General features: G+C 59.9%; 87 protein-coding genes and 1 pseudogene (2 of these 88 running past the window's edge). 43 read left to right on the top strand and 45 right to left on the bottom strand.

What is annotated here, in order from left to right; all coding sequences use genetic code 11:
• Positions 1-292, bottom strand: the beginning of a protein-coding gene (locus JFU48_RS29610; protein WP_201138471.1) for a methyl-accepting chemotaxis protein. It extends 1,334 nt beyond the left edge of the window; only the first 292 of its 1,626 coding nucleotides appear in the window; the start codon lies at positions 290-292; its stop codon lies beyond the left edge, outside the window.
• 400 nt (positions 293-692) lie between these two features.
• Here JFU48_RS29610 and aceK point away from each other — a divergent pair, with 400 nt between their 5' ends.
• The 5 genes from aceK (at position 693) to JFU48_RS29585 (ending at position 9,068) form a co-directional block, all read left to right on the top strand.
• Entirely contained in the window at positions 693-2,414 is a 1,722-nt protein-coding gene (aceK, locus tag JFU48_RS29605) for a bifunctional isocitrate dehydrogenase kinase/phosphatase (protein WP_201138470.1), read from the top strand.
• A 256-nt stretch (positions 2,415-2,670) separates the two neighbouring features.
• Positions 2,671-6,582 carry an ATP-dependent RNA helicase HrpA gene (gene hrpA, locus JFU48_RS29600; RefSeq protein WP_201138469.1) on the top strand — a complete coding sequence of 1,304 codons (3,912 nt, stop codon included), beginning with the start codon at positions 2,671-2,673 and terminating at the stop codon, positions 6,580-6,582.
• Between the two features lie 325 nt (positions 6,583-6,907).
• Positions 6,908-8,029, top strand: coding sequence for a beta-ketoacyl-ACP synthase III (locus JFU48_RS29595; RefSeq protein WP_003222661.1), 1,122 nt, complete (start codon positions 6,908-6,910; stop codon positions 8,027-8,029).
• Positions 8,030-8,220: 191 nt separating this feature from the next.
• The gene (locus JFU48_RS29590; RefSeq protein WP_003222662.1) at positions 8,221-8,835 is read left to right on the top strand and encodes an RNA polymerase sigma factor; all 615 of its coding nucleotides are present in this window, start codon (positions 8,221-8,223) and stop codon (positions 8,833-8,835) included.
• Entirely contained in the window at positions 8,829-9,068 is a 240-nt protein-coding gene (locus JFU48_RS29585; protein ID WP_003222664.1) for an anti-sigma factor family protein, read from the top strand. The genes JFU48_RS29590 and JFU48_RS29585 overlap by 7 nt, the downstream gene beginning before the upstream one ends.
• Before the next feature lie 202 nt (positions 9,069-9,270).
• Here JFU48_RS29585 and JFU48_RS29580 read toward each other — a convergent pair whose 3' ends face one another.
• A complete protein-coding gene (locus JFU48_RS29580) occupies positions 9,271-10,602 on the bottom strand; it encodes a putative porin (protein ID WP_103522308.1) in 1,332 nt (443 codons plus the stop codon).
• 279 nt (positions 10,603-10,881) lie between these two features.
• On the opposite strand from JFU48_RS29580, the gene JFU48_RS29575 reads away from it, so the two are divergent.
• Positions 10,882-12,006 (top strand): GNAT family N-acetyltransferase, encoded by a 1,125-nt coding sequence (locus JFU48_RS29575; RefSeq protein WP_201138468.1) that lies wholly within the window; start codon positions 10,882-10,884, stop codon positions 12,004-12,006.
• A gap of 158 nt (positions 12,007-12,164) precedes the next feature.
• Here the strand turns inward: JFU48_RS29575 and aqpZ are convergent, their stop codons facing one another.
• The 5 genes from aqpZ to JFU48_RS29550 all read right to left on the bottom strand — a co-directional run bounded on the left by aqpZ (position 12,165) and on the right by JFU48_RS29550 (position 17,375).
• Positions 12,165-12,860, bottom strand: a complete 696-nt coding sequence (aqpZ, locus tag JFU48_RS29570) for an aquaporin Z (protein WP_201138467.1) — start codon at positions 12,858-12,860, stop codon at positions 12,165-12,167.
• A gap of 291 nt (positions 12,861-13,151) precedes the next feature.
• Entirely contained in the window at positions 13,152-14,984 is a 1,833-nt protein-coding gene (locus tag JFU48_RS29565; protein ID WP_003222671.1) for an ABC transporter ATP-binding protein, read from the bottom strand.
• Positions 14,985-15,072: 88 nt separating this feature from the next.
• On the bottom strand, positions 15,073-15,630 hold the full coding sequence (locus tag JFU48_RS29560; RefSeq protein WP_201138466.1) for a peptidylprolyl isomerase: 558 nt from the start codon (positions 15,628-15,630) through the stop codon (positions 15,073-15,075).
• Positions 15,631-15,633: 3 nt separating this feature from the next.
• The gene (locus tag JFU48_RS29555) at positions 15,634-16,437 is read right to left on the bottom strand and encodes an alpha/beta fold hydrolase (RefSeq protein ID WP_201138465.1); all 804 of its coding nucleotides are present in this window, start codon (positions 16,435-16,437) and stop codon (positions 15,634-15,636) included.
• A gap of 14 nt (positions 16,438-16,451) precedes the next feature.
• Positions 16,452-17,375: a LysR family transcriptional regulator gene (locus JFU48_RS29550; protein WP_025110609.1), complete on the bottom strand. Its 924-nt coding sequence runs from the start codon at positions 17,373-17,375 to the stop codon at positions 16,452-16,454.
• Between the two features lie 49 nt (positions 17,376-17,424).
• Here JFU48_RS29550 and JFU48_RS29545 point away from each other — a divergent pair, with 49 nt between their 5' ends.
• The 3 genes from JFU48_RS29545 (at position 17,425) to JFU48_RS29535 (ending at position 19,778) form a co-directional block, all read left to right on the top strand.
• On the top strand, positions 17,425-17,739 hold the full coding sequence (locus tag JFU48_RS29545; protein ID WP_201138464.1) for a 3-phosphoglycerate kinase: 315 nt from the start codon (positions 17,425-17,427) through the stop codon (positions 17,737-17,739).
• Between the two features lie 230 nt (positions 17,740-17,969).
• Positions 17,970-18,569: an FMN-dependent NADH-azoreductase gene (locus tag JFU48_RS29540; RefSeq protein WP_103484442.1), complete on the top strand. Its 600-nt coding sequence runs from the start codon at positions 17,970-17,972 to the stop codon at positions 18,567-18,569.
• A gap of 342 nt (positions 18,570-18,911) precedes the next feature.
• Positions 18,912-19,778 (top strand): carboxylate/amino acid/amine transporter, encoded by an 867-nt coding sequence (locus tag JFU48_RS29535; RefSeq protein ID WP_103484443.1) that lies wholly within the window; start codon positions 18,912-18,914, stop codon positions 19,776-19,778.
• Between the two features lie 110 nt (positions 19,779-19,888).
• On the opposite strand, the gene JFU48_RS29530 is transcribed toward JFU48_RS29535, so the two are convergent.
• Entirely contained in the window at positions 19,889-21,187 is a 1,299-nt protein-coding gene (locus JFU48_RS29530) for a mechanosensitive ion channel family protein (RefSeq protein ID WP_201138463.1), read from the bottom strand.
• Between the two features lie 191 nt (positions 21,188-21,378).
• Here JFU48_RS29530 and JFU48_RS29525 point away from each other — a divergent pair, with 191 nt between their 5' ends.
• Entirely contained in the window at positions 21,379-22,719 is a 1,341-nt protein-coding gene (locus tag JFU48_RS29525; RefSeq protein ID WP_201138462.1) for a DEAD/DEAH box helicase, read from the top strand.
• A gap of 62 nt (positions 22,720-22,781) precedes the next feature.
• Here the strand turns inward: JFU48_RS29525 and JFU48_RS29520 are convergent, their stop codons facing one another.
• From JFU48_RS29520 to JFU48_RS29510, 3 genes are all read right to left on the bottom strand, one after another.
• Positions 22,782-23,381 (bottom strand): hypothetical protein, encoded by a 600-nt coding sequence (locus JFU48_RS29520; RefSeq protein ID WP_201138461.1) that lies wholly within the window; start codon positions 23,379-23,381, stop codon positions 22,782-22,784.
• A 12-nt stretch (positions 23,382-23,393) separates the two neighbouring features.
• The gene (locus JFU48_RS29515) at positions 23,394-23,978 is read right to left on the bottom strand and encodes a papain-like cysteine protease family protein (protein ID WP_201138460.1); all 585 of its coding nucleotides are present in this window, start codon (positions 23,976-23,978) and stop codon (positions 23,394-23,396) included.
• A gap of 265 nt (positions 23,979-24,243) precedes the next feature.
• A complete protein-coding gene (locus tag JFU48_RS29510; RefSeq protein WP_201138459.1) occupies positions 24,244-24,519 on the bottom strand; it encodes a hypothetical protein in 276 nt (91 codons plus the stop codon).
• 441 nt (positions 24,520-24,960) lie between these two features.
• Between JFU48_RS29510 and JFU48_RS29505 the strand changes: the two genes are divergently transcribed.
• From JFU48_RS29505 to JFU48_RS29485, 5 genes are all read left to right on the top strand, one after another.
• The gene (locus JFU48_RS29505) at positions 24,961-38,256 is read left to right on the top strand and encodes a hemagglutinin repeat-containing protein (RefSeq protein ID WP_201138458.1); all 13,296 of its coding nucleotides are present in this window, start codon (positions 24,961-24,963) and stop codon (positions 38,254-38,256) included.
• A 12-nt stretch (positions 38,257-38,268) separates the two neighbouring features.
• Positions 38,269-38,499, top strand: a complete 231-nt coding sequence (locus tag JFU48_RS29500) for a hypothetical protein (protein WP_135295168.1) — start codon at positions 38,269-38,271, stop codon at positions 38,497-38,499.
• A gap of 65 nt (positions 38,500-38,564) precedes the next feature.
• A complete protein-coding gene (locus JFU48_RS29495) occupies positions 38,565-39,020 on the top strand; it encodes a hypothetical protein (RefSeq protein ID WP_201138457.1) in 456 nt (151 codons plus the stop codon).
• A gap of 122 nt (positions 39,021-39,142) precedes the next feature.
• Positions 39,143-39,445, top strand: a complete 303-nt coding sequence (locus JFU48_RS29490) for a hypothetical protein (RefSeq protein ID WP_201138456.1) — start codon at positions 39,143-39,145, stop codon at positions 39,443-39,445.
• A gap of 56 nt (positions 39,446-39,501) precedes the next feature.
• Positions 39,502-39,921, top strand: coding sequence for a hypothetical protein (locus tag JFU48_RS29485; protein WP_201138455.1), 420 nt, complete (start codon positions 39,502-39,504; stop codon positions 39,919-39,921).
• Between the two features lie 55 nt (positions 39,922-39,976).
• Here the strand turns inward: JFU48_RS29485 and JFU48_RS29480 are convergent, their stop codons facing one another.
• Complete coding sequence (locus tag JFU48_RS29480) at positions 39,977-40,717, bottom strand: DUF899 domain-containing protein (protein WP_201138454.1); 741 nt, start codon at positions 40,715-40,717, stop codon at positions 39,977-39,979.
• Between the two features lie 175 nt (positions 40,718-40,892).
• Between JFU48_RS29480 and JFU48_RS29475 the strand changes: the two genes are divergently transcribed.
• Positions 40,893-41,285, top strand: coding sequence for a transcriptional regulator (locus JFU48_RS29475; RefSeq protein WP_201138453.1), 393 nt, complete (start codon positions 40,893-40,895; stop codon positions 41,283-41,285).
• 115 nt (positions 41,286-41,400) lie between these two features.
• Here the strand turns inward: JFU48_RS29475 and JFU48_RS29470 are convergent, their stop codons facing one another.
• The 3 genes from JFU48_RS29470 to JFU48_RS29460 form a co-directional block, all read right to left on the bottom strand.
• The gene (locus tag JFU48_RS29470; RefSeq protein WP_201138452.1) at positions 41,401-42,270 is read right to left on the bottom strand and encodes a DUF6279 family lipoprotein; all 870 of its coding nucleotides are present in this window, start codon (positions 42,268-42,270) and stop codon (positions 41,401-41,403) included.
• Positions 42,271-42,341: 71 nt separating this feature from the next.
• A complete protein-coding gene (locus JFU48_RS29465; protein WP_003222704.1) occupies positions 42,342-43,061 on the bottom strand; it encodes a TorF family putative porin in 720 nt (239 codons plus the stop codon).
• Between the two features lie 206 nt (positions 43,062-43,267).
• On the bottom strand, positions 43,268-43,456 hold the full coding sequence (locus JFU48_RS29460; protein WP_016985943.1) for a hypothetical protein: 189 nt from the start codon (positions 43,454-43,456) through the stop codon (positions 43,268-43,270).
• Between the two features lie 350 nt (positions 43,457-43,806).
• On the opposite strand from JFU48_RS29460, the gene JFU48_RS29455 reads away from it, so the two are divergent.
• From JFU48_RS29455 to JFU48_RS29445, 3 genes are all read left to right on the top strand, one after another.
• Positions 43,807-44,643 (top strand): CvfB family protein, encoded by an 837-nt coding sequence (locus tag JFU48_RS29455; RefSeq protein ID WP_003222709.1) that lies wholly within the window; start codon positions 43,807-43,809, stop codon positions 44,641-44,643.
• A gap of 45 nt (positions 44,644-44,688) precedes the next feature.
• Positions 44,689-45,093, top strand: coding sequence for a DUF2177 family protein (locus JFU48_RS29450; protein WP_201138451.1), 405 nt, complete (start codon positions 44,689-44,691; stop codon positions 45,091-45,093).
• A gap of 241 nt (positions 45,094-45,334) precedes the next feature.
• Positions 45,335-46,267: a DMT family transporter gene (locus tag JFU48_RS29445; RefSeq protein ID WP_103486557.1), complete on the top strand. Its 933-nt coding sequence runs from the start codon at positions 45,335-45,337 to the stop codon at positions 46,265-46,267.
• On the opposite strand, the gene JFU48_RS29440 is transcribed toward JFU48_RS29445, so the two are convergent.
• The gene (locus tag JFU48_RS29440; protein ID WP_201138450.1) at positions 46,212-47,393 is read right to left on the bottom strand and encodes an MFS transporter; all 1,182 of its coding nucleotides are present in this window, start codon (positions 47,391-47,393) and stop codon (positions 46,212-46,214) included. The genes JFU48_RS29445 and JFU48_RS29440 overlap by 56 nt on opposite strands.
• 104 nt (positions 47,394-47,497) lie before the next feature.
• On the opposite strand from JFU48_RS29440, the gene ptrR reads away from it, so the two are divergent.
• Both ptrR and JFU48_RS30255 read left to right on the top strand, forming a co-directional pair.
• A complete protein-coding gene (gene ptrR / locus JFU48_RS29435; RefSeq protein ID WP_027614570.1) occupies positions 47,498-48,391 on the top strand; it encodes a putrescine utilization regulator PtrR in 894 nt (297 codons plus the stop codon).
• A gap of 142 nt (positions 48,392-48,533) precedes the next feature.
• Complete coding sequence (locus JFU48_RS30255; protein ID WP_003184145.1) at positions 48,534-48,662, top strand: PA1414 family protein; 129 nt, start codon at positions 48,534-48,536, stop codon at positions 48,660-48,662.
• Between the two features lie 202 nt (positions 48,663-48,864).
• Here the strand turns inward: JFU48_RS30255 and JFU48_RS29430 are convergent, their stop codons facing one another.
• The 6 genes from JFU48_RS29430 to speB all read right to left on the bottom strand — a co-directional run bounded on the left by JFU48_RS29430 (position 48,865) and on the right by speB (position 54,712).
• Entirely contained in the window at positions 48,865-49,113 is a 249-nt protein-coding gene (locus JFU48_RS29430) for an acyl carrier protein (RefSeq protein ID WP_201138449.1), read from the bottom strand.
• 42 nt (positions 49,114-49,155) lie between these two features.
• Entirely contained in the window at positions 49,156-49,881 is a 726-nt protein-coding gene (locus JFU48_RS29425) for an MBL fold metallo-hydrolase (RefSeq protein ID WP_201138448.1), read from the bottom strand.
• Positions 49,882-49,967: 86 nt separating this feature from the next.
• Positions 49,968-51,347, bottom strand: a complete 1,380-nt coding sequence (locus JFU48_RS29420; protein ID WP_003222714.1) for a sodium:solute symporter — start codon at positions 51,345-51,347, stop codon at positions 49,968-49,970.
• Between the two features lie 154 nt (positions 51,348-51,501).
• A complete protein-coding gene (locus JFU48_RS29415; RefSeq protein ID WP_201138447.1) occupies positions 51,502-53,010 on the bottom strand; it encodes a purine-cytosine permease family protein in 1,509 nt (502 codons plus the stop codon).
• Positions 53,011-53,310: 300 nt separating this feature from the next.
• A complete protein-coding gene (locus JFU48_RS29410) occupies positions 53,311-53,751 on the bottom strand; it encodes a YybH family protein (protein ID WP_201138446.1) in 441 nt (146 codons plus the stop codon).
• A gap of 10 nt (positions 53,752-53,761) precedes the next feature.
• Positions 53,762-54,712: an agmatinase gene (speB, locus tag JFU48_RS29405; protein ID WP_201138445.1), complete on the bottom strand. Its 951-nt coding sequence runs from the start codon at positions 54,710-54,712 to the stop codon at positions 53,762-53,764.
• A gap of 340 nt (positions 54,713-55,052) precedes the next feature.
• On the opposite strand from speB, the gene JFU48_RS29400 reads away from it, so the two are divergent.
• Together JFU48_RS29400 and JFU48_RS29395 are read left to right on the top strand one after the other, a co-directional pair.
• Positions 55,053-55,946 carry a LysR family transcriptional regulator gene (locus JFU48_RS29400; protein WP_007956593.1) on the top strand — a complete coding sequence of 298 codons (894 nt, stop codon included), beginning with the start codon at positions 55,053-55,055 and terminating at the stop codon, positions 55,944-55,946.
• A 5-nt stretch (positions 55,947-55,951) separates the two neighbouring features.
• Positions 55,952-56,545: a tRNA-uridine aminocarboxypropyltransferase gene (locus JFU48_RS29395; RefSeq protein WP_201138444.1), complete on the top strand. Its 594-nt coding sequence runs from the start codon at positions 55,952-55,954 to the stop codon at positions 56,543-56,545.
• Between the two features lie 120 nt (positions 56,546-56,665).
• Here the strand turns inward: JFU48_RS29395 and JFU48_RS29390 are convergent, their stop codons facing one another.
• The 3 genes from JFU48_RS29390 to JFU48_RS29380 all read right to left on the bottom strand — a co-directional run bounded on the left by JFU48_RS29390 (position 56,666) and on the right by JFU48_RS29380 (position 61,907).
• The gene (locus tag JFU48_RS29390; RefSeq protein ID WP_201138443.1) at positions 56,666-58,027 is read right to left on the bottom strand and encodes an HlyD family type I secretion periplasmic adaptor subunit; all 1,362 of its coding nucleotides are present in this window, start codon (positions 58,025-58,027) and stop codon (positions 56,666-56,668) included.
• A gap of 195 nt (positions 58,028-58,222) precedes the next feature.
• Positions 58,223-60,385: a type I secretion system permease/ATPase gene (locus JFU48_RS29385; protein WP_201138442.1), complete on the bottom strand. Its 2,163-nt coding sequence runs from the start codon at positions 60,383-60,385 to the stop codon at positions 58,223-58,225.
• A 157-nt stretch (positions 60,386-60,542) separates the two neighbouring features.
• Positions 60,543-61,907 (bottom strand): TolC family outer membrane protein, encoded by a 1,365-nt coding sequence (locus JFU48_RS29380; RefSeq protein ID WP_003222721.1) that lies wholly within the window; start codon positions 61,905-61,907, stop codon positions 60,543-60,545.
• Positions 61,908-62,438: 531 nt separating this feature from the next.
• Here JFU48_RS29380 and JFU48_RS29375 point away from each other — a divergent pair.
• Both JFU48_RS29375 and JFU48_RS29370 read left to right on the top strand, forming a co-directional pair.
• On the top strand, positions 62,439-71,045 hold the full coding sequence (locus JFU48_RS29375; protein ID WP_201138441.1) for a retention module-containing protein: 8,607 nt from the start codon (positions 62,439-62,441) through the stop codon (positions 71,043-71,045).
• 880 nt (positions 71,046-71,925) lie between these two features.
• Complete coding sequence (locus tag JFU48_RS29370; protein WP_201138440.1) at positions 71,926-72,285, top strand: DUF6124 family protein; 360 nt, start codon at positions 71,926-71,928, stop codon at positions 72,283-72,285.
• Between the two features lie 140 nt (positions 72,286-72,425).
• Here JFU48_RS29370 and JFU48_RS29365 read toward each other — a convergent pair whose 3' ends face one another.
• Positions 72,426-75,218 (bottom strand): Ig-like domain-containing protein, encoded by a 2,793-nt coding sequence (locus JFU48_RS29365; protein WP_201138439.1) that lies wholly within the window; start codon positions 75,216-75,218, stop codon positions 72,426-72,428.
• Between the two features lie 492 nt (positions 75,219-75,710).
• On the opposite strand from JFU48_RS29365, the gene JFU48_RS29360 reads away from it, so the two are divergent.
• From JFU48_RS29360 to JFU48_RS29350, 3 genes are all read left to right on the top strand, one after another.
• A complete protein-coding gene (locus JFU48_RS29360; protein ID WP_242486729.1) occupies positions 75,711-77,660 on the top strand; it encodes a hypothetical protein in 1,950 nt (649 codons plus the stop codon).
• Positions 77,661-77,817: 157 nt separating this feature from the next.
• Positions 77,818-79,770, top strand: coding sequence for a hypothetical protein (locus JFU48_RS29355; RefSeq protein ID WP_201138437.1), 1,953 nt, complete (start codon positions 77,818-77,820; stop codon positions 79,768-79,770).
• Positions 79,771-80,055: 285 nt separating this feature from the next.
• A complete protein-coding gene (locus JFU48_RS29350; protein WP_342216071.1) occupies positions 80,056-82,302 on the top strand; it encodes an autotransporter outer membrane beta-barrel domain-containing protein in 2,247 nt (748 codons plus the stop codon).
• Positions 82,303-82,388: 86 nt separating this feature from the next.
• Here the strand turns inward: JFU48_RS29350 and JFU48_RS29345 are convergent, their stop codons facing one another.
• The 3 genes from JFU48_RS29345 to JFU48_RS29335 form a co-directional block, all read right to left on the bottom strand.
• Positions 82,389-83,888 (bottom strand): hypothetical protein, encoded by a 1,500-nt coding sequence (locus JFU48_RS29345; RefSeq protein ID WP_201138435.1) that lies wholly within the window; start codon positions 83,886-83,888, stop codon positions 82,389-82,391.
• A 294-nt stretch (positions 83,889-84,182) separates the two neighbouring features.
• Positions 84,183-84,578 (bottom strand): YbaN family protein, encoded by a 396-nt coding sequence (locus JFU48_RS29340; protein ID WP_201138434.1) that lies wholly within the window; start codon positions 84,576-84,578, stop codon positions 84,183-84,185.
• Between the two features lie 10 nt (positions 84,579-84,588).
• A complete protein-coding gene (locus tag JFU48_RS29335) occupies positions 84,589-85,176 on the bottom strand; it encodes a UPF0149 family protein (protein ID WP_201138433.1) in 588 nt (195 codons plus the stop codon).
• Between the two features lie 396 nt (positions 85,177-85,572).
• Between JFU48_RS29335 and recQ the strand changes: the two genes are divergently transcribed.
• From recQ to JFU48_RS29320, 3 genes are all read left to right on the top strand, one after another.
• Positions 85,573-87,702, top strand: a complete 2,130-nt coding sequence (recQ, locus tag JFU48_RS29330) for a DNA helicase RecQ (protein ID WP_201138432.1) — start codon at positions 85,573-85,575, stop codon at positions 87,700-87,702.
• A gap of 133 nt (positions 87,703-87,835) precedes the next feature.
• The gene (locus JFU48_RS29325; protein WP_027613988.1) at positions 87,836-88,270 is read left to right on the top strand and encodes a MarR family transcriptional regulator; all 435 of its coding nucleotides are present in this window, start codon (positions 87,836-87,838) and stop codon (positions 88,268-88,270) included.
• A gap of 127 nt (positions 88,271-88,397) precedes the next feature.
• A complete protein-coding gene (locus JFU48_RS29320; protein WP_201138431.1) occupies positions 88,398-90,161 on the top strand; it encodes a FimV/HubP family polar landmark protein in 1,764 nt (587 codons plus the stop codon).
• Positions 90,162-90,302: 141 nt separating this feature from the next.
• On the opposite strand, the gene JFU48_RS29315 is transcribed toward JFU48_RS29320, so the two are convergent.
• Positions 90,303-92,492 (bottom strand): patatin-like phospholipase family protein, encoded by a 2,190-nt coding sequence (locus JFU48_RS29315; protein WP_201138430.1) that lies wholly within the window; start codon positions 92,490-92,492, stop codon positions 90,303-90,305.
• A gap of 71 nt (positions 92,493-92,563) precedes the next feature.
• Here JFU48_RS29315 and JFU48_RS29310 point away from each other — a divergent pair, with 71 nt between their 5' ends.
• Complete coding sequence (locus JFU48_RS29310; protein ID WP_201138429.1) at positions 92,564-92,851, top strand: SelT/SelW/SelH family protein; 288 nt, start codon at positions 92,564-92,566, stop codon at positions 92,849-92,851.
• Here JFU48_RS29310 and JFU48_RS29305 read toward each other — a convergent pair.
• Positions 92,845-93,738, bottom strand: coding sequence for a DMT family transporter (locus JFU48_RS29305; RefSeq protein WP_201138428.1), 894 nt, complete (start codon positions 93,736-93,738; stop codon positions 92,845-92,847). The two genes, JFU48_RS29310 and JFU48_RS29305, sit on opposite strands and share 7 nt — an antisense overlap.
• A gap of 171 nt (positions 93,739-93,909) precedes the next feature.
• Positions 93,910-94,674: an AraC family transcriptional regulator gene (locus tag JFU48_RS29300; RefSeq protein WP_201138427.1), complete on the bottom strand. Its 765-nt coding sequence runs from the start codon at positions 94,672-94,674 to the stop codon at positions 93,910-93,912.
• A 136-nt stretch (positions 94,675-94,810) separates the two neighbouring features.
• Between JFU48_RS29300 and JFU48_RS29295 the strand changes: the two genes are divergently transcribed.
• On the top strand, positions 94,811-95,626 hold the full coding sequence (locus tag JFU48_RS29295; RefSeq protein ID WP_003222748.1) for a UDP-2,3-diacylglucosamine diphosphatase: 816 nt from the start codon (positions 94,811-94,813) through the stop codon (positions 95,624-95,626).
• A gap of 112 nt (positions 95,627-95,738) precedes the next feature.
• Here JFU48_RS29295 and JFU48_RS29290 read toward each other — a convergent pair whose 3' ends face one another.
• Positions 95,739-96,329, bottom strand: a complete 591-nt coding sequence (locus JFU48_RS29290; RefSeq protein WP_201138426.1) for an HD domain-containing protein — start codon at positions 96,327-96,329, stop codon at positions 95,739-95,741.
• A 26-nt stretch (positions 96,330-96,355) separates the two neighbouring features.
• Positions 96,356-96,667, bottom strand: coding sequence for a DUF962 domain-containing protein (locus JFU48_RS29285; protein ID WP_003222750.1), 312 nt, complete (start codon positions 96,665-96,667; stop codon positions 96,356-96,358).
• Between the two features lie 164 nt (positions 96,668-96,831).
• On the opposite strand from JFU48_RS29285, the gene JFU48_RS29280 reads away from it, so the two are divergent.
• Positions 96,832-97,887 (top strand): AraC family transcriptional regulator, encoded by a 1,056-nt coding sequence (locus JFU48_RS29280; RefSeq protein ID WP_201138425.1) that lies wholly within the window; start codon positions 96,832-96,834, stop codon positions 97,885-97,887.
• Here the strand turns inward: JFU48_RS29280 and JFU48_RS29275 are convergent.
• Positions 97,844-99,298 (bottom strand): TrkH family potassium uptake protein, encoded by a 1,455-nt coding sequence (locus JFU48_RS29275; protein WP_003222752.1) that lies wholly within the window; start codon positions 99,296-99,298, stop codon positions 97,844-97,846. The two genes, JFU48_RS29280 and JFU48_RS29275, sit on opposite strands and share 44 nt — an antisense overlap.
• Before the next feature lie 121 nt (positions 99,299-99,419).
• Here JFU48_RS29275 and JFU48_RS29270 point away from each other — a divergent pair, with 121 nt between their 5' ends.
• On the top strand, positions 99,420-99,986 hold the full coding sequence (locus JFU48_RS29270; RefSeq protein ID WP_003222753.1) for a nitroreductase family protein: 567 nt from the start codon (positions 99,420-99,422) through the stop codon (positions 99,984-99,986).
• Between the two features lie 110 nt (positions 99,987-100,096).
• Here JFU48_RS29270 and JFU48_RS29265 read toward each other — a convergent pair whose 3' ends face one another.
• From JFU48_RS29265 to JFU48_RS29240, 6 genes are all read right to left on the bottom strand, one after another.
• Entirely contained in the window at positions 100,097-101,437 is a 1,341-nt protein-coding gene (locus JFU48_RS29265) for a sensor histidine kinase (RefSeq protein ID WP_003222754.1), read from the bottom strand.
• A gap of 180 nt (positions 101,438-101,617) precedes the next feature.
• On the bottom strand, positions 101,618-102,064 hold the full coding sequence (locus JFU48_RS29260) for an LTXXQ domain protein (RefSeq protein WP_201138424.1): 447 nt from the start codon (positions 102,062-102,064) through the stop codon (positions 101,618-101,620).
• A gap of 166 nt (positions 102,065-102,230) precedes the next feature.
• Positions 102,231-102,908, bottom strand: coding sequence for a response regulator transcription factor (locus JFU48_RS29255; RefSeq protein WP_003222757.1), 678 nt, complete (start codon positions 102,906-102,908; stop codon positions 102,231-102,233).
• A 7-nt stretch (positions 102,909-102,915) separates the two neighbouring features.
• Complete coding sequence (locus JFU48_RS29250; RefSeq protein WP_003222759.1) at positions 102,916-103,326, bottom strand: hypothetical protein; 411 nt, start codon at positions 103,324-103,326, stop codon at positions 102,916-102,918.
• A 274-nt stretch (positions 103,327-103,600) separates the two neighbouring features.
• Positions 103,601-103,900: a YciI family protein gene (locus tag JFU48_RS29245; RefSeq protein ID WP_003222762.1), complete on the bottom strand. Its 300-nt coding sequence runs from the start codon at positions 103,898-103,900 to the stop codon at positions 103,601-103,603.
• Between the two features lies 1 nt (position 103,901).
• Complete coding sequence (locus JFU48_RS29240) at positions 103,902-104,498, bottom strand: septation protein A (RefSeq protein ID WP_003222764.1); 597 nt, start codon at positions 104,496-104,498, stop codon at positions 103,902-103,904.
• A gap of 87 nt (positions 104,499-104,585) precedes the next feature.
• Between JFU48_RS29240 and JFU48_RS29235 the strand changes: the two genes are divergently transcribed.
• The 6 genes from JFU48_RS29235 (at position 104,586) to rluB (ending at position 109,579) form a co-directional block, all read left to right on the top strand.
• The gene (locus tag JFU48_RS29235; protein ID WP_003222765.1) at positions 104,586-105,449 is read left to right on the top strand and encodes a PHP domain-containing protein; all 864 of its coding nucleotides are present in this window, start codon (positions 104,586-104,588) and stop codon (positions 105,447-105,449) included.
• 13 nt (positions 105,450-105,462) lie between these two features.
• Entirely contained in the window at positions 105,463-106,092 is a 630-nt protein-coding gene (locus tag JFU48_RS29230) for an L-threonylcarbamoyladenylate synthase (protein WP_007966016.1), read from the top strand.
• A gap of 123 nt (positions 106,093-106,215) precedes the next feature.
• Positions 106,216-106,914: a segregation and condensation protein A gene (locus tag JFU48_RS29225; protein ID WP_177434745.1), complete on the top strand. Its 699-nt coding sequence runs from the start codon at positions 106,216-106,218 to the stop codon at positions 106,912-106,914.
• 11 nt (positions 106,915-106,925) lie between these two features.
• Entirely contained in the window at positions 106,926-107,897 is a 972-nt protein-coding gene (gene scpB, locus JFU48_RS29220) for an SMC-Scp complex subunit ScpB (RefSeq protein WP_201138423.1), read from the top strand.
• 127 nt (positions 107,898-108,024) lie between these two features.
• Complete coding sequence (locus JFU48_RS29215) at positions 108,025-108,216, top strand: DUF1289 domain-containing protein (RefSeq protein WP_003222773.1); 192 nt, start codon at positions 108,025-108,027, stop codon at positions 108,214-108,216.
• Between the two features lie 142 nt (positions 108,217-108,358).
• Positions 108,359-109,579: a 23S rRNA pseudouridine(2605) synthase RluB gene (gene rluB / locus JFU48_RS29210; protein ID WP_003222775.1), complete on the top strand. Its 1,221-nt coding sequence runs from the start codon at positions 108,359-108,361 to the stop codon at positions 109,577-109,579.
• 198 nt (positions 109,580-109,777) lie between these two features.
• Here rluB and JFU48_RS29205 read toward each other — a convergent pair whose 3' ends face one another.
• Both JFU48_RS29205 and JFU48_RS29200 read right to left on the bottom strand, forming a co-directional pair.
• Complete coding sequence (locus JFU48_RS29205) at positions 109,778-110,743, bottom strand: leucyl aminopeptidase (protein WP_201138422.1); 966 nt, start codon at positions 110,741-110,743, stop codon at positions 109,778-109,780.
• A 70-nt stretch (positions 110,744-110,813) separates the two neighbouring features.
• The gene (locus JFU48_RS29200) at positions 110,814-110,951 is read right to left on the bottom strand and encodes a hypothetical protein (protein ID WP_003222780.1); all 138 of its coding nucleotides are present in this window, start codon (positions 110,949-110,951) and stop codon (positions 110,814-110,816) included.
• A gap of 893 nt (positions 110,952-111,844) precedes the next feature.
• On the opposite strand from JFU48_RS29200, the gene JFU48_RS29195 reads away from it, so the two are divergent.
• Positions 111,845-113,263, top strand: coding sequence for an amino acid permease (locus JFU48_RS29195; RefSeq protein WP_103522224.1), 1,419 nt, complete (start codon positions 111,845-111,847; stop codon positions 113,261-113,263).
• Positions 113,264-113,484: 221 nt separating this feature from the next.
• A pseudogene (arfB, locus tag JFU48_RS29190) lies at positions 113,485-113,899 on the top strand (alternative ribosome rescue aminoacyl-tRNA hydrolase ArfB).
• On the opposite strand, the gene JFU48_RS29185 reads toward arfB, so the two are convergent.
• Together JFU48_RS29185 and JFU48_RS29180 are read right to left on the bottom strand one after the other, a co-directional pair.
• Complete coding sequence (locus JFU48_RS29185; RefSeq protein WP_201138421.1) at positions 113,896-115,095, bottom strand: MFS transporter; 1,200 nt, start codon at positions 115,093-115,095, stop codon at positions 113,896-113,898. The pseudogene arfB and the gene JFU48_RS29185 sit on opposite strands and share 4 nt — an antisense overlap.
• Before the next feature lie 103 nt (positions 115,096-115,198).
• On the bottom strand, positions 115,199-115,343 hold the 3' portion of the coding sequence (locus JFU48_RS29180; RefSeq protein ID WP_003222790.1) for a hypothetical protein. Its footprint extends 38 nt past the window's final position; the window shows 145 of its 183 coding nt (coding positions 39-183); its start codon lies off the right edge, out of view — the gene reads right to left on this strand; it ends in the stop codon at positions 115,199-115,201.

Here is a 115,343-nt window from a genome sequence, read left to right as displayed (position 1 = left end):
GCTTGAGCAATTCTTCGCGCTGCACCTGGATCAGACCTTTGCTGCGCTCACGCACGGCCGGTTGGGTGCTGGTGATCAGGCGCAGAGATTCGAGGCGGATGCTGGCGATATTCGCTGCGGCGTCATGAATGCTTTCGATACTCGGCATCCACGATTCTTCGATGACCGCGGCGCTTTCACGCAGGGTTTTCATTTGACCCAGGCCGAACAGGCCAACGATCACCAGCAGACCGGCCAGCACGGCAAAACTCAAACCAGCGCGCAAACCGATGCGCAGATTGCGGATAGACATCAAAGTGCTCCTTGATCTATGGGGGAGAGGTCGTCCTCGTGGGCCGAGGATCTTGTTGTGGGGCGGGTGCTGGCGGGCTGTATATCAAAGTGCCACTATTTTGGTAAGACCAATCGGTACGCTCTCCTGCCCCGCAATTGCCAACAGGGGCAAAGCCGCAAGCCAGAGGCCTGACCTGGTGATTGGATCCGAAAGCCAGAGAATTCGCGGTCTGGCGCGGGAATGCCGAGCAGACCGAACGAGTGATTAATTGACCGAACGGTCATCTGAAAAAACTTTGATAAAAACTGTGTCGCTGTACAACGCTGACGCGCATTTGGCAGAAATTGCACTTCTCCTGCGCGTGCATCCGTGGCTAAGCTCAGGCACAGATTTCCACATGCACGCAGAGGTCTCATCTATGCCGCAGCAATGGCCAGCCGCCGACATCGCCCGCATGATCCTCGATGGCTTTGACGATTACCGCGAGCATTTCCGGCGGATTACCGACGGCGCCCGCGAGCGCTTCGAGCAGGCACGCTGGCAGGAGGCGCAGACCGCGTCGGCGGCGCGGATCAACCTCTACGAAGAAAAGGTCGGTGAAACCATCGCCCGCCTGCGCGAGCATTTCGACGATGAGACGCTGATGAATGTCAGCAGTTGGCCGCTGGTGAAAAGCGCCTACATCAGCCTTATCGACCTACGCTTCGACGATGAGCTGTCCGAGACCTGGTACAACTCGATCTTCTGCGGGCTGTTCAGCCACGACCTGATCAGCGACGGCTGCATGTTCATCCACACCACCCGGCCGAGCCTGCGCCGCGCCCGCGCTGCGCAAACCCGCACCTACAAGCCGCAAGGGCAGCTGTCGTCGATGCTCGCCAGCATTTTTGCCGACTATCGCTTCAGCGAGGATTACGCCGATCTGCCCGGCGACCTGCAGCGCCTCGAAGCACAGTTGCGCGAGAACCTGCCGGACTGGGTGTGCAAGGATCCGGAGCTGAGCGTCGAACTGTTCTCCTCGGTGCTGTACCGCAACAAGGGCGCGTACCTGGTCGGGCGCATCTACACCCGTGACGAGCAGTGGCCGTTGGTGATTCCGCTGCTGCACCGTGAGGGTCGCGGGATTCAGATCGATGCGCTGATCACCGACGAAGCCGATGTGTCGATCATCTTCTCCTTCACCCGCTCGTATTTCATGGTCGATGTGCCGGTGCCGGCGGAGTTCATCGGCTTCCTGCGGCGCATTCTGCCGGGCAAGCACATCGCCGAGCTGTACACCTCGATCGGTTTCTACAAGCACGGCAAATCCGAGTTCTACCGGGCGCTGATCAATCATCTGGCCAACACCGACGACCAGTTCATCATGGCCCCCGGCGTGCGCGGGATGGTCATGAGCGTGTTTACCCTGCCGGGCTTCAACACCGTGTTCAAGATCATCAAGGACCGTTTCTCGCCGTCGAAAAACGTCGACCGGGCGACGGTGATCGAGAAGTACCGACTGGTGAAAAGCGTCGACCGGGTCGGGCGCATGGCCGATACCCAGGAGTTCGCCGACTTCCGTTTCCCGCTGAGCAAGTTCGATCCGGCCTGCCTGGAAGAATTGCTCGAGGTCGCGCCGTCGACGGTCTCGGTCGAAGGCGATACGGTGCTGATTCGCCACTGCTGGACCGAGCGTCGCATGACCCCGCTCAACCTTTATCTGGACAACGCCAACGAAGCCCAGGTGCGCGAAGCGCTGGAGGATTACGGCCTGGCGATCAAGCAACTGGCGGCGGCCAACATCTTCCCCGGCGACATGCTGCTGAAGAACTTCGGCGTCACTCGTCACGGCCGGGTGGTGTTCTACGACTACGACGAAATCTGCTTTCTGACTGAAGCCAACTTCCGCCACATCCCCGCGCCGCGCACCCCCGAAGACGAAATGGCCTCGGAACCGTGGTACTCGATCGGGCCGCTGGATGTGTTCCCGGAAGAGTTTCCGCCGTTCTTGTTCGCCGATGCCGCGCAGCGCAAACTGTTCGATAAGTTGCATGGCGAGTTGTATAACGCTGATTACTGGAAGGGATTGCAGGAGGCGATTCGGGCGGGGAAAGTCATCGATGTGTTTCCTTATCGGCGTAAAGGCCTCGATAACGAATAACTCCCAAGTGAACACAGTGTGGTGAGGGGATTTATCTTGTGGCGAGGGGATTTATCCCCGATGGGGTGCGAAGCACCCCCCCAAAAACCATTCAACTCAGACGCTTCAGATTGACTTTCATATCCGGTCGGCGGCTGCTGCGCAGCCGATCGGGGATAAATCCCCTCGCCACAAGAGCACCTCGCAGTCGTGTTCAGTGATGCAAATCTGCGACAATCGCCCCCCTGCATAAACAGACGACCGAATTGCGTACCCGATGACCGACGAATCGCCCTCCATCGACAAACTGCTGAAAAACCTCGATCACGCCATGCTCGCCGACCGTCACCGGCTGCGGCGGCAGTTGCTCGAGCTGCGCAAGAAACCCGACGAGGCCAAGCTGGCCCAGTGGGTGGCGCGCATGCAGGCGTCCTGCGATCAGGTGCTGGCGCGCCGTGCCAGCCTGCCGGTGATTCGTTACGACGACAGCCTGCCGATTGCCGCCAAGCGCGATGAGATCAAGGCTGCGCTGGAGAAGCATCAGGTCCTGATCATCGCCGGCGAAACCGGCTCGGGTAAAACCACCCAGTTGCCGAAAATCTGCCTGGAAATCGGTCGCGGCCAGCATGGTCTGATCGGTCATACACAGCCGCGCCGAATCGCTGCGCGCAGTGTCGCCAGCCGGGTGGCCGAAGAACTCGGCACACCGCTGGGTTCGCTGGTCGGCTATCAGGTGCGCTTCGAAGATCAGAGCGATTCCAACACCCTGATCAAACTGATGACTGACGGCATCCTGCTGGCGGAAACCCAGAACGATCGCTACCTCGAGCGCTACGACACGATCATCGTCGACGAAGCCCACGAACGCAGCCTGAACATCGACTTCCTGCTCGGTTACCTGAAAACCCTGCTGCCGCGTCGCCCGGATCTGAAGGTCATCATCACCTCGGCAACCATCGATCTGGAGCGCTTCTCCAAGCATTTCGATGATGCGCCGATTGTCGAGGTGTCCGGGCGGACTTTCCCGGTGGACACCTGGTATCGCCCGCTGACCCTGGAGCAGGACGAAGAGGGCAACCGCGTCGAGGACGACCTGACCGTGGATCAGGCGATCCTCGCCACCCTTGACGAAATCGCCGCCTATGAGCGCAGCGAGCGCCGCAGCCCCGGCGATGTGCTGGTGTTCCTGCCCGGCGAGCGCGAGATTCGCGACGCCGCCGACATGCTGCGCAAAGCCCAACTCAAGCACACCGAAATCCTGCCGCTGTACGCGCGCCTGTCGCCGGCGGAGCAGCAGCGGATTTTCCAGTCGCATCCGGGGCGGCGCGTGGTGCTGGCAACCAACGTCGCCGAGACTTCGTTGACCGTGCCGGGCATCCGTTACGTGATCGACAGCGGCACCGCGCGCATCAGTCGCTACAGCTATCGCGCCAAGGTGCAGCGCCTGCCGATCGAAGCGATTTCCCAGGCCAGCGCCAATCAGCGTAAAGGTCGCTGCGGCCGGGTCGAGCCGGGGATCTGTGTGCGCCTATACAGCGAGGAAGATTTCCTCGGTCGCCCGGAATTCACCGATCCGGAAATTCTGCGTACCAACCTCGCCGCCGTGATCTTGCAGATGCTGCACCTGCGCCTCGGCGAGATCACCGCGTTCCCGTTCATCGAGCCGCCGGACGGCAAGGCGATCAGCGACGGTTTCAATCTGCTGCAAGAGCTTTCGGCGGTGGATCGCAACAGTCAACTGACCCCGCTCGGTCGCCAGTTGGCGCGCCTGCCGGTGGACCCGCGCATGGGCCGCATGCTGCTCGAAGCGGCCAAGCTCGGCAGCCTGCAGGAAGTGCTGATCGTCGCCAGTGCCATGTCGATTCAGGACCCGCGCGAGCGTCCGCCGGAGCGTCAGCAAGCCGCGGATCAGGCCCACGCACAATGGAAAGATCCCGATTCGGACTTCGCCGGACTGGTCAATCTGTGGCGTGGTTTTGAAGAGCAACGCCAGGCGCTGACCGCCAGCCCGCTGCGCAACTGGTGCCGGAAGAATTTCCTCAATTACCTGCGCCTGCGCGAGTGGCGTGATTCCCATCGCCAGTTGAGTCTGATCTGCCGCGACATGCAGTTGAGCCTCAACAAGGAGCCAGCGGATTACCCGAAACTGCACAAAGCCGTGCTGGTCGGCCTGCTCAGCCAGATCGGCCAGAAAACCGAGGACGGCGATTACCTCGGCGCCCGTCAGCGGCGCTTCTGGATTCACCCGTCGTCGGGCATCGGCAAGAAGCGTCCGCAATGGCTGATGACCGCCGAGCTGGTGGAAACCACCAAGCTCTACGCGCGCATGGTTGCCAAGATCGACGCCGACTGGATCGAGCCGCTGGCCGGGCACCTGATCAAGAAAAATCACTTCGAACCGCACTGGGAGAAGAAGCGCGGCCAGGTCGTGGCCTACGAGCAGATCACCCTGTTCGGGCTGATCGTGGTCGGTCGCCGCCCGGTGCATTACGGCCCGGTGGATCCGCAGGTCTCGCGCGAGCTGTTTATCCGCGAAGGCCTGGTGCGTGGCGAGATTCAGTCGAAAGCCAAGTGCCTGACCGCCAACAAGCAGTTGCTCGAACAGCTCGACGAGCTGGAGGCCAAGGCTCGGCGCCGCGATATTCTTGCCGACGAAGAAACCCTGTACGCGTTCTACGATGCGCGCTTGCCGGCGGAGATTCACCAGACCGCGACCTTCGACAGCTGGTATCGGGTCAACAGCCAGAAAGACCCGCAACTGCTGATCATGCGCGAAGAAGACGTGCTGGCCCGCGAGGCCAGTGAAGTCACCGCGCGCGACTACCCGGACACGCTGCACATTGGCGATCTGGAACTGGCGCTCAGCTACCACTTCGAACCCAATCACCCGCGCGACGGCGTGACCCTGCGCGTGCCGGCGCCGCTGCTGCCGATGCTGCCGCCGGAACGCCTGGAATGGCTGGTGCCGGGGCTGATCGAGGCCAAGTGCATTGCCCTGGTACGCAACCTGCCAAAAGCCCTGCGTAAGAACTTCGTGCCGGTGCCGGACTTCATCAAGGCTGCCTTGCAGCGCATGACCTTCGCTGAAGGTTCATTGCCGCAAGCGCTGGGTCGCGAACTGTTGCGCATGACTGGCGCGCGGGTCAGCGATGAGGCGTGGGCGGAAGCCGCGCAGCAGGTCGAAAGCCATCTGCGGATGAACCTGGAAATCGTCGACGGCCAGGGCAAGTTCCTTGGCGAGGGCCGCGATCTGGCCGAGCTGACCGCACGGTTTGCCGAAGCCAGCCAGGCGGCTTTGGCAGTGCCGCAGAGTGCGAAAAGTCAGCAACCGGTGGAGGCCAAGGTCTTCGCCCCGGTGGCGGAAAAGACCCAGCAGAAGATTGCCGGACTGTCGATGACGGTCTATCCGGCGCTGGTGGAAGAGGGCGGCACAGTCAAGGAAGGGCGCTTCTCGACCCCGGCCGAAGCCGAGTTCCAGCATCGCCGCGCCTTGCAGCGGCTGCTGCTGCAGCAACTGGCGGAACCGGCGAAGTTCCTGCGCAGCAAATTGCCGGGCATCACTGAGCTGGGCCTGCTCTATCGCGAGCTGGGCCGGGTCGATGCGCTGGTCGAAGACATTTTGCTGGCCAGCCTCGACAGCTGCATCCTGGAAGGCGAAGACCCGTTGCCCCGTGACGGCGCCGGGCTGGCGGCATTGGCCGAACGCAAGCGCGGCAGCTGGACCGAACACGCCGAGCGCGTGGCGCGGCTGACGCTGGAGATCCTCAAGCTGTGGCACGGCCTGCAAAAACGCTTCAAGGGCAAGATCGATCTGGCTCAGGCTGTGGCGCTGAATGACATCAAGCAGCAAATCAGCAACTTGGTGTATCCGGGTTTCGTCCGGGAAACGCCGATGCAATGGCTCAAGGAGTTGCCGCGCTACCTGAAGGCGGTCGAGCAGCGTTTCGAGAAACTCGGTGCGCAGGTGCAGAAAGATCGAGTCTGGAGCGGCGAACTGGCCGGCCTCTGGACGCAATACCAGACCCGCGCCGCCAAGCATGCGCAGGAAGGCAAACGCGATCCACAGCTGGAGCTGTACCGCTGGTGGCTGGAGGAATACCGGGTGTCGCTGTTCGCCCAGCAGTTGGGGACGAAAGCACCGATCTCGGACAAACGGCTGAGCAAGCAGTGGAGTCAGGTCGAGGCCTGACAGTGAGCCTTACACAATCCCTTGTAGGAGTGAGCCTGCTCGCGATTGCGGTGTGTCAGTCAGTATTACGGTGACTGACACACCGCAATCGCGAGCACGCTCACTCCTACAGGGAAATGGGGTTGTGCTTGAGAAAGGCGCCAAAACCTTGGGTTTATGGCAAACTTCGCGACCATAAATGCCGTTTTCGCGACCCAGAGCCTTTGGCGAGTTCGCGGATCGGACTAAAAGATGCCAGGTCAGCGTCCCCGGACGGGAATAGACCCTTTGTGTGTTGGTACGTCGGTGCCAGCGCTTTCTGCCTGAACAGATTAGAGAAACGACCATGCATAACGTCGTCATCAGCGGCACCGGCCTGTACACCCCGGCCAACAGCATCTCCAACGAAGAGCTGGTGCAGTCTTTCAATACCTATGTTGCGCAGTTCAACGCCGACAACGCCGACGCCATCGCCAGCGGTGAAGTCCAGGCGCTGACCGAATCCAGTGCTGCATTCATCGAAAAAGCCTCGGGCATCAAGAGCCGCTTTGTCATGGACAAGGACGGCATCCTTGATCCTGCGCGCATGGCCCCACGCCTGCCGGAGCGTTCCAACGACGAATGGTCGGTCCTGTGCCAGATGGCTATCGGCGCCGCCGAACAGGCGCTGCAACGTGCCGGCAAGACCGCTGCCGACATCGACGGCGTGATCGTCGCCTGCTCCAATCTTCAACGCGCTTATCCGGCCATCGCCATCGAAGTCCAGGAAGCGCTGGGCATTCAGGGTTTCGGTTTCGACATGAACGTGGCCTGCTCCTCGGCGACCTTCGGCATCCAGGCCGCGGCCAACAGCGTGCAACTGGGCCAGGCCCGGGCGATCCTGATGGTCAACCCGGAAGTCTGCACCGGTCACCTGAACTTCCGTGACCGCGACAGCCACTTCATCTTCGGTGACGCCGCGACGGCGGTGATCATCGAGCGTGCCGACCTGGCGACTTCCCCGTACCAGTTCGACGTGGTCAGCACCAAACTGCTGACCAAGTTCTCCAACAACATCCGCAACAACTTCGGCTTCCTCAACCGCGCGGCGGAAGAGGGCATCGGCGCCCGCGACAAGCTGTTCGTGCAGGAAGGCCGCAAGGTGTTCAAGGACGTCTGCCCGATGGTCGCCGAACTGATCGGTGAGCACCTGGAGGAGAACAAACTCAACGTCGGCGACGTCAAGCGCTTCTGGCTGCACCAGGCCAACCTGAGCATGAACCACCTGATCGTGCGCAAGCTGCTGGGCCGTGAAGCCACCGAAGAAGAAGCGCCGGTGATTCTCGACACCTACGCCAACACCAGCTCTGCCGGGTCGGTGATTGCCTTCCACAAATATCAGGACGATCTGGCCAGCGGTTCGCTGGCGGTATTGAGCTCGTTCGGCGCCGGTTACTCGATCGGTAGCGTGATTCTGCGCAAACGCTGAGTCATCAGCCCTCGTGGCGAGGGAGCTTGCTCCCGCTGGAGTGCGTAGCGCTGCCAAAACCGGCGATTGCGGTCTTGCTGAAGAACCGCAATCGCCGGTTTTGCGACTGCTGCGCAGCCGAGCGCGAGCAAGCTCGCTCGCCACAGGGTCGAGTGCGTTAACGTTAATCGGTATTTGCAAACGAGGCGTGCATGGCCGCAACCGACGACACCCAGCTGCTCGAACGTCTGCTCGCGGGTGAGCAAAAGGCTTTCAAGGAACTGGTCAGCACCTACCAGAGCGCCATGCGCGCCGTGGCTTACGCGATTGTCGGTCAGCGCCATGTCGAAGAAGTGGTGCAGGACGCCTGGCTTTCGGTGGTACGCCATATCGGCAGCTTTGAGGGGCGTTCCAGTCTCAAGACCTGGCTGCTGACCATCACCGCCAATTCTGCCAAAAGCCGTTACAAACAAAACCGCCGCGAAGTGTTGATGGACGATCTGCCGTCACCCCACGGCACCATCGACGACGATCGCTTCTCTCCTGGTGACGGCCATTGGCTGGTGGCGCCGTTCGCCTGGCATCAGGACACCCCGGAAGCCTTGCTCACCGAAAGCGAACTGCGTGATTGCCTGGAGCACACCTTGCTCAGCCTGTCGGAACTGCAAAGCAGCGTGTTGCTGCTGCGCGAACGTCAGGGTCTGGAACTGGAAGAGATCTGTAATCTTCTGGAGATCTCGCTCTCCAATGTCCGTGTGCTGCTGCATCGTGCGCGGCTGAAAGTCTTCGCCACGGTGGAGCATTTTGAGGAGACCGGCGAATGCTGACCTGCAAGGAACAAGTAGCGCGCTCCAGCGATTATCTCGATGGCCAGTTGAGCTTTCGCGAGAAACTGCTGGTGCGCCATCACCTGATGTTCTGCCCGAACTGTCGGCGGTTCATTCGTCAGATGCGTTTGATGCAAGCGACCCTGAAGGCGCTGCCGGAGAAACCGCAAGAGGGTGTGGACGCGCTGGCCGAACGCCTGGCCGAGCAACGCCGAAAAGATAGTCTTCTGTAGGCGCTGAACCATTGTGGCGAGGGAGCTTGCTCCCGCTGGGTCGTGAAGCGGCCCTCGCTTTACTTAGAAGCAGAGGACTGCTTTGCAATCCGGCGGGAGCAAGCTCCCTCGCCACAGGTAAGATAAAAATAGCCCGGCGCGGGACGAAACGAACGGATGATGGGGATCGTTCCGCCCGCGTCAGGCTAGAGGGTGACGCGTTTTAGAACTTGGCTTCGGCATCCAGTTGCAGCGTATTGATGTCGGAGTCGGTCTTCTTCAGGCTGGCGTTGGTGTAGTCCGAGTTGGCCATGAAGTAGGTGGCGCCCAGGGTGAAGTTCTTGTCCAGCTCGTAGCTGACTTTCAACTTGCTGCCGCGCGAACCGGTGTAGCCGTTGGCGAAGTCGGAGTCGGTGAAGGCACCCACCACCGCGTTACGCTGTACGTCGCGGTAGTTGTAGTCGATCCCGAAGCCATAAACCTTGGTCTTGACGCCGGCCAGCCAGCCAGTGTCCTGGTCGTTGCTGGCGTCTTTGTTGTTGACGTACTGACCGTAGATCGACAGCGGCACTGGCAGGTTGGCGATGTCCAGTTGACCAAAACCTTCATACAGTTTGAAGGTTTCGTTCGGGCTGTTGCCGTTGACGGCCAAGGCACATGGCGCAGTGACGGTGCCGGTGGTCGGGCAGGCGCTGTCCTTGTCATTGTCGTAGGAATAGAGGCTGCCGCCCAGGGTCAGTTTCAGGCTGTCGGTCAGTGCGAAGCGACCGCCCAACTGGCCAGCGTACAGACGCAGGTCGTGCTTGAACTGCACGCCTTCGCCGTCGACGTTGTCCTTGAGGGTGTAGTGGCCGGCGCTGCCGAACAGCTCGGTGCTGCCGTTCAGCGGGTACTTGTAGGTGACGGCCAGACCTTCCGGGTTGATGTCGCTGTCCCAGATGATGTCGCCCATGCTCACCCACGGCTGGTTCATTTTACCGGCGATCAGGTGCAGGTTCTTGATTGCGTCAGGGTGGTAGTCGACGTAACCCTGGTCGAGCCAGATCTGCTTCTTGTCGAAGTAGTTGTTCAGGTCCTGGTTGGTGGAGCGGGCGTCGTCGCTGCTGCCGGTGGCGATACGGATACCGGTGTCCACCTGTGGGTTGATTTCGGTGTAGGCACCCAGACGGGCACGAATGCGCTGACGGTCCTGGTCCTTGCTGTTCGGCACGCCATCGTTCTTGACGGTCTCCTGACGGAAACGCACGTCACCCTTGAACTGGGTCTTGGCGGCCCAGGCAAGTTTCTGGTCGAAGGAGCTCAGTTCGTTGGTTTTCTTCGCGGTCGCCGCGATTTGCTCGTTGGTCTCTTGCTGCGCCTGCTGCGCGATTTGCTGAGCCTTCTGATCCTGGGCCAGTTCGGTTTGCAGTTCGATGTACTGCGCCTGGGTGATGGAACCGTTAGCCTTGAGCATGTCGAGCAGTTTGGCGTCGACTGCGGCACTGGCCGGAACACTCATGGCCAGCAACAGGCCACCGCACAAGGCCGCCGCAGTTTTTGTGGAAGCAAGACGCATAGCAATCTCCGAAGATGAGAGGGGATGGCTGAACCATCCTGGGCACACCGACGCGCACGTCGGAAAACAGTGTCCGGGTAGAACCCGGCGCTCTAAAAACAGGAGCGAGTATCGCGATGGTTTATGACAGAGCAGTGGCTAAGTGATGTCATGTCGATGACGATACAAAGGTGTCGTGAACTATTGATCTAGAGCGCTGTCGTCCGAATGCTCGTGTGCAAAGGGCAGCGATAAGCGATACTCGCGGGGCTTTGATGCCCGGAAGTGGAGAGTCAGTTGATGCCGTTGCAACGCCTGCAAAGCCTGTCAGAAATCGCCCCTGCGACCTGGGATGCACTGGTGCCCGAGACCCAGCCGTTCCTGCGGCACGCCTTTCTCTCGGCCCTTGAAGACAGCGGCAGCGTTGGCCCGCACACGGGTTGGCAAGCCGAGCATCTGCTGCACGTTGAAGGCGGTCGGTTGATCGCCGCGTTACCCAGTTACCGCAAGTGGCATTCCTACGGTGAGTACGTGTTCGATCACGGCTGGGCCGATGCCTGCGCCCGGGCCGGCATCGATTACTACCCCAAACTGCTGACGGCGGTGCCGTTCAGTCCGGTCAGCGGCCCGAGACTGTTGGCGGCGAATGTCGAGGATGGATTCGAACTGCTCAAGAGCCTGCCGGGCTATCTGGAAATCGAAGCGCTTTCCAGCGCGCACATCAATTTCACCGACCCCTTCACCGACGCCGCCATGGCCGAGCAGCCGGGCTGGCTGCAGCGTATCGGCTGTCAGTATCACTGGCAGAATCGCGGTTACCGAGACTTCCAGGATTTTCTCGACGTGCTCAGTTCGCGCAAGCGCAAGCAGATGCGCAAGGAACGCGAACAGGTGGCGGGGCAGGGCTTCGAGTTCGAATGGTTGACGGGGCGCGAGCTGGACGAGTCGCAATGGGATTTTGTCTACGCCTGCTATGCCAACACTTACGCCGTGCGCCGCCAGGCGCCCTATCTGACGCGCGAGTTCTTCAGCCTGCTGGCCGCGCGGATGCCGGAGGCGATTCGGGTGGTCTTCGCCAGACAGGGTTTACGGCCGGTGGCAATGGCCTTCAGTCTGGTCGGGGGCGACAGCTTCTATGGGCGCTACTGGGGGTGTCTGGCCGAGTTTGACCGGCTGCATTTCGAGACGTGTTTCTATCAGGGCATGGATTATGCGATTGCCCACGGATACCTGCGTTTTGATGCCGGCGCTCAGGGCGAGCACAAGCTGATTCGCGGCTTTGAACCGGTCATCACCCATTCGTGGCACTACCTGCGCCATCCCGGATTGAAAGCCGCAGTTAAAGACTTCCTGCAGCAAGAGCGCGCCGGAGTATTGGCCTACGCCGAGGAAGCCAGAACAGCCTTGCCCTACCGCCAAACCTGAGTTCGCCTTTAATCGGCGCCGACATTCATTCTTGAGCGTGGCTGATTTCCTGATGTGGGAGGGGGCTTGCTCCCGAATGCGGTGTGTCAGTGCAGTAAATATGACTGACACGGCGCATTCGGGAGCAAGCCCCCTCCCACAGGGGATCTCCAGTGGTGTCAGGTGTCCTCTTTACCCAGCCAGCGATAAAGCGTCCCGCCCACCACTGCGCCCAGCAGCGGCGCGACCCAGAACATCCACAACTGCGCGATCGCCCAGCCGCCGACCATCAGCGCCGGGCCGGTGCTGCGCGCCGGGTTGACCGAGGTGTTGGTGACCGGGATCGAGATCAGGTGAATCAGCGTCAGGCCCAAACCGATGGCGATCGGTGCGAGGCCCGCCGGGGCGCGTTTGTCGGTGGCACCGAGGATGATGATCACGAACATTCCGGTCATCACCAGTTCGGTGACAAACCCGGCCGCCATCGAGTATTTGCCCGGTGAGTGCTCACCGTAACCGTTGGAGGCCAGGCCGGCGGCGATGTCAAAACCCTCCTTGCCACTGGCGATGTAGTAGAGCAGGGCAGCGGCGAGTATCCCGCCCACTACCTGGGCGATGATGTAGGCCGGCAGCTCCCTCGCCGGAAACCGCCCGCCGACCACCAACCCGACCGACACCGCAGGATTGAGGTGACAGCCACTGATGTGACCGATGGCGAAAGCCATGGTCAGCACCGTCAGACCAAACGCCAGGGCCACCCCCAGCACTCCAATGCCCAACGGCGAAGACGCTGCAATGACCGCGCTGCCACAGCCACCCAGAACCAGCCAGAACGTACCCAACAACTCCGTGACTGAACGTTTGAACAGAGACATGAGAGAGTCCTTGATAGCCCATGCTATCGAGACTGTATTGCGTTGTGCTTCCCTGCAGATTTACGACAGGTTCCGTGCTGGAACCTTGGCTGAGTACAGCAGGCTTTGGATGGATTTCCAGCAGGCATGAAAAAACCGCCAGAGCCCGTGGTTAGAGGCCTGTGGCGGTTCTCGATGTATTGTGGGAGGGGGCTTGCTCCCGAATGCGGTGTGTCAGACAAATGTTCGGTACTGACACCCCGCTTTCGGGAGCAAGCCCCCTCCCACATTGGAGTTGTATTGATCCAATAATCAATCGATTCCGACAAACCCTCCGGTCTGGTGCGCCCACAACCGCGCATACAGGCCGCGATGCGCCAGCAGTTCGGCGTGGGTGCCGCTCTCGGCGATCTTGCCGTTTTCCAGCACCACCAGCCGATCCATACGGGCGATGGTCGAGAGGCGGTGAGCAATGGCAATCACGGTTTTGCCTTGCATCAGGGTTTCCAGGCTTTCCTGGATCGCCGCTTCCACTTCCGAGTCGAGTGCCGAGGTCGCTTCGTCCATGATCAGGATCGGCGCGTCCTTGAGCAACACCCGGGCAATCGCGATGCGCTGGCGCTGACCGCCGGACAGCTTCACCCCGCGCTCGCCGACGTGCGCATCGAAACCAGTGCGACCTTCAGCGTCCGACAGTAACGGAATGAACTCGTCGGCGCGGGCCTTGTGCACCGCGTCCCAGAGCTCGGCGTCGGTGGCGTCAGGCTTGCCATACAGCAAGTTGTCGCGGATCGAGCGGTGCAGCAGGGAGGTGTCCTGCGTGATCATGCCGATGCGTGCGCGCAGGCTTTCCTGGCCGACTTCGGCGATATTCTGCCCATCGATCAGAATACGTCCGCCCTCGACGTCGTAGAGGCGCAGCAGCAGGTTGACCAAGGTCGATTTGCCGGCGCCGGACGGCCCGATCAAACCGATTTTCTCCCCCGGTTTGATGGTCAGGTTGAGGTCGCCGATGATGCCTTTCTTCTTGCCGTAGTGAAAATCCACGTGCTCGAAACGCACTTCGCCACGGGCCACGGCCAACGGTTTGGCCTGTTCGCGATCAGTGACGCTGACCGGTTGCGAGATGGTCTGCAGACCGTCCTGGACCATGCCGATGTTTTCGAAGATGCCGGTGACTACCCACATGATCCAGCCGGACATATTGACGATACGAATCACCAGACCGGTGGCCAGCGCGATAGCACCGACAGTGATCAGCGACTGCGTCCACAGCCACAGCGCCAGCGCGGTGGTGCCGACGATCAGCAGGCCGTTCATTGTGGTGATCGCCACGTCCATGCTGGTCACCACGCGGCCGGCCATCTGCGCCTTGACCGTCTGTTCTTCGATGGCTTCCTTGGCGTAGTGCTGTTCGAAATTGGTGTGGGCGAACAGCTTCAGGGTGGCGATGTTGGTGTAGCCGTCGACGATCCGCCCCATCAGTTTCGAGCGTGCGTCGGAAGCTTCCACCGAACGCTCTTTCACCCGCGGCACGAAGTAGTAAAGCGCGCCGATGTAGGCAGCGATCCACGTCAGCAGCGGGATCATCAGGCGCCAGTCGGCTTCGGCGAACAGCACCAGCGAACTGATCGCGTAGATCACCACATGCCACAGCGCATCCACCGCTTGCACCGCCGAATCGCGCAGCGAGTTGCCGGTCTGCATGATGCGTTGGGCGATACGCCCGGCGAAGTCGTTCTGGAAGAAATTCAGGCTCTGTTTGAGCACGTAACTGTGGTTCTGCCAGCGGATCATGCTGGTCATCCCCGGGCTCAGGGTCTGATGCACCAGCAGGTCGTGCAGGCCGAAAAAGATCGGCCGCAGCACCAGCGCAACCACCACCATCCACGTCAGTTCGAGGGCGTGGTCGCTGAAGAAATTCGGGTTGGGCGTGCCTTGGGCGAGGTCGATGATGCGGCTCAGGTAACTGAACAGCGCCACTTCGATCAACGCGGCAAACAGGCCAACCACCAGCAGAGCAGCGAAGCTCGGCCAGACTTGTCTCAGGTAGTAGGTATAGAAGGGCCAGACACGATCTGGAGGGGACGCCGTCGGAGCGTCGCGGAATATGTCGATCAGTTGTTCGAAACGGCGATAGAGCATCAGATAACCGCCCGGAAGCCGGGCTCTCCTTTTATCGGTGTGAGCGGCGTGGCGTCAGGCCAGCGCCGCTCGATACGCCCTGTACAGCTTAGTCGATGACTTTGGCCGACTTGATGATCACAGGGTCGACAGGCACGTTTTGCATGCCGCTTTTGGTGGTGGTTTGCGAGTTGACGATGACGTCAACCACGTCCATGCCTTTGACCACTTTGCCGAATACGGCGTAGCCATCACCCTGGTCGAGGAAATCGTTGTCCTTGACGTTGATGAAGAACTGGCTGGTCGCCGAATCAGGTGCGGAGGTGCGCGCCATGGACAAGGTGCCACGGACGTTGGCCAGACCGTTTTTGTGTTCGTTCTTGATCGGCGCCTTGGTGTCTTTCTGCTGCATCTGTGGAGTGAAACCGCCGCCCTGAGCCATGAAGCCCGGGATCACACGGTGGAAAATGGTGTTGGTGTAAAAGCCGCTGTTGACGTAATCCAGAAAGTTCTTGGTACTGATCGGCGCCTTGACCGAATCCAGTTCGATTTCGATCTGACCGTTGGTGGTGTCCAGCAGCACGTGCGGTGCTTTGGCAGGCGCGGCAGCCATCAGGTTGGCGGCAAACAGCACAGTACCAGCGGCGAGGGCGAGTTTTTTCAGCATGGGTCAGTGATCCTGAGATTGAGTGTCGGCTGCGGCAAGAAACTCCAGCAGCGTTTGATTGAAGCGTTCGGGTTGATCGAGCGGGGTGGCGTGGCGTGAATCGGCGATCACCACCAGCCGCGCATTCGGCAGCAGTTTTACATAGGTTTCTTTCAGCGCGACGGGTGTGTAGTCACGGTCGGCGCTGACGATGAGGGTTGGACAGGAAATTCTCGAAAGTCGTTCCTGAACGCCCCAGCCAACAATCGCGTCGAAGCTGGCGAGATAAGCACGTTTGTCGTTTTTTGCCCAGCGCTCGGACATTTTTTGCCGCAGTTCGGCCTGCTCAGGCTTGGGAAAAAGTTTGCTGCCCAAGGCCTTGCCGATGGTCGCAAGGCTGAGTACGCGCATCAGACTCCAGCGCTTGAACCACTGCCAATAGTCGTCGCGACTGCGGATTTTGACTTCGGGAGCGCTGTTGACGATGGTCAGGCTTTTCAGCATGTGCGGCTGATCGACGCCAAACTGAAAGCCGATCATCCCGCCCATCGACAGCCCGGCATAGTGCACCGGGCCGAGGTTCAAGTGTTCGATCAGTGCCAGCAGGTCTGCGCTGAAACCGGCGATGCTGTAGCGCTCGCGGGGTTTGTCCGAGCGACCGTGACCGCGAATGTCCGGAACGATCACCCGGTAGTGCGCCGACAGCGCCGGGATCTGCATTTCCCAGTCAAGCGTGCTCGAACCGAGCCCGTGAACCAGCAGCAACGGCGAACCGTGGCCATATTCCTCGTAGTGCAGGTTGCAACCTTCGTGCTCGAAATAGGCCATCGATGAACTCCGTGTCAGGCTTGTTCAGGGGCGGCGAACGGTGCGTCCAGCGGCAAGGTGTCGAAGGTGCGCAGCAGTTCGATGAGGATCTGTGTTGCCGGGCCCAGCGGTTTGTCCTTGTTCGAATACAGATAGAAGCTCGGGTTGCGGCTGCCGCCCTGATCCAACGGTAGCAGCTTGAGCGTGCCTTCCTTCAATTCCCGTTCGATCATGTGTCGAGGCAGCCAGGCGAAGCCCAGACCGCTGCTGACGAACGTGGCGGCGGTGGCGAGACTGCCGACCGTCCAGCGCTGTTCGGCGCCAAGCCAGCCGACGTCGCGCGGCTGCTGGCGACCGGAGTCGCGAATCACCACCTGCATCTGGGTTTCCAGATCCTGGAAGCTCAGTTCTCGATTGAGTCGATGCAGCGCGTGATCCGGGTGGGCGACCGCGACAAACTCGACGTCGCTCAATTCCGCACCGAGGTAGCCGGGAATGCTCAGGCCGGTGATCGCCAGATCGGCGACCCCTTCGAGCAAGACTTCCTCGACCCCCGACAATACTTCTTCACGCAGCCGCACGCGGCAGCCGCGACTCTGCGGCATGAACGCGGTCAGCGCGCGGACGATGCGTGCGCTCGGGTAGGCGGCATCGACCACCAGCCGCACTTCGGCTTCCCAGCCCTGTTCCATGTGGTGGGCGAGGTCTTCCAGTTGGCTGGCCTGTTTCACCAGTTGGCGCGAGCGGCGCAGCAGCACGCCACCAGCCTCGGTGAGCACCGCTTTACGTCCGTCGATGCGCAGCAACGGCACACCGAGCTGGTCCTGCATGCGGGCGACGGTGTAACTCACCGACGATTGCGAACGGTGCAAGGCCTCGGCGGCCTGGGCGAAGCCGCCGTGGTCGACCACGGCTTGCAATGTTCGCCATTGATCAAGGGTCACGCGGGGCGCTTTCATCAATAGCTCCTCTTGTCCTAAGCTGGCCGTCCCTCATGGAGACTGGCGAATGAAAAAATTCTGTTGTGTGTTGCTGGCGCTGCTGCCGCTGACGGCGTTTGCTTACCCGATCGACGTGCAGAAAAACCTCAATGGCTTGAAGATCGACTACGAAACCCACGATACCGACAAGGACATCGGCTCGATTCGGGTCGCCAACTACGGCGACGTGGACGCTACCTGCAAAGTCGTATTCAACAATGGTCCGGAAGCACCCCGTACGCGCAACATCGAAATCCCGGCCCGCAAGCATACGAACGCCACGGCCAAGTTCTCCCGCGAGATCATCAGGCTGCGCATCGACCTGAGCTGCAGCCCGAAATAACACCGCGTTCTATTGTGGGAGCGGGCTTGCTCGCGAAGGCGGTGTACCAGACACATTAATGGTGAATGACACACCGCCTTCGCGAGCAAGCTCGCTCCCACAGGGTACAAGCTGCATCTAAACGAATTATTCGATGCTTTGCAGCAATTATTTGCGCTTTTTCATCGATGCAACCCTGTTTAACCTCCATTCCATCGACCTACAACATTCTCGGATGGAGGCTACACACCATGTCCCGCGTTCTGATCATCGAAAGCAGTGCCCGCCAGCAAGACTCGGTTTCCCGTCAACTGACCCAGACCTTCATCAGCCAGTGGAAATCCGCGCACCCCAACGATCAGATCACCGTGCGTGACCTCGCCGTGAACCCCGTTCCACACCTGGACATCAACCTGCTGGGCGGCTGGATGAAGCCCGCCGAGCAGCGCAACGCCAACGAACAATCGTCGCTGGATCGATCCAACGAATTGACCGATGAATTGCTCGCCGCCGACGTACTGGTGATGGCCGCGCCGATGTACAACTTCGCGATCCCGAGCACTCTCAAGGCCTGGCTCGACCACGTGCTGCGTGCCGGCGTGACCTTCAAGTACACCGAAACCGGCCCGCAAGGCCTGCTCAGCGGCAAGCGTGCCTATGTGCTCACCGCTCGCGGCGGCATCTATGCCGGCGGCCCGGCCGACCATCAGGAACCGTACCTGCGTCAAGTCATGGGCTTCATCGGCATCCACGACGTGACGTTCATTCACGCCGAAGGCATGAACCTGGGCGGCGATTTCCAGGAGAAGGGCCTGAATCAGGCCAACGCCAAACTGTCCCAGGTCGCTTGACAGGTTAATCCCCAGATAATCGCCGATTGTTCTAGTGACCCGGCGCAACCCCTTCAAGGCCTACGCGCATCGAACCTCCCTTTGCACTTGTTGCTCCTGAGTGCTGTAGCCCGATTGAACGCTTTAGCGAGATCGGGCTTTTTTTTGCCTGCAATTATCTGAGCAACGTGTAACCCCTGTGGGAGCGGGCTTGCTCGCGAAGGCGGTGTGTCAGTCAACTATTCGTCGACTGACACGATGCTTTCGCGAGCAAGCCCGCTCCCACAGGGTTCAGTGTTGCCTGAGGTTCGCGGTCTGGCGTAAAAACCGCTATCGTCGCCGCCATTCGAAACAGAGGCGAGCATGGGCTATCTACTTTTTGTCACGCTGATTCAGGCGTTTTCCTTCAGTCTGATCGGCGAGTACCTGGCGGGGCACGTCGACAGCTACTTCGCGGTGCTGGTGCGTGTGGTGCTGGCCGGGCTGGTGTTCATTCCGTTGACCCGCTGGCGCTCGGTAGAACCGGCGTTCATGCGCGGCATGCTGCTGATCGGCGCGTTGCAGTTCGGCATCACCTACGTCTGCCTGTACCTGAGCTTCCGCGTGCTGACGGTGCCGGAAGTGTTGCTGTTCACCATCCTCACGCCACTGCACGTGACGTTGATCGAAGATGCGTTGAACCGGCGCTTCAACCCTTGGGCGCTGGTCGCCGCGCTGGTGGCGGTGGGCGGTGCGGCGGTGATTCGTTTCGACAGCATCAACCCGGACTTCTTCATGGGTTTCCTGCTGCTGCAACTGGCCAACTTCACCTACGCCGCCGGGCAGGTGTTGTACAAGCATCTGGTGGCGAAACACCCAAGCGATCTGCCGCATTACCGGCGTTTCGGCTTCTTCTACCTCGGCGCGCTGGCGGTGGTGTTGCCGGCGTTTCTGCTGTTCGGCAAAGCCAACTTCCTGCCCGAAGCGCCGCTGCAATGGGGCGTGTTGCTGTTCCTCGGGCTGGTCTCGACGGCGCTGGGGATGTACTGGTGGAACAAGGGCGCGTGCATGGTCAACGGTGGCACGCTGGCGGTGATGAACAACCTGCATGTGCCGGTGGGCTTGCTGCTGAATCTGCTGATCTGGAATCAGCATGAGGAACTGGGAAGGTTGTTGCTTGGCGGCAGTGTGATTCTGGCGGCAGTGTGGATCAGCCGGTTGGGCATCCGCAATTCCCAAGCCACCGCATAACCCCTGTGGGAGCGGGCTTGCTCGCGAAAAACGGTGCGTCATTCAACGATTATGTTGACTGACCTGACGCTTTCGCGAGCAAGCCCGCTCCCACTGTTCTGATCTGTGGGTTACATGAGGTGTTTCTGCGGCTCGGGAATGCTCGCCGCCCCCAACACCGCCGGCAACAACCCCGTCCGCAAATCCCCGCCACTCGGCTGCTGATACAGGCTCAACCCGAACTCCGGCAGCACCGCCAGCAGATAATCGAAAATATCCCCCTGAATCCGCTCGTAGTCGGCCCACACCGTGGTGGTGGTAAAACAGTAGATCTCCAGCGGAATGCCCTGGGCGGTGGTCTGCATCTGGCGGACCATGCAGGTCATGTTCGGCTGTACCTCCGGGTGACTCTTCAGATAGGCCAATGCGTAAGCGCGGAAGGTGCCGATGTTGGTCATGCGCCGGCGGTTGGCCGACATTGCCGCCACATTGCCCTGCGCCTCGTTCCACGCCTTGAGCTCGGCTTTCTTGCGGGCCATGTAACCGGTCAGCAGGTGCACCTGGGAGAGCTTTTCTTCTTCATCATCACGGATGAAGCGCACGCCGCTGGCGTCGATGAACAGGCTGCGTTTGATCCGTCGCCCACCGGACTGCTGCATGCCGCGCCAGTTGCGGAACGATTCGGACATCAGGCGCCAGGTCGGGATCGAGACGATGGTCTTGTCGAAGTTCTGCACCTTGACCGTGTGCAAGGTGATATCGACCACGTCGCCATCGGCGCCGACTTGCGGCATTTCGATCCAGTCGCCGACGCGCAGCATGTCGTTGCTGGTCAGTTGCACGCTGGCGACGAACGACAGCAGGGTGTCCTTGTAGACCAACAGAATCACCGCCGACATCGCACCCAGACCGGAGAGCAGCAACAGCGGCGAACGGTCGATCAGCGTGGCGACGATGATGATCGCACCGAACACGTACAGAACCATTTTCGCCAGTTGCACATAGCCCTTGATCGAGCGGGTGCGCGCGTGTTCGGTGCGTGCGTAGATGTCCAGCAGCGCATTGAGCAGGGCGCTGACCGACAGCAGCAGGAACAGGATGGTGAACGACAGCGCCACGTTGCCGAGGAAGGTCATCGCGGTTTTGCTCAGTTCCGGCACCAGGTGCAGGCCAAACTGGATCACCAGCGACGGCGTCATCTGCGCCAGGCGCTGAAACACCTTGTTGTGGCGAAAATCGTTGATCCAGTGCAGGGCCGGCTGACGGCCGAGCATGCGGCTGGCGTGCAGGATCAGATAGCGCGCCACTCGTCCGAGGACCAGCGCGATCACCAAGAGCAGCATCAGCGCCAGGCCGGATTGCAGGAACGGGTGCTGTTCGAGGGCACCCCAGAGGTCTTGGGCGTTGAGCCAGAGCTGTTTGAAATCCATGTGAGCAACGATTCTTCTGTAAGACGCGATGGGCGATTAGAGCATTTAAGACGCTGTGTATTACCGTTGGAGACAAATCGAGCAACAAAAAAGCCACCGATTACGCCCGTTTGTATAAAGAAACTCGGCCTGAGCGCTCGAAACCGGTAACCTATGCAGCTGTTTTTTTGCATATCTTCGAGGTAGCACCCGTGTTTTCCCAATTCGCCCTGAACGAACGCCTGCTCAAAGCCGTGGCCGAGCTGAAATTTGTCGAGCCAACGCCTGTGCAAGCAGCGGCCATTCCGCTGGCGCTCCAGGGGCGTGACCTGCGGGTGACGGCGCAAACCGGTAGCGGCAAGACTGCCGCTTTTGTCCTGCCGATCCTCAACCGCCTGATCGGCCCGGCCAAGGTTCGCGTCAGCATCAAGACCCTGATCCTGCTGCCGACCCGCGAGCTGGCCCAACAGACCCTGAAAGAAGTTGAACGCTTCTCGCAGTTCACCTTCATCAAGTCCGGCCTGATCACCGGCGGTGAAGACTTCAAGGTGCAAGCGGCGATGCTGCGCAAGGTGCCGGACATCCTGATCGGTACCCCGGGCCGGATGATCGAGCAACTCAACGCCGGCAACCTCGACCTCAAGGAAGTCGAAGTGCTGGTGCTCGACGAAGCCGACCGCATGCTCGACATGGGTTTCGCCGAAGACGTGCAGCGTCTGGTCGACGAATGCCCGAACCGTCAGCAGACCATGCTGTTCTCCGCCACCACCGGCGGTTCCGGTCTGCGTGAAATGGTCGCCAAGGTGCTGAACAACCCTGAGCACCTGCAGCTCAACGCGGTCAGCCAACTGAACTCGACCACCCGTCAGCAGATCATCACCGCCGACCACAACCAGCACAAAGAACAGATCGTGAACTGGCTGCTGGCCAACGAGACTTACCAGAAAGCCATCGTCTTCACCAACACCCGTGCCATGGCCGACCGCATCTACGGCCGTCTGGTGGCTCAGGAATACAAGGCGTTCGTGCTGCACGGCGAGAAAGACCAGAAGGATCGCAAACTGGCGATCGATCGTCTGAAGCAGGGCGGTGTGAAGATCCTGGTAGCGACCGACGTCGCGGCCCGTGGTCTGGACGTTGATGGCCTGGATCTGGTGATCAACTTCGACATGCCGCGCAGCGGCGACGAATACGTGCACCGCATCGGTCGTACCGGCCGCGCCGGTAACGACGGTCTGGCGATCTCGCTGATCTGCCACGGCGACTGGAACCTGATGTCGAGCATCGAGCGCTACCTGAAGCAGAGCTTCGAGCGCCGCACCATCAAGGAAGTCAAAGGCACCTACGGCGGACCGAAAAAGGTCAAGGCCTCGGGCAAAGCCGTCGGCGTGAAGAAGAAAAAGACCGACGCCAAGGGCGACAAGAAGAAAACCGCCGCCAAGACCCCGACCAAGCGCAAGAGCGCCAACCGTCCGAAGCCGGATTCGCTGGTGAGCAGCGACGGCATGGCCCCGCTCAAGCGTCGCAAGCCGGCTGAGCCAGCGGCTGAGTAAGGCGTTTTCGCAGGCAATAAAAAACCCGGACAGTGTCCGGGTTTTTTTATGCGCAGGGTTTATCAGTTCCCCAACAGTCCGCTGGTGTCCGCGTCAAAGCGCTGTTTGGCGCGATCTGCCGCCGGTTTAAGCAAGGCGAGCAGCGCGGCTTCGCTGTACAACCGCGAGTCGCCCAGCTCTTTCGGCGTCGGCTCGATCGGGATCAGTACATCCTCACCGTCAGCGTGCAGCCAGATCGCCACGACGTGTAGCGCAGAGACAAACAGCACCCGTAGTTCAACGGTTTTGCCCTGCAATTGCGGCGCCTGTTCCGCCAGTTTCAGCGCGCCCACGGTGTCGGTGGCCCGGGTGCCGTGGTTCAGCGAAGCGAACTCGACATGGCCGCGTACCTCGGCCAGTTGCGCATCGGCGATGCTCACGCCGTCGGCAAATACCAGGTAATGCCAGTCACCGATGCGTGCGTCTTTCAGACCCTTGCCATGGCTCAGATCGTCCAGCGTCAGCGAGTAGCCGCGATAGGCTTCGCTGAGGCTGACTTTGGCCGGTGTCGCATTGGCGAACTGGCGGTTGATACCGAAGCCCTGGTTTTGCAGCGCGGCTTGCAGCACCGGACGCAAAGTCTGTACGCCGTTGGAAGGCGCCTTTGGATAAGTCAGTTGCATGATGTCGCCCTCCTAGTTTTTCGCGGTGAAGTAAGTGTGAGTCCAGTTGCCGCCGCCGTTGTACGAACCGGGGAACGCGTTCAGCGCGCGGGTCGAGTAACCGTAGATCGAGTCGGCGACCAGCACATAGTTGCCGTTGGTGCCGTAGATCGCCAGGAAGTGCGCGCCACCACCGTACCAGGCGCAACGCAGGCCGACCGGGCGACCCATGTTGATCTGGTTCTGAATGGCCGACATCTGCAGCGAACCCTGATTCATCCCGTTGTAGCTGCGGGTGGTTTGCAGGGCCGAATCCAGATAGCCGTAGACGTTGCACGGACCTGGCTGGTTGCAGCAGTTGCGATCCAGTTGGGTGCTCGCGACCCCGCACTGTGTCCAGTTCCCGGTGCCGTAGTAGTTGCCGACCGAGGCGGAAACGGCGGCCCAGCACCAGTTGGTCTGCGTCTGTTTCTGCATGGTGAAGTTGAGGTTGGCGGCGGCCAGTGCCGCAGTTTGCGCAGTGGCTTCAACCTCGACCAGTTGCGGGTCGAGCAGGTGGCCGACGAGGCACATTGGCAGGCTCTCGCCGGTGAACGATGTTGCTTGAGTGGTTAACATTTTTTCAGTCCTCCATGAATGAAAACAAGCGTCCAGCTTGTGATTGTGTTGCGGTATTGCCGAGCGATCGGTGGTTAACGGTTTTCATCTGCGATGAACGGTGCCGATCTCCTTGCTCGATGTAACCATAGTCTGGATATGCGTTTATGCAAGAAAATAAATGCACAAATGCATTTTTAAGGGCAAAAGATCGCAGCCTTTGGCAGCTCCTACAGGGATCGGTGTAGGGGCTGTCGAAGGCTGTGATCTTTTGATTCTGCGGTGATTAACCCTCGGTTTTCTTCTCGGCCGAGTCCAGCTCTTTCAAGCGCTGATCAATCAACTGGCATTTGTCCGGCAAATCCGCACTGGCCGTGCCCAAGTCCATTTTCTGCAACTCGGCATTGATCTCCTTGGCCTTGGTCGGATTCTGTTCGGTGAGCTTGGCGACTTCCTTGGCCAGTTGTTCACGCTTGGCGGTGGCTTCTTCCGGCGTGCAGGCCCAGACGGGCAGGGCGCAGGCGAGTGTGGCGGCGAGGGTTAACTTGAGCAGGGTTTTCATGGGGGCGGGCCTCCGTTCCGGGTAAGGCGGGTTAATCGGTGGAGGGTTTCGGACGGTGAAAAGTTCAGTGACAGTGTTTTTGCCAGCCCATTTGAAGTGACCGAACGGTCGCGATTCCCCCTCAAAAGTAGACTTCTTGAGGAAAAGCCGCGCGCTAGAGCCGTTGCGAAAAAAGACACTGTACGACTTATTGACGTCAGAATGATGGCAATCTACCATCGCGCCATCACATTGATATCAATCGGTGATTTCGAGGGATCGAACAAACTCTTCGCAAGCAGTTCTGCGATCGTTTCTGCCACGCTTTGGACGTTCTGACCAAAGCGCGCATTTATCCCCTTTTGCTTGTTCTCTCACCTGGCGCCGTGCTTTGCCGGGCAGGGATCGCTTTGCCTGTTGATTACCCAGACCTCATTCGCCTGTCGCAACGAGAGCTCAAACATGGACGTTCGCCAATACGCCTTCCTCGCTCGTCAGCCTTCTGCTGCCGTGAAAACCCGTGAGCATTTCTGGGGCATGCCCAAGCGCGGGCTGGCGTTTCTATTGGCGAACGTCATGTTCTGGCAACCGATGTGGGCGCAGGCCGACGGCATTGTCGTGGCCAACCCGAACACCTCGCTGGATCGTGCCGGTAACGGTGTGCCGATCATCAACATCGCCACGCCCAACGGCAACGGGCTGTCGCATAACCAGTTCCATGATTACAACGTCGGCGCGCAGGGTGTCATCCTCAACAACGGCTCGACGCAAACCTCGAATACGCAGTTGGCCGGGCACATCATCGGCAACCCGAACCTGAAAAACAGCGGCTCGGCGCAGGCAATTCTCAACGAAGTCATCAGCGGCAACCCGAGCCAGTTGCGCGGTTACACCGAAGTGGCGGGGCAGTCAGCGCGAGTGATCGTCGCCAACCCGTATGGCATCACCTGTAATGGCTGCGGCTTCATCAACGCACCGCGCGTGACGCTGACTACCGGCAAGCCGGTGCTGGATGGCGCGGGCCGGCTGGATCGTTTTCAGGTTGATCAAGGCGCTGTAGCGATCGAAGGCGCCGGCCTCAACGCCAACAACGTCGACCGCTTCGAAATCATCACCCGCACCGCGAAGATCAACGCCGAGATCCAGGCGAAAAACCTGACCATCGTCGCCGGGCGTAACGACGTCAACGCTGAACATCTCAGCGCCACGGCCCGCGCCGATGACGGCAGCACCAAACCGCAACTGGCCATCGACTCCTCGGCACTCGGCGGCATGTACGCCGGGGCGATCAAACTGGTCGGCACCGAGGCCGGCGTCGGGGTGAAGCTCGACGGCAAACTGATCGCCAGCGGTGTCGATATTCAACTTGATGCCAATGGTCAATTGAGCCTGGTTGATACCTCGGCCACTGGCGCGGTCAACGTCAAGGCGGCCAGTATCGATGCGCGCGGCCCAGTCTATGCCGGCACCGCGCTCAATGTGCAGACCCAAGGCAATCTGACCAACCGCCAGACCCTGGCTGCCCGCGACAGTATCAACCTCAGTGCCGGCGGTCAGCTGACCAACGCCGGAGTCATCGAGGCCGGGGTCAACGCCGACGGCGGCCGCAACGCCAACGGTGATCTGAGCCTGAGTGCGCAAAACCTCGACAACACTGGCAAAAGCCTGATCGCCGGCCGCAATCTGACAGTCAGCACTGCGCAAACCCTGAGCAACCAGGGCGGCACCCTCAGCGGACAAACCACGGCTATCACGGCGGGCACGCTGGACAACCGCAATAGCGGGCGTGTACTGAGCGGCGGCACGATGAACCTGAATGCCGCTCAAGTGCTGAACAACAAAGGCGTGATCAATAGCCAGACCAGACTGACCGGCAACATCGGTCAATTGATCAACCGCAATGGTGAACTTGCCGGCCAGACCGACGCGGTACTGACGGTCACTTCGCTGGATAACGTCGCCGGCGTGATGACCGCCGGGCAGTTGCTCGACATCACCGCCCTCGGCGCGATCAACAACAGCAACGGCGGCCGGATCGGCGCCAAACAAGCGCTGACCCTGCGCGCACAGCAATTCGACAATAGCCAGCAAGGCCAGTTGACCAGTGAAGGCACGCTGACCACGCGCATCAGCGATCGCCTGGACAACCAGAACAAAGGCCTGATCCAGGCCAACGGCGCCATGGACGTGCAAGCCACGCGCCTGGATAACCGCGCCGGCAAGATTTCCAGCCTAAACACCCTGACGGTTACCAGCGCCAATACGGACAACCGCAGTGGCACGATTCGCGCTGATCAGGCGGCGAAACTGTTGATCGGTGAGCTGGATAACGGCGACAAGGGCCGCGTTGAAAGCAAGACCACACTGATGTTCGAGGGCAACACGCTGGACAACCGCAATGGCGGTCTGCTCACCTCGACCGGTTTGCTGAGCCTCAAGGCCAACAATGTCACCAACGATGGCGGACGGATTTCCGGCAAGGGCGATGTCGACGCCAACATCGACAGCCTGAACCAGCAGGGCGGTGAACTGGTTGCCGAAGGCAACCTGTTGTTGACTGGCAAGACGCTGCAGAACCATCAGGACGGTCTCGTCGGGTCGCTCAAGACCCTGACGGTCAACGTCGACCAGATCGACAACCGCGGCGGCTCGCTCTCCAGCCAGCAGGACCTGCACATCAACGGGTCGCGCCTGGACAACAGCGAGGGCGGCAAGGTGTTGTCCGACACCACGCTGGAGGCGAAAGTCGCGCAGATCATCAACGCCAGCAACGGCCTGATTTTCAGCAAGGGCGCGAGCACCCTGAGCGGCACAGGATTGAACAACGTTGCTGGACGGATCGTCAGTCAGAACAATCTGGGGCTGACCTTCGACGGCGCGATGGATAACCAGCAAGGCCTGATCAGCAGTGAAGGGCAAATGATCCTCACCGCCGGCAGCCTCGACAATCGCTTGGGCAAACTGTCGAGCCTTGAAGCAATGGCGCTGACCGCCACCGGCGCGGTACTCAGCCAGAGCGGCCTGATCGTCTCGCAGAAAGGCCTGACCTTCAAAAGTGGCAGCCTGGATAACAGCGCCAACGGCATCATCAGCGCCAAGGCCGATTCGACGCTGACTACCGGCGAGTTGAAGAACCGTCAGAGCGGCAGTATCGCCACCGATGGCACGCTGTTGTTGACCGCCGGGCACCTGGACAACTCCGGGGGCACCATCGGTAGCCAGCAGAAACTTCAGGCTTCGCTGACCTCGCTGGAGCAGGACGGCGGCGAGCTGTTCAGCAACAGCGACCTGACCCTGGACATGAACAACGGCCTGCTAAACAACCAGCGCGGCAATATTCATACGCCGGGCCAGTTGCTGCTGAAAAACCTCAAGGACGTCAACAACAGCGCCGGCGAAATCTCGGCCGCCAAGGCCTGGAGTGTTAACGCGCAAAGCCTGAATAACGACGGCGGCAAGTTGCTGAGCAATGAAAAGCTCACCCTGGTCGTCGAGCGCGCGCTGAGCAACGTTAAAGGTGTGATTGCCTCTGCCAGCCTCGACAGTCGCAGCGACAGTCTGAACAACAACAGCGGCGACATTCGCGTGCGGGGTGATGTCGATTTCAGCGTCACCGGAATGTTCGATAACCAGAACGGTGTGGTCATCGCCGACAACGGCCTGACGATTACCGCCGCCAGTCTGGATAACCGTCAGGAAGGCCTGATCGGTTCAACAAAAGCGCTGAAGCTCAGCGTCGACCGTATCGACAACCGCAGCGGCGAACTGTCGAGCAAGGCCGATGTGAGCCTGATCGGCGCCTGGCTCGACAACAGCGACAGCGGTTACATGCTCGCCGGCGGCAATCTGGCGCTGACGGTCAATGACGTCATCAACCGCAACAAGGGGCTGCTGTCCGGTGACAGCGGCTTGACCCTGACGGGCAAGACCCTGGAAAACAGCGGACGTCTGACCAGCCAGAAAGATATCGCAATCAACCTCTCTGCGGGGCTGAACAACGGGCAGGGCAGTGTCGTCGGTGAAGGGGCTCTGGCGATCAACGCCGACAGCCTCGACAACAAGGCCGGCACGGTCTCCAGCGCTAAAGCGCTGACCATCGACACCCGTGGCGCCGTCAGTAACCAGGGCGGCAAACTGCTGACCGACACCGACCTGACGCTCAACAGCAGCGCGCTGGATAATCAGCAAAAAGGCGCGATCAGCGGCAAAGGCAAACTGAGCATCACCACCGGCGACCTCAACAACAGTCTGGCCAGCATTTACTCCGCCGATCAATTGCACATCACGGCCGGCCAGGTGACCAACACCGCCGGCAGTCTCGGCGCGGCCAATTCGCTGGTGGCCAATGTTCGTGGTCTCGATCAACAGGGCGGCAAGCTGTTCAGCAGCAATGCTGATGTCAGCGTCGATCTGAACGGCGGCGCGTTGAACAACCAGGGCGGCGTCATCAGTGCACCGGGTCAGTTGTTGTTGAAGAATCTGGCTGACGTAAACAACCGTGGCGGCGAGATTTCCAGCGATCAGGCTTTTGAACTGATCGCCAAGTCGCTGGACAACAGCGGCGGCCAACTGCTGAGCAATCAGAAACTCACCCTGCAGATCGACAACGAGCTGACCTCGATCAAAGGCAAGATCGCGGCGGCGGCGCTGCAGGTTCGCGCGGCGAGTCTGGATAACAGCGGCGAAGGTGTTTTGCTCAGTGACAGCGATATCGACGTCAAGGTCGATGGCCTGCTGAACAACCAGAACAAGGGCAGCATCAAGGCCGCACAACAACTGACCCTCAACAGCACCGGCCTGAATAATCAGGGCGGCACGCTGGTGGGTGTTGCGGGCGTGGCGATCGATCTGGGCGCCACCGCACAGGATCTGAATAACCAGGACGGCCTGATCAGCAGCAAGGGTTTGCTGAGCATCGCCCACCTGCGTGACCTCAATAACCAGAACGGCGTGATCAACAGCAAAGGCGTGTTGAGCATCGATACGCTGCGCAATCTGAATAACCAGAAGGGCGAGATTTCCAGCGTCAACAGCTTCAGTTTGAAAGGCAACAGCCTGGACAACCGTGGCGGCAACCTGATCAGCAACGATCAACTGACTCTGACCGCTGCCGAACTGAACAACCAGGGGGGGCTGGTCTCCGGCTGGAACGGCGTGAGCGTCACCGGCGGCACCCTCGACAACAGTCAGCAAGGCAGTGTTTCCAGTCTGCTCGGCAACACCAGCATCGACCTCAGTGGCGCGCTGACCAACCACAGCAACGGTGGCGTGGGCGCGAAGGGCGAGGTGAGCATCAAGGCCGCGAGCCTCGATAACAGCAACGGCACTCTCAGCAGTGGCGGCAAGCAGACGCTGACGCTGACCGGTGGCACGCTCAGTAATACTTCCGGCGGCTTGATCGAGAGCGGTGACACGCTGGATGTCCGCGCTGTAACGCTGGACAACAGCGGCGGCAGAATTACCGCGAAAAAAGCCCTGACATTCACCGGCACGCAACTGAACAACAGCCATGGCAGCTTCGTTGGCGATGACAGCGTCAGCCTCGACCTGCTCGGTGTCCTGACCAACGTCAATGGTGCGCTGGGCAGCAGCGGCCCACTGCTGCTCAAGCGTTCCGCCAGTGTCGACAACCGCGGCGGACAATTGATCAGCCAGACCTTGCTGAGCCTGCTCACCAGCGGTGATCTGAACAACAGCCAAAGCGGCACCGTGTCGGCCAACAGCCAACTGGATCTCACCGCTGGCGGCACTCTGCACAACGACACCGATGGCCTGATCTCCAGCCGCGATGCCGGGGTGAACCTCACCGCTGCGGCGCTGAACAACGCCAAGGGTGCTGTGCAAAGCATGACAGCACTGACCGTGAATGCGGGCAGCGGCGCCATCGATAACCAGGGCGGCAAGATCATCGCCCAGAACGGCGACCTGACCCTCACCGCCGCCAGCCTCGACAGCCGTGGCGGTGTGCTGTCGAGCCTCAAGGGTTTGCTGCAAACCCGCCTGAGCGGCGTGTTGCGCAACGGCCAAGGCGGCAAGATCGAAGGCAGTCGCCTCGACCTGCAAGCGCTCGGCGGTATCTACAGCGACGGCGGGCGCATCGCCGCCAACACGGGCGACATCCTGCTCGACACGGGCAGCAACGCTCTCGACAACAGCGGGGGCGGGATCTACGCCAAGGGCCTGGTGAAAGTCGCTGCCGGTTCGATGAACAACAACGCCGGCCAGGTCAGCGGCAGCGCCATCGACCTTGGTGCGGGTAATAATCTGAGCAACCGTGGCGGTCTGATCGAAAGCGCCGGCACCCTGGCCGTGCGCGCCACCAACCTCGACAACCAGGGCGGCAAACTGCGTGCACTGGGCATCAACGGTAAAACCGATTTCCAGATCGGCAGCCAGTTCGATAACCGCAACGGTCTGGTGGAAACCGCCAACACCGATTTCACCCTGGCAGCGCCGGGCTTCCTCAACGCTGGCGGCTCAGTGACCCATGTCGGTGTGGGTGAGTTCGATATTTCCACCGCCAACGTCATGAACGCCGGCGGCTCACTGGTCACCCGTGGCGGCCTGACCCTCAACGCCGACAGCTGGACCAACAGCAGCGTGATCCAGGCCGGGCGCCTGACGCTCAACGTCAACAACTTCACGCAAACGGCCAGCGGCCAGGTGCTGGCCTCAAACCAGCTCACCGGGCGCGGGGTGAACTGGTACAACGACGGGTTGATTGCCAGTGATGGCGGCATGGATATCCAGTTGGGTGGCCGGTATGGCGGCAATGGGCGGATCAGCAGCGTCGGAACGATGGGGCTCACTGCATCGCAGATTGATGTGGCTGCCGCTGCCAGCATCACCGGCGCCTCTGAGTCCACGATCACCAGTCGCGGCAGCCTGACCAACCTCGGGCGCATCACGTCTGCCGATCGCCTGACTGTCAATGCCGATTCTCTGGTCAACAACGGCACTCTTGGTGGCGGTGGAAAGCTGCGGATCAACAGCAATTCGCTGCTGAACCAGAACGGGCTGATCTTCAGTGGCGATGACATGGCGCTGCGGGTCGGGACGTTGACCAACCGTTATGCCGACATCTATGGCATCGGCAACATCAGCATCGCCCGGGACGACAGCAATGGCTGGAGTTCCTCGATCAACAACATTTCCGGAACGATCGAGAGCACCGGTGACCTGAGCCTGGCGGCGGATCACATCGAGAACCGCAAGGATGTGTTTGAAGTGGCTGCCGGGGGCGGGCTGATCTCCGGGGCGATTGGTGTTCGGTGCGAAACCTGTACTTCGTTCTCCAACATTTTTTACGAGACTCGCCTGCCGAGCCACATGGTGTGGATTGAAAAATACCACTCAACCATTGTTCAGGATTCGGCTTCCGGCACGCTGACGGCCGGGCGAAACCTTACTGGGAATGGTCGGGAGTTCATCAATAACGCCTCTGTCGTAAGCGCCGGGCGTGACATGACAATCAACGTGCAGAACTTCACGAACCAGGGAGCGACTGTCGGGGACTACACCGTCAGTCGCTGGTTCGCCGCGCCAGGTCGGCATGACGTGTTTTTCTGGAGGGACGTACTCGCCTATAACGCTGCCAATGATCCGGACTATGACTCAGGAAAAATGGGGGTCTCGGACGGCAAAATCAAAATGATCCCGAACCTCCACACTTGGGACATGAACAACGTCGAAACGTTGACTACGGTCGGCGGGCGTCATACCGGTAGCGAGGCCGCCAACTTCTTCCTGTTTGGGTCGATCCTTCTAGACTACGACGGGAAATTGCCTTTCCCTGCACCGAGCTACGACAGCGGCGTGCGCACGGAGGCGCCGGCTGCGGTCAAGAACGCAGCGTTCTCCAAAGTCACCACTATTGAAAGCAGCCCGACAGCCAATGCCAATGCGGTCGTTCAAGCAGGCGGCACCGTCTACATCAACGCAACCAACAAACTCGACAACGGCGTCGTTCGCAACGGCAACGCGTCGGCGGGCGGGGCGTCTCGCCTGGGCTCCACTCAACTGGGTGGCGGGGTGATCCCGACGGTCATCCGCATCAATTCCCAGTTGCCACCGGATCTTGCGCAACAACAGGTCAACCCACTGGCCTTGCCGGGCTTCACCCTGCCGACCGGCGACAACGGTCTGTTCCGCCTCAGCCGCAAGGACGGCAGCGAGCAAACGCTCGTAGCCGGCAAAGACTGGACGATCGGCTCCATCACTGCCGCACCTTCTACGCATGCGGGCGGCATGCCGGTCAGACACGCAACTGACTTGCAGTTCGACCAGAACGATCCGGTCTCGGTGAAAAACCGTGAGCTGGCATTGGCCAGCCGTCCTTCGCTGAATCTCAATGACAAGACGGCTGTCATCAACGTCAATGCCGCTGCCGGTGACGGGCCGGTCGGTGTGCTGATGCCCGCTCGTGGCAACGTTTCTTTCGACGTTCCACGCGTGCAGGCCCTACCCGATACCAGCGTGCGCTCCAACCCGCACAAATATCTGATCGAAACCAACCCGGCGCTGACCAACCTCAAGCAGTTCATGAGCTCGGACTATCTGTTGGGCAAGCTCGGCTACGACCCCGACACCAGCGCCAAGCGCCTGGGCGACGGACTGTTTGAACAACGCATGGTGCAGCAGGCCGTGGTGGCCCGCACCGGCCAGCGCTTCATCGACGGACAGACCTCCGACGAAGGCATGTTCAAGTACCTGATGAACAACGCCATCGCCAGCAAGGATCAGCTCAACCTGTCGGTGGGCGTCACCCTGACCGCGCAACAAGTGGCGGCACTGACCCACGACATCGTCTGGCTCGAAGAGCACGAAGTGAACGGTGAGAAAGTGCTGGTGCCGGTGTTGTACCTGGCCCAGGCCAACAACCGCCTGGCGCCTAACGGTGCATTGATCCAGGGCGGTGACGTGACCCTGATCGCCGGTGGCGACCTGAATAACGCCGGTACGCTGCGAGCCTCCAACAACCTGTCGGCCGAAGCCGGTAACAACCTCACCAACACCGGCCTGATCGAAGCCGGTGAACGCCTGACCCTCAAGGCCGGCAACGACATCATCAACAAATCCGGCGGCATCATTTCCGGCAAGGACGTCAGCCTCACAGCCACCAACGGCAGCGTGATCAACCAGCGTGACGTGACCAGTGTCGATGTCAATCGCGGTGGCAACGTGTTCCACCGCGATTACCTGGACAATGCTGCACGGATCGAAGCGGCCAACGATCTGACGATCAAGTCCGGCAAAGACATCAACAACATTGGCGGTGTGCTGAAAAGCGGTGGGGACATGACGCTCGATGCCGATCGCGATGTGAACATCACCTCGGTTCAGGATCGCAGCACCAATGCGCGGGGCAGCAGCTACCTCGATCAGACAATTACCCAGCACGGCGCTGAAGTGACGTCCGGAAGGGATCTGTCGATCAGTGCCGATCGGGATGTGGCGGTTGTGGCCAGTCGGCTGGATGCCAAGCGGGATCTGAGCTTGAATGCCGGCAATGATGTACTGATCGCATCCGCGGCAAATGAAAGTGAGTACGTGGCGCGCAGCAAGCGCACGCAGGTGGAGTCCCTCAATGTTTCCCAGCAATCAAGTGTCATCAACTCGGGGCGTGACATTGCTGTCAACGCTGGCAAAGACCTCAATCTGATTGCCAGTCGCATCAGCGCCAGCAACGAGGCGTACTTGTTCGCTGGTGATGACGTCAATATTGCGACGGCAGAAGACGTTGATTACGACTACTACTCGAAAACCAAAAAGGGCTCCTTCGGCAAGAAGAAGTCGACGATGAGTGAAAGCGAGACGGTCTTGTCCGTCAGCTCGACAGTCGAGGCGGGTACCAAGCTGGTGGTGTCGGCAGGTCAGGACATTAATCTGACCGGAGCGAAGCTCAACAGCGATGGGACTTTGCTTGCTACCGCGGGTCGCGACATCAACTTGTTGGCTGCTGAAGACTCTTATAGCCAGGCCAACGCTTCATCCAAGAAAGGCTGGAGCAAAAGCAAATCGAGCAGCAGTGAGCTGACGCAGACACGACTGAACAGCACCGAACTCAGTGCAAAGGATATCGAGCTCAAATCGGATAACAACATCACTTTGCAAGCGGCTGCCCTGCGTGCGGAAAACGAGGTGAAGCTGACAGCGGCCAATGATGTTCTGATTGGCGCCGCTCAAGAGACACAAACTTCCAGTCAGTCTAAGAGCTCCAGTAAGACAGGGTTTTCCCTTTCGGGCGAGCTTTCGTCAACTCGCAAAGCCCAGCAAGCTCAACAGACGTCAACGCAGAATATTGGTAGCGATATAAGCGCTGGCAGCATCCAGATCAAGAGTGGTCGCGATTCCGTTGTCGAGGGCAGTACGCTCGTGGCAGATAAGAACATTGGCATAGATGCCGGTCGCAATCTCGAAATTACCAGTGCACAGAACACTTCGTCCTCAAGCTCGAAGTCCGGCAGTACGAAAACCGGGCAGATTGGTAGCTGGTGGCAACCCGCGACCGGGGTCGTCAAAACGAAAGAATCGGAGCAAAACACCTCGACGCGTCAGTCGGGCAGTCAAATTGCCTCCCTTGGCGGCAATATTTCCCTGACCGCCGGGGATCATTACACCCAGAGCGCGAGCCAGTTGGTCGCCCCTCAGGGCGATATCAACATCAAAGCCAAGCACGTTGATATCGAGGCAGGATTCGACACTCTCAACACCAATAAAACTGCGAGCACCAGCCGCACGGCAATCGGCGGCACCGTCAGCATTCCTCTGGTAGATGCCCTGCGTGGCATTCAGCAAATGGGCGAAGCAGCGCAGAAAACCAGCGATGATCGAATGGTCGCCTTGGCAGCGGTGAACGCCGCCATGAGTGCCAATCAGGCGCTGGATGCCGGCCAGGCGATGATGCAGAACCCTCTGGGTGGCGTGAAAGTCAGCGTCAATCTGAGCAACAGCCAGAGCAAGATGAACAGCAGCCAGAGTGGCCGCAATGTGGTTGCCAGCGATGTTGTCGCAGGTGGCAACGTCAACATCGTTGCAACGGGAGCCGGTGCTGACAGTGACATCAATGTCGTGGGCAGCCGAATCGAAGGCGGCGGCGATGTCAGCCTGAAAGCCGACGGTGAAATCAATCTGTTGTCCGCGCAAAACACCGCACATCAACAAAGTGCCAACAGCAACAGCGGCTGGAGCGCAGGCATCGGTTTTGGCTTTGGTGAAAGCAACGGCATTACCTTCGAACTCGCCGCCAACGTGGGACGGGGCAACAGCGATGGCGATGACGTCACTCACACCAATACCTCGATCAAGTCGGGCCATACGCTCAACCTGGAAAGCGGTGGCGACACCAACATCAAAGGGGCTGTTACCACCGGTGAGACGGTCAAGGTGAAAGTCGGCGGTGACCTCAATGTCGAGAGTCAGCAGGACACCAGCACCTATACCTCCAAGCAGATGAGTGCAAACGTCGGGCTGAGTGTTTGCGTTCCACCATTCTGCTATGGCACCAGCAGTGTCAGCGGCGGCATTGCTGCGCAGCACATGCAAAGCGAGTACGCCAGTGTTTCGGAACAGTCAGGTATCAAGGCCGGTGACGGTGGCTTCCAGGTTGAGGTCAAGGGCAATACCGATCTGGTCGGCGCGGTAATCGCCAGCACCGACAAGGCGGTCGCCGACGGCAAAAACACCCTTAGCACTGGCACGCTGACGAGTTCCGATATCAAGAACAAGGCCGAGTACGACGCCAGTAGTATCAATCTCAGTGGTGGTTATGGCTTCAATGTGAAGGGTGGCGGCAACGCCAGTGGCACGCCTGCCCGAGGCGGTCCTGTCGTTACCACCAAGGAGGGCGCAAACGCGAATACACCGATCGTCCTGTTTGCCAGCGGTGATTCAAGCAGTACCACCCACAGCGGGATCAGCGGTGCTGCGGTCACGATCACCAACGGAGCCAAACAACAGGAACTGACCGGGAAAACTGCAGAGCAAACCATCGCTGCTATCAACACCGATGTTTCCAGCGAGCGGGATGGCAGCAACAAGCTCAAACCGATTTTCGACGCCCAGGAAATTGGCGTGGATTTCGAAATCGTCGGCAAGTTTGTACAGAACGTTTCGCAGTTTATCGAAAACCGTGCGAACGAAGCCGATAGCAAGAAAAAGGAAGCTGAAAGAGAGTACCTCGCAGCACATGACGACAGCCTTTCGCAGGAAAAAAAGGATGCCCATCATGAAAAATATGTAGAGCTCACTCAACAAATCAAGGACATCAACAAGAACTGGGGGCCGGGAGGCACTTATCGGCAGATCACTACGGCGTTGGTCGCCGGGATCACCGGTGGTGTCACTGGCGCTAGCGCTCAGTTTGCGCAGAATATGGTGGTCAATTACGTCCAGCAGCAGGGATCGGATTACATCGGGAAACTGGTCTTGAAAGGGCTGAAGGAAGGTAGTCCGGTACACGCTGGCTTGCATGCGATCCTTGGCTGCGCGGGCGCTGCTGCCAGTAACCAAAGCTGTTCGGCGGGTGCGTTGGGTGGAGCGGCAGCCAGTGTGCTGACAGCACTGTTTGCGGACCCTGATCCAAACGAGACAGCGGCGGATCGCGAAACCAAGCGCAACCTCATCACCAGCCTGGTGACCGCTATTGCTGCGGCTAGCGATCCAAGCGGAGCAGCGACGGCCAATAACGCCGCAATTGCGAACGTTGATAACAACTGGTTGGCGACGCAGCAAGAAGTACAGGCCCGCAAGGAAATTGATGCCGAACCTAACCTGCTAAAGAAAATGATGATTTCCATGAAATGGGATCTTGTTTCTTTACGCCAGGACGGTTTGACGGGGGTCGGAATTGTTGATGGCTTCAAGGATGGAATGGCCGAAGCCGGTTTAGGCTCGCTGGACGGTGCTGCTCAATTCATGCGTCACCCGAAGGAAGGCATAGACGCGATGATCGACTTTGCTTCTTCCACCGAAGGTATTGCCATTCTGGGTGAAGAACTATCAGCGTCGTTCAAAGTACAACTCGAGCAGATGAATGAGGCGCTTGAAGTCGGTGGTGACGTAAATGCCGTCAACCTCGGCAGGCAGATGGGGCAGGCCGTCGCTCTGGTGATCGGCGCTATCGCGGGAGGCGGTAGCAGCGCTGCCCGAAGTGCGGCGTTGCTCTCTCGGATGGGGATCGACATCGCAAGCAAGACAGTCAAACAGCTGTCATCTTCGTTTAATCTGGACGTCATTAAGAAAAAGTTCGCGAAACTGCAGGACTTGGGGCGAATAGGGTACAAGCCGTTCATCATCACCCCTGATACGCTTGATCCAGCGACTGTTGAAAGGGTTCTTGCAGTCAAAAAGGGTGTTCGACCTCTACCGGAAACCTACCTCTCATTAGAGTATCAGGAGGCGCACGCCAAGTTGTTCAGTGACGGGATTGCACGCTTTCAGAGCGTTGCTCCAGAGGGCGTAATAGGTAGAACCGAGACATGGGTTCTGCCAAAAAGTGTCGCACAAGATGCTATCTCGCGTGCCAACGGCGACATATCAAAACTGGAGCAGTACCTCGGTCTGGATAAAGGAACACTGGGACAAAATCCTGTTTTGATCTCAATCAATAAGACAGATGGCTTCCGAATCCCATCAGGGAATGAGTACGGAGCAAATGGTTTCTGGCGCCCAGGTGGATTCACCAGCCCTGGTGGATTGCCAGAGGCTGTAATGAACCCAGTGCAGCCTGGGGACTATACTGTCACTAAAATTTTCTAATGAGAGTGGGCCATGGACAATTTGCTATTCAAGTTCCGTGATGTAGAGATTTGGAAACGCAATGAGCGATATTTCATAAGGTATGACGCGGGTGGGCATGTGGACGTGATGCGTGAGGACGAGATAACTGAGGGTGATGCGCTGAAAGCTTCTGTCAATGAAGAGGCTGCAATACAATTTCTGTTTGTTTTACAAGAGCGATTGATAAGTGAAGGCGTTGATCCTTATGTTTCAAATGTTTAGAAAACGGGAAAGGGGTCAGACCTAATTTAAAGAAGGTATGGTCTATCCCTTTTTTTGACTAAATAATGAGCTTTGAAATTTTGCTGGAAAAAGAGCCTCCCGACCACTTTGGAGTCCAGGCCCTACGGGGATTTATCCGACTAGGTGACCAAGAGGAATGCTTCTTTGCTCCGATCTCCTTCTGGGGAAGGCAGGAATATTTGAGTAGCTGGTACTCATTGATTTGTTTCGGTCTCGAAGGGAGAACGCGCTCTGTATTGGTCACTTCAATGCTTGATCCAGAGTTCGCAAATTTCCTGATGGTCTGGGTTTTATACTTTGTTGAAGAGTCAGTTCACATTCAGAATAATGTGGTTTTTACAAACGATGTTGTTCCTGGGTTCAATGTGGACGATGTTAATTCTTACTTCGGTGCACGAGAGGTCGTTAACGAGGATGGCGACAGGATTTCCGAATGGGTCGTGCCGCTGTCGGACGTACTCAGCTTAAAAGAGAAATTAAATGCGGAAATCAACATTTGAAGTCATGGTGGATGACTGATTTCTCCCTTCGCGTAGCAATCTGATGCGCCACACGTAATTGATGAGAAGGCGAAAATCTTGCTGCTCAAGAACTTGCTCCATCAATTTCCGGAGGTTTCATAGTGATTAATGAAGATATAAATATCGTCCAGGAAATCTTCCAGGAAGTCGAAGCCGGTATCGTCCATGGCTACGATGCATTCAGCTACGGTGTGGAGTTGGGGGAGGGATACATTCAGACGGAACTGGGCGTTGAGAAAAGCGGGGTGGAGGACTGGAACGCCGAAACAGACATCAACGGGGCAATAATTCTTCGTCTGGTTGACCAGTTGCATGCAAATGCAGTCGAGCGCGGTGAACCATGGAAGTCATTTGTCCTGTCTTATCGCGAAGGCGGACAGATCAAAACAAAATTCAACTATTAGATGATGTTGTAGTATGCCTTCAAACTAGATGCGAACGATTTCAGGAGGTAGCGGAGGTGGACTTTTCATTCCAGGTATTCGGAGCGGTAGGGCCGTTGAGTGGAACCTTGTCCAGAATGCATGTGCGCAGTATTTTGGGCCGTGATTTCGAGGAGTTCAAGAAAACGGCTGGCTCATTGAACACTACCGATGCATTTGTACGTCACGACCTGCATGTCTTTTACGACGAGCAAGACATAGTAAAAGGTGTGGAGTTTTTCGATAGAAGCGGCGTCTCCTGGCAGGGACACAAACTGGTGGGAGAAAAACTGTTCCCCGTACTGGGTCTGTTCCGCGGTAATGGCATCCAACCCGTCATTGACGATGACGGGTTTGACGTTAGCGAATTTGGTATGAGCTTTTATGTCCCGGACATTGAAGACGGCGAGGATGCATTGATCAAATCCTTGTATATGAACTTGCGTACCGAAAGGTAAGTCACCTTTTGGCTGCGTCGATAGCGGGGACGAACCCCGCTTTTTCCGATTGGGTTCAACCTTCTTTGTCATGACAGCAGTCAGACATCATTGGCGACTCATACCGATCATGATGCCGCACCCACTCCATGATCTCATCCTCATTCCTGCCCTTGGGCGTGAGGTCGAGGTAGTTGTAGGCGCCCACCAACATGTCCAGACCGCGGGCATAGGTTGAGTAGGTGTGGAAAATGTCGCCCTTTGCATCACGATAAAACACACTCAGCCCCGGCATTTCTTCCTCGGCACTGTCAGTCTTTTCGTAGTTGTACGTAGCCTTTCCTGCAGCGACATCTTCAGCGCGGGCACACACGCCAAAGTCGTAGTTGAAATCGGAACCGTCTGACGACACCCAGTCGAATTTCCAGCCCATACGCCGCTTGAAGGCCTGGAACTGTTCAAACGGGGCGTGGGAGACCGCGACCATTGCGATGTCGTGGTGGGCCAGGTGCAGATTGGCGCCGTCGATGTGGTCGGACAGGAATGAGCAGCCCTGACAGCCTTCCTCCCAGTCCTTGGCAAACATGAAGTGGTAAATGATCAGTTGGCTGTGCTTGCCGAACAAGTCGGCCAGTTTCAGCTCGCCGTGTGAGCCGTGAAATCGGTAGTCCTTGTCGACTTTGACCCAGGGCAACGCGCGGCGTTTGGCGCTGAGGCGGTCGCGTTCTTTGGTGAAGGCCTTTTCTTCGGCCAGATGTTGCTTGCGCGCAGCGAGCCATTCTTCTCGCGATACCACCGGATGATTCTCGACGTTCATGATGATTTCTCCTGCGGGGTTGAAACCGTCTTTGTCAGACTAGTCGTTTAACCCTCAATCCATTCGACAGACCGCCGGTCGGTCGCTGCAAAAAATGCGGCTGAACGGCTGCGGCACGGTCGGGTCACAACCTATGACAGTGCCCTAAATCACGCGCACCGGAGGTTGAATCAGGATGACGACTTATAACTGGGATTTGATTGAACGCTTGCTGCATGAAGTGCAGAACAGTGCAGGCGAAAGTTTCGCGCCGCGAAAATATGCCGAGGACTATGCGGCGCAGAAAGCCAGTGCAGGCGAGCCGATCGAGAATCTGGATCACTTGAAAACGGTGGCCTGCGAATATGAAGGCTTGTTGCTTGATCGTGGATTTATCGAACCGCGTCCGGATCATATGGGCAGTACCGGCAGCAATTTCATTCTGACGCCACGCGGATCAAGCCTGCTGAGCCTGATCGACAGCAGCATTCCCGGAAATGATCATCCGCGGCAGGTGCTGGACGAGCAGGAAGATGCGCTGGATGAGGCGACGTTTGATGAGGTGGCTTCAAAGGTGCAGATTGCCTGACAGGCCTTTTGTGAGAGCGGGCTTGCTCGCGAATGCGATGTACCAGACACATTAATGGTGAATGAGACACCGCATTCGCGAGCAAGCTCGCTCCCACTTTGTTTTTTGCATAGCCTTAAGGTTTTTGTGCGGCCTTGAGGCATTTGAGGTCGTTGAAATCTTTACGCACCCCTTCGATTTTCTTGAGCAACCGCTGACGCTGCTGCGGCGTACTTTCAGCCATCAAATCCACTGCCAGCGAGCGCGCCTGTGCTTCTGTATTGGCGTAGGCCTTCTGGTAATCCGTTGTCCATAAACGCTCGCGGTTGACCAGAAGTGTCTCGATTCGTTGTGGGAATTCGGCACTTTTACGCTGGGCAACGGCGTTACTGAACTGCTGCTGCCAATGTGCGCGGTTGGCGATCCATTGAGTGTTCTGATCGCCCAGAGCGGTCGACCAGGCCATCACCCGTTGTTCCTGAGTGGCGCTCAACGGGCCAAGCCAATCGGTGAGGCGCTTGTCCATGCGCGCAGCGCGTTCGGCAATCTGTTGCGCCAGCGGTGGTTTGACGTATTCCTTCTCACGTTTGCGCAGGTCCTTGGCGAACGCGTCGTTCATTTCCGCGACCTGCTTATCGTCCAGCCCTTGCAGCAGTTCGATGGCTGATGGCGTGATCTGGCGTGCGGTTTCGGCGATTGCCTGTTTGGCCTCTGCGGTTCGCGCTTGCAGTGCCGCGTCTGTCACCTGATTGGTTTCGACCATCACTTGCAAGCGATCCAGCCAGTCGAGGTAGCCCGGCAATTGCGTGGTGCAGTGCCAGTTCAGGTGCTCCTTGAGGCGATCGTTGAACCAGTCTTTTTGCTCGCCGGTCATGTCCAGATAGTCGCCAAGCGTCCATGGAATGATCACGTCGAGATTGCGGTAGGCCAGACCGACGCGACTGCAGGCGCCGAGGGCGAGGGTGAAGATCAGCAGGGTGGCGAGGTGTTTGAACCAGCGAGACATGAGCGAATCCTTGCGAGAGCCTGGCGTCTGATTCTTATGTGAACGCGGGAGGCTGCCGGCAGTTCAGCCGATCAATAGAACGCGCGTTCGGCCTTGAGCGTGACCAGCCCGTCGCACTCGCTGTTTTGCCCGGAATAAGCCGAGCAATCGCTGCCGCTGAGGTTGGAATTGCTGTAGATCAGGTCGAGATCGACGCCCATGAACGGCCGGGAAAATTTCACCGACCAATCGGTAAAACTGCTGACATAACCACCGTCCACCGACACGGGCGTGTTCAGTTGGTGGGTGGTGTATTTCATGCTGATCCCGATGCCGAACGGCTGATTGCCGCCGAGGTCGGCGAACAGCGTGTTGTTCTGTTTGTCCGGGTCATTGCTCACGGCGACGCCGAAGCGGCTGCCGAGCAGGGTCAGGCCGCCGAACAGCTCCTGGCTGTCGAGGGTGTCTACTTTGGGATAACTGTAGTGGATCATCCCGACTTCATAGCCGAGGGTCTGATCGAAAGGTTGTTTGAAGCCGACGTAGGAGTCGATTTCGAGGTTCTTGCCCGGTGTGAGGCCCATGCTCGGTGCGTACTGGCCGACATACAGGCCGCTGTCGTGGCTGAGGTCGAGGCCGCCGTGGAACGAGCCGACTGCCGCCGGCTTGACCAAGCCTTGGGCCATGCTGCGGCTGGGCGTGGTGCCGAGTTTGAGGTCGAAGTCGCCGAGCTCGCGCTGGAAAATCTGCGCGTGCGCAGTCGAGCAGACCAGCAGGCCTACCAGCAGTAAACAGGAAGTTGGTTTGAGCATGCGTCACTCCATGAACAGCGAGGGGCAGGCTTAGCCTGCTGAAACGCTTGATCCAGACGCGTGCAAGGATACCGGCGAATGCTCGGCGATGATGGCCGTTCGTCGATTTTCAAAAGATTGGTTAAACAGAATGGAGGGTATTGCGCGGGTGCCAGTCCAGACGCTTCGAAACTCAAAGCGCCTCAGGACGGGTGTATTACCGGGTGTTACTTCTTGCCCAGGCTGATCTGCTTGGACGGACCGAACGTCTGGCCGCTGACGCCTTTGGCAATTTGCTGGATTTCGCCGCCGGACTTGAGGAACGCTGCGATTTGATCGTTGATCGATTCGCTGGTTTCAACGGCTGGAGCTGGCTTTGCTTTGCTGGTGGATGCTTTTACACGCATGGCGGCCATTAACCTGTAGAAAAGTAACTCGGCCAGGCATCGTACAGGAATAACTTGACAATTGCTTGATAAATATCCCCGGGAATAACTGAGCGCGTGGGTGGATTATTCTCGATTAATTATTCGAAATATCCACCTAAGCCACTGTTTTAAATAAGAACATTTATTTGCCATCAGTGAAAACATCCTGCGCGAAATGGCGCGGCCGGTGCTGCACTGGTCAGACGAGTGGCAGCCCGGCCGTGCGAGACCCAGGAAAATCAAGGTGTCCCGTGGATTTTCCCAAACGGCTTGCTCAGCCAGCGAACGAAACCGGCAAAACCGGGTAGAATGCCGCCACGCAATGAGGGTTTTGGAAAATGGCTTTAGTCGGGCGTTACAACAGTTTGCAAGTGGTTAAACACACTAACTTCGGTTTATATCTGGACGGCGGTGCCGACGGCGAAATTCTTTTGCCTAACCGTTATATCCCTAAAGATATTCCCAGCGAAGATGAAGACTGGCTCAACGTTTTTATTTATCTGGACAGCGATGACAAACTTATCGCTACCACTGAAAAACCAAAAGTTCAGGTCGGCGAATTTGCCAGCCTGAAAGTTGTTGAAATCAACAGCATCGGTGTGTTCCTCGACTGGGGCTTGCCGAAGGATCTGTTGCTGCCGTATTCCGAAGAGAAGCGGCAGATGACCGCTGGTGAATATTGCGTGGTGCACGTCTACCTCGACAAACACACCCGCCGCATCACCGCGACCGCACGTCTGGATCGCTACCTCGACAAGACTCCGGCCAACTACAGCGCCGGGCAGGAAGTTGATCTGCTGGTGGCTGAAGCCACCGACATGGGCTTCAAGGCGATCATCAACAACAAGCACTGGGGCTTGATCCACAAGAATGAAATCTTCAAGTTCATGCGTTCCGGCATGCGCGAGAAGGGTTACATCAAGGAAGTGCGCGCCGACGGCAAGATCAGCCTCAGCCTGCAACCGGTGGGTCAGGAAGCGGCCAGCAGCCTGAGTTCGAAGATCCTCGCCAAGTTGCGCGAAAGCAACGGCACGCTGGCCATCAGCGACAAGAGCGATCCGGCGCTGATCAGCAGCATGTTCGGGGTCAGCAAGGGCAACTTCAAGAAGGCCATCGGTTCGCTGTACAAGGAAGGCAAGATCGTCATTCACGCCGATCGCATTGAACTAACCTGAGCCTCGCGTAGCCCATGTTGCATGGGCTCACTTGAGGTCGGTTAAATGAAAAAAGCGTTGATTGCCTATGGCGCCACACTGATGGCGTTTCTGTTGCTCGATGGCATCTGGCTCGGCGTATTGATGGCGCCAACCTACCGCGAGCTGCTCGGTTCGCTGATGCTCGAAAAACCGCTGCTGTTACCGGCAGCGGTTTTTTATTGCCTGTATGTTTTCGGCTGTGTGCAGTTTGTGGTGTTGCCGGCGGTCAGTTTGCAGTGGGCCGCGACGCGGGGTGCTTTGCTGGGGCTGGTGGCGTACGGCACTTATGACTTGACCAACTGGGCGACGCTGCGCGGGTGGTCGGTGCAGGTGAGTTTGATGGATTGGGCGTGGGGGGCGTTTGCGACGGCTGTTGCCTGCACGGTCGGTTTCCTGGCTGCGAAGCGATTTGTGAGGTCAGCTGCGTAATCCTGGTTGTCTGGGCCGACGCCTTCGCGAGCAAGCCCGCTCCCACAGGGGGAATGCGTTCTACTGTGGGAGCGGGCTTGCTCGCGAATGGCGGCGCAGCCGACAGCCATTCACCGCTGCCGCAACAGGCAAGATAAATGTCTTTCCCAGACGGCTTTTTCTGCCTGACTGATTGATAATCCCCGACACAGATTTTCGACCAGTGGATGGCTGCCATGTTGTGTGTGTTCGAGGTGTTGCGGTGAGTGTCGAGCGGCGCAATGCCGACGGTTTTGCCCTGCAGGTGATGATCGGCCTGTGCCTGATCTGGGGCGTGCAGCAAGTGATGATCAAGTGGGCCGCGCCCGACATCGCGCCGGTGATGCAGGCGGCCGGGCGTTCGGGGATTTCCGCGTTGCTGGTGGGTTTGCTGCTGTGCTGGAAGGGTGGTTGGGATCAGGTGGGCAACACATGGCGCGGTGGACTGCTGGCCGGTGCGTTGTTCGGTCTGGAGTTCTTCTTCATCGCCGAAGGTCTGCAGCTGACCACTGCCGCGCATATGTCGGTGTTCCTCTACACCGCGCCGATTTTCACTGCATTGGGTGTGCATTTCCTGTTGGCCAGCGAACGCTTGCGACCGCTGCAATGGCTGGGGATTCTGCTCGCATTCATCGGCATCGCGATTGCTTTCGCGGGTGGCGTGTCGTGGGACAACCTCGACCGGCGCATGCTGCTGGGCGATGCGTTCGGGGTCATTGCCGGTGCCTGCTGGGGCGCGACCACCGTGGTGGTGCGCGCTTCGCGGCTATCGGAAGCGCCGGTGACCTTGACCTTGTTTTATCAATTGATCGTCGGCTTCGTCGGCCTGCTGTTGATCGCGCTGTTCAGCGGCCAGATCACTCACGTCAGCCTGACCACCGTGGCGGTGGCCAGCGTGTTGTTCCAGGGCCTGGTGGTGTCGTTCTTCAGTTACCTGACGTGGTTCTGGCTGCTGCGCCGCTATCTGGCGGCCAATCTGGCGGTGTTTTCGTTCATGACGCCGCTGTTCGGCGTCACCTTTGGCGTGGTGCTGCTGGGTGAAGAATTGAGCATTAACTTCGTCATCGGCGCGGTACTGGTGTTGCTCGGCATCACCTTTGTCAGCGCTGAGCAGTGGGTGCGTCGGCGTTTGCGCAAAGCCCTCGGCCAGCACTGACCGATTGCAGCGCCAGCCCGCCGGCAATCAGCAGACCGCTGCCGGCAATGATCAGCGCCGGTTGCAGACCGCCGCTGAAATGGCTGCTCAGTGCCGCGAGCAACGGGCCGCTGAGCTGGCCGACGGCGAAGCACGCGGTCAGCAGCCCGGCGTTGCGTTGGGTGGTGTGGGGCGCCAGTTCCCGCGAGCGCTGCATCACCAGTTGCATGCAAGCGAGGAACGGCATGCCGCACAACATCACCCCCAGCGCCAGGCCATAACCGCTGCCCAACAGACAGGCGAAGACCCCGATCGCCTGCAACCACAGCGTTGCGGTCAGCCAATGCCGTGTGGTGTTCGGGTCGTGGCGACGCAGACTCACCAGCAACACACCGATGGCGGCGCCGAGGCCGAAGCACGGCCACAACACATCGGCCTGCCATTGCCCATGAAACTGCGCGTTGGCCATCTGCGAGAGGAACGTCGCCGGAATGATGTAACCCACGCCGTACAGCGCATACACCGCCGCCAGTCGCGGGATGCCGCGATTCGCATGGCTGACGTTGAGGGTGGCGACCGGTGTGTGCACGCCCGGTTGTGGCAGGAACCGCACGATCCCCAACAACATCACCAATGCCACGGCGGCATAGATCAGCCACAACGTGGCAGACGTCTGGTTCAGCAGATGTGAGAACAGCGCCAGCAACCCTGTGAGAAAAATCCCCAGCCCCGGACCGGCGAACACCAGCGCACCGAGCCGTGGCCGGCCTGCCGCCGCTGCCAGTGGTTGACTCAGCGCCGTGATCATCACCAGCACCCAGGCACTCGCCACCCCGGTGCCAAAGCGCAGCAGCAAATGCGCCCAGAAGCCGTTGGCCCAGAACGACGCCAGGGTCAGCAGCACGCACAGCCACAACCCGCCATGCAACCGGCGCTGCACTTGCTGCGGACGATGGGCGAACATCGCATCCACCGCGCCCAGCAGATAGCCGAAGTAGTTGGCCGCGGCAATCAGACCAGCGGCCGTCAGGTCGACCTGGCCTTCGCTGAGCAGGTGCGGCAGTTGCGGGGTGAGGGCGAAACGCCCGATGCCCATGGCCATCATCAGGGCGACGAAGCAGGCGGATAAGCGAATCAGTGGCGACATGGTCGGGATTCCTTTGGAGGAGCAATGACCGTCAGGCTAGAACCGATTGACTTTCTTTAAAATTGAATAATAGTGAGTAACTTGTTCTGTAATGGAGAATGGTTGTGGAATTCAGCCAATTGCGGATCTTTCAGGCAGTGGCCGAGGAAGGTTCGATCACCCGCGCCGCCGAGCGTCTGCACCGGGTGCCGTCCAACCTGTCGACCCGGCTCAAACAGCTGGAAGAGCAATTGGGTGTCGAACTGTTCGTCCGCGAGCGTCAGCGTTTGCAGTTATCGCCTGCGGGAAAAGTCCTGCTGGACTACACCGGCAAACTGTTCGCCCTGCGCGATCAGGCCAGTGCGGCGGTGATGGGCGGGCAACCGGCCGGGGATTTCGTCCTCGGCACGCTCTACAGCACCGCAGCGATCCATTTGCCGGCGCTGTTGGCGCGCTATCACAAGCAATACCCGGCGGTGAATCTGCAAGTGCAGTCCGGGCCCAGCGGTGAGTTGCTTGAAGGCCTGGTCTCCGGGCGTCTCGATGCGGCGCTGGTGGACGGTCCGCCGCAACTGGCCGGTATCGACGGCGTGCCGCTGTGTGACGAGCGTCTGGTGCTGATCAGCGAAGCCGATCACCCGCCGATCCGCAGCGCCAAAGAGGTCGAGGGCAGGGCGGTGTTCACCTTCCGCCATGGCTGCGCCTATCGCGCGCGACTGGAGGCGTGGTTTGTCCACTATCAGGCGGCGATGGGCCGGGCGATGGAGATCGAGTCCTATCAGGGCATGCTTGCTTGTGTGATTGCCGGCAGCGGCGTGGCGCTGATGTCGGAGTCGATGCTGGCCAGTCTGCCCGGGCGCGAAAGTGTCGCGGTGCACCCGTTGGCCGAGCCGTTTGCCAGTGCGACAACATGGCTCATGTGGCGCAAGGGCATGGTCGGGGCCAACCTCAATGCCTGGATTGAACAGCAGCAAGCGCTCTATCCCGTGGCATCCAGTGAAACCCGGCAGACGGCGTGAACCAATCGATGGTAATTCTGTTCAATTCAGTAACAGATCATTGCGGATTTGGCCGAGCATTGCGTAGGACTTAGGACTATTATCAGTGCGAAGCGGCCTCAGAATTCCGGCCGCTCAGCACTACCCTGAAGGGGGCATGACGATGAAAGAGAAAATTCAGAACTGGCTGCACGATTTGGGTGTTGCCCTCGGCTTGATCGAACCGCCTCTGCAACCCGTTCCGATCCGTACCGATGACGAACAGCGCCGGCGTCAGCCTCGCCGGCGGTAAGTACGGCTCCATGTGAGTGACGCTTGTTGTGGCGAGGGAGCTTGCTCCCGCTCGGCTGCGCAGCAGTCGTAAGGTCACTGAACAAGGTCCGTCTGACACAACCGGGCTGAATGGTTTTGGGGCTGCTTCGCAGCCCAGCGGGAGCAAGCTCCCTCGCCACAGGGTTTCAGCTCACCCTGATGGTTGTATTTGGCAAACCCTCTCAATGCCTTCCAATCTCTAGCAAAAACCGGCTCAGGTCATTCGCGGTCTTCGCGGTCTTGAGCATGTGATCCTCTTCGGCGGTGAACGCCGTCAGTCCGAACTCATCTTCCAGATGAAAGATCAGATCCTCGATATCTGCCTTCTCCAGCCCTAATTGCACCAGGCGGGTGTCGTCGTTGAATTCGCGGGAGTCCAGCAGGCGCTTAATGTATCGGTGCACGGCAGCACGCACGGCAGCTCTTCTCATGGCAGACAGTTTCGTTGTTGTGTTGACTGATTACAGCAGGCCTCAAGCGTGTCGACGCAACCATTCGTCAATCATCGAACGCAAATGCCCCCCGGAAAAACTGCCGAAATGCCCGCCATGCACCGTGCGGATCGGCAGCGCCTGCAAGCGCCGCAGGCTGCTGGCGTAATCCTGCAGATCGGAGTGGTAGGCGTCTTCGATCAACGGCCCGTCGTAGATGATGTCGCCGCTGAATAAGGTTTCGGTGGCCGCCTCATACAGGCTGATGCCACCCGGCGAATGCCCCGGCGTGTGCAGCACTTGCAGGGTGCGGTTGCCCAGATCCAGCACGTCGCCATCCTCGACAAACCCGGTGGCTGGCGCAGCCTTGACCCGGTATTCGGCGTAGCACAGCGGACAGTCCGGATGCGCCTCGAACATGTCGTCACCGACGAAGGCCCGGCTGAGGTCATTCTCGCCGTTCGGCGCGGCAAGAATGTCGGCCTCGGCGCGATGCACCAGACGTTCGGCGAATTCGTGATGCCCGGCGATGTGGTCGAAGTGGCAGTGACTGGCAACAGCCACCAGCGGCCGTTCGGTGATCCACGGCAATTGCTCGCGCAGGCTGACCAGCCCCGAGCCGCTGTCGAGCAGCAGATCCTTGTCGCGCCCCTGAATGTGCCAGAGGTTGCAGCGGTAGAACGGGCGGATGTACGGCTCGTGGATCAACCGGATGCCATCGCTCAAGCTCAAAACTTCAAACCACTGATCGCGCGAAACGATCTTCATAAGCCATTTTCTCCAGACGTAAAAAAACGGGTGTGGCAACCGACGCCACACCCGTCGAAGAAAGCATCAAGTCGTTACATCAGAGCTTAGATCGCACTCGCCACGGTCGCCGGGCGAGGGGAGACCAGGCTGACCACCACAAAACTCACCAGACCTACCGCAAGGCTGTAGTAGATCGGCGTGTTCGCATCCAGACCGTCCTTGAACATGAACAGCAGCGCGGTGGCGAAACCCAGGCCCATGCTGGCGATGGCGCCGGCGGTGGTCGCGCGTTTCCAGAAGATCGCACCGATCAGCGGAATCAGCATGCCGCCGACCAACAGGTTGTAAGCAAGAGTCAGGGCGCTGATCACGTCATTCACTACCAGCGCGATGCCGAGCACCACGACACCGGTGAGCAGGGTGAACAGGCGGTTGATCGCCAGGCTCGACTGTTTGCCGCCACGCAGTTTCGGTAGCAGGTCTTCAGTCAGGGTGGTGGCCGCAGCGAGCAGACCGGCACTGGCGGTAGACATCATGGCGGCCAGTGCCGCAGCGATCACCAGACCACGGATGCCGTCCGGCAGCGACAGTTTGACGATGGCGGCGAAGGCGTTGTTGACGTTGTCCAGATCCGGGATCAGTACGTGAGCGGCCATGCCGATCAGCGCGCAAGCCAAACCGTAGAGGATGCAGTAGATACCGGCGATGCTGCCGGCGTACTGGGCGACTTTGGCGGTCTTGACGGTGAACACCCGTTGCCAGATGTCCTGACCGATCAGGATGCCGAAGAAGTAGATCATGAAGTAGGTGATGATCGTGTCCCAGCCGATGGTGGTGAAGTTGAACGCCGCTGCCGGCAGCTTCAGCACCAGTTCGTCCCAGCCGCCGACGCGGTACAGGCAGATCGGCAACAGGATGAACATCAGGCCCACGGTCTTGATGATGAACTGGACGATGTCGGTCAGGGTCAGCGACCACATGCCGCCGATCGCCGAGTAGATCACCACCACGCCACCGCCGAGCAGTACCGAGATCCAGAACGGCAGGCCGAACAGCACTTGCAGCACGGTGCCGATCGCCAGGATCGAGGTCACGCCGATCATCAGCGCGTAGGCCAGCATGATCACCGCGCTCGCCGAACGGGCCATCGGGTTGTAGCGTTTTTCCAGAACCTGGGTAACGGTGTAGATCTTCAGTTTCAGCAGCGGTTTGGCGAGGAACAGGTTCAGCGCGACGATGCCGCAACCCAGCGCGGCGCACAGCCAGAAACCGGAGATACCGTGCACGTAGCCCAGACGCACGGTGCCGACGGTGGACGCACCACCGAGCACGGTCGCGGCCATGGTGCCCATGTACAGGCTTGGGCCCAGGTTACGCCCGGCGACCAGAAAATCCTCGTTGGTCTTGGCCTTGCGCATGCCGTAGTAGCCGAGCAAAAGCATGCCGGCGGCGTAGATGAGGACGACGAATAAATCCAAAGCCATGATGGCGTGTCTCCGATTGTCTTTTTTATGGTGAGGCTGAATTCGATTTGCCCTTGTGGGAGCGGGCTTGCTCGCGAATGCGATCTGTCAGTCACATCACTGTTGAATGTGCCGACGCTTTCGCGAGCAAGCCCGCTCCCACAGGGGATTTGCGTCAGGCGGCCTGGCGCAGTTCAGGTTTTGCTACGCCTTGGCTGCGGGCATCCGTGGGCCCGAACACTTCGCGCGGTTCCGGGAACAGGCTCAGCAGCGTCAAGTACACCACCGAAGCCAGGCCCAGGGTCACCGGCAAACTGATGTCGATGCCGCCGGCCATTTCACCCAACGGGCCGACGAACTGCCCCGGCAAATTGACGAAGCACAAACCGACCGCCGCGCTCGGGATCCACGCGCCCAGACCACGCCAGTTCCAGCCGTGGTTGAACCAGTAGCGTCCGCCTTGCTCGCCGCGAGTGAATACTTGCAGGTCATCCGGGCAGTAGAAGCCGCGACGCACCAGCAGGCCGATGATCATGATCACCATCCACGGGGTGGTGCAGGTGATGATCAGCACGGCGAAGGTCGACACGCTCTGCACCAGGTTCGCCGCGAAGCGTCCGATGAAGATGAAGGCAATCGACAGCACGCCGATCAGCAACGTTGCCTTGACCCGCGACAGCACCCGTGGGAACACGCTGGACATGTCCAGCCCGGTGCCATACAGCGAGGTGGTGCCGGTGGACATGCCGCCGATCACCGCAATCAGGCACACCGGCAGGAAGAACCAGCTCGGCGATACCGCCAACAGACCACCCACATAGTTGTTCGCCGCGATGTAGTCCGGCGCCTTGATCGCGACGATGGTCGCGGTGCTGAGGCCGAACAGGAACGGGATGAACGTGGCGATCTGCGACAGCACCACCGCCGCCATGATCCGCTGCTTGGAGGTGTCGCGCGGGATGTAGCGCGACCAGTCGCCGAGGAACGCACCGAAGGAAATCGGGTTGCTCATCGCGACAAGCGCCGCGCCGATGAACGCCGCCCAGAAACCCGGTTGCCCGAGGTTCACGGTGCCGGCGTAGTTCACATCGAAAGGACCGGCGAAGGCGAAGATGCCCAGCAGGAACAACAGGCTGGCGCTCCACACCGCGATCTTGTTCACCCACAGCAAAAAGCGGAAGCCGTAGATGCACACGGTCAGCACCAGAATCGCGAACAGACCGTAGGCCAGGCCCAGGGTCAGGTCGGTTTCCGGCAGACCGATCAGGCGTTTCGCCCCACCGATCAACGCATCCCCCGAACTCCATACCGAGAGCGAGAAAAACGCGATAGCGGTCAACAGCGACAGGAACGAACCGACGATCCGCCCGTGCACGCCGAAGTGCGCCCCGGAGGACACGGCATTGTTAGTGCCGTTGATCGGGCCGAACAGGCCCATCGGTGCGAGGATCAGCGAGCCGAGCAGCACGCCCGCCACAATCGCCCAGACGCCGGCCTGAAACGACAGACCGAACAGCACCGGGAAACTGCCGAGCACGGCGGTGGCAAAGGTGTTCGAACCACCGAAGATCATCCGGAACAAGTCCGTCGGGCCTGCGGTACGTTCGTGGTCCGGGATCTGTTCGACCCCGTGGGTTTCAATTCGCGTAAGGCTTTGGTCGTTGGCTTTGTTGTTGTTATTCATGATCAGCTCCGATCATAAAGGCGCGCTCATCGTGCGTGAGCGTCACCTGTTTGGGTAGGGTCTGCTGACGTTGGGTGGCGAACCGCGTTGCTGCGCCAAAGTGCGCGAGGCAAGGCGCGGGATGCCGCCCATGGTTGTTCCCTTGGCAAATCCCGCAACGCAGCCTCGCGCACTTTGGCGCGCAACCCGAAGGGACGGAACCCATTTGGCGCAGGGCTGTGTTGCTCGGAACTTATTTGGAACGACCAAACTGCGTTCCTCGCGCCTTGCCCTGCGCCAAATGGGTCTCCGTCGCGGTCGTCACCCAACGTCAGCAGACCCTAGGGGTGGCAGCCCTTCCGGCATTGCGGACAAATGTTCATGGCAGGCCAGCCAATGGCCTTGTTGTTCTAGGCTCGACGCTTGTTTCTTGAAAACAATCGTCTCGCGCTCCTGGCTGAAATGTTGCTCCCCTTGCATGCGCAGCTCGGTGGCCACGTCATGGACAAACACCGCCACGTCACCTTGCAGGCTGACGAAAGCGTTGCTCGAAGTGCACGACAACACTTCGAAGCCATCCTCGGCGCGCCAGCTATCCCACAACGCCTGATAGGCATCGCGCGACAGCAGCGGCTGTTCGAGGGTGTAAAACACGAAACTTGCATCGGCGCTGAACGCGCCGAAATAAGCTTCGCGATCGTTGCGAGCGAAGGCGGACACCAGATCGGCAGCCGCTTTCAACACCTGATCACGTTCGTTCATGGCCGAACCCTCAGCGGTGGACTACGCCAGGCAGTACGCAGAGCATTTCGTACAGCAGGTTGGCGGCCAGCAGCGAGGTGTTGCCGGTGGTGTCGTAAGCGGGCGAGACTTCTACCAGATCACAGCCGATCAGGTCGAGGCCCTGACAGCCGCGAACGATTTCAATCGCCTGAATGGTCGTCAGACCCCCGATTTCCGGGGTGCCGGTGCCAGGCGCCCAGGCCGGGTCGATGCCGTCGATGTCGAAGCTCAGGTACACCGGACCGCCACCGACTTTCTCGCGCACTTCAGCCATCAGTGGCGCCAGCGATTTGTGCCAGCACTCTTCGGCCTGCACTACGCGGAAACCCTGATCGCGGCTCCAGTTGAAGTCGTCAGCGGTGTAGCCCTGTGCGCGCAGACCAATCTGCACCACGCGGTCGCAGTCCAGCAGACCTTCTTCGACGGCGCGACGGAAGGTTGTGCCGTGGGCGATTTTCTCGCCGAACATGTGATCGTTGACGTCAGCGTGGGCATCGATGTGCACCAGACCGACCTTGCCGTGCTTCTTGTGAATCGCCCGCAGGATCGGCAGGGTGATGGTGTGGTCGCCACCCAGGGTCATCGGGATCACGTTGTGCTCGAGGATGTTGTCGTAGGCTTCTTCGATGATGCGCACGGCGTCGAGCAGGTTGAAGGTGTTGATCGCCACGTCACCGATGTCGGCGACCGACAGCGAGTCGAACGGCGCGGCGCCGGTGGCCATGTTGTACGGGCGGATCATCACCGATTCGGTGCGGATGTCGCGCGGCCCGAAGCGAGTGCCGGGGCGCAGCGAAGTACCGATATCCAGCGGCACGCCAACGAAGGCAGCGTCCAGGCCGGCAGCGCTCGGTACATGGGGGAGTCGGAGCATGGTGGCGATGCCGCCGAAGCGCGGCATTTCGTTGCCGCCCAGTGGTTGGTGAAGAATCTTGTCCACGGGTAGGGCCTCATCGTCTTTGTTTTATTTATGTCGGCGCACCGTTGAACACAGGTTCGGACGCCGCTGTGGGGCCGATTCTGCGAAATGTAGTGCGGGGGAAGAATCGCTACGGGCAAAAACTTAGTTCAGATTTTTCTAAACTAATGATGAGGCTGGAGATAGACTCGTCGCTGTTCGCCGGGGTGAACATGACGCCTGTGTGGGAGCGGGCTTGCTCGCGAATGCGGTGTGTCAGCAACATGGATGCCAACTGATACGACGCCTTCGCGAGCAAGCCCGCTCCCACAGGGACCGTGTCTCTTCGGACGCACCGAATGCTTCTTGTGATGGAGTAGACATGGCCAACGCTTTACCCGACCTGAAACTATTGCGCATCTTCGTCAGCGTGGTCCGGCATCAGGGCTTTGCCAATGCGCAACAGGAACTCAACCTGTCGACCTCGGCGATCAGCACTTACATGAGCCAGCTCGAAGCCGCGCTCGGTCTGGTGCTGTGCCATCGCGGGCGGGGTGGGTTCAGCCTGACCAGCAAGGGTGAGCTGTTCCATCAGGAAACCCTGCGCCTGCTGGCCGAGCTCGAAGGTTTCGAGCAATACGCCGCCGCGCTCAAGGGCGAACTGCGTGGCACGCTGAATCTCGGGGTGATCGACTCCACGGTCAGCGACAAGGCCTTGCCGTTCGCCGAAGCCATCGGCGCCTACAGCCAGGAACACCCGGCGGTGCATTTGCACCTGTCGGTGATGAGCCCTTACGAACTGCAACTCGGCGTGCAGGACAACCGCCTCGATCTGGCCATCGGCGCCTTCTCCACGCGCATGAGCGGTCTGGTATACATGCCGCTGTACCGCGAGCAGCACTGGCTGTATTGCAGCAGCCGGCACCCGTTGTTCAACGAGCGGCGGATTCCCGAGCAGGTCATCACTCAGCAGCGCATGGTCGGCCGTGGTTACTGGAGTCAGGCGGAGCTGGCGCGCCATGGTTTCAAGCACAGTGCGGCGACCGTGGAAAGTATGGAAGCGCAGCTGATTCTGGTGCTCTCTGGTGCCTACATCGGTTACCTGCCGGAGCACTACGCTCAGGCCTGGGCTGACAAGGGCGACTTGCGCGTGTTGCTGCCGGCGACTTTCGGTTATCAGGCGCCGTTCTCGATGATCATGCGCCGTGGCCGCAGCCGCGAACCGCTGATCCAGACCTTCCGTGATTTGCTCAAAGCACAGCTCAATCAGGCTTAAGAACGATGTCCAGACCCCAATGCCCGCGCTGCCTGCGCCCACAAACCCACTGCCTGTGCTCGCTGATCCCGAGCCTCGATAGCCGCACCCGAGTGTTGCTGTTGCAGCATCCGAGCGAGGTCAATCACGCGCTCAACACCGCGCGATTGGCGGCGTTGGGTTTGACCAATGCCGAGCTGATTGTCGGTGAGGTATTCGAGGATTTACCCGCGCTGCTCAACCGGCCGGGGTATCAGGCGCGGTTGTTGTTTCCCGCCGACGATGCGCAGCCGATGCAGGCTTATCGCGAGTCTGACCAACCGCTGCTGTTGGTGGTGCCGGACGGCACCTGGCGCAAGGCGCGCAAGATGCTCCACCTCAATCCGTTGCTGGCAGCGTTGCCACGGGTGACGCTGGCCGCGGGCGGGGTGTCGCGCTATCGGTTGCGCAAGGCACCGGGGCCGGGGGCGTTGTCGACGATCGAGGCGATTGTGCAGGCGCTGGAAACCCTTGAAGCGCCGACGACATTTGCGCCGTTGTTGAAGCCGTTCGAGGCGTTGATCGAGGGGCAGATTGCGGCGATGGGGGAGGAGGTTTTTCAGCGTAATCATTCAAAATAATGGGTGTTGGTGCGGGCCTCTTCGCGAGCAAGCCCGCTCCCACAGGGGAATGCATCCCAACTGTGGGAGCGGGCTTGCTCGCGAAGGCGTTGGATCAATCACCGCAACTCTCAACAATGCCTACCGCTCACGCATCGCCTCGGTCCGCGCCTTCAGCACCGGTTTAAGCAGGTAATCCAGCACACTTTTCTCCCCAGTAATAATGTCCACCGTCGCCACCATCCCCGGGATGATCAGCAGCGGTTTAACATCCCCGCCCAAGTGGTTTTTATCGGTGCGCACCTGAATCAGGTAGAAGCTGTTGCCCTTGTCATCGGTGATGGTGTCGGCGCCGATCAGTTCGAGTTTCGCGCTCAGCCCGCCGTAGATCGTGTAGTCGTAAGCGCTGAACTTGACCATGGCTTTCTGGCCCGGGTGCAGGAACGCGACGTCTTGCGGACGCACCTTGGCTTCGATCAGCAGGTTGTCTTCCAGTGGCACGATTTCCACCATGTCGCTGCCCGGCTGTACCACGCCGCCGATGGTGTTGACCTTGAGTTGCTTGATCACTCCGTGCACCGGCGAAGTCACGGTGGTGCGGCTGACCCGGTCGTCGATGGCGATGCTCGACGCGGTGATTTTCGACAGGTCGGTGCGTTTCTGATTGAGGTCCTTGGCGGCGTCGGAGCGGAAAGTCTGTTCCGATTCGTCGATCTTGCTCTTGATCTCGTTGATTGCCGATTCCGCCCGTGGAATCGCCAGCGTCGTCGCGTTCAGCGAACCGCGAATCTCCACCGCGCTGCGCTTGAGTCGCAAGATCTCCACCGGCGATACGGCGCCAGTGCCGACCAGCGGCGCCGACATGTTCATCTCTTGCTGCAGCAGCGCCAGGCTGGAGCTGTACTGACCCTGTTTGGAACGAAACTCCGCCAGTTCCTGAGTCTTCTGCCGCAGCTGTTCGGTGAGGGTGCGTTGCTCACTGGCTAGGCGGCGCTGGCGTTGGTCGTACAGCGCCCGTTCGTCTTCGGCGACCTGTGGCGCCTTGGCGATCACCTCGTCAGACAGTTTCAACGGGCGACCCTCGGCTTCGGCGGAGAGGCGCTCGACTTGCGCAGTCAGCGCGTAACGGTCGGCCTCGCTCTCACCTTTGTTCGAGAGAAAGCGCGTGTCATCCAGGCGCAACAGCTTGTCGCCCTTGTTCACCATCTGCCCTTCACGCACAAAAATCTCTGTGACGATCCCGCCCTCCAGGTTCTGGATCACCTGGACCTTGCTTGACGGAATCGCCTTGCCTTCGCCCATGGTCACTTCTTCAAGCACCGCGAACTTGGCCCAGACTAGCGCACTGATCAGCAGCGCCGCCGCCAGCCACACGGTGATCCGCGACCAGCGCGGCGAATCCTGCAACGCCGCGCCGGCGGTTTCCGGCATGAACTCGGCTTCGGCGCTTTTGCCGAAACTGTTGAAGTAGCCGCGTGATTTGCTATCTGAAGATGCAGACATGGGGCGATACCCCTCAGTTAAGAAACATCAAACCGCACAACCCATGCGTCGCCCGGAACACTCACTTGTGGTGAGGGGATTTATCCCCGATAGGGTGCGAAGCGCCCTCAGAGTCTTTGGGGCTGCTGCGCAGCCCATCGGGGATAAATCCCCTCGCCACAGGTTTTGTGAGAGCCATAAATTATGTGCACGCATCTAAACCGCCGCCGAGCCGACGCGGCCCTTGCGCAGTGCATCGATGACCGCTTCTTTCGGGCCGTCGGCGACGACCCGGCCGTTGTCCAGAACCAGCAACCGGTCCACCAGGCTCAGCATCGAGGTGCGGTGTGTGACCAGCAGCAGTGTTTTGCCTTGAACCCAGCCGTGGAGCTTCTGGCGCAGCAGGTCTTCGCTGCTGTTGTCCATGGCGCTGGTGGGTTCGTCGAGCAGCATGATCGGTGGGTCGAGCAGCAATGCCCGAGCGAGTAAAACGGCCTGACGCTGGCCGCCGGAAAGTAGCTGGCCGCGCTCGCCCACCGGCCGGTCGAAGCCTTGCGGATGCTGGCGGGCGAGTTCGGTGACGCCGGTCAGCTCGGCGACTTCGAGCATGCGCGAATCGCTGATGTAGCGGGCGCCGAGGGTCAGGTTGTCGCGCAGGCTCCCGGCCAAAAGCGGCAGGTCGTGGGCGACATAACCGATCTGCTGGCGCAGGTCGGCGACATCCAGTTGCCGCAGGTCGAGGCCGTCGAGCAGCAACTGGCCTTCCTCGGGTTCATAGAAGCCCATCACCAGCCGCGCCAGGGTGCTTTTGCCCGAGCCGCTGCGGCCGATGATGCCGATCCGCTCGCCGGGTTTCATGCTGAAGCTGACGTTGCTCAGCGCCGGCGCGTTCTGGCCGTTGTAGTGAAAGGTCACGCCGCTGACGTCCAGCGCACCTTGCAGTTGCGTGCGTTCCAGTGGCCGCTGCTTGCCGTCGCGCTCCTGCGGCAGGCCCATCAGCGCGTCGGTGCTTTTCATGGTCAGTTGCGCTTGCTGGTAGCGGGTGATCAGCCCGGCGATCTGCCCCAGCGGCGCGAGTACGCGGCTGCCGAGCATGTAGCTGGCGACCAGCGCACCGACGCTGAGGTTACCGGCGATGATGCTGTAGACCCCGGCAACAATCGTCGCCATCCCCGAGAACTGCTGGATGAACAGCGTGCCGTTGGTCGCCAGCGCCGAAAGATTGCGCGCATGGCTGTCGAGGCGGGTGAGGGCGCCGTGGGTGCTTTCCCATTTGTGCTGGCGCTCGCTTTCGGCGCCGCAGGCCTTGAGGGTTTCCAGACCACCGAGGGTTTCGATCAGCAGCGCCTGCCGTTCCGCACCCAGGCTCAGACTCTTCTGCACGGTATCGCGCAGGCGCGCCTGAATCACCATGGCGAAGATGATCGTGATCGGAAACGCCAGCAGCGGAATCACCACCAGCCAGCCACCGAGCAGACCGATCACCACCAGCATCAACACCACGAAGGGCAGGTCGATCAGGCTGGTCAGGGTCACGGCGGTGAGGAATTCGCGCAAGCCCTGAAAGTCATGAATGCTCTGGGCGAAACCGCCGATGGTTGCCGGCCGCGCCTTCATCGCCATGCCGGTGATGCGCTCGAACAACGTCGCAGAAAGGATCACATCGGTTTTCTTGCCGGCGGTGTCCAGCAGGTGCGCGCGCACCACCCGCAGCACCAGCTCGAAGCCGGTACCGATCAGCAGGCCGATCGCCAACACCCACAGGGTCGAGGTGGCCTGATTCGGCACCACGCGGTCGTAGGTCTGCATCACGAACAGCGGCACCATCAGGCCTAAAAGGTTGATCAGAAAACTCGCGAGGATCGCATCGCTGTACAGCCATTTCGACAGCTTGAGGGTGTCGCGAAACCAGGCGTGGACCCGTGGCACCAGCGGTGAACGCAAGTCTTCGAGCTCGTGGCGCGGACGGGCGAACAAGGCCTGGCCGCTGTAGTGTTCGGCGAGTTCTTCGCGCTCGACCCATTGCTCGCCGCCATCGGCTTCGCTGGGCAGGATCAGCGCTTTGCCGTCGTCGGCGAACCGTCGCAGTACGGCGGTGCGCCCATCCTTGAGCAGCAACAGAATCGGCAGATTCAGCGCAGAAATATCCTTCAGTTCGCGGCGCAACAAGCGCGCCTGCAAACCGGCCCGGGCCGCTGCGCGGGGCAGCAGATCCAGGCTCAGGCGTTGCTTGTTCAGGGGCAGCCCGGCGCTCAGACTGGCGCGACTCACCGTCGCGCCATGCAGTTTGCAGAGGATCAACAGACCGTCGAGTAACGGGTCATCGAAGCTCAGCCGCGGATCGATCCCGGAGTGTCCGCCTTCGGCCATGCTGGTCATATTGATCGCCCCTGTAATGACTGGTCCAACCTTGTGGCGAGGGAGCTTGCTCCCGCTTGAGTGCGCAGCACTCACAAAATCTTCATCGTTGAACGTTTTTGGGGTCGCTGCGCAACCCAGCGGGAGCAAGCTCCCTCGCCACAATGGATCGTGGGACTTACTTCAGCTCGGGCAGGCGTGCTTCATTCTTCACATCGGTTGCGGCTATCGCATCGGCCGGCAGCACCACCCGTTGCTTGCTCAGCAACTGGCCCATGTTCGCCAGCACGCGGTACATCGAATATTCCTCGGTGTAGCGGATTTCGGTGTAGCGGCGGTTGGCGTTGTAGAGCTCGTTTTCACTGTCGAGCAAGTCGAGCAGGGTGCGTTGGCCGAGGCCGAACTGATCCTGATACGCCGCGCGCACACGCTTGGTGGTCTCGGCGTATTCACGGGCGGTCGGGGTCTGTTTCTTCGCGTTGACCATGGCGTTCCACGCCAGGTGGATGTTCTCGTTCAACTGCCGCAGGGCGTTGTTGCGAATGTCCATTGCCTGATTGATCTGGTGCGCATCGGACGCCAGCCGGGCTTTGTCGCTGCCGCCACGGAACAGGTTGTAGTTCATGATCACGCCCACGCGCCATTCGTTGTCGTGGCCTTCATCACCTTGCACGTTGTTGTTCGCGCCCACCGCCGCCTCTGCATCGAAACGCGGATAGAACGGCGACTTGGCGACTTCGTACTGGCTCTCGGCCGACTGCACGTCAGCCTGGGCGGATTTCAGATACGGGTTGTTCTCGACCATGCTCTGCTGGGCTTCCGGCAGGCTGGTGGGGATTTCACCGCGGGTCGAGGGCGGCGTTTCCAGTTCATCGGGCATGCGCCCGACCACGGCGTAGAAGTTCGATTCGGCGTCGGCCAGATCGACTTCGGCGGTGTCGAGGTTGTTCTCCGCCAACGCTTTACGGGCCACCGATTGATCGGAGTCTGCGGTGCTGCCGATACCGCGCTGGGTGCGCAGGCCGATCTGATCGTTGACCCGCAAGTGCGCTTGCAGGTTGTTCTTGGCCAGGGTCACCAGTTCGCGGCGCTTGAGCACTTCGAGGTAGACCTCAATGGTGCGCAGGGCCAGATCCTGGGCAGTGCCTTGCGCGTAATAGGCGCGCGAGTTGGACACGCCCTTGGTGCGCTCGACCTCGTTGGCGGTGTTGAAACCGTCGAACAACATCTGCCGCAAGCGTAATTCGGACTGGGTGTAGTTGAGGATTTCGGTGTTGTGACCGCTGGGAGTCAAGGCCCGCGTATTGGTGTTGTCGCTGTAGCCGCGACCGTAAGCAGCGTTCAAATCCACGGACGGATAAAAGCCGCCCTTGGCCACTTTCACCTGCTCGTCGGCTGACAGCTTGGCGTCCACGCGCGAGGCGAGTTCTGGGTGGGTGGCGATGGTGCTTTGTATCGCGTCGGTCAGGTTCATGGCCTGAGCTTGGGAAGTGCAAGCCATGGCCAGCAAAACCGCGCTGCAGAGGGGGGTTAAAACGCGCATGGGTGCATCTCCCTGGTCCTGATGGTGTGTTACTGTCGCCAAATATTTGACGATATTTTAAGGTTTAAGCGTTTCACTCTTGTAACAACAGAGCTAAGAACATCCTGAAGCGTAGCTAAGAAAAAATTTTCATAAGGGTTATGCCAAAAAAAACTTATGCGCTGCGACAAATCCGGGACATTGTTCAGGACGAAAGCCTTTGTTTTCCGCGCATCAGGGTGCACGGAAAGGCTTGAGGAAAGTTCCATTCACTTTGCGACATACGGCGAAGTAATGCTGAAGGGGAGGGACGCGTAGCGGCAGATGAGCGACATTTTTTTGTCACTTGGGTGATTCACCACCGTTACGTAGCGTTAGTGGGTTTGCTGCACTGATCAGGAGTTTTAAGTGCTTGATCGCACTGAAGTTTCCTTTTTTGCGCTACCTGCGAAACGAACTGCCGAGGTGTGAGCGTCACCCCGGCAACCCGATTGAGCCATGGGCTGCTTCGCGAACCAGTGCCGACGGTGGTCGGCAGCGGAGGAATTTCACATGGCAACGCTCATCGGGATCGTCACTAAAGTCATTGGTCAGGTTTTTGCGCAGGGCACCGACGGCACTCGCCGCGCCCTGGTCGAGGGCGATCGCCTGTTTGCCGGCGATCAGGTGATCACCGGGGCAGAAGGTGCCGTCGCCGTTCATCTGCAAAATGGCCACGAGTTGACCCTGGGTCGCGACAGCAGCATGACCATGACCGGGCAGTTGTTGGCCAATCAGGCGCCGCATGTCGATTCGCCAGAAGCGGTGACCCCGACCGAAGCGCAATTGACCGACGTTGAGCAAATCCAGAAAGCCATCGCCGCCGGTGAAGACCCGACCAAAGCCGCCGAAGCGACTGCTGCCGGGCCGAATGCGCCAACGGGTGTACCGGGGGAACTGGGTGGTGGCCACAGTTTTGTGTTGCTGACGGAAGTCGGCGGACGCGTCGATCCGCGAATCGGTTTCCCCACCGCCGGTTTCAACGGGATTCCCGAGTTTCCCCTGGAACGGCACTACATCGTCGATAACAACGGCGACAACACTCCGGCGCCAGTGGTGCCGCCAGCGGTGAATAATCCGGTGACGCTCAGTGGCCTGTCGGTGCCGGGCGGTGAACTGACCGTCAACGAAGCCAATCTGCCCGACGGCTCTGCCGCCAACCCCGCTGCGCTGATTCAAAGCGGCAGCTTTACCGTGAGCGCCCCGGACGGTCTGAGCAGCCTGAACATCGGCGGCATCAACGTGATCAGCGGTGGCGTGGCCGTCGGTTTTCCGCAGTCGATCACCACCCAGTTGGGCAACACCCTGACCATCACCGGTTACAACGCGAGCACCGGCGTGGTCAGCTACAGCTACACCCTCAATGGCAATGACGCCCATCCGGCCGGTGGCGGCGCCAACAGCCTGAGCGAGCATTTCACCGTGACGGCGGGTGACAGCAATGGCGACAGCGCCACCGGCTCGCTCGACGTCAACATCATCGACGACGTGCCCCGAGCGGTGAATGACAGCAACATCGGCACCGCGTCGGAAACCAATCTGACGCTGATCGGCAACGTGCTGACCAATGACGTACAAGGTGCTGACCGCGTCGCTGGCGGGCCGGTCACCCCCGGTACTTTCACGGGAACCTACGGCACTTTGGTGCTGCACGCCGATGGCACTTACACCTACACCCTGAACACCAGCGACGCCGATTTCAAAAACCTGCACGGTGGTGGCAACGGTACTGAAACGTTCGCCTACACCATCACCGATTCCGACGGTGACAGCAGCACCGCGAATCTGGTGCTGCAGATCCACAACAACGATGATCCGGTGACGATCAATAACGGTATCAATGGCGGCGTGCTGACCGTGAATGAGGCCAATCTCGGCAGCGGCAGTGCGCCCGATGCAGCGGCGTTGACGCAAAACGGCAGCCTCACCATCACCGCGCCGGACGGCGTCACCACGCTGATGGTGGGCGGTATCGCCGTGGTCACCAATGGCGTGGCCGCAGGCTTCCCGCAATCGATCACCACGCCTTTGGGCAGCACGCTGACCGTCACCGGATTCAACGCGGCGACCGGCGTTCTCACCTACAGCTACACCCTCAATCACAACGACGCGCACCCGACCGGCAATGGCGCCAACACATTGCCCGAACAGTTTGCCGTGACGGTGACGGACGACAATGGCAGCACCGCCAATACCACCATCAGCGCGAACATCATTGACGACGTGCCCAAAGCCGTCGATGACAGCAACACTGGTACTGCCTCGGAAACCAACCTGACCCTGACCGGCAACGTGCTGACCAACGACGTGCAGGGTGCTGACCGTGTACCCACCGGCCCCGTCACTGCTGGCACCTTCACTGGCACTTACGGCTCGCTTGAACTGCACTCCGATGGCACTTACACCTACACGCTGAACCCGACCGATGCCGATTTCAAAAACCTGCATGGCGGCGGCAATGGTACTGAAACGTTCACCTACACCATCACCGATTCGGACGGTGATACCAGCACTGCGAACCTCGTCCTGCAGATCCACAACAACGACGATCCGGTGGTCATCAGCGGCCTGGATGTGAACGGCGGCGAACTCACCGTTTACGAAAAAAACCTAAGTACCGGTAGCGCTCCTGACGCTAATGCACTGACCCAAAGCGGCACCTTCACGATCACCGCTTTGGACGGCGTGACAACGCTCACTGTCGGCGGCATCGCGGTGGTCACCAACGGTGTGGCCGCAGGCTTCCCGCAATCGGTCACCACGCCATTGGGCAGCACGCTGACCATCACTGGTTTCAACGCGGCCACCGGTGTTGTCAGCTACAGCTACACCCTCGACCACAACGACGCCCATCCAACCGGCAATGGCGCAAACAAACTGCCGGAACAGTTCGCCGTCACGGTGGTGGACGACAACGGCACCACCGCCAACGCCACCCTCGACGTCAACGTGATCGACGACGTGCCCAAAGCGGTGAACGATGCCAACACCGGCACCGCTTCGGAAACCAATCTGACCCTGACCGGAAATGTCCTGACCAACGACGTGCAGGGTGCTGACCGTGTTCCGACCGGCCCAGTGACTGCCGGTACTTTCAACGGCACTTACGGCACCCTGGAACTGCACACTGACGGCACCTACACCTACACGCTCAATCCCACCGACGCCGACTTCAAAAACCTGCACGGCGGAGGCAATGGCACCGAAACCTTCACTTACACCATCACCGATTCGGACGGCGATACCAGCACCGCGAACCTCGTCCTGCAGATCCACAACAACGATGATCCGGTGGTCATCAGCGGCCTGGATGTGAACGGCGGCGAGCTGACGGTTTACGAAAAAAACCTCAGCACCGGCAGCGCGCCCGATGCCAACGCGCTGACCCAGAGCGGCACGTTCACCATCACCGCACTCGATGGCGTGACGACGCTGACCGTCGGCGGCATCACCGTGGTCACCAACGGCGTGGCCGCAGGCTTCCCGCAATCGGTCACCACGCCATTGGGCAGCACGCTCACCATCACCGGTTTCAACGCAACGACCGGCGTGGTCAGCTACAGCTACACCCTCGATCACAACGACGCCCACCCAACCGGCAACGGTGCGAACAACCTGCCCGAGCAATTCGCCGTCACCGTGGTGGACGACAACGGCACCACCGCCAACGCCACCCTCGATGTGAACATCATCGACGACCTGCCAAAAGCGGTGAACGACAGCAACGCCAATACTGCGTCAGAAACCAATCTGACCCTGACCGGCAACGTGCTGACCAACGACGTGCAGGGTGCTGACCGCGTACCGACCGGTCCCGTCACCGCTGGCACCTTCACCGGCACTTACGGTTCGCTCGAACTGCACACAGACGGCACTTACACCTACACGCTCAATCCCACCGACGCCGACTTCAAAAACCTGCACGGCGGCGGCAATGGCACCGAAACCTTCACCTACACCATCACCGATTCGGACGGCGATACCAGCACCGCAAACCTCGTCCTGCAGATCCACAACAACGACGATCCCGTGGTTATCACCGGCCTCGACGTAAACGGCGGCGAACTCACCGTTTACGAAAAAAACCTCAGCACCGGCAGCGCTCCTGACGCCAACGCGCTGACCCAAAGCGGCACCTTCACGATTACCGCTTTGGATGGCGTGACCACCCTGACCGTCGGCGGCATCGCCGTGGTCACCAACGGCGTGGCCGCAGGCTTCCCGCAATCGGTCACCACGCCATTGGGCAGCACGCTCACCATCACCGGTTTCAACGCAACGACAGGAGTGGTCAGCTACAGCTACACCCTCGACCACAACGACGCCCATCCAACCGGCAACGGTGCGAACAACCTGCCCGAGCAATTCGCCGTCACCGTGGTGGACGACAACGGCACCACCGCCAACGCCACCCTCGACGTAAACGTGATCGACGACGTGCCCAAAGCAGTGAACGACAGCAACGCCAACACCGCGTCGGAAACCAACCTGACCCTCACCGGCAATGTCCTGACCAACGACGTTCAAGGCGCCGACCGCGTACCCACCGGTCCCGTCACCGCTGGCACCTTCACCGGCACTTACGGTTCGCTCGAACTGCACACCGACGGCACTTACACCTACACGCTCAACCCCACCGACGCCGACTTCAAAAACCTGCATGGCGGCGGCAATGGCACCGAAACCTTCACCTACACCATCACCGATTCCGACGGCGATACCAGCACCGCGAACCTCGTCCTGCAGATCCACAACAACGACGATCCGGTGGTCATCAGCGGCCTGGATGTGAACGGCGGCGAACTCACCGTTTACGAAAAAAACCTAAGTACCGGTAGCGCTCCGGACGCCAATGCACTGACTCAAAGCGGCACCTTCACGATCACCGCTTTGGACGGCGTGACAACGCTCACTGTCGGCGGCATCGCGGTGGTCACCAACGGCGTGGCCGCAGGCTTCCCGCAATCGGTTACCACGCCACTGGGCAGCACACTGACCATCACCGGTTTCAACGCAACGACCGGCGTGGTCAGCTACAGCTACACGTTGGATCACAACGATGCCCATCCAACCGGCAACGGTGCGAACAACCTGCCCGAGCAATTCGCCGTCACCGTGGTCGACGACAACGGCACCACCGCCAACGCAACCCTCGATGTGAACATCATCGACGACCTGCCAAAAGCGGTGAACGACAGCAACGCCAACACCGCGTCGGAAACCAACCTCACGCTGACCGGCAATGTGCTGACCAACGACGTACAAGGCGCCGACCGCGTACCTACCGGCCCCGTCACCGCTGGCACCTTCACCGGCACTTACGGTTCGCTCGAACTGCACACCGACGGCACTTACACCTACACGCTCAACCCCTCCGATGCCGATTTCAAAAACCTGCATGGCGGCGGCAATGGCACCGAGAATTTCACCTACACCATCACCGATTCGGACGGCGATACCAGCACCGCAAACCTCGTCCTGCAGATCCACAACAACGACGATCCGGTGATCCTCAACGGTCTCGACGTCAACGGCGGCGAACTCACTGTCTACGAAAAAAACCTTGGCAACGGCAGTGCGCCGGACGCCACGGCACTGACCCAAAGCGGCACTTTCACCGTGACTGCGCTCGACGGTCTGCAAACCCTGACTGTCGGCGGTATTGCCGTGGTCACCAATGGTGTGGCCGCAGGTTTCCCGCAATCGATCACCACGCCGCTGGGCAGTACGCTGACCATCTCCGGCTATAACCCGACCACGGGTGTCGTGACCTATAGCTATACCCTGGTGCATAACGACGCACACCCGACCGGCAACGGCGCCAACAGCCTCACCGAGAATTTCAACGTGGTCGCCACCGATGGCGACGGCAGCACGGCGTCGGGGCAGATCAACGTCAACATCATCGACGACTTGCCGACCGCCAAAGCCGACACCGGCTCGGTGACGGAGGGCGGCACGGTCAACATCAGCGTGCTCGGTAACGACGTCACCGGTGCCGACGGCGCAGCGGCGGGTGGGGCAGTGGTGGGCGTGCGTGCCGGCAGCAACACCGCGAGCTCGGCGATCGGTGGCCTCAACAGCAACATCAATGGCACCTACGGCTACCTGACCCTGGACGCGGCGGGCAACGCCGTTTACCACAGCAACCCGAACTCGGTGAGCCCGCCGGGCGCCACCGATACGTTCACCTACACCATCCGCGATGGCGACGGTGACGAAAGCACCACCACCATCACCATCAACGTTGCCGACAGCAAACTCGTGGCCTCGGTGGATCAGGACGTGACGGTCTACGAAAAAGCCCTCGACCTGACCAAGGATGGCCAGGACCTGGCCCCCGGCACGGTCACCGGCAGCGATCCGAGCAGCACCGGCGAAACCGCCACCGGCACACTGGTTGGTGCGGTCACCGGTGGCAGTGGCGCGATCACGTACACGCTGGTCGGCAGTTCGACTGGCCAGTACGGGCAGATCCAGCTCAACGCCGACGGCACGTACACCTACACCCTGACCTCGGCGCCGAAAACCACGCCAAGCGCCAACGATGGGGCCAACACCCTCAGCGAAAGTTTCACCTACAAAGCCACCGATGCCTTGGGCAACAGCACCACCAGCACCATCGTGGTCAACATCGTCGATGACGTGCCCAAAGCGGTGCCGTCGGATCGCTCGGTGGCGGCGGTAGAGATCGACTCCAACATCCTCATCGTCCTCGACATTTCCGGCAGCATGGCCGACGCGTCCGGCGTGCCGGGCCTGTCACGGCTGGCGTTGGCCAAACAGGCGATCAGCGCCTTGCTCGACAAATATGACGACCTCGGCGATGTGAAAGTGCAGCTGGTGACCTTCAGCAGCAGCGCCACTGACCGCACCTCGGTGTGGGTCGATGTGGCCACCGCCAAAACCCTGCTGGCCGGCCTCACCGCCGGCGGCGGCACCAACTACGACGCCGCCGTGGCGGCGATGCAGACCGCGTTCAACACCGCCGGCAAACAGGACGGTGCGCAGAACATCGGTTACTTCTTCTCCGACGGTAAACCCACCGCCGGCCAGGAAATCGGCAGCGCCGACGAGACCGCACTCAAAGCTTTCCTCGATGCCAACAACATCAAGAACTACGCCATCGGCCTGGGCAGCGGCGTGAGCAACGCCAACCTCGATCCATTGGCCTATGACGGCATCAGCCACACCGACACCAACGCGGTGGTGGTCACCGACCTCAATCAGCTCAACTCGGTGTTGTCGGGCACCGTGGTTGGCGCGCCGGTCACCGGCTCTCTGCTGGGTGACACGGGCACCTTCGGCGCCGATGGCGGTTTCATCAAATCCATTGTGGTCGATGGCACCACGTACACCTATGACCCGAAAGCCAACGGCGGCCAAGGTTCGTTGGTCGCGAGCGGTGGCACCAACCACGGCACCTTCGACACCACGACCAACACCCTGAGCATCGCCACCAACAACAGCGGCACGCTGCAGATCAACCTCGACACTGGCGATTACACCTACATCTCACAGAAAACCACGACCACCGTGATCACCGAGAACATCGGTTTCACCCTCAGCGACAACGACGGCGACCTCGCCAGCTCGACGCTGACCGTGAAGGTCATCCCCAACTCGCCACCGGTGGCGACGGACGACCACGTCATCACCAATGTGCTGTCGAGCAACATCACCGTGCCGGGCGAACTGTTGCTGGCCAACGACACCGACCCGGACGGCGACCCGCTCAACGCCTCGCCAACCACCTTCAACACCGGTTGGGCAGCCAAGGGCGCGGACTTCACCGGTACTGGCGCGATCAACTTCGCCGGCACCGGCAACACCGCCGCCAACCAGAACCTGGCCGACGTACGCGCTGCGTTCGCCGCCAACACCGCAGCGATGACCGCCGTGCTGGTGGTCAGCGGTTACCTCGGTGCGGTGACCACCGCCAATGCCAACGATGAAGACCTGATCACCGTCAAACTGAAACAGGGCGAAACGCTGAACCTGGATCACAACCTGGCGGCCGGCCACGTCACCATGGAGTACTCGGTCAACGGTGGCGCGTTCGTCAGCATCGCCGACGGCGGCACCATCACTGCCGGTGCCGATGGCACCTACCAGATTCACGTGACCAACATCAGCAACACCAGTGGCAGCAATCCGACGGCAGCGGAAAACTATCAATTGACCATGACGGTCAACTACGCCGGCGCCCATGACGTGACGCCGGATTTCCACGGCACCTACACCGCCAATGACAACCATGGCGGCAGCGACACGGCCAACGTCAGCATCACCTATCAGGATGGCCACACCCTCACCGGCACTGCCGGGGATGACATTCTGGTGGCGGGCACCGGCAACAACATCCTCAATGGCGGCGACGGCAACGATGTACTGACTGCCGGTTCCGGCAACAACGAGATGCACGGCGGCGCGGGCAACGACTTGCTCTACAGCGGCCCGGGCAACGACATTCTCGACGGCGGTACCGGCATCGACACGGTCAGCTATGCCCACGCCACCGCCGGGGTCACGGTCAACCTCGGTCTGCTCGGTGCGCAAAACACCATCGGCGCTGGCACCGACACGATCAGCAATATCGAAAACCTGGTCGGCTCGAACTTCAACGACACCCTGACCGGCGACAACAATAACAACGTGATCAACGGCGGGCTGGGTAACGACATCCTCAACGGTGGCGGCGGCGATGACCTGCTGATCGGCGGCATGGGCAACAACACCCTGACCGGCGGGCCGGGCGCGGACACCTTCCAGTACCTCAAGGGCAACAGTGGCCACGACACCATCACCGATTTCACCCCCGGCACCGACAAGCTCGACCTGTCGCAACTGCTGCAAGGTGAAAACGGCACCACCGCGTCGCTCGACGACTACCTGCACTTCACCGTCACCGGCAGCGGCGCCTCGGTCCTCACCAGCATCGACGTCAGCGCGCTGGCCGGCGCCACGCCGAACCAGACCATCGACCTGGCCGGTGTCAACCTCGCCAGCCACTACGGTGTAACGCCGGGGGCGGGCGGGGTGATCGCCAGCGGACACGACACGGCGACGATCATCAGCGGCATGCTCAATGATCATTCGCTGAAAGTGGACACGGTGTGATCGAGGCCTGAAACGACAAAACCCGCCGTTCCGATCAGTCGGGACGACGGGATTTTTCTGTCTGGAGAACGGTGTTGCCAGTGAGCCAGCCTTCGCGAGCAGGCTCGCTCCCACATTGGATTTATGCTGCTCAGCATTTTGTGAACAACAAAGCTCCCCGTGGTAGCGAGCCTGCTCGCGAAAGCAGCCTACCAGTCGACTAATCCCTGACTGAATGCACTCAATCAAATTGTGGGAGCTGGCTTGCCAGCGATGGCGGTCTGACGGCCGATCAATATCCAACTGAATGCACCCAATCCAATTGTGGGAGCCAGCCTGCTGGCGATGACGGACTATGAGCCGACCAATCCCTAACTGAATGCTCTCGGTCAAATTGTGGGAGCTGGGTTGCCAGCGATGGCGGCCTACGAGCCGACCAATCCCCAACTGAATGCACTCATTCCAACTGTGGGAGCGAGCCTGCTCGCGAAAGCGGCCTGCCAGACAACATCAAAACAACAGAGCAGACTCCGCACATAAACGCACCCTCGCAACCACGTTTAAAGTACACGAACCGTTACGCCATAACGGCTACAACGCCTTGCGCCGTTACCTACGCGTACGCCAGAATCCGCCGGCTTACACGGCTATGCGTCGGGCTTATCGTTTCCCTGTCACTGCAAATCAGTGATCGGGTTTGGTAGCCCATTTCGGTACGGTCGTATGGCATCACCTTATGCAGCCTCTCTTTTGCGGCTCAGCTTTATATGGTGGACATGCGTGGGGCTCACTCGTGAGCGCCGGGTTCCGTATCGACCGGTCTACCAACCCGCGCATGGCCGCCACCCATCGTTTGGTAGCGAGGGTGATGGCTCCTATTTCTCGATACGGAGTTTCATCCATGTTCAAAGCCACACCCATCCCCCCGGACGTCGATCCAATTCCGTACGACCCGGCCCTCGACCCACAGAAGATAAAAGCGGCGACCGAACGCGCCCTCGACCACTACCTCGCGCCCGCGCACATCATGGCGACGCCTTACACCCCCAGCAGCATGTTCAGGGTCAACCCGCAAACCGACACCGAATCCCTGCTGGCCAACGCGTGCGAATCCCTGGCCTCGGCCACGGTCATGCTCGGTGACTTCGCCGGGATGCTGGAGGGGCCGAGCCGCAATACCGCGCTGGGCATTGCCCAAGTGGTGATGCTGGGGGAGTTGGCGGTGAATCAGGCGCTGGACAACGTGGTGCCCAAGGAATAGGCGCCAGCAGTTGTGGCCCCATCGCGAGCAGGCGAAGGCCTGCAGGGGGCCACATTCCAATGTGAGTTCGAGCCTGCAAACTCATTGAGATTCACCCCGCCGACGCCACGGATTCGCACGCATTGAACAGCAAGCACTCATCAAATGAATTTGACGGTGTAGGGCGCAGTCAGCTGCTGCCCGGTGGGACCGTAAAAGTTCGCCGTGTAGACCTCCGGTCCGTTGATTGTGAAAATCCATACCCCATATTCGCGGATACCCGGGTTTACGATTTTTACGGTGTAACTCAGGGTTTCGCTCATGGGGCTGCTTAAGGTGACGACGTGGTCTCCTTTAGCAAAGGTTATGATCTGAAAACCCAGCCGCATGCTTCGGTAATCCGCAAATTGCAAAGTGCTGCCGTTTGCTGGAACAACCCCGCCTGTTCCTCCGGTGCTCGGTTGCAGCCAGATTTCGCAGACATCCCGCGTTTCTATAACGACGATGAGGTAGGGGACAGAAGGCTGTTCGCTGCCATACAAAGCCTTGGCGACGAAGTTGTGGGTTGACGCGTCAAGCCCCATCAAGGTGAATGACCAATCCCCCGTTTGCGAGTCCGCATAGACCTCTCCTACGGGTATGAGGTTATCCAGTATTTCGATTTTCTGGCCGTTACTTGCGTTGCCGTACAGGACAATCGTTCTGTCTGGTGTGTCACCGCCACGCAAAATCAACTGGCCTACGGAGTTTCTCGCTGAGGTAATGCTCGGTGCATCGGAAGCCGTCACGGTTACCACCCACGCCGCCGACTCTGACCCGCCTCCATACAAAGCTTTCACCGAATATCTGTGATCACCCAATGCCTGTGCCGTCAGCGTATGAGACCACTTGCCTGCGGCATCCACGGCAATCGGTGTGAAGATCACCACGCCCTCGTCCAGTAGCTCGATTTGCTGCCCGGCGTGGCCTTCGCCGGCAAATACCAGCGAAATATCAGGAGTGGAGCCGCCATCCGGGATTTCAACGTCGCTGGGTAATCCCTTCACCGAGTCGATAGTAGGCGGCACCCACTCCACCACTTCCCCGACGACAAAAACCAACGGATTCGAGTAACTGGTCTTGCCCGTCTCGAACCGCAGGATGCTGTAGCTGACGCTGAGTTTCTCCCCGCGCCGCGCTTCGAAATGCTTCTGCACAAAGGCTGCATCAAGCGGGAAATCCACGGGTCTGCCGGCAGTGAGGGCGTTCAGGGTTTTGCTGCCTTCGTCCAGGAGCGCGCCATTGGCATCACGCAGTAGCCAGGTGACCACGTCCTGGGGTTTGGTCGGGTTGGCGAGCGGGTTCGGGCAAGTGATTTTGCTTGTGCCGTCGGGCAGATCATCGGGTTCCAGGATGCCGTTCTCTTCACCCTGGACGATCGGGGGCACCAGTTCCAGTTGTGCTTCTCCCACGGTCAGCAGCTCTGCATGCTGCGATGCCCGCCTGACGACTACACCGTCCTCGTCGCTGAGCAGGTTGTAGGACAGGTCCAGCGTGCCGCCCTTGAGCAACTTGAGGTGCCGGACGCCATCCACCTTGATGATGAAACCCAGCGGGTTGCTGGCGTCGGTCGCGCTGAGGATATGCAAGTCCAACTGCGGGTCATACGTGATCAGGTCGGCCTGGGTGCCCAGCCATTTGAGCTCAATGCCCATGTCTTCTTCGAAGCGATCGTCATGAGGGATGCGGATGCTCACTTGCTCCAGGTCGGGCTTGAGCGCACCGTCCACGGCATCTTCGGCGATCGGCGCGGCGAGGCGATAGGGGTCGCCGATGATGTTGATGAAGAGGCCCCTGGAGCGCTGAATCACTGTGCCGCCACGTTCCAGCTCGTAGAAGAACAGCGCCTGGGTTTTGGCCAGCTCCCGTGCGGCGCTGTTGGGCAGAAAAACGCTGACCACCAGCGGCGGTTCTTTGTCGATGATCTGGCGAGCGTCGTGCGCCACGGGAGCGCCGTCCAGTGTGCTGCCATTGATGTACATGATGATCACGTCGTTTTCCTGGAAGTCCGGCGACGTGGCCCAGACCTTCAGCTCCAGTTCTTCATCTTTCAGAGTGTCGAGGTGCAGCAAGTTGCCGTTGGCCTGCTCAAGGATGGGCGCAGCCAGTCGCGAGTTGCCGGTGTCGACGACGATGCGCGTTTCGCTGCACCAGTCTTGCGCCGCGTTGTTCACCAGATCAAGGATGGTAAACGTCACGGGGACCCCCAGGGGGCCCGAATCCCCGGCCCGGAGGATGTCCGCTTCAGTGACGTTGACCTCGATCGGATGGGCATCCGGATCGTCAACCTGTGCCTGAGTGACCGGTGCGGAGCGAATCCGCACGCCACCCCAGCTGACGATGATCACATCACCTGCGGCGCAGTTCGGATAGGGCCGTTTCGAAAGGCTGCCGGGTTTGGCCTTGATGGTGATTTTCACGCCATTTCTGGCGGTTTCCTTGTCCACGCCGTCGGCGATGATGCGCGGATCGATGTACTGGTACAGCTCGGAATGTTGACCGGGATCGGGATCCAGATCCTGGCCGCCGGGCAGGTCGAGCTTGATATAGATCGCTACTGGCGGCTTGTAGGGTTCGGGGGTCTGGTTGGCGCGCTTTATGGTATAGCCGAGTGTGTGTGAGCCGTTGGTGCTGTGTCTCGGCTCGACCCAGAGTGTCACCCGTTGACCTAATTGAGCTGTTTGCGTGAGGGTCTGCTGGTCGACGGTGGCACCATCGAACTCAAGCTCGATCCCGTCACCCAGTTTCATATCGGCATAGGGCAGAACGTGCACCTTCAGGCCGTTTGTGAAGTTGCCCAGCGCGGCGGCGTAGTTGATGCCCCATTCGCCGGAGGGCAGTTGCGGTTCCGTGCGGCCGGGGATTTCCGGTTCACGCAGGTCCTTGGGAATTTTTCTGGACGGTTGAATGAGCATGCTGGCAACTCCGGTTGGAAAGGGGCGGCACAGGGATTTAAGGCTCAGGTGAGGCGGGTTGGCTACTGTCAGAAATTACAGGTAGGCAGGGGTTTGCGATGAACGGTCGGGGTTCGGGTGTTGCCTTCCTGAAACTACTTCCCAGTAGGCGCTGCCGCAGGGAATTCGACTCTGCGGTGAACCGCAACCTGTGGCGTGAGTCTGCTCCCGCTGGGTCGCGCGGCGACTTCAATACCCATTCTGCTCAACAAAAATGCAGCCTCACGCTGGGCTGACTGTTCAGCCATTTCCATCGATTCTCCGACGAACGGTAAGCAAACCTAGTATTTCTGACAGTAGTCAGCTTTTTCCGGCAGGCATCTAATTGGGTCACAAGCGTTCCACGCCATCGTCAGTCAACAGCCCGTTTTATCTTCACGACTGCTCTGCGCGAGAACACTGCCCGATCAATTGCCGTGGAGCTTCGCAATGGTGCCCCCAGAAGAGTCGTCGATGGATTCGCAACACGCGCGTGGCGATGACGAAACAAGTCTTGTGGCTCCACCAGAGCCGATTGTTCCGGATATCCTGAAAGACGAAGAGGGTAATGAAAGCCCGGACGGGCTATTACCTCGCGATGTATTGAACCGCGATTTGAGAGTCACGATTCCGGCGTGGACTTTCTCGACAGAGCCGGAATTCGTAAAAGACGTCGTGTTGGTGGGGCTCAGGCGAGCGGGACTTCCCTTTGATGACAACACGGCGGGTGTGTTCCCGTTCAATATTCCCATTGATCCGGGTGACAAGATTGTTTCGGTGCCTCAAGGGCAGCTGGCATCTGGCGTTTACGACCTGTCGTACAAGCTGGTGATTGGTGGCAACCCATCGGAATCGCTGAAAAAAACCATCACCGTCGATAGAGTGCCGCCCGATGACGGCCAGGAACCGGCGATGCTGGAGCTGCTGGATCTTGTGGGCAACATCACCGATGACTATTTGGACGAGCACGGTCAGGTTCGTTTCAAAGTACGCCTTTATCTGGACGTGAAGGCCCGTGACCGGGCGATTTATTACTGGACGGACACCAGCACGCCACCGGACTTCGAAACCGAAATCCGCGAGCAGGCGTTCAGTCAGTTTGATATCGATAACGATCAACTGATCATCACCGTCTACGCAGACGATATTCGCCTGCGCGGTCATGGGCAGCGATACATCTATTATCGCTTGCGCGACTGGGCCGGAAACCGGGGACCGCGCTCGCGGCCGCTGCCTGTGTTCGTCGATCTGACCCCGGCGGCACCCATTCACAAGCCTCCGCGCATCCCCCTGTCGGACAGAGGCTTGATCGATCGTCAGCACGCTCGGGAGGGGGCGGTCAATCAAGGGGCGGTGACGGTCGAAATCGATGCCTATGACAATCCGTTGAGCGGCGATCAGATACTGCTGGACTGGGATGGCACTGTTCTGCCGCCGCAGGATGTCGACCCGGCCAACTTTCCTTGCGTGATCCCTGTGCCGTGGAGTGCGCTCACAGCCAAGGGGCTGGGGCCGGTGAATGCTCGTGTCACTTACCGCGTGCGCACTGGGGGCGTCGATAGCAAGCCATCAATGGAAACCCTGGTGTCGGTGAACCTGACGGTGGCAGGCCAGGATCACGCCAATGCGCCGGCGTTGTTGAACCCTAAGCTTGCCTTGCTGGAGATCTACGGCGCCAACTCCAAGGTGCTGAACACATTGCTCACCGAAGATTTCGGCGAGGACGCCGACGGCTTCCTGACCTTGTTCGACGCACCTGAACCGGGACACACGATCGAAGTTTATTGGGGGAGCATCAGTGCGCCCGTGGCGCAATACATCGTCCAGACCGGTGACGTTGCCGGCAAGAGAGTGCCGTTCAATATTCCATGGTCGGTCATTGACCAGGACCGGCAGAACCCGGCGTTGCCGGTCCATTACACCACCAGCAATGGCATCAACCAGCAACTGGCTCCATTCACGCCCGTCAAGGTGTCGATCATCATTATCGAAGGTCTCAAAGAGCCTTCGTTCCCTGACGCTGGCATCGAAGGGAGGCTTGACTGCTGTGCGAAACCGCGTCTCTGGGAGCGGGTGCGCGTGAGGATTGAAGGCAACCCGGCGTTTGACGAGAAGGACATCGTGACTTTGTTCTGGCAGGGATGCGAGGGACTAAATGGCACCACGCCCATTCCCGGGGCCGCGGAACGGTTCTTGACCATTTTGAGTGCGGATCAGGCAAGAAACGGTTTTGAAGTGCATGTAACCGATTATGAAAGATTGATAGCGCCGATGGAAAACAAGGGTTCGGCATTATGTTATTACACCTTGAAAAAGTTCACGGGTGGGCAGGGTGTTTCAAAAAAAGATTTCGTGATTATCAATAGAACCATGCCCAGTGGTGCAGTGTGCTCACCCACTAATGAAACCTGCACGGAACCGTAGCGGGTAATTGATTCATTAAAGTGCATTAGCCGGTTTTAGTCGGGACAGTCACGAGTGTTTATTCGTGGCTGACAGAGAGTGTTGTGCCCGCGTTTTGGGCGTTAGTTGATTGACAAAATCCCGGGCAGATAAAGCCCGTTTCTGAAGGAGCTGAAAAATGGCAAATCCGAAACCATTGACGCCCGCTGAACAAAGTCGGGTCGATTATCTGAAAGTTCGCCGTGCTGTTACAAAAGTTGATGCGCCCGTCATCAAAGTGGATCCAGAAAACCCATTTCTACCCGATACGTCGGATGATGACAAAAATCAGATTCCGCTGAGCCTGCAGGGAAAGCCTTTCAAGTGCCTGGTTCCAAGGCCTGCGGAGGCTGGCGAAACGGAGGTAGTAGAGGGCTTCATTGAACTGACGTTTGACGGACGTCGGATAGCCTCTACTCGATACACTTATGAGACGCCGCTGGACGATACTGTTCTTGAAATCGAAATGACGTTGCCTGCCGGATACACCGATAAGCCGGGGCCACATGAGTTGGGATACTTTATCAATCAAGGCGGTAATCCCAGTGACTCTGTTCCTTTGGTGTTCAATGTTGATAGAACTGCTCCACACCCGTTTTTTGAGCTTATTATTCCGAAAGAAGTGAAAGATAATGGTGTTACCAAAAAATATCTGGACGACTATGATTTTGTAGAGCTTACGATTCCTGATTATGGAGATGAGAGGATTGGCGATTTTATAGAGGTGTTATATGGGGACTCGATACCGTTGGCAGAGGTTATCGATTCGTTCACCAGGGTTAATACCACCGATAAGGTCGTGCTTGAACTCACCGCTGAACAAGTATTCAAGACAGGTGAAGGGAATCACGCGCTTTTTTACAGAATTACCGACCGTAAGGGAAACAGAAGTATTTTTTCTGATTCAATCACCATTAAGGTCGTTCTGACAGACCCACCCGAGGGGCTGTTGCCCCTTAGTATTCCGCTGTATGACAGTGTCGGTGACGGTCTGGTCGATCTGAAGGATGCGCAAACGCCTTTGGGCGTGGGAATCCTTGACGAATACACCCACTACATGCCGGGAGATGAGTTGGTGGTGACCTACGACGGCATTCTGCAGGTGGCGAAGCCCATCAACAATTTCCCGTGTTACGTCGATATTTCGTTCAAAGACGTGTTCAACAACGACCCTGGTGAAAAAACGGTAGCGGTGAGCTACCAAATCAAACGCGGCAGCACCTATTATCCGCCAACTCCGATTTCCAAAAATGTTGATGTTGATTTGCGAAAGCCCGGTCTGCCGATTGATCCTGATAATCCAGACCCGACCAATCCAAATCTGGCGTTGGTGACGGTTCAGGGAAATTCCGGGGGCACTGTCAATACGTTGCGAGAAGCCGACAAGGATGAGGATGTTACTGTCACGGTCAATATCTATACCGACGCCAAGGAAGATGACACTGTTCAACTTCGATATGCGGGCCAGCTTGTTTCTGAGGCGGATGGTGGCCTTATTACCATTCCAGACGTTATTCCCACATCTCTGCAGTGGGAAGTCGACTGGAGCGTTTTTGCGGCGGCAGGTAACGGTGATCCAACGCACCCGATGGCTTACGTCATCGGTCATCCCCTGAACGACAACGTAGATATTTCAGAACCTCGGAATGTGGATGTGCTGATTCAAGTAGACACTGTCCCTGATCCGGTATTTTTACACCTTGATCCCGACTTTACTGCCTGGCTGAACTGCGGATCCTTGCGCCGGGATCCCAACCAGGGTGTGGTGGTCGAGGTGCAGGTCCCGGGTGGGGAATTGGCACTGGCGGATCAAGAGCTGATATTCACCTATCAGGGCTATACCGACGCCGGCGGTGCAAACCCCAAACCCGGGACATTCCTGGAGGTGCCCTACACACCGACAGCTCAGGAAGCCGCGCTCGGCTTCATTGTGAAGATCCCATACGCGCCCTTCCTCGCGACTCTGAATGCGTGGGGTCGCGTGCATTATACGGCTGTCATTAACGGGCGCGAGACGGACTCAAAACCGCATGCGGTCAGGGTCTACCTGGTCGTCCCGGGTGATGGCGGAACTTGCCCGTTGCCTACCTGATTCAATGCGTTTCCAAGGAACCACGGGAGGCGGCTACGCCTCCCGTGTCCTCGCTGAAACGGTTGTTGAAACAGGCGGATCATTCCTCGAGCGGGAAAGGACTTTTCCGTCCGGAGCTAGGACTTCTCCTACATTTTTCATTGACCCGGATAGGTATTGTTCGCGCCTCTTACAGTCTTTTGGCCTTTCTTCTGAAAGACGTGAGGTGATGAACATTCAGGAAGCCACGTCATGAACAAAAACCATGTTTCGCTGCAAAAAAATGCTGCGGCAGGACTCTTTAAAATGCTGGTCGTGCTGCCAGCATTTTTTTTTACCGGCGGGCATTCTTTTGCCGCCGTTATTGTCGATAACGGCAATACGCTGAATATCGATGCAAGCACACCGCTGAGCGATTATCTGGTACGCAACGCAAGTGTGCTGAACATCGCGGGGGCCACCACCCAGAGTCTGTCTGTCACGTCCGGATCAACGTTGAATATCAACGGCGCAACGGTCAATGCCAACAGTGGGCAGGAGGGTATCCGCATAACCAGCAGCACGGGTGATCTCACTCGCGCCATCGTGACCAGCAACTTTATGGGGCTGGCGGTCAATCGGTCTATCGGCTCGACCCTGGGCTCCACGGTCACTGCAACCGACAGTCAATTCAAGGGTGGGGAAATCGGTGCGCAGGTCACCGGCTTGAGCACGCTCACGCTCATCAACAGTCAGGTGACGGGCACAGGGGCTGACAGTACCGGCCTGAGCATATTGGGGGGGGATGTACGCGCCTCCGCAAACACTGTTATCAGCGGCGACAAGACCGGGGTGACCATGGGCAGGGATCCCTCGGGCCTGGGCAACAATTCACTGCGGCTCGACAACGCCAGTGTGGAAGGTCGCACCGGTGATGCGATTCTTGTGGACAAGGGCATCAATGCCACCCTTGATGTGTTGAACCAGTCCTCCCTGACGGGGGGCAACGGCAACGTGCTGACGGTGCAGGGCGCTTCCACCGCGGGCATGTCTGTCAGCGACAGCACGCTGCAAGGCAACGTTAACGTCACCGGCAACAGTACCGCCAATCTCACCTTCGATCAGGGCAACATGAAGGGCGACGTGCTGGTGGACGGTGGATCGACCGCCAACGTCACTCTGCAGAACCACTCGCAACTGACCGGCCGCCTCGACAACGCCAGCGGCGTAACCATCTACAGTGGTTCGGTCTGGACCCTGGCCGGCAACGACACTGTAGGAACACTCGCCATGAATGGCGGGACAGTTCGCTTTGGTGCGCAGGATGTGCCCAACACGTTCTACCAGTTGAACGTCGGCACACTGGCCGGTTCGCCGGACGGTTCCAGTACGATCGAAATGAAAGGCAATTTCGCCACGGGCCAGCACGACTTGCTCAATGTCACGGGCGTGGCCAGCGGGCAGTTCGGGTTGCTGGTGGCTGCGTCCGGTCTGGACGCGGTGAACCCCCAACAGTTGACTCTGGTGCACACCGCCGCCGGCGATGCGCAATTTGCCCTGAGAGGCGGGCGTGTCGATCTCGGTGCCTGGTCGTATGACCTGGATCAGCGAGCCGCAGGGACGGGCGGTACGGAATGGTTTCTCGACCCGACCACCAAGACCATCAGCCCCGGCGCCAAATCGGTACTGGCGCTGTTCAACGCCCCGGTGACGCTGTTGTATGCCGAGGCGGCAACGTTGCGCAGCCGCATGGGCGAGCTGCGTTTCAGTGGCGGCGATACCGGCTTGTGGATGCGCACCTACGGCAACAAATACAACATCAATGCCGCTTCCGGCGTGGGTTATCAGCAGACCCAACAGGGGGTGTCCGTCGGTGTGGACACGCATCTGGGTGACAGCGCGTGGGTCGGGGGGATCATGGGTGGCTACAGCCATACCGACCTTGACGTTGCGCAGGGAACGTCGGGTACGGTCGACAGCTACTATCTGGGGCCCTATGTGACCTGGATCGACGCGCAGAGCGGCTACTACTTCGACGCTCAGCTCAAGTTCAACCGCTTCCGGAATGACACCAAAGTCGGTTTGAGCGATGGCACCCGTGCCAAGGGCAGTTACGACAACTCCGGGGTGAGCGCTTCGGCGGAGTTCGGGCGTCAGATCAAACTGGGCGGCGGTTACTTCGTCGAACCGTACGGCAAACTGTCGACCGCTGTGGTACAGGGTGACAACTTTGATCTGGACAACGGCATGCAGGCCGACGGCGATCGCAGCCGCTCGGTGCTAGGCGAAGCCGGTACCACGGTGGGTCGCACCTTCAACATGGACAATGGCATGGTCGCCCAGCCTTATGTGCGTGCGGCAGTGCAGCACGAGTTCATCAACAACAACCGCGTGACGGTCAACGACAACAATCAGTTCAACAACGACCTGTCTGGCACCCGTGGTGTGCTGGGTGCAGGCATGGCCCTGGCCGTGACCAAGGACCTGCAGGTGCATGCCGATTTCGATTACAGCAATGGCAAGAACATCGAGCAGCCGTATGGGGTGAATGTCGGTCTGCGCTGGGCCTGGTAAACGTCCTGATCCTGACCGGGTGCAACCCCCGATAAAAAACGCCTCGCCTTCGCGAGGCGTTTTTTTGCAGGCCTTTGGCCGGTGACTCAGGTGAATTGCAACACTTCGATCTGCTGATGCCCGGACTCATTCAGGCCCCGCCATTTCGACTCGTCGCCGGACACCCGGTAGAACAGATTCAGTGTGCCGTTCTTCAGCACTCGCAGATGTTTACCCGGCACGTGCAAGGTCACGAGGAGGTTTTTCACGTCATCCGGGCTGACGATGTGCTGTGCCTCATACAAGTAGGGATTGCCATTGGCCTTGGTGCCCAGCCAGGCCATGTTGACGGTTTCGCCCGCGGCCATGCCCGGGTACTGAATGTCCACGGTGGCCGACGTGATATCGGCGTTCACCTTACCGTTTGAGGCCTCCTTGAGGACCGGCGCGGGCACCCTGGGCACCCCGGGCTTCACCTGGGCGAGTCCGTGCCTGGAGCTGAGCCCAGTGCCATTTTCTTTATCGTAGAGCACATACGATGCCTTGGCGGATCCCATTTCAAGCGCCCGGACCTGCGCATTCGGAATCTGAAACTTGAGATTGCTGGGCAGATTTTCCAGGATTTTGGATTGTTGGTTGGGCAACGTTTCGCCGGTCTGTGTTGTGCCTTCCCAGTTCATGGTGATGGTGTCACCCCGTTTGAAAGGGCTGCCGGAGGCGTGAACCTCCACGCTGGCATCGCGATCTTCCAGCTCGCCGAGATAGAGGGTGCCGTTTTTTGAGTCCTGGATAATCGGTTCATCCAGCAGTCGCTCTCCGGACATGACGTTGACGGTAGTGCTCTGGGAGCGTTTCTCGGAGTAGTTGAGCACCTCGTCATGGATATCGTAATCCACCACCAGCCCGTCGCCGTCACCACCGGCGACAATTTTGTCCTTGTGGATTGTGATAACGATAGGCGTTGTGCCGGCGGCCTCGTCGGCGCTGACGATATGAGGATCGAGGGAGGCCTTGCCCCATTTCACGAGGATAACGTCGCGCACGGCGATGTTCGGGTAGGGTGGAATGACCATCGGCACCCCCCTGGCTGCCCAATCGGCATCCACGCCGTTAACGATGACGTCGCGCGGCAGTTGCACGATGTGTAGATTTGAGTGTCCGGGCTTATGGGGGTCTACGTCGTTGCCGCCGGGTAGATCCAGTTTCACCAGTATTCGCAAGGGCGTGGAGGGATCCTCTGGGGGTTTGTTGTCCGCGCGGGTCAGGATGTAGTAGACCTCGTCAGCCCAGCCGGGAAGGATGTTTGTCACCGGCAGGAAAAAAAACACCGGTTTGTTGATCTCATCTTCATCATCCAACACTCGGGTAAAGATCTTGTCGTCCTTGCCCCAATAGATATCCAGCTTGTCGCCTTCGCGCATGGGCGCGGCGTACGCGTCGACGGCACAGAACAAACCGTCGGGATAGCGGTAATAGTTCTTGAAGTTGATACCGCCGTGCCCATCGACGATCGGTGCTACGAGGTCCGAAATCCGCAAGGGGCGCAGTTGCAGTAAAGACGTGTCGGTCTGCAAGGGTGGAAACAGGAATGAGTGAAAGTGCGTCATGACGAAAAACCTCATCGAAGGTTATGCGGTTCTGCCAGGGAGGCGTTACTTGATTGGGCCCGATGTGGCGAACCCTGGCTACTGTCAGAACTAACAGGTAGGCGCGGGTTTTCGATGAGCGGTCATGCGCTGCAAAGGCAAAGCCATGGCTTGACGCGGGCTGGTGGCGCCATCGAAGGGATACCGAGAGCGGTCAGTGGTTGGACGCTTGAGTGCCGGAATCGCAACCCAGGATTTAGACAGGCTGATGCCTTGTATCGGGGATGAAAGTGGACGTAGCGGGAGGGGCGGTGTTCAGGGTTTATCCATGGTCTTCTGCCGCAGGATGTACACGGTCACCAGCACCGCGCTGGTCAACATGAATCCCCGCGCCCACGGCAGTGGCACCAGGTAACACGAGAACAGAATGCTCGCCCACATCAGCCCGATCGCGTAGACCTTGCCCTTGAGCGGGATGCCGTTGCCATCGAGGTAGTCGCGGATCCATGGCCCGAGCCGTGGGTGCTCGACCAGCCATTGATAGAAACGTGGAGAGCTGCGCGCGAAGCAGGCTGCTGCGAGCAGAAGGAAGGGGGTGGTAGGCAGGACCGGCAGGAATATCCCGATCACCCCCAATGCCACGCTGAGCCAGCCGATGGCCAGCAGGATGTAGCGCAACATCAGGGAGCGGTTGCCTATGGGGTTGTCCATAGGCCGGATCTTAGTGATGACGAGGCTTGAGGATCGCCGGTTTTTCGTCCGGGGCCTGGCACAGCAGGTACAGCGCGGTCAGGGCTTCCGGGATCTGCACGATCATGTCGTCCATCAGGTTGGCGTCCTTGGCGATGTCTTCGAACTCGGGCTGTTCGTCGAACAGACCCGAACCGACCATGATCGGCAGGAGCATTTCGCTGACTTCTTCTTCAGCGGTCTCGAACCAGGCCGCTTCGCGCAGGAACACGCCTTCCATGAACCCGATGCACCAGCCGCGCAGTTCGGAGTCGTCCGGGTCTTCGCCCAGGTCCAGTTCGCACGGCAACTCGAATTCTTCGTCGGACGCCAGTTGGCGGGCGATGTGTGCCTTGAGGCCGATCAGCGTGGCTTCGATCTCTTCGCGCTGGGCCTCGCTGCTGTAATGCGGCTCTTCGGCGAACAGGGCGTCGATCCACTCGCGCTCCGGCACGTCTTCGGCGCAGATGGACAGGGCGGTCAGGTAACCGTGGGCGGCCACGTAATCCAGCGCCTCTTCGTGCAGCTCGTCGGCGTCGAGAAAGACTTGCAGGCGGGTTAGTTGCTCAGCGAAGGACATTACGGGGCTACCTTGGGGGAATAAACAATGCGGGAATTCTAGGCCTTCTTGAGCGCTCAAGCCAGCCGCACGGCAGATTTGCCGCAATTACAGGCAACACGAATATCCCTGTGGGAGCGGGCTTGCTCGCGAATACGGCGTATCAGACACTTTTGCATCGACTGGCACGCCGCCTTCGCGAGCAAGCCCGCTCCCACAGGGTTTTCGTGTTGGCGGCTAGCGGAGTCTTATCAGCGGCACCCCTTGCCGGGGAGGGCTCGGGTATACTGCCGCGTTTTGCGCTCCCTGCGCGTATTGCGGCTGTCATTGCAATGCGTTCTTACGTTTTGTTTAAGCAGCCCTGGCTGTCCTGAACCAGCCTGTGCAGGGATGTTTCGGTAGATTTTTGGAGTTTTTATGCTCGAACAGGCTCAACGCGTCCTCAAGGACATCTTCGGCTACGACAGTTTCCGTGGCCGTCAGGGTGCAATCATTGAGCGCGTGGCCAGCGGCGGTGATGCGCTGGTGCTGATGCCTACCGGTGGCGGCAAATCCCTGTGCTTCCAGGTCCCGGCGCTGCTGCGCGAAGGCCTGGCGGTGGTGGTCTCGCCGTTGATCGCGTTGATGGACGATCAGGTCGCCACCCTCGAAGAGCTGGGCGTGGCCGCCGCCGCGCTGAACTCCACGCTGAGCGCCGAACAGCAGCGTGATCTGGCGGCGCGGATCAAGCGTGGCGAAGTGAAGATGCTTTATCTGGCGCCGGAACGTCTGGTGCAGCCGCGCATGCTGGCCTTCCTGCAAAGCCTCGAGATCGCCTTGTTCGCCATCGACGAAGCGCACTGCGTGTCGCAATGGGGTCATGACTTCCGTCGCGAATACCTGCAACTGGGGCAGTTGGCGGAGTTATTCCCCAATGTCCCGCGCATCGCCCTGACGGCCACGGCTGACAAGCGCACCCGCGAAGAAATCGTCGAGCGCCTGCACCTGCAGAACGCCGAGCGCTTCCTGTCGAGTTTCGACCGGCCGAACATCTTCTACCGCATCGTGCCCAAGGAGCAGCCGCGCAAGCAGTTGCTCGCGTTCCTTGCCGAACGCCGCAGCGATGCCGGCATCGTCTATTGCCTGTCGCGCAAGAAGGTCGAGGAAGTCGCCGCGTTCCTCAGCGAGCAGGGCTTCCCGGCGCTGCCGTATCACGCCGGTCTGCCCAATGATCTGCGCGCCTACCACCAGAAACGCTTCCTCAACGAGGAAGGCCTGATCATGGTCGCCACCGTGGCGTTCGGCATGGGCATCGACAAGCCCAACGTGCGTTTCGTCGCGCACCTCGACCTGCCGAAATCCCTTGAAGCCTATTACCAGGAAACCGGTCGCGGCGGCCGTGATGGCCTGCCGGCGGACGCGTGGATGGCCTACGGCCTGCAAGACGTGGTGATGCTCAAGCAGATGCTGCAGAACTCCGAAGGCGATGAGCGCCACAAGCGTCTGGAGCAGCACAAGCTCGACGCCATGCTCTCGCTCTGCGAAGAAACCCGCTGCCGGCGGCAGACCCTGCTCGCGTACTTCGACGAGGACATGCCCGAGCCGTGCGGCCACTGCGACAACTGCGTCGACGGCGTGCAGACCTGGGACGCCACCGAGCCGGCGCGCCAGGCGCTGTCGGCGATCTATCGCACCGGTCAGCGCTATGGCGTCGGCCATCTGGTGGACGTGTTGCTGGGCAAGGACAACGAAAAGGTCCGCAGTTTCGGTCATCAGCACCTGTCGGTGTACGGCGTCGGCAAGGCGCTGAGCGAGAGCGAATGGCGCTCGTTGTTCCGGCAACTGGTGGCGCGTGGTCTGGCCGATGTCGATCATGAAGGCTACGGTGGCCTGCGCCTGAGCGACACCTGCCGGCCATTGCTCAAGGGCGAGGTGTCCCTGGAACTGCGCCGCGACCTCAAGCCGCAGGTCACTGCCAAGACCGCCAGCAAGAGTCCGGCTAGTCAGCTGGTGCGTGGCGAAGAGCGCGAACAGTGGGAAGCCCTGCGTGCGCTGCGACGCAAACTCGCCGAGGAGCATGGCGTGCCGCCGTACGTCATCTTCCCCGACTCGACCCTGCTGGAAATGCTGCGCAGCCAGCCGACCTCGCTGGCCGACATGGCGCGGGTCAGCGGCGTTGGTGCGCGCAAGCTGGAACGTTACGGCGAGGCCTTCCTCGAAGTGCTCGGCGGCGAGGCCGAAGCGCCGAAAGTGGTGGCTGACGTGCGCCACGAACTGATCACCCTGGCCCGCGCCGGCATGACCCCGATGCAGATCGCCGGGCAGTTGCAGTGCTCCGAGAAAAACGTCTACACGATGCTCGCCGAGGCCATCGGCAAACAGCAACTGTCGCTGGAGCAGGCGCTGGACTTGCCTGAAGAACTGATGGGCGAAGTGCAGGACGCGTTCCTCGACGGCGAGGGCGAGTTGCCGTCGGTCGCCGAGATCGCCGAGCTGTTCGCCGGTCGGGTTCCGGAAGGCGTTCTTTACTGCGTAAGGGCTGCGTTGCAATCCGAGTTCGAAATGTAAGAGGGCGTTTGCGCCAACCGTCAGGCAGTTGTAACGATTCAGTACAGGTCGGCTCTTGCCTATAGCCAAATGTCATGCTTAGCTGACTAATAATTAGTTTTTCTCTATTTGTCAGTCTACTCATGAGTGTTTTATGCCGTTAACCGATCAACACCGCTTTGGCATGCAACTGGCCCAGATGTCCCGTGGCTGGCGTGCCGAACTGGATCGCCGGCTGGCCGGTCTGGGCTTGTCCCAGGCACGCTGGCTGGTGCTGCTGCATCTGGCGCGTTTCGAAGACGCGCCGACCCAACGCGAGCTGGCGCAAAGCGTCGGTGTCGAAGGGCCGACCCTCGCGCGCTTGCTCGACAGCCTGGAAAGCCAGGGCCTGGTGCAACGCCAGTCCGTGATGGAAGACCGCCGGGCGAAAAAAATCGTTCTCTGCGCTCCGGCGCTGCCGCTGATCGAACAAATCGAAACCATTGCCACGCAGCTGCGCCACGAATTGTTCGAAGGCGTCGATGAGGCGGATCTGAAGGTGTGCATGCGGGTTCACGGGCACATTCTGGGCAACCTGGAAAAATCTTGAGGCATAACTGCACAGAGGTTTTTTGAGGGATCGCGCTGAGCAGACTATAAGAACTACTGGGCAATATCGTGTTCGTACCGGATGTGCGAACGCATAGAAACCGGTTTTGCTTATTTAAGGGATGCTCATGCTCGCAAGTCGGCACGTTGTACTGCGCGGTGGCGCCAGATGGCTGCTGGTCGCTGGTGTATTCAGCTATTCGACCTGGTCGATGGCGCTGGGGTTGGGGGACATCACTGTCCACTCGGCCCTCAATCAGCCGCTCAAGGCCGACATCGCGCTGGTGGATGCCGCTGGCCTGAGTGCCAGCGACCTCTCGGCCAGCCTGGCCACGGCGGATGAATTCGGTCGGGCCGGGGTCGAGCGGGTGTTCTTCCTCAATGACCTCAAGTTCACCCCGATCCTGCATGGCAATCGCCAGATGATCCGGGTGACCTCGCGCAAACCGGTCAATGAACCCTTTCTGAATTTTCTGGTGCAGCTCAATCAGCCCAATGGCCGTTTGTTGCGCGAGTACACGGTACTGATCGATCCACCGGGATCGTCGAGCATCGTGCCGGCCACGGACGACCCCGATCCACGTCCGCAATCTTCTGAATTTCCCACCGTCGAACCTGCCACGGCGGCGCCTCAGGCTGCTCAGGGCAAGCGCGACGCCGCCCCTTCAGCGCCACCCCCTCCGGCGGCGGCGCCAGCCAACGATGCCGTGGCCGAGCAATTGGCGGCCAGCGTGTTGCTCAATCAGCAGTTGCAAAAGACCGTCGAGGAGCTCAACGCAAAACTGCAGGCGCAGGATGTCCAGTTGGCCGACGGCAAAAAGCAGATCAGTGATCTGCAAACGCGTTTGAGCGAACTGCAAAAGCCACCGGCACCGGCAGTCACACCGCCCGCACCTGCGCCAGTCATCACCGCGCCTGAAGCTGCCGACGATGGCCTCAACTGGCCGTTGCTCGGTGGCTTGCTGGTGCTGCTGGGGCTGTTGGGCGGTGGATTTTTCGTACGCCGTCGCCGTCAAGTGGCGGGGGGAGTGGCGCCACTGGCGGCTCTGCCGGCCGCTCAGCCAATCGATCCTGAAGACCCGCCAACCGCGCAATCGGCGAGCATCAACATAGCCACCTCACACCGTGAGGAACCGGTGGCGGGCGATGTGCTGGAAGCGGTGGGGATTTACCTGGCCTACGGGCGCTTGAGCGAGGCCGTCGGGCTGTTGCGCAATGCCATGGACAAGGAACCGGAGCGCACCGAGCTGGGAGTGCAATTGCTCGAAGTGTTGGGGCGGCAGGGCGACAGCGCGGCTTATGCCCAGCAGGAAAGTCGCCTGCGTGATGCAGGGGTTGATCCTCAGCAACTGGTCGCGATCCGTGAGCGTCATCCAAAATTGAACAGCGTTGCACCGATAGCGCCGGTGTTGCCGATTGTCGCGGCTGCCGCAGCGGTTGCTCCTGCGCCAGAGGATGATTTCGAATTGAATCTGGGTGAATTGTCGATGGCGTCCAGTTGGGATCTTGAGGACAGTCGTTCGGCACCTGAGCCGCCGGCAGATCTGTCTGCATCGGATTCCGGTCTCGAGGTGCTGCCAGCGGACTTCGAGTTGCCCGAAACAGTGACCGGCGAGGAGGCGGAGCTGGAATGGATCCCTGAGCCAGACGCGCAGCCGCTGGATGATGACTTTCTCAATGCGTTCGGTGATCCACCGTCCTCTCTGGCGCTGGAGCCGCTGACGTTGCTGGAGCCTGAACCCGCAGCCGGGTCGGGGAAACTCGAACAGGCGCAGACCTGTATTGATGACGGCGATATCGACAGCGCCATTACCTTGCTCAATGAGTTGCTCAAGGAAGGGGACGAGCCCCTCAAGCAAACCGCCAGAACCTTGTTGGCGGGGATTCGCTGATCTGAGTGTCATTGGCTGATGCGGTGCCCGTCCTGACGCCTTCGCGAGCAAGCCCGCTCCCACAATGGAACGCATTCCAACTGTGGGAGCGGGCTTGCTCGCGAAGGCGTCGGGGCAGGCAATATCAATCCACCTGAGCACTCAAAACGTCTGCCCCAGATTCAGATAAACCGCCTGCTCATTCGCATCATTCAAACCATACGTGAAGTTCAACGGCCCCAACGGCGTATCGAAGCCGATAAACACGCTGGCGGCATTGATGTAGCCACTGTCGAATTCATTGTCGTTGTTCCACGCCCGGCCACGTTCCAGCGAAGCTCCGGCATACAGCGGGAAATCCAGTGGCAGGTAAGCGCGCGGCGTCAGTCGGCGGTAATACACCGCGCGCATCAGGCTGACGTTTTGCCCGGAAATCGAATCCTCACGGAAACCCGACAACTGCCGCGCACCGCCGAGCAGGAAGCTCGACGTCACCACGTTGGCGTCGTCCAGCGTTCGGCCATAGCGCCCGCCGAGAATCAGCGTATCCGGGCCATGGCTCATGGCTTTGTCCAGCTTGAACTCCCATTGCCGGTAGCGCGTGTCCGAGCCCAGACCCGGTTCGAATTGCATCAGGGTCAGGCTGACGTCCTTGCCCTCGTGGGGGAAGTAGACGTTGTCCAGTGAATCGAACGAGTACTTCAGCGAGTAGAAACCTTCAGTGAAGTTTTCGCTTGGCAGGTCCTGATCGCCGATTCGCACGTCGGCCTTGCCCCAAGCCTCGCCGACGCCGAAACGGATTTCGCCGTTGTTGCCGATCTGCCGGCCGAAGTTGAGGCCGAAACCATAGCGCTCCACGCGGTATTGGGCGATCGGATCGTTGTCGAGTACCGAGTCGACGTTCTGCGCTTCAAACGCAGCATACGGTGCGACGAAGTAGCGCGAGCCGACATCCAGCGGCTGGTAGAACTCGCTATACAGTTCCTGTTTGTCGCCGATCTGCGCCCGGGTCAGCCATTCCGCGCCGAGGCGATTGATGCCGTTGATGCGGTAACTGGCGCCGAGGTTGAAAGCGCTGTCGCCGCGCATGTCGTCCGACAGGTTCAGGCCGACCCGCAGGTAATCGGTGCCGCTGCGCTTGCCCCGGGCGCTGATCACCAGAGTGTGATCCTGGCCCTTGTGCACCACGCGATACTGCACCTGTTCGAAGTAATCGAGGCCGTACAGCGTGCCCATGTCCGAGTGCAGTCGGCCGAGGTCCAGTGGCTCGCCGATCGGCTGGCGGATGTAATAGCGGATCACCTCATCGCCGACTTTCGAATCGTTCTCGACCCTGATCGCGGTGATGATGGGCGTGCGCTGCCCTGGGGCGCGGGCGGCATTCAGTTCGGCGTCCTGGGATTCGTGAGGTTTGAGCTGAGCGAGGCGGGCGTCGAGAATCCGCGTGGCGCGGTAACCGGCGTCGATCATCTCCTGGGCCTTGCCGAAGTCGGTCACGCCGAATGCCGCCAGGGCCGGCTGGATCAGCACGTCGGTGGGCTTGAGGGCGGCCAGTTGCTCTTCGGAGTTGCGCCGGGTCATCAGGGTGATCGACTGGTTCAGCACGTCGACCACAGTGGTCAGTTGTTTGCGGTTGCGCAGCGGGGTGCCGATGTCGACCACGATCGCCACGTCGACGCCCATCTGCCGCGCCACGTCGAGCGGGATGTTGTCGGTCATGCCGCCGTCCACCAGCAGCCGCCCGTCCAGTTCCACCGGGGCGAACACTGCCGGAATCGACATGCTGGCGCGGATCACCTGCGGCAAATGACCTTTGCGGAACACCACTTTTTCGCCACTGGCGATGTCGGTGGCCACGGCGCGGAACGGAATCGGCAGCTTGTCGAAATCGCGGGTGTCACTGGTATGCGCCAACAGGCTTTCCAGCAGCAGCGCCAGGTTCTGGCCCTGAATCACCCCCAACGGCAGGCCGAGGCTGCCGTCATCGCGAAAGCTCAGTTTCTGCTTCACCAGAAAATCACGGTCATCCTGCTTGCGGCGAAACGGTACGTCTTCTCGTGGCGGGGCGTCGGACAGTGCCTGCTGCCAGTCGATGTTCAGCGCGAGTTTTTCCAGCTCATCGATCTTGTAGCCCGAGGCGTACAGGCCGCCGACCACGGCGCCCATGCTGGTGCCGGCAATTGCATCGATCTTGATGCCTTGTTCCTCAAGGGCCTTGAGCACGCCGATGTGCGCCAGGCCACGGGCGGCGCCACCGGACAGCACCAGGCCGACTTTGGGGCGGGGCGCTTCGGTGGCATTTACAAACAAGGGCAGAAAGCCAAGCAACAGGCAGAACAGCAAACGGCGCATGGTGAGTCTCGGGGCAAGCGATAAAGCCGGCTATTATAGCGGCGCCCTCTGTCTCAGGAGTTTCAGCGAACATGCGCGTCGCCAAAGCGGAAATCGTCATCACTTATTGCACCCAATGCCAGTGGCTGCTGCGCGCCGCGTGGCTGGCGCAGGAGTTGCTCAGCACCTTCGGCGACGACCTCGGCAAGGTCTCGCTGGTGCCGGGCACCGGCGGGGTGTTTCACATCAGCTGCGACGATGTGCAGATCTGGGAGCGCGGGGCCGATGGCGGCTTTCCCGAGGCCAAGGTGCTCAAGCAGCGAGTCCGCGATCAGATCGACCCCGAGCGCGACCTCGGCCACAACGACCGCACTCAGTGAGACGCGGCTTCGGCAGCGACGGTTTTCTTGTCGGCGCTGCCTGACATTCGCGCCGAAACCACAATGGCGACGATGATCAGCGCGCCGCCGATCAGCATGCGCATGGTCGGGTTTTCATCGAACAGCAACCAGGCGATGGTGATGCCGTAAACCGGCTCCATGGCGAATACCACCGCGGCGGTACGCGCCTTGATCACCGCGAGGCTGGCGACGAACAGGCTGTGGGCGACGCCGGTGCAGAACACCCCGAGCAGACCGATCCACAGCCAGTCCAGGGCACGCACTTCGCTTAGCTGCGGGGCGGCGACCGGCAGCAGACACAGCGCGACCATCACGTTCTGGCACAGCGCGGCCTGCACCGCCGGGATGCGTCCGGAGCTGGCGCGGTTGGTCAGCGACAGCAGGGCGAACAGCAGACCCGACAGCACCGCCCAGAGCAGCCCGGTGGTGGCGCCGCTGGCAAGGTCGAACGCCGGGGTCACCAGTACCAGACCGACACTGACCAGCACCACCAGCACGATTTCATTGGCGCGGATGCGTTCGCGGAAAATCAGCCCTTCGAGAATCACCGTGAACGCCGGGAAACTGGCAAAGCCCAGCGTCGCAATCGCCACGCCGGCGACCTTCACCGCGATGAAAAAACTCACCCAGTGCCCGGCCAGCAACACGCCGCTGAGCACCAGGCGCCGCCAGTCGACCGCCTGCAGTTTCTGCCAGCCGTTCTGGCTGGCGAAACGGGCGAAAAAGGCCAGGGCGAGCACGGCAAATGCAGCGCGTCCGAAGACGATCACCGCCGGCGAGGCAGCCGCGAGTTTGCCGAACACGCCGGTCAGGCCGAACATCAGAGCGCCGATATGCAGGGCGCCGAGGGCGGTACGCGGAGTCATTGCAATCCTTCTTGAGTCTGTCGATACAACGCGATCACTGTAGGAGCTGCCGAAGGCTGCGATCTTTTGATCTTAATCCTTCAAAGCAAGATCAAAAGATCGCAGCCTGCGGCAGCTCCTACAGGTGAATGCACATTGAAACGTGTTGCGACGCAGAAGTCTGTCGGCGAACTAGCGTTTTTTGTCGCAGGAGTCGCGGCGCAACTGCCCCGGTGAAGCGCCAAACTCGCGCAGCATCGCCGCCGCGAACGCGCTCTGCGAACTGTAGCCGACCCGGCTGGCGATCTCGCCGATGGGCAGCGCCGTCTCGCGCAGCAGGCAGATCGCCTTGTGCAACCGCCGGCTGCGAATGTAGTCCATCGGCGTCTGCCCGCATTCGGCCATGAAGCGCGCGTGCAACCGGGCGCTGGACAACCCGGCGATCTGCGCCAGATCGGCCACTTGCAGCGGATAGGCGGCGTATTGCTCGATGTGCGCATCCAGCGCCGCGTAGGGCAGGCGCCGCGCCGAGAGTTCGGCGGGTCTGGCGTGATTCAGGCTGGCGAGCAGCAATACCGCGCCTTGCTGGGCGATCAGCGGATCAGTGACCGGGCTGTTCGCCAGCCAGTTGACCAATTGGCTTTGCCCTGCATCCAGTGACAACCGCGCAGGCTGGTCGAGCAAGCGCTGACTGGCGTCGGCATGCTCGCCCAGCGAATCGTTCAGCCATTGTCCGTCGGGCACGTCCAGCACCAGACAACGACTGCCATCGGGGCTGCCGCAAGCGTGATGCGCGCCGCCGGGGATGACCACGAAACTCTGTTGGCGCACCTGGCTGCCCTGACCCTCGACTTCGAAATCCAGCGCGCCGGACAAACCGAACACCAGTTGGGCGTGTTCGTGGCTGTGGACGATCAGGTCGCGAGTGTACTGGCGCAGGGTGAGGATCGGGCGCATGGCAGAGGTCTCCGAAGTGAGCGCCAGTCTACACCGGGGCAAGGGGCTTGCGCGCTGTCACACGACTGACGCCTGCCTGTCATGGTCGATTCACCCGGCGGGCGCAAGCTGGCGAAAATATCGCAGAGGGTTGCCCATGACCAGCGCCGAGCTCGCCAAACCCAGCCGCAAACAACGGGTGCGTACCTTGTGGATTTCCGACGTGCACCTGGGCACGCGGGATTGCCAGGCCGAGCACTTGTCGCAATTTCTCAAGGGCTACCACGCCGACAAGATCTACCTGGTCGGTGACATCATCGACGGCTGGAAACTGCGTGGCGGCATGTACTGGCCGCAGGCGCACACCAACGTGATCCGCCGCCTGCTGACCATGAGCAAGCGCGGCACCGAGGTGATTTACGTCACCGGCAACCACGACGAATTCCTGCGCCGTTATTCGAAGCTGATCCTTGGCAACATCCAGTTGGTCGACGAGGCGGTGCATGTCACGGCGGATGGCCGGCATCTGCTGGTGATCCATGGCGATCAGTTCGACGTGATCACCCGTTATCACCGCTGGCTGGCCTTTCTCGGCGACTCGGCCTACGAATTCACCCTGACCCTCAACCGCTGGCTCAACCACTGGCGTGCCCGTTATGGCTACGGCTACTGGTCGTTGTCGGCGTACCTCAAGCACAAGGTGAAGACCGCGGTGAGTTTCATCAGCGACTTCGAAGAAGCCATCGCCCACGAATGCGTGAAACGGGAATTGCACGGCGTAGTGTGCGGGCACATCCACCATGCCGAGATCCGCAAGGTGGGGGAGGTGGATTACCTCAATTGCGGCGATTGGGTGGAATCGTGCACGGCGTTGATCGAGCACTGGGACGGCTCGATCGAGCTGTATCGACTGGCGGATGCGCAAGCGCGGGAGGCGCAGCTCAAGGCGGCCAAGGTTGCCGAGATCGCCTAGACCCCAGATATCTCCTGTGGGAGGGGGCTTGCTCCCGAATGCGGTATATCAGTAAGTACATGTTTATCTGGCACACCGCTTTCGGGAGCAAGCCCCCTCCCACATTTTGATCTTAGGCCGGGGAGTGTTCTTCCATCGCCGCCTTGTAGATCGAGTGCTTCGGCTGCGCAAACAGCCGCTCCATCATCGGCTCGAAGAAGCTCAGCGGCAGGGTTTCATACGCCGGATCGAACGCCGCCGCATCGTACCTGGCGCAAAATTCCGCCGTCGCCTGATACTGCGGATGCGCGGCGAACTGCTCGCGCAGATGCCGATCCATGCCCAGGTGATGGAAGAAGTAATAACCCTGAAAGATGCCGTGCTTCTCGACCATCCACAGATTCTCGGCACTGACGAACGGTTTGAGAATCGCCGCGGCGATGTCCGGGTGGTTGTAGGAACCGAGGGTGTCGCCAATGTCATGCAGCAGCGCACAGACCACGTATTCCTCTTCGCGGCCATCGCGATAGGCGCGGGTCGCGGTTTGCAGGGAGTGGGTCAGGCGATCCACCGGGAAGCCACCGAAGTCACCTTCCAGCAACTTCAGGTGTGCGACGATCCGCGACGGCAATTGCCGGGCGTAGGCACTGAAGTCGGCGGCGATGATCGCCCAGTCTTCCTGTGTGCCGTCCTGCATGTGGGTGAAGCGGGCATTGGCGTTCATCAGCAAGCCTCCGGGTGTGTCGGGATTCAGAACGCCACGCGACCAAGGATCATGTCGCGGTACATGACGAAGTCGCCCAGCAGGCTGTACAACGGATGCTGGAAAGTCGCCGGGCGGTTCTTTTCAAAGAAGAAGTGGCCGACCCAGGCAAAGCTGTAACCGGCCAGCGGCAGGGCCAGCAACAGCAACCAGGCACCTTTGGCGATGGTCATGGCCAGGATGAAAATCACCAGCGTGGTGCCGATGAAGTGCAAGCGGCGGCAGGTGCTGTTGGCGTGTTCGCTGAGGTAATACGGATAGAACTCGGCGAAAGTGTTGAATTGCTTGATGTTTTCCACGACTGCGATCTCTGTGGTTATTGTTCTGATGGCAACTTGTTCGGCGGGTAGCTTATTTGAGTCTAGAGTGAACAGTGGCATCAGCCAGTGACAATGGGCGCCACTTTAGTATCCTTCGCAAATCGGGTCGTAACATGCGATCCATCATGTAAAAGAATAACGCCATGAGCGAACGAACGACTTCTGCAAGCTGGGCGATGGGGATTGTCAAAGCATTGGAGATGGACGGCCTGGATTGCCGGGTTCTGTTCAAGCAACTGGGGCTCGATTTCGCCGCCCTGGACGATCCTGATGCGCGCTTCCCGCAAGATTCCATGACCCGACTCTGGCAACGGGCGGTCGAGCTGTCGGGCAACCCGGCGATCGGCCTGAACATGGGCAAGGTGGTGCGCCCGGCCTCGTTCCATGTCGCCGGTTATGCGCTGATGTCGAGCAACACCCTGGCCGAAGGCTTTCAGCGTCTGGTGCGTTATCAGCGGATCATCGCCGAAAGCGCCGACCTGAGTTTTCGCCTGCTCGAAGAAGGCTATGCGCTGATTCTGACGGTGCATGGCGATCACCTGCCGCCGACCCGGCAGAGCGCCGAAGCCTCGCTGGCCTGTGCGCTGGGCCTGTGCGGCTGGTTGACCGGGCGCACCCTGCACCCGGTCAAAATGCTGTTCCAGGGCGACGAGCCCGCGGACCTGCAACCCTACAAACAAGCCTTCCATGCCCCGCTGATGTTCAACGCGCCTTACGATGCGTTGATTTTCGAACGGGCCGACATGGAAGCGCCGCTGCCCACCGCTAACGAAGCCATGGCGCTGTTGCACGACCGGTTTGCCGGAGAATACCTGGCGCGATTCTCTGAAAGTCGCGTGACCCACAAGGCGCGACAAGTGTTGTGCCGCTTGTTGCCCCAGGGTGAACCCAAGCGCGATACCGTGGCGCAGACTCTGCATCTGTCGCAGCGCACCTTGCAGCGGCGCTTGCAGGAGGAGGGCACGAGTTTTCAGCAATTGCTCGATGACACCCGTCGCGAACTGGCCGAACAATATTTGGCACAGCCAGGCATGACCCTGCTGGAGATTGCTTATCTGCTGGGGTTTGCCGACCCGAGTAACTTCTTCCGCGCGTTCCGTCGCTGGTTCGATACCACGCCCGGCGATTACCGGGCGCGGCTGTTGCAGGCGCCGATCAGTGACGCCAAAAGGCCGGAATACACAGCACAAATACCGTAATGATCTCCAGTCGGCCGAGCAGCATGCCGAACGACAGGATCCACTTGGCCGCATCCGGCAGCGTCGAGAAATTGCCCGCCGGGCCAATGGTCTCGCCCAGCCCCGGGCCGACGCCGGATACGGTACTGGCGGCACCGGTCAGTGCGGTCATCCAGTCGACGCCGAGCAGCGACAGCAGCAGGGCGATCACGCAGATGGTGATGGCGAAGAAGAACGAAAAGGTCAGGATCGAGCGCACGATCTCTTCGTCGAGTCGGTGACCGTTGTACTTCTGCTTGATCACCGCGCGCGGGTGGATCAACTGGTTAAGGTTGGCCTTGAGCAGGATGTAGGCGACCTGGAAGCGAAAGATCTTGATCCCGCCGGCCGTCGAGCCGGAGCAGCCGCCGACGAAACCCAGGTAGAAGAACAGCATCAGCGAGAAGTTGCCCCACAGGCTGTAGTCGCCGAGGGCGAAGCCGGTGGTGGTGACGACCGAGGTCACGTTCAGTGCCACATGCCGCAGCGCGTCCAGCCAATGCAGGTCGGTGGTCCACCAGTACCAAGTGCCGAGTACCAGCCAGGTCACCAGCAACATACCGAGCAGCCCCTGTACCTGCTGATCCTTGATCAGTGCCCGACGGTTGCCGCGCATGGTCGCCACGTACAGCGTGAACGGCAGGCTGCCGAGAATCATCACCACCACCGCGACCCAGTGCACCGCCGGTTGCGTCCACTTCGCCAGGGACTGGTCGGAGGTCGAGAAACCGCCGGTGGAAATCGCCGACATCGCATGATTGATCGCATCGAACGGGCTCATCCCGGCCCACCAGAACGCCAGGCTGCCGAGGATGGTGATGCCGACGTACGCCGCCACGATCAGGCGCGCCACCATGTGCGAGCGCGGCATGACCTTTTCCGAACGGTCGGACGATTCGGTCTGGAACAGGCGCATGCCACCGATACGCAGCAACGGCAGAATCGCCACCGCCATGCCGATGAAACCGATGCCGCCGAGCCAGTGCAGCAGCGAGCGCCACATCAGAATGCCGGGGGACATGGTGTCCAGGCCGCTGAGCACGGTCGAGCCGGTGGCGGTGATGCCGGACATGCTTTCAAAGAACGAGTCGGTGTAGCTGATGTGCTGGGTCAACAGAAACGGCAGCGCGGCGAAAATGCACACCACCAGCCAGCTGCTGACGGTCAGCAGGTACATGTCGCGCGGGCGCAGATGAATGTGTTCGGGGCGACCGGGGATCACCAGCGCAAGGCCGGCGACGAAGGTGATCATGCTCGCCCAGAGGAACGACGGCAGATCGCCGGTGCGCTCGAAAATCACCAGGGTGGCCATGGGCACGACCATGGCGATGGCCAGGGTGATCAGGAAGATGCCGATGATGAAACCAATGATCCGTAAGGTCGGCAACGCCATGAAGTCCGCTCGGGCTGATGTAGGAAGGGCGCCATTCTACCCGTGGGGCAGGGCATGTAAACCGGCACCCTGTTGCCGGATACCGCTAGAATAGCCGCACATTTTTCTCAGGAGGTGGCCGATGCAGGCTCTCGACGCTTTGCTCAACCGTGTTTCCGTTCCACGCCTGGTCGAACCGGCCCCTACCGCCGAGCAGCGCGAAGCCCTGTTTGGCGCAGCCCTGCGCGCGCCGGATCACGGCCACTTGCAGCCGTATCGTTTCCTCACCGTCGAAGGTGCGGCGCGCGAGCAGATGGGCGAGTTGCTGGCTGAAGCGGCGCAGATGCAGGAAGGCGAAGTCACTGAAGCGATGATCGACAAGGCGCGCAACGGCCCGCTGCGTGCGCCGCTGGTGGTCGTGGTCATCGCGAAACTGCAGGAACACGTCAAGTATCCGAAGTCCGAACAATTGCTGGCGGCGGGTTGTGCGGCGCACGGGATTTTGCTGGCGGCGTATGCGCAGGGAATTGGTGCGGTGTGGCGCACCGGTGATCTGGCCTATTCGGCGCACGTGGCCAAAGGCTTGGGCCTGGCTGAAGGCGAGCAGGTGATTGCCTTCCTGTACCTCGGCACGCCGCAGAAAGAACCGCGTGTGGCGGAGAAGGTTGATCTGGCTGAGTTTGTCAGCGCCTGGCCGGGCAAGGCCTGAGCCTTTGATGTCCATGTGGGAGGGGGCTTGCTCCCGAAAGCGGCGTATCAGACAAAACTATGTTGCCTGACACACTGCCTTCGGGAGCAAGCCCCCTCCCACATTTGTTTTTACGGCTGCACGACGGCGCCAGGCACCAACGGCAATTCCAGACTGGCGACAAACCCGCCGTCTGGATGATTGGCCAGCGTCAGGCTCCCGCCATGCCGCTCCGCCGCGCGCTTGGCAATCGCCAGGCCCAGGCCATGCCCGGCCGCGGTCTGCCCCGGCGCCCGGTAAAAGGGTTCTCCCAACTGGCTCAGATGCTCGGCCTGCACACCCGGCCCGTGGTCGCGCACACTCACCACAATTCGTTCGCCCTGACGCGTGGCTTGCATTTGGATTGCCTGACCCACCGGGTTGAAGCGTTGGGCGTTGCGCAGCAAGTTGTCGACGGCGCGCTCGATCATGGTCGGCCAGCCTTTGAGGTTCAGCTGCGGCTCGGCCTCCAGGCGCACCGTCTGCTCTGGCGAGCCAAGCTGCGCATCCTTTTGCAGAGTGCCCAGCAGTGCATTCAGATCCACTTCTTCGGCACTGGCATTGTCGGCATCGACCCGTGCCAGCACCAGAATTTCGCTGATCAACGCTTCCAGGCGATCACATTCGCGGGTCAGGCGTGGCCATAGTTTTTCCCGTTCTTCCGGGTTGGCCCGCTCTGCCAGTGCCAGCGCAATGCGCAGCCGCGCTAAAGGTGAGCGCAATTCGTGGGAAACGTCGCGCAGCAACTGGCGCTGACTGCTGATCAGGCTTTGCAGGCGCGCGCCCATGCGGTTGAAGTCGGTGGCCAGTACGCCAAATTCATCGCGACGGTTGGCCAGTTTCGCCAGACTGTTCTGCTGATAGGTGGTCTGCCCCAGATCATGCACCGCACCGCGCAAACGGCTGAGCGGGCGGGTGATAGAGAAGGTCACCAGCAGGCTGAACAGGGTCAGCACCACCAGCGCGATGCCCAGTGCACTGAGTGGCCAGAGCAGGCTTTCGCGGTGCCAGGCGTCGAGTTCCGGGTGCGGGATGCGGAAGATGAACAGGTAGGTGTCGCCAGTTTTTTCGCTGGTGAACTCGTCGGTGAGACGACGCCATGGCAGGCGTCGGTCGTCGTTGTTCTGCCGGGCTTCAAATGCCGCGGCGCGACGCGGGAAGGTGCCGCGTACCACCGGGTCGCCGCTTTCGTTGAGTACCTGAACGTCGATGTGATATTGGCGTTTGCGCTGTTCGAGGATGTCCTGCGCGGCGTCTTCGCCCTGTGCTTCGTAGGTTTGCGTCCATTCGGCGGCCAAGGTGTTGAGGCCCGGATGGCGGCTGAGGATCCACGCGTCCTGATTGAGCATGTGCCCGAGCAGAATCGAAAGCCCCGCCACCAGAGCGATGGCCAGCCAGAAACTCGCGAGAATACGCCAGAACAATGAACGCACAGAAAGTCCTCAATCAAACAAAAAACTCAACAATGTGGGAGCGGGCTTGCTCGCGAATGCGGTGTGTCAGTCAACATTGCCTTGTCTGATACACCGCATTCGCGAGCAAGCCCGCTCCCACATTTGGATTGAGTGGCAACAGACCCGACAGCGGTTAGCCGTCGGGTCCGGGTTATCGCATTATTGCGCCTTTTGCGGCTGTTGCGCTTTCCACGCTTTGAACTCGGCCCATTCGGCGCGGCGTTCAGCCTGTTTCTTCTGGATCTCGTCGAATTTCTTCTGTTGATCCGGTTTCAGCAGGTTGCGTACGTCAGCTTCGGCTTTCTTGTGGTTGGCCGCCATCTCGTCCTTCATGGCTTTCTGGTCGGCCGGGGAGAGTTTTTCCAGGTACTTCTCGACGACCTGGCGACGCTCGTGCATCTGCTCGCCCATGATCTTGCGGATCTGTTCGCGCTGTTCGCGGGACAGGTCGAGTTGGCTGTACGGGCCTTTGCCGTGCATGCCGTGCATCTGACCGCCGTGGCGTCCGTCCATCGGGCCACCCATCGGGCCGCCATCCTGTGGCACAGCCATGGCGACGGTTGGCAGAGCGGCAGCGAACATCAGAGCGATAAGAGTCTTGCGCATGGTGTATCTCCTTGTCTCGTTCCCGGTACGTTCCGGATGAGTACAGATTACGGAGATCAAGGTCAGCGGCGGTCAGCGCTGGGTAAAGCTTGGGTAAAGACGCTTTGTCGTCGGCCTGACAAACCTCTGTGGCGAGGGAGCAAGCTCCCTCGCCACAGATGGGTATTTACAGGCTGTAGTAGTAGCCGCGGCTGCGCAGGGCGACGATGCGTGGGCGGCCGTCGGGGTGCGGGCCGATCTTCTTGCGCAGGTTGCTGACGTGCATGTCGAGGCTGCGGTCGTACAGGGTCAGCTTGCGGCCGAGGGCCAGTTGCGCCAGTTCCTGCTTGTCCAGTGGCTCGCCGGGCTGCTTGAGCAGGGCTTCGAGCAAGCGGCTTTCGGAAACGGTGAGGGTCAGTTCTTTCTCGTCGATGCTGACCACGCCGCGCACCGGGCTGAAGCTCAGGTCGCCAAGCTCGAGTTGGGTCGACACGGCGGCCGGGTGACTGCGGCGCAGCACGGCGCGCAGGCGCGCGGTGAGCTCGCGCGGATCGCAGGGTTTGGCCAGATAATCATCGGCGCCCAACTCCAGACCGAGAATGCGATCCAGCGGTTCGCCCCGGGCCGAAAGCATCAGCACCGGCAGATCGGCGTGTTCGCTGCGCAGTTGCTTGAGCAGCTCCAGGCCGCTGCCGTCGGGCAGCATCACGTCCAGCACCACGGCTGCTGGCGCCATCTCGGCCAGCGCCTTGCGCGCACTCTGGCCGTCGTGGCAGGCACGCACCTGGAAGCCTTCCTGGCTCAGCCAGCTACTCAAGAGTTCGCACAACTCCTGGTCATCATCAATCAGTAACAGCTCGCTCATGACTCACTCAATTTAGCCATTGCCGACGTTTTCGGCTTGCACCACTGGCAAAGATACCGCACAGCAGCGCCAATAGCGCTACCCCGGCGCCTGTGACGAACCATTGCTGCTGTTCGGTCAACAGACGCGGCAACGGACTGGCCTGGGCTTCCTTGAGTTGCAGCTTGAGACGCTGATTCTCCTGGCGCAACCGGGCAAGCTGAGCGCTTTCGCGTGCGTTGTCGGCATTTTGCAGTTGTTTGTTCAGTTCTTCTCGCTGCTGCTCACTGGCCTTGAGGCGCTGCTGCAACTCGGTGATCTGGCTGCCGGCACTCAATGACAGCGGCGTGGAATTGCCGCTTTCAGTGGTTTCCTCACCATGGGCGGGCGCCATGATCGACAACGTGACCCACATCAGACACAACGGACCCTTGCGCATCGCGATTCCTGCTTGCAAATGGATATTGGGCAGGTTGTCGGCAGGCAAACGAGAATAATGAGCGATTGAGAGCGGGGAGAAGCGAGAAGGTTCAGTGCGGGTGGAGGAGATATTGCGGTTGATGATTTTGTGGTGAGGGGATTCATCCCCGATGGACAGCGAAGCTGTCCCTTCTGATGGGCATGCGGTGTGTCAGACACACCGCATTGGATGGCTTTGGGGTTGCTGCGCAACCCATCGGGGATAAATCCCCTCGCCACAAGGTTGCCTCTTTTTACGGGAGGACTTGCTTGAACGGTTTGACGATCACATTGGCGTACACACCGGCGGCGATGTACGGGTCGGCGTCGGCCCAGGCTTGGGCGGCGCCCAGGGAGTCGAACTCGGCGACGATCAGGCTGCCGGTGAAACCCGCAGCGCCCGGATCATTGCTGTCGACTGCCGGGTGCGGGCCGGCCAGCACGATGCGGCCTTCGCCCTTGAGCACTTGCAGGCGTTCGAGGTGGGCCGGGCGTGCGGCGAGGCGCGCTTCGAGCGAGTTGGCGACGTCGGTGGCAATGATTGCGTAGAGCATGTCAGTCCTCGGTTTTTGGCGTTGTGGTATCGGCGTCGTGCAGGTGGCGGGACAGGTAGATGCCCTGACCGACCAGGAACAGCAAGGTCATGCCCAGGCTGCCGAACACCTTGAAGTCGACCCAGATGCTCTGGAAGGTGAATGCCACGAACAGGTTGGCAGCCCCGCAGAACAGGAAGAAAGCGATCCAGGCGATGTTCAGACGGGTCCAGACCGGATCCGGCAGGGTCAGCGCGTGGCCCATGATGCGTTTGATCAGCAGGCGGTCACCGATGAAGTGGCTGCCGATAAAGGCCAGGGCGAACAGCCAGTTGACCACCGGAGCTTTCCATTTGAGGAAGGTCTCGCTGTGGAAGGCCAGGGTCAGACTGCCGAAAACCAGACAGGCGATCAGGGTCAGCCACTGGCTCTTTTCCAGCTTGCGCTGTTTGATGAAAAGCGCGCCGTAGACCACCAGGGAGCTGATGATCAGCATCGCGGTGGCGCTGTAAATACCGCCTACAGTCACTTCATGGCCGGCAACGTCGACGACCCGCGGATCAAGTTTGTAAACGATGAAAAACAGCAGAAGCGGGATGAAATCGATGAATTGTTTCACAGTGAGAGCCAGAAGCTGGATGTGGCGGCATAATAACAAACATATGGGCGCGCGATAGCGCCAGCTGATTTGAGGTTACAACTCCCCGTGAATGTTGATTTGCACTGCCACAGCACGGCCTCCGATGGCGCCCTGGCGCCTGCGGTTCTGGTTGCGCGTGCGTTCGAAAACGGCGTGCGAGTCCTGGCGTTGACCGATCACGACACCCTCGAAGGCCTCGCCGAAGCGCGCAGCGCCGCCGAAGAACTGGGCATGCAACTGGTCAATGGCGTCGAACTGTCCTGCACCTGGGGCGGCGCGACCATCCACGTGCTGGGCTACGGTTTCGACGTCAACGCCGCGCCACTGGTCGAGGCCATCGCCCGATTGCACGATGGCCGCTGGCTGCGGTCGGAAGAGATAAGCCGCAAGCTTGGCCTCAAAGGTATGCCCGGTGCCCTCGAAGGCGCTCGGCAGATTCAGCAGGAACTGGGCGACAGCGGCAATGCGCCAGCCCGCCCGCATTTCGCTGACTGGATGGTGCGTGAAGGTTTTGTAAAGGATCGTGCCGAAGCATTCCGCAAATGGCTCGGCGCCGGCAAGCTGGGTGACGTCAAACAGCACTGGCCGACCCTGGAAGACACTGTCGGCACCCTGCGCGCCGCGGGGGCGTGGGTCAGTCTGGCGCATCCGTGGCACTACGATTTCACCCGCAGCAAGCGCCGAAAGCTGATTGCCGACTATATTCAAGCGGGCGGGCATGCAATCGAAGTGGTCAATGGCCATCAGCCCGCGGAACAGGTCGGCAGCCTGGCAATCCTTGCCCGTGAGTTCGGTCTGCTGGTCAGCGCCGGCAGTGATTTCCATGGCCCTGGAGGCTGGTCCGAGATTGGCCAGTACCGGCCGGTTCCCGAGGACCTTCCACCCCTGTGGTGTCGGTTCAAACATGACACAGATATTGCCGCCGTCTGAACAGGTAGAGAATGTGAGTCAATTTTTCCAGATCCATCCGGAAAACCCGCAAGCGCGCCTGATCAAACAGGCAGTCGAGATCATCCGCAAGGGCGGGGTGGTGATTTATCCCACGGACTCTTCCTACGCCATTGGTTGCCAGATCGGCGACAAGACGGCCATCGAGCGTGTGCGACGTCTGCGTCAGCTCGACGAGAAGCACAACTTCGCGCTGATCTGTAGCGACCTGTCGCAACTGGGTAACTACGCCAAGATCGACACCGGCACTTTCCGCATTCTCAAGGCGCATCTGCCGGGGCCTTACACCTTTATTCTCAACGCCACCCGCGAAGTGCCACGGCTGCTGCTGCACCCGAAAAAACGCACCATCGGCCTGCGGGTGCCGAGTCATCCGATTGCTCTGGCATTGCTGGCCGAACTCGGCGAGCCGCTGATGAGCGTGACCCTGATCATGCCCGGCGATGAAGACCCGCTGAGCGATCCGTACGAAATGCGCCAATTGCTTGAACATCAGGTCGACCTGATCATCGACGGCGGTTTCGGCGGGATCAAGGCGTCCACCGTGATTGACCTGACCGGCGACGACCCGGAAGTGATCCGCGTCGGTTGCGGCGACCCCGCGCCGTTCATGGTCGAGGCCTGAATGTCCGCAGTGGAAACCGTTGTCGATCCCCAGGCCGGCGCCCAGCAGGAACTGCCGTTTGCCATGGTCTATGGCCAGGCGGTCATGGAAATGCCGCTGGACTTGTACATCCCGCCGGATGCGCTGGAAGTCTTTCTCGAAGCCTTCGAAGGCCCGCTCGACCTGCTGCTGTACCTGATCCGCAAACAGAACATCAACATCCTCGACATTCCGGTGGCGGAAATCACCCGCCAGTACATGGGTTATGTCGAGCTGATGCAGTCGGTGCGCCTGGAACTGGCCGCCGAATACCTGGTAATGGCCGCGATGCTGGCCGAGATCAAGTCGCGGATGCTCCTGCCGCGCGCCGAAACCGTCGAAGAAGAAGAGGACGACCCGCGCGCCGAGCTGATCCGGCGCTTGCAGGAATACGAGCGCTTCAAGGCTGCCGCCGAAGGTATCGACGGCTTGAGTCGGGTCGGCCGCGATGTGGTGGTGCCCAAGCTTGACGCCCCGGAGGCCCGGGCGCGCAAGCTGTTGCCGGATGTCGCGCTGCAAGAGATTTTGATGTCCATGGCCGAGGTGTTGCGCCGGGGCGACATGTTCGAGAGCCATCAGGTCAGCCGCGAGGCGCTGTCGACCCGCGAGCGCATGAGCGATGTGCTGGAACGGCTCAAGGGCGGTGGTTTTGTGCCGTTCGTCGAACTGTTCACTGCCGAGGAAGGTCGCCTCGGTGTGGTGGTGACCTTTATGGCGATCCTTGAACTGGTCAAGGAATCCTTGGTCGAGCTGGTGCAGAATGAGCCGTTCGCCGCGATCCACGTGCGAGCCCGAGCCGAATAACGAGTCGAAACATGAACCTGACTGAACCCCGCGAGCTGGCGCCCCTGCTTGAAGCCTTTCTGTTGGCCTCGGGAAAGCCGCAATCGCTTGAACGCCTTTTCGAACTGTTCGAAGAAGGCGAGCGCCCTGAACCGCCGGTCTTCAAGAAAGCCCTGAGCCTGCTGGCCAAGTCCTGCGAGGGCCGCGCGTTCGAGCTCAAGGAAGTCGCCTCCGGCTACCGCTTGCAGATCCGCGAGAAGTTTTCACCGTGGGTCGGCCGTCTGTGGGAAGAGCGCCCGCAGCGCTACTCCCGTGCGCTGCTGGAAACCATGGCGCTGATCGCCTATCGCCAGCCGATCACCCGGGGCGAGATCGAAGACGTGCGGGGCGTGGCGGTCAACAGCAACATCGTCAAGACGCTGATCGAGCGCGAGTGGATCCGCATCGTCGGTTACCGCGACGTGCCGGGCAAACCGGCGATGTTCGCCACCACCAAGGCGTTTCTCGATCACTTCAACCTGAAAAACCTCGAAGACCTGCCGCCGCTCGCCGAACTGCGCGAGATGGAAACCGATCCGGTGCTCGAATTCGACGACGCACCGGTGCCGCAGGGCCTGCAGGAACTGGCCGATGCCAGCGCCGAGCCGGAAGAGCCGAAGGAAGAAACCAGTTTCCACTCGCTGTTGCTGGAACTGGACAGCATGGAGGAGGGGATCAAAACCGACTTCGACGATCTGTTGCGGGATGCCGCGGATGGCGAAGCGCAGCCGCCTGAGCTTGAAACCGAGACCGCCGAGCCGGCGATTGAAGTTGAACTTGAGACCGAGCCTGAAGCCGAACCGCAAGAGGACATTCTTGGCGTTGCCGAAGCCCGTGAAAAGCTCCTGGCCGCCGTCGCCGCCCTCGAACAACCGGCGCCAGAGCCTGAACTGAGCGAAGAAGAAGCCGAGGCCCGCGCGCTGGCGGAAGCCATCGAGGCCGAACGCCGCGAATTCGAGGACTGATAACGAACAACTGTGGGAGCGGGCTTGCTCGCGAATGCGGTGTGTCAGACATTCATGTATTGCCTGACACACTGCATTCGCGAGCAAGCCCGCTCCCACAGGGTCAAGTGTCGTTCTGGAGTATTCGATGAGTTCCACCAAAGACCCCTGCATCAGCCTCTGCAAATTCACCGACGACATCTGCCTCGGCTGTGGCCGCAGCAAGCGCGAAATCCGCGCCTGGAAGAAACTCGACAAGGACGACAAGCGCACGGTGCTGGCCGAAGCCGCGCTGCGCCTGATCAAACTTGGTGGCGCCGGTCGGCGGAAAAAGAAATAAGTAGCAAACCATCAGCTAGTCTCTGATGCGCGATGGCGCGCATCCGCGTATGATTCGCGACCCTTCGGCGATCCCTTCGCCCGAAAACCAGATTTCAATGCTTCAGGCGCCGCCTGAACAGACCACACCGGGAGGTGCCCAGATGAGTGACATCAATCAGAAAGACGACCAGGAAATCGGCCCAGCAGGCGAAAAGCTGCAGAAGGTCCTCGCCCGTATCGGCGTCGGCTCGCGCCGTGACGTCGAAGCCTGGATCAGCCAGGGCCGGATCAAGGTCAATGGCAAAGACGCCACCCTCGGCCTGCGCGTCGACATGCACGACGCGATCACCATCGATGGCAAGGTGATCAAGCGCGAAGAGGCTGCCGAGTCGGTCCGCCGCGTGATCATGTACAACAAGCCTGATGGCGAGATCTGCACCCGTGACGACCCGGAAGGCCGTCCGACCGTGTTCGACAAGCTGCCGCGTCCGAAAGAAGGCCGCTGGATCAACATCGGTCGTCTCGACATCAACACCACCGGTCTGCTGATGTTCACCACCGATGGTGAACTGGCCAACCGTCTGATGCACCCGTCCTACGAGATGGATCGTGAATACGCCGTGCGCGTACGCGGTGAAGTCGACGACGAAATGATCGAGCGCCTGAAGGCCGGCGTGGTGCTGGAAGACGGCCCGGCGCGTTTCACCGACATTCAGCAGGCGCCGGGTGGCGAAGGCTTCAACCACTGGTATCACTGCGTGGTGATGGAAGGCCGTAACCGTGAGGTTCGTCGTCTGTGGGAATCCCAGGGCCTGGTGGTAAGCCGTCTGAAGCGCGTGCGTTTCGGTCCGGTGTTCCTCAACTCCGACCTGCCGATGGGCCGCTGGCGCGAAATGAGCCAGTACGAAGTCGACGTGCTCAGCGCTGAAGTCGGCCTGACGCCGGTGGCGATGCCGCAACTCAACGCCAAGAGCAAGGACAAGCTGGAGCGTATGCAGCGCAAATCGTCGCGGCCGATGGCCAAGACCGAGCGCGTGCGTACCCTGCGTCCAGCCGCTGGCGCGCCGACCGGTCCGCGTCCGAGCCGTGAGCCGCAGATCGAAGGCGAGCGTCCGGGGCGCAAGCCAGTGGCCCGTGATGGCGAGCGCGCACCGCGTCCGGCCAACGGTCGCACCGAACGTGGCGAAGGTCGTGCGCCGGCCGGCCGTGGTACGCCAGTGGCGGATCGTCCTGCCGACACCACCAACAAGCGTCCGGCCAAGCCTGCGCCGAAGCGTCCGGGCATCAAGTTGGTCGACGGCGACAAGCCGTCGGGCAAGCGTCGCGGTGCTCCGGCCGGTTCCGGTCAGCGTCCAGGTTTCGGTCGCAAGAAGCCGGAGTGATCGGCTTTAGCGTCTGAATGAAAAACGCCAACCGCAGGGTTGGCGTTTTTTTTCGTCTGGCGAAAGGTATGTAGCGTCTGAGCTGGCCTCTTCGCGGGCAAGCCCGCTCCCACAGTGGATCTGCGTCGTACACAAATCCTACTGTGGGAGCGGGCTTGCTCGCGAAGAGGCCAGTGGCTTCAATAAAGAAAAATCAGGCTAGAACACAAACCGCCCATCAAACACCGGCTTGTCATCCAGCGCCAGCACCCCGCCCGAGAAAATCAGGTCCAGATGATGACTGCCCTTGGCCCCACCGCCGAGGCCCAGGTGCAGGCCGCAATGGCGTTCCTCGAAACCGGCATTGCGCGCATACAGATCTTTCACCCCTTCATTGGTACCGATGCCCAACTCCTCGATGCGCCGGTTCGACGGGTTGGCATCCAGGTACTTGTTGAAATCATGCTCCAACCCCGGCACATCGGTGGCGATGCGGCTGATGGTCGAGTTCTCGATCCACAGTTCCAGCGGCGACTCCAGCACGCCGTACTTGCGCGCAAACGGGATGGTGCTGAGGAAGGTGCCCTTGAATTTCACATGACCATTGATGGCTTCGCTGTGGGTGGCGATTTCGCCGGGGGCCAGGTCGAAGTTGCCGACGCCGTTGATGTCGGTCCACTTCTTGATGCTGTTCAGCGGCGTTTCGAACCGCGAGCCATGCTCATCGGTGAAGCTCAGCGTGGTGGCCTGGGACATGCGCTGGATCAAGTGGCTGTTGAGCCCGGCGATACGCTGCGGGGTGACGCTGAAGGTGTCGTAGAAATAGTCGCCGTAATCCTTGAACAGCAGCGATTTCTTCCAGTTTTCCGCCATCACGCCTTGCAGGGCGCGCACGAACTCCGGGCCGTCGGGGCGTGGGTTGGGCAGGGTGGAAGAGTCGTAGAAGAAAATGTACAGATCGCTGTCGGCGATAGCTGCAGTCAGCGTGGCGGTGCTTTCCAGGTCCAGGCGGCGCGCGCTGAAGTTGAATTTCGGGTGGTCGCCGGCCTGTTCGGCGATGGCGCCGGTCAGGGCTTCGTAATCGGCGGTGTGGCCGAGCAGTACCTTCGCCGAGTCGAGACCGGCAAGGGCAGGGTGATGTTCGAGGTAGTAAAGGAAATGCGAGATCGCGCGGGGCTTATCCATGAGTCCTCCCTGACTGACCGTGAAGAAAGCGGCAGGCACGACCGGCTGGATCGTGCCTGCCCGGGATGTCTTACAGAGGCCACATCGCCGTGCCGAACGGAACCACCGCGTCGGCTTGCATCATTTCCACGGCCGCCTCATGGGTCGGTGCTTCAAACCATTCGTCCAGTTGCAGTTCGGTATCCAAGTCTTTTTCCAGTGCTTGCATGGTCGATCTCCTAGATGACTTTCACGGTTGTGACTGGCCGGTCGAGTTGGCCGGCAAGACGTGAAGAACCTAGTTCAGGGTGTTTTGTAATGCAAAAAATTATTTATTTAAAATTTAAATAAACTTTTTATTCTGTTTTTAAACGACGGTTTTCTTATTTGAAAACAAAAAACTAAACGGCAACTTTCATTAGCAAGCTTGCTACCGTCAATTTGCAGACGTCCTACAGAATTTTCCGAAATGGAAAATCTGCGTTACGCATCGTAAAGAAAAGTTTACGAAAACTCCGGTAAAGCCCAGTGGATTTACCCCCTTGCCGAAGCTGTAAGGAAAACCTGCCGAAGGCCGGCCACAAAGGCATCGCGCAAGGCTCTGGCGCGCTTGTTTCAGCATCGTTTGCAGGGTGAGATGCGCCTCATGCCTGTCGTGCAGGTGCATAACAAGAAGGAGGCGCAATGAACGCCGTGATTGATCTTCACTTCTCTCCGTGGGGTGGTTTTTCGCTCGTCCCCGTCGATGGCCTGCAAAGGCCTGACTCAATTTTTGCAGCCGCCCGAGTGTCTCGAGGCGGACCCACGCAATCCCGGCAAGCGCCACGCTGATCCAGCGGGGTCTGGCAGCAGGGGGTTAGCGGTGTACAATGCGCCGCGTTTTAACTGTGACCCTCTGCGTAATCGCGCAAACCTCAAGGCCATCCGCCTTGTTCACTCCGCCGCGCCACAAGCGCGTCGGGTTCGATTTCGTCACAGATAAAAACAAACAGGTGACGCATGACCGTTGTAAATAAGCTGAACTCCTGGTGCCTTCGCTGGGGTTTGATCGGGGCTGCCTGAAATCGCAACCTTGCAGCAACGTCTACTGAACATCATCAAACCTTGCGTGAGACCTTTTTCATGAGTGGACAACCCTCGCAATCAGGCGAGCTGAAACGCGGCCTGAAAAATCGCCACATTCAACTGATCGCCCTCGGTGGCGCGATCGGTACCGGATTGTTCCTCGGCTCGGCCGGGGTCCTGAAATCCGCCGGCCCGTCGATGATCCTCGGCTACGCCATCTGCGGCTTCATCGCCTTCATGATCATGCGCCAGCTCGGCGAGATGATCGTCGAAGAGCCGGTGGCCGGTTCCTTCAGTCATTTTGCGCACAAGTACTGGGGCGGCTTCGCCGGTTTCCTGTCGGGCTGGAACTGCTGGATTCTGTACATTCTGGTGGGCATGTCGGAGCTGACGGCGGTCGGCAAGTACATCCACTACTGGGCGCCGGACATCCCGACCTGGGTCACCGCCGCTGCATTCTTCGTGCTGATCAATGCGATCAATCTGGCCAACGTCAAGGTCTTCGGTGAGGCCGAATTCTGGTTCGCGATCATCAAGGTCGTGGCGATCGTCGGCATGATCGCGCTGGGCAGCTACCTGCTGGTCAGTGGCCATGGCGGCCCGCAGGCCTCGGTCAGCAACCTGTGGTCGCACGGCGGGTTCTTCCCCAACGGCGTCAGCGGTCTGGTGATGGCGATGGCGATCATCATGTTCTCCTTCGGCGGTCTGGAAATGCTCGGTTTCACCGCCGCTGAAGCGGACAAGCCGAAAACCGTGATCCCGAAAGCGATCAATCAGGTGATCTACCGCATCCTGATTTTCTACATCGGTGCACTGGTGATCCTGCTCTCGCTGACTCCATGGGACAGCCTGCTGGCGACCCTCAATGCGTCCGGCGATTCCTACAGCGGCAGCCCGTTCGTGCAGGTGTTCTCGATGCTCGGCAGCAACACCGCCGCGCACATCCTCAACTTTGTGGTTTTGACCGCGGCACTGTCGGTGTACAACAGCGGCACCTACTGCAACAGCCGCATGCTGCTGGGCATGGCCGAGCAGGGCGATGCGCCGAAAGGGCTGGCGAAAATCGACAAGCGCGGCGTGCCGGTGCGTTCGATCCTGGCGTCGGCAGCGGTCACTCTGGTGGCGGTGTTGCTCAACTACCTGATCCCGCAACAGGCGCTGGAACTGCTGATGTCGCTGGTGGTGGCAACCCTGGTGATCAACTGGGCGATGATCAGTTTCTCGCACTTCAAGTTCCGCCAGCACATGAACAAGACGCAGCAGACGCCACTGTTCAAGGCGCTGTGGTACCCGTACGGCAACTATGTCTGCCTGGCGTTCGTGGTGTTCATCCTCGGCGTGATGCTGCTGATCCCGGGCATCCAGATCTCGGTTTACGCGATTCCGGTATGGGTCGTGTTCATGTGGGTCTGCTACGTGATCAAGAACAAGCGCGGCGCGCAGCAGGCGCTGCACGCGGCCAGCGCTTCGAAGTAAGCGCTGACGCAAAAAACGACAAACCCGGCCTGTGCCGGGTTTGTCGTTTCCGGGGTTTACACAATCCCTTGTAGGAGTGAGCCTGCTCGCGATAGCGGTGTATCAGTCGACGAATATTTATCTGACTTACCGCTATCGCGAGCAGGCTCACTCCTACAGGGGGATCGGAGGTTCGGACAGTTTCGCGGTATCCTGCACCCTCTGAATACGGACGCTTTTCCATGCTGGTGATTTCCAACAACGTGCATCTGCCGGATGCCGAGATCGAACTGACGGCCATCCGCGCGCAAGGCGCCGGTGGGCAGAACGTCAACAAGGTCTCCAGTGCCGTGCACCTGCGTTTCGACATTCCGGCCTCGTCCTTGCCCGAGTTCTACAAGGAGCGGCTGCTGGCGCTGCGTGACAGTCGCATCACCAGTGATGGCGTGCTGATCATCAAGGCTCAGCAATACCGCACGCAGGAAGCCCAACCGTGCCGATGCGCTGGAGCGCTTGGTCGAACTGATTCTCAGCGCCACCAAAGTCGAAAAGAAACGCCGTCCGACCAAACCGACCCTGGGCTCAAAGAAGCGCCGACTCGAATCGAAAACCAAACGCGGCAGCATCAAGGCCGGGCGTGGCAAGGTGGATTTCTAGTCTTCGCGGTACTTCGCGGTGTGCTTGTACAGGTACACGCTCAGCGCCAGACCGCTCAGCGAGGCAATGGCGGCAAACAGAAAGATCGAAGCAAAACCGAAGCCCGCGGCAATCGCCCCGGCCAGTGGCCCGGTGATCCCCAGTGACAAGTCGATAAACAGCGAATAGGCGCCGACCGCCGCACCACGGCTGGAGGCTGGCACCAGATTCACCGCTTCCACGCCCAGCGCCGGGAACACCAGCGAGAAACCGAAGCCGCTCAACGCCGCCCCGGCCAGCGCCCAATGTGCATCCGGCGCCAGCCACAGCAGCAACAGGCCGAGGGTTTCCACCGACAGGCAGGCAATCGCTACGCGGAAGCCGCCGAGACGGTTGATCAGGTTGCCGAACAACAGTCGCGCGCCGATGAAACTGGCGCCGAACAGGCTCAGGCACAACACCGCGTTGTCCCAGTGCCGGGTGGCGTAATACAGGGTGATGAAGGTGGCGATGGTGCCGAACCCGATCGAGCCCAGCGCCAGACCGCAGCCGTGGGGGAACACTTTGCCGAGTACATGCATGAACGGCAGGCGCTCACCGGCCACAATCGGCGCGGCGGTTTTCGGCCAAGCCAGTAACAAACCAATAATGGCCAACAGCATGATGCTGACGCCCATGCTCCACAAACCCAACTGACCGACCAGCCACACGCCAAACGGTGCGCCGATCGCCAATGCGCCATAGCTGGCGATGCCATTCCAGGAAATCACCTTGGCGGTGTTTGCCGCGCCGACGCGACCGATGCCCCAACCGATTGAACCGGAACCGACAAGGCTTTCGGCGCTGCCCAGCACCAGTCGACCGATCAACAGGCTGATCAGGCTGAGCATCGGCAGGTTCGGTGTCCACGCCGAAATCAGCATGAACACGCCGCTCAAGCCGCAACCGGCGAGGCCGTACATCACTGCCAGTTTGCTGCCTTTGTTATCGATGATCTTGCCGGCGTACGGGCGACTGAGCAGGGTGGCGAGGTATTGCACGCTGATTACCAGCCCGGCGATGACGGCGCCGAATCCCAGATCACTATGGACATACCCCGGCAACACCGCGAGCGGAATGCCGATGTTGAGATAACCGATGAAGGTGAAGAGGACGATGGAAACGACTTGCAGCGTGACCGCCAGGGGGCGCTGGGGCTCTGACTTGGAGAACGACATGGGTAACGATCCACGGCAAAGCAGGATTAGATAGGCTGCTTATGATACCGGCGCGAACGAGCCAGGGGCGGGGAAAAGTAAAACTATTTGCCGGGTGGTGGAATCAGGGTTTGGCCGGGGCGACCAGTTGCGTGGTGACGAGGGCGGCGAGGGCGTTTTCTTCGCTGCCGAAACGGGCGAGCAGGGCGGCCTGTTTTTCCGGGGAGAGGCGGTTCCAGATCTCGATCATTTTCTCGGTGGCACCGATC

The organism is Pseudomonas sp. TH49 (assembly GCF_016650625.1).
GTDB lineage: Bacteria > Pseudomonadota > Gammaproteobacteria > Pseudomonadales > Pseudomonadaceae > Aquipseudomonas > Aquipseudomonas fluorescens_H.
The sequence above is the reverse complement of the archived record's forward strand: the minus strand, read 5'-3'. Positions and strand labels throughout refer to the sequence as shown.

Coding starts and splice junctions, on each gene's coding strand:
- JFU48_RS29340 (WP_201138434.1), bottom strand. CDS start 84,578: ATGGACAACCCCATAGGCAACCGCTCCCTGATGTTGCGCTACATCCTG.
- JFU48_RS29465 (WP_003222704.1), bottom strand. CDS start 43,061: ATGCTCAAACCAACTTCCTGTTTACTGCTGGTAGGCCTGCTGGTCTGC.
- JFU48_RS29495 (WP_201138457.1), top strand. CDS start 38,565: ATGAGCTTTGAAATTTTGCTGGAAAAAGAGCCTCCCGACCACTTTGGA.
- JFU48_RS29385 (WP_201138442.1), bottom strand. CDS start 60,385: ATGACCAGCATGGCCGAAGGCGGACACTCCGGGATCGATCCGCGGCTG.
- JFU48_RS29470 (WP_201138452.1), bottom strand. CDS start 42,270: ATGTCTCGCTGGTTCAAACACCTCGCCACCCTGCTGATCTTCACCCTC.
- JFU48_RS29500 (WP_135295168.1), top strand. CDS start 38,269: ATGGACAATTTGCTATTCAAGTTCCGTGATGTAGAGATTTGGAAACGC.
- JFU48_RS29355 (WP_201138437.1), top strand. CDS start 77,818: ATGGCAAATCCGAAACCATTGACGCCCGCTGAACAAAGTCGGGTCGAT.
- JFU48_RS29530 (WP_201138463.1), bottom strand. CDS start 21,187: ATGGATTTCAAACAGCTCTGGCTCAACGCCCAAGACCTCTGGGGTGCC.
- JFU48_RS29195 (WP_103522224.1), top strand. CDS start 111,845: ATGAGTGGACAACCCTCGCAATCAGGCGAGCTGAAACGCGGCCTGAAA.
- JFU48_RS29305 (WP_201138428.1), bottom strand. CDS start 93,738: ATGACTCCGCGTACCGCCCTCGGCGCCCTGCATATCGGCGCTCTGATG.
- JFU48_RS29440 (WP_201138450.1), bottom strand. CDS start 47,393: ATGTCGCCACTGATTCGCTTATCCGCCTGCTTCGTCGCCCTGATGATG.
- JFU48_RS29535 (WP_103484443.1), top strand. CDS start 18,912: ATGGGCTATCTACTTTTTGTCACGCTGATTCAGGCGTTTTCCTTCAGT.
- JFU48_RS29380 (WP_003222721.1), bottom strand. CDS start 61,907: ATGCGCGTTTTAACCCCCCTCTGCAGCGCGGTTTTGCTGGCCATGGCT.
- recQ (WP_201138432.1), top strand. CDS start 85,573: ATGCTCGAACAGGCTCAACGCGTCCTCAAGGACATCTTCGGCTACGAC.
- JFU48_RS29550 (WP_025110609.1), bottom strand. CDS start 17,375: ATGAAAGCGCCCCGCGTGACCCTTGATCAATGGCGAACATTGCAAGCC.
- JFU48_RS29360 (WP_242486729.1), top strand. CDS start 75,711: ATGGATTCGCAACACGCGCGTGGCGATGACGAAACAAGTCTTGTGGCT.
- aqpZ (WP_201138467.1), bottom strand. CDS start 12,860: ATGTCTCTGTTCAAACGTTCAGTCACGGAGTTGTTGGGTACGTTCTGG.
- JFU48_RS29540 (WP_103484442.1), top strand. CDS start 17,970: ATGTCCCGCGTTCTGATCATCGAAAGCAGTGCCCGCCAGCAAGACTCG.
- JFU48_RS29245 (WP_003222762.1), bottom strand. CDS start 103,900: ATGCTCTACGCAATCATTGCCACCGACGTCGCCAACTCGCTCGAAGCG.
- JFU48_RS29185 (WP_201138421.1), bottom strand. CDS start 115,095: ATGTCGTTCTCCAAGTCAGAGCCCCAGCGCCCCCTGGCGGTCACGCTG.
- JFU48_RS29480 (WP_201138454.1), bottom strand. CDS start 40,717: ATGAACGTCGAGAATCATCCGGTGGTATCGCGAGAAGAATGGCTCGCT.
- JFU48_RS29400 (WP_007956593.1), top strand. CDS start 55,053: ATGGCCAACGCTTTACCCGACCTGAAACTATTGCGCATCTTCGTCAGC.
- JFU48_RS29455 (WP_003222709.1), top strand. CDS start 43,807: ATGGCTTTAGTCGGGCGTTACAACAGTTTGCAAGTGGTTAAACACACT.
- JFU48_RS29345 (WP_201138435.1), bottom strand. CDS start 83,888: ATGACGCACTTTCACTCATTCCTGTTTCCACCCTTGCAGACCGACACG.
- JFU48_RS29310 (WP_201138429.1), top strand. CDS start 92,564: ATGCGCGTCGCCAAAGCGGAAATCGTCATCACTTATTGCACCCAATGC.
- JFU48_RS29270 (WP_003222753.1), top strand. CDS start 99,420: ATGCAGGCTCTCGACGCTTTGCTCAACCGTGTTTCCGTTCCACGCCTG.
- JFU48_RS29215 (WP_003222773.1), top strand. CDS start 108,025: ATGAGTTCCACCAAAGACCCCTGCATCAGCCTCTGCAAATTCACCGAC.
- JFU48_RS29365 (WP_201138439.1), bottom strand. CDS start 75,218: ATGCTCATTCAACCGTCCAGAAAAATTCCCAAGGACCTGCGTGAACCG.
- JFU48_RS29575 (WP_201138468.1), top strand. CDS start 10,882: ATGCCGTTGCAACGCCTGCAAAGCCTGTCAGAAATCGCCCCTGCGACC.
- JFU48_RS29390 (WP_201138443.1), bottom strand. CDS start 58,027: ATGTCTGCATCTTCAGATAGCAAATCACGCGGCTACTTCAACAGTTTC.
- hrpA (WP_201138469.1), top strand. CDS start 2,671: ATGACCGACGAATCGCCCTCCATCGACAAACTGCTGAAAAACCTCGAT.
- JFU48_RS29335 (WP_201138433.1), bottom strand. CDS start 85,176: ATGTCCTTCGCTGAGCAACTAACCCGCCTGCAAGTCTTTCTCGACGCC.
- JFU48_RS29205 (WP_201138422.1), bottom strand. CDS start 110,743: ATGGATAAGCCCCGCGCGATCTCGCATTTCCTTTACTACCTCGAACAT.
- JFU48_RS29520 (WP_201138461.1), bottom strand. CDS start 23,381: ATGCAACTGACTTATCCAAAGGCGCCTTCCAACGGCGTACAGACTTTG.
- JFU48_RS29290 (WP_201138426.1), bottom strand. CDS start 96,329: ATGAACGCCAATGCCCGCTTCACCCACATGCAGGACGGCACACAGGAA.
- JFU48_RS29545 (WP_201138464.1), top strand. CDS start 17,425: ATGAAAAAATTCTGTTGTGTGTTGCTGGCGCTGCTGCCGCTGACGGCG.
- JFU48_RS29295 (WP_003222748.1), top strand. CDS start 94,811: ATGACCAGCGCCGAGCTCGCCAAACCCAGCCGCAAACAACGGGTGCGT.
- JFU48_RS29425 (WP_201138448.1), bottom strand. CDS start 49,881: ATGAAGATCGTTTCGCGCGATCAGTGGTTTGAAGTTTTGAGCTTGAGC.
- scpB (WP_201138423.1), top strand. CDS start 106,926: ATGAACCTGACTGAACCCCGCGAGCTGGCGCCCCTGCTTGAAGCCTTT.
- JFU48_RS29350 (WP_342216071.1), top strand. CDS start 80,056: ATGCTGGTCGTGCTGCCAGCATTTTTTTTTACCGGCGGGCATTCTTTT.
- JFU48_RS29415 (WP_201138447.1), bottom strand. CDS start 53,010: ATGAATAACAACAACAAAGCCAACGACCAAAGCCTTACGCGAATTGAA.
- JFU48_RS29505 (WP_201138458.1), top strand. CDS start 24,961: ATGGACGTTCGCCAATACGCCTTCCTCGCTCGTCAGCCTTCTGCTGCC.
- JFU48_RS29595 (WP_003222661.1), top strand. CDS start 6,908: ATGCATAACGTCGTCATCAGCGGCACCGGCCTGTACACCCCGGCCAAC.
- rluB (WP_003222775.1), top strand. CDS start 108,359: ATGAGTGACATCAATCAGAAAGACGACCAGGAAATCGGCCCAGCAGGC.
- JFU48_RS30255 (WP_003184145.1), top strand. CDS start 48,534: ATGAAAGAGAAAATTCAGAACTGGCTGCACGATTTGGGTGTTGCCCTC.
- JFU48_RS29395 (WP_201138444.1), top strand. CDS start 55,952: ATGTCCAGACCCCAATGCCCGCGCTGCCTGCGCCCACAAACCCACTGC.
- JFU48_RS29280 (WP_201138425.1), top strand. CDS start 96,832: ATGAGCGAACGAACGACTTCTGCAAGCTGGGCGATGGGGATTGTCAAA.
- JFU48_RS29460 (WP_016985943.1), bottom strand. CDS start 43,456: ATGGCCGCCATGCGTGTAAAAGCATCCACCAGCAAAGCAAAGCCAGCT.
- JFU48_RS29255 (WP_003222757.1), bottom strand. CDS start 102,908: ATGAGCGAGCTGTTACTGATTGATGATGACCAGGAGTTGTGCGAACTC.
- JFU48_RS29320 (WP_201138431.1), top strand. CDS start 88,398: ATGCTCGCAAGTCGGCACGTTGTACTGCGCGGTGGCGCCAGATGGCTG.
- JFU48_RS29515 (WP_201138460.1), bottom strand. CDS start 23,978: ATGTTAACCACTCAAGCAACATCGTTCACCGGCGAGAGCCTGCCAATG.
- JFU48_RS29315 (WP_201138430.1), bottom strand. CDS start 92,492: ATGCGCCGTTTGCTGTTCTGCCTGTTGCTTGGCTTTCTGCCCTTGTTT.
- JFU48_RS29565 (WP_003222671.1), bottom strand. CDS start 14,984: ATGCTCTATCGCCGTTTCGAACAACTGATCGACATATTCCGCGACGCT.
- JFU48_RS29370 (WP_201138440.1), top strand. CDS start 71,926: ATGTTCAAAGCCACACCCATCCCCCCGGACGTCGATCCAATTCCGTAC.
- aceK (WP_201138470.1), top strand. CDS start 693: ATGCCGCAGCAATGGCCAGCCGCCGACATCGCCCGCATGATCCTCGAT.
- JFU48_RS29275 (WP_003222752.1), bottom strand. CDS start 99,298: ATGGCGTTGCCGACCTTACGGATCATTGGTTTCATCATCGGCATCTTC.
- JFU48_RS29560 (WP_201138466.1), bottom strand. CDS start 15,630: ATGCTGAAAAAACTCGCCCTCGCCGCTGGTACTGTGCTGTTTGCCGCC.
- JFU48_RS29580 (WP_103522308.1), bottom strand. CDS start 10,602: ATGCGTCTTGCTTCCACAAAAACTGCGGCGGCCTTGTGCGGTGGCCTG.
- JFU48_RS29450 (WP_201138451.1), top strand. CDS start 44,689: ATGAAAAAAGCGTTGATTGCCTATGGCGCCACACTGATGGCGTTTCTG.
- JFU48_RS29555 (WP_201138465.1), bottom strand. CDS start 16,437: ATGGCCTATTTCGAGCACGAAGGTTGCAACCTGCACTACGAGGAATAT.
- JFU48_RS29325 (WP_027613988.1), top strand. CDS start 87,836: ATGCCGTTAACCGATCAACACCGCTTTGGCATGCAACTGGCCCAGATG.
- JFU48_RS29420 (WP_003222714.1), bottom strand. CDS start 51,347: ATGGCTTTGGATTTATTCGTCGTCCTCATCTACGCCGCCGGCATGCTT.
- JFU48_RS29590 (WP_003222662.1), top strand. CDS start 8,221: ATGGCCGCAACCGACGACACCCAGCTGCTCGAACGTCTGCTCGCGGGT.
- JFU48_RS29250 (WP_003222759.1), bottom strand. CDS start 103,326: ATGCGCAAGGGTCCGTTGTGTCTGATGTGGGTCACGTTGTCGATCATG.
- JFU48_RS29410 (WP_201138446.1), bottom strand. CDS start 53,751: ATGAACGAACGTGATCAGGTGTTGAAAGCGGCTGCCGATCTGGTGTCC.
- JFU48_RS29300 (WP_201138427.1), bottom strand. CDS start 94,674: ATGCGCCCGATCCTCACCCTGCGCCAGTACACTCGCGACCTGATCGTC.
- JFU48_RS29260 (WP_201138424.1), bottom strand. CDS start 102,064: ATGCGCAAGACTCTTATCGCTCTGATGTTCGCTGCCGCTCTGCCAACC.
- JFU48_RS29475 (WP_201138453.1), top strand. CDS start 40,893: ATGACGACTTATAACTGGGATTTGATTGAACGCTTGCTGCATGAAGTG.
- JFU48_RS29430 (WP_201138449.1), bottom strand. CDS start 49,113: ATGAGAAGAGCTGCCGTGCGTGCTGCCGTGCACCGATACATTAAGCGC.
- JFU48_RS29200 (WP_003222780.1), bottom strand. CDS start 110,951: ATGCAAGCACTGGAAAAAGACTTGGATACCGAACTGCAACTGGACGAA.
- JFU48_RS29375 (WP_201138441.1), top strand. CDS start 62,439: ATGGCAACGCTCATCGGGATCGTCACTAAAGTCATTGGTCAGGTTTTT.
- JFU48_RS29510 (WP_201138459.1), bottom strand. CDS start 24,519: ATGAAAACCCTGCTCAAGTTAACCCTCGCCGCCACACTCGCCTGCGCC.
- JFU48_RS29585 (WP_003222664.1), top strand. CDS start 8,829: ATGCTGACCTGCAAGGAACAAGTAGCGCGCTCCAGCGATTATCTCGAT.